The sequence below is a fragment of the Limosilactobacillus oris genome (assembly GCF_025311495.1).
GTDB lineage: Bacteria > Bacillota > Bacilli > Lactobacillales > Lactobacillaceae > Limosilactobacillus > Limosilactobacillus oris_A.
On sequence record NZ_CP104398.1, the window covers coordinates 570893 to 685978 of the forward strand.

Consider the following 115086-nt stretch of genomic DNA (forward strand, 5'->3'; position numbering starts at 1 on the left):
GGGGACCGAGTCTTTTACGCCGGCTCAATCCTGCGTCCTGGAAGCAATAGCGAATACCAGTTGGTCGATGGGCGAATTGTCGGTCACGCCCCACAAACACTATCAGATGCTCAAGCGGCCGCAATGCCCTTAACCTCGTTAACCGCATACGAGGCTTTATTCGAACAGTTGGGAATCAGTCAATCTTCACAAACTAACAGTGGAAAAACAATCCTAATCATCAATGGTACCGGCGGGGTCGGCTCAGTCGCAACTCAGCTCGCCCACCTAGCTGGACTAACCGTCATTGCCACTGCTTCACACCCCAAGGGAATTCAGTGGACAACAGAACATGGCGCTCAGCTGGTGGTCAACCACCACCAAGACCTAGTTAAGCAAGTTCGTTCCCACGGTTATAAATACGTTGATTATATCCTCGGACTAAGCAACATTGACGCCCATTGGAAAGAAATGTGCCAACTCATTAAACCCAACGGCTCAATTGCATCGATTACCGAAAATAGGCGACCAATTAATCTCAGCTTATTGACCAAGAAGCGCGCTCATTTTGCCTGGGAATGGATGTACACCAAGTCTTATTATTCGACACCCGATATGATCACGCAACACCAAATTTTAGACCGCGTCGCCCAGTTGCTTGATGACAACCTTCTTTCGTGTACCTTAACCAAAGAACTTACTCCTTTTACTGCTGCTAACCTCCGGAAAGCACACCAATTAGTCGAAAGCGGCCATATGATTGGCAAGGTTGCTATTTCAGCTTGGGAATAGTTTGCAAACAATAAGGCGGATAACGGCAGTTCCATCGTAGAAATGCTGTTATCCGCCTTTTCTTATTCGTCCTTTTTAAAGTGCGCCGTAAGCTTATAGATTGGCTGGCCCTTGGCCGCAAACTTTTGCTCGTACTCGGTCTCAACGTTATGCTCGTTCTCATCACTATTGTGGAGGTCGAGCCAAACTCCATCAAAGAGCATTCCATAGTTGTTCATGCTTTGGAGGGAAAATTCAAAGAAGCCCATGTTATCGGTCTTCAGTTCAATTGCCCCTTCATCTTTGAGCACCTGCTGGTAGCCAGCTAAGAAGGTGTGGTAGGTCAGCCGCCGCTTGGCATGACGCGTCTTCGGCCATGGGTCCGAAAAGTTCAGATAGAGACGGTCAAGCTCGTGGTCCTCGAAGTAGTTGGTGATGTCAGAACCATCACCACAGATCAGCTGGAGGTTGGACAGCTCCTCTGTGAGGGCCTTCTTCAAGGCGATAGCTGCTACCGTCCGCTGGATTTCCAGGCCGATAAAGTTGATCTCCGGATGGGCCTTCGCCATCCCAATGATAAACTGCCCCTTCCCCATACCGACTTCAACGTGAATTGGCTGCTTCTTGGCAAAACGGTCCTGCCAGTGACCCTTCACCTCCTCGGCATTGGTTACGATCATCTCCGGGTGGTCCGCAATCAGCGGATCCGCCCACTTTTTATGTTTCACACGCATAATTAGTATTCCTCACTTAACTTTTTTCTTCGTAATTTGAAGTAGAAGCGGGTCAAGACCCAGACCTCAATTGTGGCAAAGACCAGGTTGAGTAAAAAGCCTCGCCAGTCGAAATGCAGACCAATACTTGCCAGGACAATAAGTGCCGCCTCAATCACTGTTACCCGGGTCAGGAGCCGTTGGAAGTCCCTGACCCGTTCCTCAGTTTGAACCGGGTAAAGGTGGGTCAAGACGTTGGCTTCGTACTGGCCATACAACGGCATTAACTGAGTTGCAATCAGGTAGATAAACAGGACGACCAGCGCGGTGTTTAGCCACTGGAGCGGAACCAGGAACGCCAGGACCATCCCCAGCAGGGTCAGCCGGATCACAATCCCACTGATGTCCGTATTGCGGACAAAGCCCCGCGCGTAGAGGTACGCCCATGGCCGGTGGCCGTTTGACAGCCACCGCACCAGTCCATTCGCCCAGCGACGGCGCTTGACATTCCCCTGAACGCTCGGCACATCGGTAAAGAGGTTGAAAAAGCGGTAAACGCTGTACATCCGGTTACTTTCCATTTTGACCGCCACCTGCCAGTCAATTGTCAGTTCACGGTAAACTAGCCGCATCGCAACATCTAAGATTACCGCCACTGCCAACCCCAGCAAGGGACTGACAAGCCAGGTCGCCGCAGCCGCCAACAAGGGATTCAGCCAATACTCCGCTTGGGTTCGCCAGCCCTGCTTTGACCAACGGAGGCTGATGGACTTGCGGGCGGTAAACAGCCAGTCATCCTTTGTCACTACCGCCGTCAGAAAAACGGCTACAATATCAACTGTCGATAGTCGTTCCGTTATAAGGGCGAACGGTAGGGCAGCAAAGGTTCCCGCCAGGGTCATTCCCTCCGCGAGCACAAGGCTGTAAAGGTAGGCCCGTCTCAAATAGCCATCCATGGCCCGAACCTGAGGCAAGAGGAAAACCGGGTCCGGCCGCTTGATCAGGGTCGCCAGCCGACCAATTTGGGCTAGCAGGACAAACCAGGCAATCAGTAGGAAACGGGGCCACCACTGGTTAGCACTGAGGGTTGGCAACCATTCTGAATACCCGTAGGCCAGCGCGCCAAAGAGGAAGAAAAGGGCGATGACAAAGTGGTCGTTGAACACCAGCCGCCAATACTTCAGGAGCATCATAAAGTGACGCTGGCGCCGTTTCGTAAATAGTCTACTCATCTTGATCATCCCTTGCTAAGCCGAGATAAATTTCGTCTAGCGACTCATCCGGCCGGTCTTCCTGCTCACGGAGTTCCGCCAGGGTTCCGTGGGCCCGGACCTGCCCGTTAGCTAAGAGGACAAAGCGGTCACAGTAGCGCTGCGCAGTATCGAGGACGTGGGTCGACATCAGTACGGCCACCCCCTCCTTTTTCTTTTGCTCAATCAGCTTCAGCAAGTCATGGACGGCCAGGGGATCCAAACCATAGAAAGGCTCGTCCACAATCAGCAGTTTGGCATTGGTCATGAAAGCACAGCAAATCATCACCTTTTGCTTCATTCCCTTGGAGAAGTTCGCCGGGAACCAGTCCAGCTTATTGTCGAGCCGGAACAGTTTAAGCAGCTTATGAGCCCGCTGCCAGGCTGCCTCATGGTCAAGTCCGTACGCGTTCATCGTTAATTCGAGGTGCTCCCGCAACGTCAACTCGTCATACAGGATTGGCGTCTCGGGAACGTAGGCAATCTGCTGCTTATACTCGGCCGGATTTTCGGCCAAAGTCAGTCCGTTGAGGGTGATCGTCCCGGAAAACGGCCGCAGCAAACCGATAATGTGGTTTAAGGTCGTGGACTTTCCCGCCCCGTTTAAGCCGATCAGGCCCACTAATTCCCCCGGCTGGACCGCCAGGCTAACCTGCTTTAGGACGGGAATCTGTGAATATCCCCCCACCAGGTTCTTTACTTCAAGTGCCATCATCGTTCCCCCTTGCTAGTCTTAATTTCAACCATTAATTATAACATATCCGGTGCAGCCCTCCCGCTTTTTCGGTATACTAGGGATAGACACAAAAGTTAAAGGAGTGCGATCACATGACTGACTGTATTTTTTGCAAGATAATTGCTGGAGAAATCCCAAGCTACACGGTATACGAGGACGACGTTGTCAAGGCCTTCCTCGATATTTCCCAGGGCACACCAGGGCACACCCTCGTGGTTCCTAAGAAGCACGTCAAGGACCTCTTCGCCTACGACGAGGACCTGGCTGCCGCTGTCTTTTCCCGCCTGCCAAAGATTGCCCGCGCCGTTAAGAAGTCCAACCCGGCAATTAAGGGAATGAACATCATCAACAACAATGGTGAAGTGGCCTACCAATCAGTCTTCCACTCCCATATTCACCTGGTGCCCCGCTACACTGACCAGGACGACTTCAAGATTATCTTTAAGGATAATTCCGCTAAGTATGACGAGGACAAGTACAAGGAAATTCAGCAAGCAATCGTCAAGCAGATGGAAGATGAACAGTAATGTTTAAGGCAATCAAAGAAACGGTGACTGACGTTCGGCAGCTCGTCCGTTCCTGTCAGGGATTGACCACTAACGTCAAACAACTCCAGGATAGTCTGCCCGCGGTCAATAAGTTCCAGGCAGAAGTGCAAAAGGACATTGCCAAGTGGCAGTTTAAGGACCAGCCGCGCCTGGATAAAATCCGGGAAATTACTGAACGGTTAAGCAAACAAAGCAAAGCATAATAAAAAACATCGGGCAATAAAATGCCCGATGTTTTTTATTACCTAGTTATTAGCATTGCTGGAAGAGCTACTGTTGCTCGAATTGCCCAAGGTACCACTGTTGCTCGTCGCACCGTTGGAATTCAGGTAGTCATCCAGGATGTTCTTCTCATCGTTTTCCTTAATGGAAACATTCCCCTTCTTGAGGACGTTAGAAACGACCTTGTGGAGGAAGGTCCGGTTGTTCATGTTTTCCTGAACAATCTGGGTCCGCAGGTCAGCGATGTGCTGGCTCTTCTTCCCCTTAGCCGGGTGTTCGATCATGTAGATCACCTGGTAACCGTCATCGGTCTTGACCGGGGTCGTGGTGTATTCACCAGTCTTGAGCTTAAAGGCAGCTTCCTTGTATGCCGAATCTAGCGAGTTATCCGTATTGTCAAAAGCAGGAACCCGCCCACCATTATCCTTGTTGGAAGTGTCAGTCGACTTTGACTTTGCCAGTTTCTTGAAGGTCTTGTACTTGTCGCTTGAGTTGTTCAGCTGGTCGATGATGTCCTGGGCATCGTTCTTACTGCCGACCAGGATCTCAGCTGTTTGAACTTTTGGCTGGTACTTCTTCCACTGGGCATTGATCTGCTTGTTCGTAATGTGGGAGTAATCACGAACCGCGGCTTCCAGCAGGAGGTTAGACCGCAGCTGCTGCTTGAGTGACTTTTCGGTCATCCCATTTTGCTGCAAGAAGGAGCTGAACTGGGAGCCGTACTGGGACTTGTAGCTGTTGTACTGGGCATTGACCTGCTTGTCAGATACCTGTTTGCCGTACTCCTTTTCCAGGACCTTGTCCAAAATCATCTGTTGCAGGACCTGCTTACCATTGCTGGTGGCCTTCATACTGGAATAGTATTCGCTCTGGGTAATCTTTCCCCCGCTGGTTGTGGCTACCGCCTTATTTCCGCAGGCAGCCAGTGGCAGCATCAGGGCCGCCCCCGCAATTACCGCAATTAACTTCTTTGATTTCAAAAAAACACATCCCTTGTAGTATTTTAACTTTCACCCTGACGAAAAACGTCAGCCGGTGGTCTTCGCCCCACCGTTTTGTACCTTCTCAATATACCACAATTCCCCCCTCCGCCGAGGCTTTCAAGAAAAAGTTTAAGTGATTTTCACAATTTATTCACTATCTAGCCGTTCAAGGTCAATTACGCCCGTTAGCTGACGGGCCCGGTGGTCGGCAGTAAAGTAAAGGACCTGGTTATGGCGGGCTAATCGGGTCAAAATCGCGAGTACCCGCTCCTTGCGTAGATAGTCAAAGTTGACAAAGCCATCATCAATAATAATCGGCAGGGAGACCTGGTCACTCATCACGCTGATAAAGCCCAAACGCAGCGCAACATAAAGCTGTTCGGCGGTCCCAGTCGACAGCTCTTCGACCGCAAACCGCTCCTGCCCAGCGGTCAACACCGCGACGCCTTCTTCATTAAGCAAAATCTTGGTATACCGCTGGTTCGTTAAGGTCGCAAAAAACTCCTCCGCGGCCTTAATGATGGCCGGGTACCGGTCCGCGGAAGCTAAAATCAGTGCCTGGTTGATCCACTGGGCCGTCAGCTGGTAGGTCGTCCACCGCCGAGCCTCCTGCCAAATCCGGGCCGCAAGGTTGGCCGCCCGCTGTTCTAGTTCTGGCAGGGTCCCGTCAGCTGCCAGCCCCCGAATTTCCACCTCCGCGGCCTGCTCCTGCCGGTGCGCCGCTTCTAAGGTTGCCTGTTCACGGGCCACCCTATCGCTCAGCCGCTCCCGCTCTCGTTTTAGCGCCGCCTCATCCGTAAAGCGCGCAAGTGCTGCCTTGTCCTCATCCGCCAGCTGCTGGTCATATACCGCCGTGGTAACTTGCTGCTGGTGGGCCCGGGTCCGCTGCTGGAGGAAGCGGTCAAAATCCACGTCACTATTGACACCAGCCGACTGGTAGATAGCCCACTTATCATTCTGTACCTCCCGGAGCTGGCTTTTTAGGGCCGTTAGTTGCCGCTGGGCCCGTTCTAGCTGCTGGCGGATAGCTTGCCAGGACCGCCACTGGTCGGCCCGGCGATTTTCCCAAGCGAGCAGGTTGCGGGCCAATTCCCCGGCGTGCTCCCCACTGACTTTACCAGCCAGCCGCCGCTTGATAGTCAGCAACTGTTCATGGCTCTGGCCTGCCCCTAACGCGGAGTCTGCCAACTGGTTACTGAGTTCAGCATAGCGATGAAGGTCCGCCTGCATGGTCAGCCACTGGTCTGGTGAAAAGCTGCTGAGCCCGTGAGCCCGGCCAAAAGATGCTAAGGCCGCGTCCCGCCGCGCTAACTGTTGTTTTTCCTGCCGGTAGCTGTAGTAGCCCCAACCGCCAGCTGCGATTACCAAGAGCAGGCCGAGGTTGCGCAAACCACCATGCTGGCTGGCCAAGCCGAATAGGCAGAGCAGGCCGCCAAACGCCAGCAAAGCTAAAATGACCCCCTGGTTAGCTAGCTGCGCCGGGGCTTTCCTGAGCTGCTCCAACTGGGTCAGTTCCCGTTCGCTCAGCGGCTGGGGGGGTACCTGTCCATACCGCTCCTGCAACTGCTTTTTCTCCTGGGCTCGGTGTTCCTGGAAGCGTCCCTGCTGGCGTTGCTGGGCATCCCGAGCAGCTAGTTGGAGCAGTTGGCCCCGCATTTCCTGGTACTCTGCCAGGTGGTCATGGTAGTCATTCAACTGGGCCTGGTCAAACTGGCTGAGCCGACCGTTGAGCTGGGCCAGTTCAGCTTCCTGACTTTTGATTTGCCGCCGCAGCTCCTGCTCCTGGATACCGAGCCGATCGGCTGCTGCCACTTGTTCATCGCTGATTAGCTCAGCCCGCGAACTATCCTGGCCCTGCCGCCACTGCTGAAAGACAGGCCAGAGACGGGCCAAGCGTTCCAAATCATTTTGGCGGGCTTGATCTTTTTTCAGCTCTGCCTGCCCAGTCTTCATCTGCTCTTGGGCCGCTCCGCGAGTCTTCAACAGACGCTGGTAGTCATCATACTTGCCCCGCGCCTGCTGAATCCGTTGCTGTAAATCCTGGTACTCGGTAAGGTGTTGGTTGAGCGTCGGCTTGCGTCCCCGGGGTTTGAAGACTTCATCCCCCTTTTTGAGCAATTCCGCGACCAATTGGCGCCACTCACCACTATCGACCGCCCCGACCTGCTGTAATTGCCGTTGCACATCTTCCCGGCTAAGGTCACCGATCCTGGCGAGGTCCGCTTGCCGAATACCAAAGATTGCCTGGTAGAGCTCCAGGTCAACGTTCCCCAAGAGGGCCGCTAACTTCTCCTGGCCAAATTGCTGGCCCCGCTGGTCGGTGACGGTTACCCTGCCGCCGTCGCGCCCCGCCGTCCGGGTAATCCGGTACTGCTGACCGTCAGCTTCCACCAGCAGGCTGCCGCCATATGCCGCGGTCGTTCGCGGTCGGTACTGCTGAAATCGGTTTTTCCCCTTCGCGTTGGCAAAACCAAATAAAATGCTGCGGATAAAGACGGCGAGCGTCGTTTTCCCGGCCTCGTTTTCACCATAAATCACCTGCGGGTTTGCCGCCAAGGAAAAATCCTGGTCGACCCACTTTCCAAAACCATCAATGTGAACACTTTTAATTCTCATCCTGCTTCTCCCGTTCACTAATCAAGGCCGCCGCCCATTGCTCAAATTCCGCCAAGTTTTGGTGGTCAGCAAACTGGTCATAGAGTGGCTGGTGCTTAACCAGCGGTTTGATCACCGCCGCCAGGTTCTCCGTCGTGAAAACCGCCTGCTTGGCCTGGGCCCAGTAGCGCTGGTCCAAGGATGGCAAGTGCGGTTCCCCTTGCCGCGTGGCCAAGGTCAGCTGGTAAGGCCACCACTCAATTGTTTCTTCCATCCGCAAACGACTTTGCAGGTGAGTAAGCAGGCTGCCGTTCTCCACTAGCAGCCGCCACTGCTGCCTGCTTGCTGTTACCTGAACCGCACAAAGCTGCAGGTGGCCGACCGCGTTGCTGGTGGCCGCACTGGTAATTGCCCGGTCAACTGCCGCTTCCGTTTGACAAGCGTCAAGGTCAACGCTCACTGTCCGCCAGCCGATGCCAGCAACCGGTTTGAACTCCGGAATCAGTCTGGAACCCTCGCTGTGAACCAGGTAGTAGCCATGACTGCCAGCCTCATTTTTATGCCGCCCCTGGGGATTTCCACTATACGCAATCGGCGGTGTGGTAGCCAGCTCCTGGTGCTTGTGGATATGGCCTAGTGCCCAGTAGTCATAGTGCTTGCTCTCTAACTCATCCACCGTAAAGGGGGCGTAATGGTTGTCGGCCCCTGCCTGGTATGGTGCGCCATGCAAGAGCCCGATTTGCCAGTCAACGGCACCTTTTACCGGGTATTTTCTCGCGACATCCGTGCTGATCCACCGCTGTCCGTAACTAAAACCGGTTATAGCGACCTGTTCACCGGTTGCTAGTGTAAGGGCGGCCGTTGTGACCTGGTTGCCCAAAACATGGGTATTCGCCGGGAAGGATTGGTTGGCAGCGGTCACCTGCTGAAAGTCATGGTTGCCATAGCACATGAAAACCGGAATGTGCTGCTGATCCAACCGGGTCAGCTGTTCGTTGAAAAAGTCAACGGCCGCAATGCTTTTCCCTTCACCATCGTAAATATCGCCCGCAATCACGACAAAATCGACCCGTTCCGCAATCGCGGCGTCGACGATCCTACGCAAGGCGGCAAAAGTGGAGTCATAAACCTGCCGCCACAGCTGACTAGGCATCTCGGTCAATCCTTGGAAGGGACTGGCAAGGTGTAAATCTGCCGTATGAATAAACTTCACCATCTTCACCCCATTCTTCACTGAACAATACAAAAGCCCCCACCGTTCTAGCAAAGCCGAACGCTGGAGGCCAAGTAGTATCATGAGCCGGGAAAACTTTCCAAGCCCACTTACTAGCGGGTCCTGCTAGTTATTTTCGTTAGACTGCGGCATGATTTCACTGTACAGATCCTGAATTGGGCTGGTAATCGTCTTGTTCAGCTGTTGCAGCATCTGGTCGATTTGCCGTTCTTGGTTCATCAAGTTTTGCACTGCCTGCTTGCCGCTGATTTCCTTAGCCAGGGTCTGGATAGCCTTGATTTCGTCTTCGCTTGGCTGTTGACCCTTCATCTGCTTTTGCTGTGCTTCGGCCTGCATCTGTTGGAACTTCTTGAATGAAGCAAAGGCTTCGCTATCCGCCTTCAGTTCGTCTAAGGCCTTCTTCAAGCCTTGGTATTCTTGCGTTTCAACTAATTGCCGGCTCATGTCATTCGCCGTGTCATAAATATTTATAACCATCTTCGATAACTCCTTTTCGGTTCATTATTATAAATTGTATCATGTTTTGCCTAGTGGTGAAACGGCGGGGCTAAAAGAGGGACTTAACGTTGTTCCAGAACTGGCTGGCCTTGTCGCCGATATTGTTGACCGATTGGTTGAACCGGTTCATCAGGGCGTTGTCCCCACCATTAAAGAAGGACTTCCACCCCGACGTGTTTTTGACCCGCTTGTTGGCCCGGATCTGGGCGTCCTGGACCGTAAACCTGGTTCCCGGTGTATTCGCCAGAATCCCGGACATTTCATTCTTAAAGAGGCCGTTGATATTTCGCTCGGAAATATCGTTCAGCACATGACTTGAATTGGTATCATCATAACCTTCCCAGGTGGCGACCACCACGTCAGGAGTGTAGCCAACGATCCACTTATCACGGTCATTGGACTCGTCACCCTTGACCCCAGAATTAGTCGTCCCGGTCTTTCCAGCTAGGGTATATCCTGCCGGCTTGGCGGTTTCCCCGGTTCCGTGCTCGTACACCCCGATCAGCATACTGGTCATCTCACGGGCCGTCTTGCTGGAGATGACGTGTTTGACCTTGGAACCCTTATTCTGGGCGACGACCTTTCCCGAAGCATCCTCAATCTTAGTGATGTAGTACGGGGTCGGCATCTGCCCGTCATTATCAAAGGTCGCGTACGCGCGGGCAATTTGCTGGGGCGAGACCCCCTTAGTCATCCCACCGAGGGCCAGGGCCAGGTTTTTATCGCCCTTCTCTACCGGCAGGCCGAATTTTTCCGCCATCTTGTAGCCCTGGTTGACCCCAATCTTATTGAGTAGCCAGACCGCCGGGGCGTTCAAACTCTCGTACAGGGCCTTGTACATCGGCACTTTGCCACTATACGTATCATCGTAGTTCTTCGGCGTGTAGTTGTTAGTCCCGTATGACTGCTTCTTGTCCTGGAGCTCCGAATCATAGAAATAACCGTGTTCCAATGCCGGCGCGTAGACAACGATTGGTTTGATTGTTGACCCCGGCTGCCGGCGCATCTGGGTAGCCCGGTTGAAGCCCCGGAAAACGTGCTTGCCCCGGCCACCAACGACCGCGGTCACACCCCCTGTTTTCGGGTTCATCGCAATCGACGCTGACTGCACCATCGTCCCATCGGCAGAGTCATCAGGGAAATTATTGTCATTATCATAGGTATCCTGCATTGATTGCTGCTGATCCTGGTCCAGGGTCGTGTAGATTTTGTAGCCATCGTTCATGATCGACTTTTCAGAAATGTTATACCGGCTGGCCGCCTCAGAAATCACCGCGTCAAAAAAGTAGGGGTACTTGTAGCTGTCATTAGCCACGTAGCCGCTATTGATTCCCAGGGACGTTTTCTTATAGGCGTTTGCGTCTGACTGGCTGAGCTTTTTATTCTCTACCATCAGCTGTAAGACCATGTTCCGCCGTTCCCGCGTTGCTTCCGGGTGGTCGATCGGGTCGTAAATTCCCGGCGAGGTCAGCATCCCCGCCAGAGTGGCTGCTTGGGGAACCGTCAGCTGGCTAGCATTGACGTCAAAGTACCGCCGGGCCGCGTCCTGGACCCCCCAGACCCCGTGGCCGAAGTAGGCATTGTTGAGGTACATGGTCAGAATCTCGTTTTTGGAATACTGGTTCTCGACCTCGATCGCAATAAAAATTTCCCGGGCCTTTCGCGAGAAGGTCTGCTGCTGGGTCAAAAAGGCATTTTTGACTAGCTGCTGGGTCAGAGTACTCCCCCCACCAGAAATGTAATCACGGTGGAGAACCTTATTCTTGACTAGCAGGAAGGCTGCCCGACCCAAGCCCTTTACCGAGAAGCCGTGCTCATGGTAAAAATTCCGGTCCTCAGTCGACAGTACCGCGTCAGGAACACTTGACGAGATGTTATTCAGCTTCACGTAGGTTCCCTTTTGCGAGTACAGACTGCCGGCCGACTGCTTCTTATTATCGTAAATCATCGTCGGCCGTGACAGGCGGTTTTGCAGGTTCTTGACGTCCGAAGTCTTCGCCACGAAGGTCAAGTGGATGCTCATCAGCAGGAAGAGGCTTAGGAAAACGACTATTAACCAACGGGTCAGCTGGTAGCGGTGCCAGACTTGTTTGAGTTTTTTCTTAAAACGCTGCCAGGCATCTTGCAAAAACGCCAGCAGCCGTTTGCCCACCTTCTTTAACCAGGCCACCAGGCGGTCCTTGGTAGAATTTGTTTGTGGCTCACGTTTCATTGTTTCTCTCCATTATCCGTTCATTTTAGAATGCAAACCATTTTAGCACACTTTCCACTGGTTGCTGCACTTTCGGCGATTTTTTTAGCAAGGCTTAACAAGTGCATATAAAAAACGGCTGGACTTGGAAACCAAATCCAGCCGTTTGCTAGTTTATTTCTACAATGAAGTCCGGTCAAGTTCTCCCTAACTACATCTCGTCCGGAGCCTTGATGTCCAGCATTGCCAGGGCATCCTTGAGGACGTGGCTAACGGCCTGGACAAGGGCTAAGCGGGCCGGTTGGCCTTCGTCGTCCTGGAGAATCCGGTTGTGGGCGTAGTACTGGTTAAACTTCTTGGACAACTCCAGAGCGTACTTGGCGATTACGGACGGGTCGTAGTTGACCGCAGCCCGTTCCACCACGTCACTGTACTGGCCCAGGAAGCTCAGGATGTCCCAGGCAGCGTCCCCAACAGTCGTCAGGTCAACATTGCTGAAGTCACGTAAGCCACCCTTGCGGAGGATGCTCTCAGCACGGGCCCGGGCATATTGAACGTACGGGCCGGTTTCCCCTTCAAACTTAACCACATCTTCCAGCTTGAAGTTAACTGCGTTCCGCCGGTCGTTTTTGAGGTCGTGGAAGATGACGGCGCCGACACCGACCTGCTTAGCCACCTCATCGGCGTTTGGCAGATCCGGATTCTTTTCGGCAATCTGTTGGCGGGCCAGCTTGATGGAGTCGTTCAAGACGTCCTCCAGGTTGACTACGTTCCCCTTCCGCGTTGACATCTTTTGCCCGTTCAGGTTCATCAGGCCAAAGGAGATGTGTTCCAGTTGGTCCCACCAAGTGAAGCCCATTTCCTTGAGAACCGCCTTGAGCTGCTTATAGTAGTTTTCCTGTTCGGCACCAACGACGTACAAGGACTTGGCATGACCAAACATCCGCTTCCGGTAGAGGGCCGTCGCCAGGTCCCGGGTGATGTAGGTGGTCGTCCCGTTGCTCTTGATAATCAGCGGTGGCGTCAACTTGTAGGCGTCCAGGTCGACAATTTGGGCGCCCCGGCTGGCCTTGAGCAGGTGCTTGTCCTTCAACAGCTGAATTGGGTCATCCATCTTTTGGGCCGAGAAGGCTTCCCCGTTAAAGGAGTCAAAGTGGACGTCCAGCATATCGTAAACCTTTTGGAACCGTTCAATGGAAATTTGGCGGAACCAGTGCCACAGGCGCCAGGCTTCCTTGTCACCATGTTCAAGCTTGGCAAACCATTCCCGGCCAGCGTCAGTGTACTCCGGATGTTCTTCGGCTTCGGTGTTGATGCGGACGTAGTACTTCAGCAGGGTGTTGATTGGGTCCTTTTTGACCTCTTCTTCGCTCCCCCACATCTTGTAGGCCGCCATCAGCTTCCCAAATTGGGTTCCCCAGTCACCCAGGTAGTCAATCCGAACTGGCGTGTAATTTTCCTTCTCCAGAATCCGGGCGATGGCTTCACCGATCATGGTCGAACGGAGGTGGCCCATCCCCATTGGCTTGGCAATGTTCGGTGATGAGTAGTCAATCGTCACGTTGGCCCCGTGACCGAGGTCCTTCTTACCATAACCAGCCGGGTCAGCCAAAATCGCCTTGATAATCTCCGCCCCAACCTGGGCCTTGTCCAGGAAGAAGTTGATGTAAGGACCAGCGACAACGACCTTTTCAAAGCCGGTCTGGTCAATCTTTTCCACCAGGTCCGCCGCAATCATCTGCGGAGCCTTGTGCAGCGTCTTAGCTAGGAAGAAGGTTGGGAAAGCGTAGTCCCCGTTGTTGGCATCCTTTGGCCGTTCAATCTTGTCAACAATTTCTTCTAATGATAAGTCTGGCAGGGCAGCAGCAACTGCCGATGCTACTCGTTGTTTTTCGTCCATTCGATTTCCTCCTCAAATAAAAAGTCTCCAGTATGAAAAAACATACTAGAGACGAGATTTCCCGCGGTACCACTCTAATTGAATTGGCTTCCACTCTTTAAAAGACTAATTTAGCTGTCCTGACGCGCACGCCTTCACTGAAACCACTCCCCCAACTCACACCAAATTTGGGGTCGCTGCATAGTGGTCATCCGTTACTACTCACGCCAGCTTTTACAGTCATTTATTATAGCAAAGATTCGTGTAAATACAAGCGACAAAAAAAGCCAAGTGAAATTCACTTGACTCTCAACTAAGCGGGTAACGAGAATCGAACTCGCGACGCAACCTTGGGAAGGTTAAGTTTTACCACTAAACTATACCCGCATAACTAACTTAATCATTAACACTAAGTTAGTATACACCAATTAGTCTTTCTTGTCAGCCTTTTTTGTGGTTTTTTTCCGCTTAGCTGGCTTTTTCTTGGTATCCTTGCTTTCGTCCGCATCGTCAGCGTCGTTATCTTCCCGTGGGACAGCTTTGATTATCTTGGCTTCATCCTGCCGAATCACAGCTCGGCCATTCAACTCATTGACGCCGCTCTTGTCAGCTGGATCAAAATCATTAATCGAAACCATTACAGAATTATTGTAAACTTTCTCCACTACTCCCTGGAAGTCGTGATCCATCGGCCCAAACTTCTTGCAGCCAACAACATCACCGATTTCAAAATCAGCCATAGTTTTCACCTCGCTAATAATTTCCAATGGGATAACAGGAAACACTTTACACTTTTTTTAATCCTTTTTCAAGTCTAACGACCGGTTGGTCACTGCCCAGCATTAATGGTAAAATCATCGTAGAAAGGAATTACTGTTATGATAAAACCAATTGCTGAAGTGATGGTCGTGATCTTAATCATCGCTACCATTGGAGGAAACCACTCCAAAAAGGAAAAGCACGTTGCCGACTGGCTCGGCATTGCACGGATTGCCTACTTCATCCTGCTAACCCTCTCCGTTATCAAGCTGATTACTAATTATCCGGTTGTCCTCATCACCAATATTCTCTGGCTGCTCTACCTAATTATCGTCTACATTTACCTTGAAAACACCTTCCGCCTCAAACGGGAGACGTTTGGCAACCCCCTGCGGACCACTGGGGTTACGATTGCCCTGATCATTGCAATGATCGTAATTATCGTCTTTTTTTAGCATTTTTCTTCATTAAAAGGTAAAAGAGGCTGTGACGTAAATATTATTACTTAGATAAAAGACGAACAGCGCAGTACACAAAGGGGCTTCAGTGCTCGGCAAAGCCGAACTCTGAAGCCCTCTTTCTGTTTGCGGGGGCGTGAAGACGAAGTCATAAATGACTTCTGTCACGCTCCCTTTTTCAATGAAAATTAATTAGTGTTCTTCAACTTCGTCCGGGTGCGCTAATTCGTAGCGGTGTTCCGTCCAGAAGTAGAAGGTAATCAGTGCAAAGCAGATTGCTGGCACGATGAATGACAGCTGCATCGAACCAGAAAGGTCGGAAACCCGGCCCTGGATAGTTGGCACGATGGCACCACCGATCAAGGACATCACGATGAAGGCCCCACCCATGGCAGTGTGCTTCTTTTCGTGAATTTGGTCCAAAGTGTGGGCGTAAATCGTTGGCCATTCTGGGCCAAAGAAGAAACTCGTGGCAATTGCCGCCACAACCGCCGTCATGTTTGGCACGGTAAAGGTAATTACCAGAGAAACCGTTCCGAGCAGTGAGAACCAGGTCAGAACCTTGGTGATGGAGTAACGCTTCAGGAACCAGTTAGCAACCAGCTTACCGAAGAACCAGGCAACGTAACTGTAAATCATGAAGGTCGAAGCGTCGGCATCGGAAATGTGACTGTCAATCCGCAGGGCCAGCCGGATGGTGAATGACCATACCGTCGTCTGCATCCCGGCGTAGATGAATTGGCAAAGAACCCCCTTCATGTAACGCTTGTTGTGTGACAGGTAGTGGAATGACTCCCGAATACTTGGCTGGTCTTCCTGGGCCTCTGCACCAGCTTCACCATTGGCACCGGTAGCCAGCGCCTTGGCCCGCGGCATCTTCGTCACTGCCAGGACGATGAAGATAATGATCAAGACAATCAAAATGTACTTGTACGGCCGCAAGGTCAACTGGAGCATGTGCTGGTTGAATGCTTCGGCCTCAGCCGCGCTCATTCCCTTGACCTTGTCCGCAATGTTACCACCTTCACCAAAGATCAGGTACTTCCCAAGGACGATCCCCGTAATGTCTCCCAGTGGAATCAGGACGTTGGCAATGTTCAACCGCATGTTGGCCTGGGCCTTTGGACCGAACATCGTAGCGTAGGTATCACAGGAAGTTTCCAGGAAACTCAAACCGATGGCGATGGCAAAGATGGCCGCCAGGAACATACTGTAGGTCGCCACGTGGGAAGCCGGGAAGAACATCCCACACCCGATAATGTAGAAGAGCAACCCGACTAAGATTGAGAGCTTGTAGGAGGTCTTCTTAATCAAAATCGATGCCGGGATGGCCATCAGGAAGTAACCACCATAAAAGGCACTCTGCACGAAGGCGGTCGCGGTATCGTTCAAAGTAAAGACGGTCTTAAACTGCGTAATTAAAATATCGTTTAGACTTGCTGCGGCACCCCAAAGTGGAAAAATCAAACATAAAATTACAAATTGGAAAATTGGGGTCCGGTTTAAGTAACCGTCAGGAAGCTGAATCCAGCTCTGTTTTCTTTCCTTATCCATTTTCTAACTCTCCTTGTTTAGAATGTAACGCCTGATTCGAGGATGATGTTGGAGTACGGAGTCATTTCCCCAGTCCGAATAAAGGCGTGGGTCTTAGAAAGGCTCTTCTTCAAATCGCTGTGGGGCATAAAGGCAATTTCCACGTCTGGCAAAGCAGCCTTAATGTTTTCCAGCTGCTGTGGATTTTGGTCCTTAATCTCGTCTGCCAGGTAGATTTTTTGAACCTTGAGCTCCTTGAGGACGTTTTGCAAAACATCCATGAAACTCGGCAGTTCCTTGTCGACACAGAGGTCGATCTTCTTGGTGTCGGCCGGCACCGGCATTCCGGCGTCACCGATTGACAACCAGTCCATGTGGCCCATGCCAGCAACGACGGCAGCAACTTCTGAATTTAAAATACCAGTTTTCTTCATTACTATTCTCCTATTCTTGCTTCAATGCTGCTTTAACGTCTTCACCGGTTGGGATTGACGGCATCGCACCCATCCGTTGCACGGTCAGGCTAGAAGCCCGCTGTGCGTAGCGGAGTGAATCCTCCACGTTGGTCAGGTCCTTTTCCAGTTGAGAACACAGGGCACCGATGAAAGTGTCACCGGCAGCGGTCGTGTCAACCGCCTTGACCTTGAAGGCGGGAACCAGCCCATGGTCGTCTGGGGTAGCGTAAAAGACACCCCGGTCACCTAAGGTAATTAGCAGGTGCTTAACCCCGCGTTCACGGAAGTAGTCCGCACTCTTGAGCATTGAATCTTCATCCGTGAGTTCAATCCCCGTCAGCAATGCACATTCGGTTTCATTCGGTGCAATCACGTCCGTGTACTGAAGCAGTTCCGGCATAATTTCGTGAGCTGGTGCGGGGTTCAAAACCGTGGTGACCCCCTGTTTCTTTGCCTGCTTGAACAAATCCAGGGCCACTGCCTGCGGTGTTTCAAACTGGGCAATCAGGAAGTCCGTGTGCGCAAGCAGCTCAGACAGGTCACCAAATTCACCTGGCTGCATCGCCTGGTTGGCACCACCATAGACCATGATGTCATTTTGACCATTGGCGTCCAGGGTAATGGCCGCGCTCCCCGTTCCATGATACTTGTCGATGTTGATGTGACTAGTATCAATATCATTTTCCTTCAGTGCTTCCAGCATGTACTGGCCTTCGTTATCGGAACCCACGGCCCCGACGAATGCAGTTTGCGCACCGGAACGGGCGGCAGCTACGGCTTGATTAGCCCCTTTGCCACCGGGAGCTGAACTCTTACTCTGCGCAGCGATTGTTTCACCGGGCTGCGGGAAACGGTTCACGTGATAGGTAGTATCCACATTGATACTGCCCAGAACCACGACATGGTTAACCATCTTTTAGTCCTCCATTTCAAACAAAAAATAATCTAACGTTTCATAAAAACGTTTTCAAGATGACTTTTGTATAGTAACGCGTATTAAAACGTTTTACAAGCCTAAAGATAGCCAAACACATAAATTCACAAAGTTTTAGGTAAATCGTTTTATCACCCGTGCCCGCCATTTTCCTGATTTAAATTACAAATAAAATAATTTGTGAAATTTAAACTTTTTTGATTGCTGTTAAAAACACAACCGGCCCGTAGCACCCTGATTGGGGATACTACGAGCCGGTAAAAGCCAACTGATTCTAATTTTAATGGTTTTCGTTGTAATAACTGTCTTCGAGTCGTTTGAAGGAACCGGGTTCCACCTCTTCCAGGGCTGTCCCAATCTTTTCAAGACTCTTTGCGTATTCGTATTCACTAAACAACTGGCGCGCCTTCTGGGCAGCTTTTTCAACCGTTTCATCATTCGGGAAACGGTTGGCGTATTGCAGCAGTCGTTCCGTGAGCTCGACACTGTCCCGCAGGTCGTTTGTCTTAGTATGCAGGGTCTCCAAATCAGCTTCTACCATAATCAGCTGTTTGGTGACGTCGTCCATATCGACCTTGTATTGCCCCAAGGCCGCGGCTAGTTTCTTTATCTCGTCACTAACTCCCTTGAAGTAATCAAGGTAATCACTTGACAGCCCTGGCAGGTTAAGTTGCTCCACCTGGCGCTTAATGGTCCGAATATCGACCGAGTACCGTTGGAGCATTTTTTTGGCCCGTTGTTCATCAGTTTGGAGTTTAGCAACCTCATCGTTGATTTCCCGCTGTTTTTCCTCGACCGCGGTCAGCTCCTGCTGGTTCGCCTTTTGGCTTGCGAGGATCTGACTATACAGAGCTTGATCGTCCTTGATGGCCTGGGCATCACGCTGGTAGTCCTTGTCGATCGCCTTGATCCGTTCATCAAGCCGGCGGGCAGCCTCAATTTCATTATTATTGAACGTATAGCTAAGGTTGAGCCGCTTTAGTTCCTTTGTCAGCTCATCATTCTGCCGGCGGGCGTGACTGATGAATTCACCCATCACCTTCATTAAGTGCTGGGCTTCTGGCTTGGCATCCAATTCCTTTTGCATTATATCATACAAGTGGTCGATTTCGGTAGAAAGGTCCTGGTTAGACTGCTCGACCACATCCACTTGAAGGTCATTCAGCTGCTTAACGGTTTGCGTCAATTTTGCCTGCAACTGGTCAATTTTTTGTCCCAGCTTTTTCTCTGTAAAGTGATAATGCTGCTTGGTCAAGGTTTCGTAACCACTTCGCAATTCCGCCAGCTGATCCGGAAATTCAGCCACCAGCGGTTTGTAAAGTTGGGGAACCTTTTTGAGCAAGTCGTCAAATTCCTGGTTATCAGTCTGGAGGTCGGTTAGGATTTCCTGGGCGGCTTCTAAATCGCCCTTGGTCGTCAGGTCGGTAAATTTAGCATAGCGGTCCTCTAAGTCAGCCAAGCGTTCATTCAACTGGTCAGTCGTCTCGCCGTACTCAAAACTCTTATCATCAAGCTGTTGGTGGTACTGCTGGTAACGCTGCTTCAGCTGGTCAACGGCTTCGTGGTGGTTCTCTTCTTGTTGATGGAGGGTCCGCAACTGCTTTTGCAAGCGGTCAGCCTGCTTACTGGCCTTTTCGATTGCCTCACGGTAGTCGCTAATCGCCGAATTAATCGTTACTAACTGGCTAGTCTTAACAGCTGCCTGGAGGTCCTCGCCCTGCTTATTCAGCCGCTTAATGGCGGGGGCCAATTGATCGTATTCCTTTTGCAACTTTGCCAGCTGGTCGCGGGCATCCCCCACCAGCTGCATTTGCTGCGCCTTCTTCAGGTTAGCCGCCAGTGGTTGCTTACTAAGGTGCGCACTGACCGCCTGTAATTCACTAATTTGCTGAATTGCCCGTCGTTGGAACCACACGATTCCTAACAGCAGTAACAAAACAATCACTAAAATTGCAATTAAAATTTGAAACATCATTACCCCACCTAATTATTCAACCAGTTGACAATCACTGCCAGTGGTATATTCTAGGTAAAATTATACCATAGTACCGCCTGCTTGCCGGTGCTTATCTGAAAGAAGGGTGAATTCACCATGAAGAATGACCAATTACTGCTTAGCCAGCTGACAAGCCTCCTTGCGGGCGAACCTTCCCCGCTGGCAATCCTCGCCAACGCCAGCGCGCTGATCAACCAATCTGTAAGCCAGCTCAACTGGGCCGGGTTTTACCTCTATGACCAGGCAAACAATGAACTGGTCCTCGGCCCCTTCCAAGGACAGGTCGCCTGTATGCACATCAAAATGGGAACCGGAGTTTGTGGAATAGCGGCCCAAACTCAGACAACGCAGGTGGTCGCTGATGTCAGCCAATACCCCGGCTACATCTCCTGCGACGCTGCAGCAAGGTCAGAGTTGGTCGTCCCCCTTGTCAAATCGAATGGCGAGCTTTATGGGGTCCTAGACCTTGACGCTCCGGTACTGGACCGCTTCGACGACCAGCTGGTTGCCTGCATGACCGCCGCGGCCGCGATTATTATGAAAGCCATTGACGAGGCAGCGTAAATCATGGTATTCTATACCTTGTGTAAAATAATGCAGCAGTGAGGGGCAAGCTCGTCAACAGACTGGTGCCGCAAGGTGTTTTTAGTAACCCAGCTGCAAGGGTGAAAAATTCAAATCAGCCTGCACGAATGTCAAGCTCACAATCGGATTATTTTACTCCAAGAAAAAATATTGGAGGAATTCATTTATGTCTCGTTATACTGGTCCAAGCTGGCGTGTATCACGTCGTCTTGGCGTTTCACTTTCTGGTACTGGTAAGGAATTAGCACGTCGTCCATACGCTCCTGGTGACCACGGTCGTGACCGCCATGGTAAGCTTTCCGAATATGGTACGCAACTGCGGGAAAAGCAAAAGCTGCGTTTCATGTACGGCATGACTGAACGGCAATTCGCTAACCTCTTCGTTCGTGCCGGCAAGATCAAGGAAGGTACCCACGGTGCTAACTTCATGGCATTGTTGGAACGCCGTCTGGACAACATGGTTTACCGTCTCGGTTTGGCTACTACCCGTCGTCAAGCTCGTCAACTGGTTAACCACGGTCACATTACTGTTGATGGCAAGCGCGTTGACATCCCTTCATACGAAGTTGATGTTAACCAGGTTATCGGTGTTCGCGAAAAGTCCAAGAACCTGGACATCATCAAGAACGCTGTTGATGCCGTTGTTTCCCGTCCTTCATACGTTGACTTTGATGCCGACAAGCTGGAAGGTAAGCTGAACCGCATCCCTGCCCGTGAAGACATGGACGCTGACATCGACGAAGCTCTGATCGTTGAATTCTACAACAAGTAGTCAAGATTACTTGTTCAAATAAAAACCGTCTGCGATTTGCAGGCGGTTTTTATTTAACGCCGTTTGTAAAATTAAGTTAGAAAAATAAAAAAGCCATTTGTGATAGACTTTTGAATAACCACAAACAAAAGTAAAGGAACATCACAAATGACTTATAAACATCTTACCACACGTGAACTAACCCTCATAGCTAATTTTTGGCACCAAGGTACGAAGGCTTATCAAGCTGCTAAACTGCTTAAACGAAGCCAAGAAACTATTTACCGAGTCTATCGATTTCTTGATAGCGGTAAGACCATTGCACAGTATCTTAAGGCTTACCAACGGAATAAGCAGCGTTGTGGTCGTAAGCAGGCTCAGCTAGCCAAAGATGAGATCAGCTACATCAATGAGCAGGTTAAAGCGGGCTGGACACCTGATACGATCATTGGTCGAGCAGAACGGACAATTAGCTGTAGTATGCGGACACTTTATCGGATGTTTGCTCGTGGACAGTACAATTTTGCCGTCCAGCAATTACCGATGAAAGGCAAGCGACACCCCAATGGCTATGTCGAACGACGTGGTAAGGCGGGGCATCTCGGTCGGAGTATTTACCAGCGATACCATGATTTTCCTCACTACCAACACGAGTTTGGTCACTTTGAAGCTGATACTGTTCAAGGAAAAGCTCATCGTGGTGCGGTCATGACCTTGGTGGAACGTCAATCTAAGGTGATGATTGTGCTTAACGTTCATCGTAAAACTGATGAAGCAGTTAACTATCACTTGGATAAATGGCTTTCTAAAATGCCTCGTCATTTCGTTAAGTCGATTACCTTTGATAATGGTAAGGAATTCGCGGGCTGGCGTGAGATTGCCAATAAACATGACCTTCATACTTATTTTGCGGAGGTTGGAGCGCTCAATCAACGCGGCCTGAATGAAAACAATAATGGTATCTTACGTCGTGACGGTCTCAGTAAACGATTAGACTTCCGTAATTTACCAGATGAACTAATCACCCAGCTGATGCACAAACGAAATACTATTCCACGGAAGTCACTTCACTACCGCACACCACTTGAAGTATTCCTAAGTCACGTCACAGATGAACAGCTTTCAACATTTTTCTAATTTAAATTGACATTTCGGGTCATAAGAAGAGAGTGGGAATTAACTCAACCTCTTTAATATTTTAAAGTTAGTAATGCCTCAGCGCAGTAGCTGGCTGGCAGTTCAAACGCTGATAAATCAGCGTTTAACTAACCCCAAATAGGCTTGCTACGCGGCGTAGCCATCCTTGCGGAGGTTCGAAGACAAACACCCCAAATCAGCTTGCTAGCCGATTTGGGGTGTTTTTTCTCACTCTCTTTTTATCATTTACTATTCAAAGACTAAGCGCTGCTGAGCAAGTGAAGGAACAAAGCTAACGTCATCCAGCCCCAAATCAGCCGAGTCAGTGCTGCTGTCATCAGTGGCCGTCCCTTCATCAAACGGATTATCCGAATTGTCCACGTCGTCCATAGTATCCAAGAGCTTTCCAATGTCATTGAGGCTGCCCAGTCCTGCGGTTTATTCGGCTCCTTACTCCCCCCGGTAAAAGAGGAAGTACTTTTCGCCCGTTCCGACGGTCATTTTTCTCCAACCGGGGGCCAGTTCGTTTTCTTTACTGTAAGTGCCATTTCCGTAAAGATCCTTAGTGAAGTCCTTAATGTCACTTTGCGAGTAACCCGCCTCCTTGAAGAGGGCGGATTGGTACTGAAGATACCATTTCCCCTTATGCTTTACCGCTTGCATTGGGATTTTCGCCTCAGTCAAGTAATCCTTATACAGTTTACTATTCATTAAGTTCTTCGCTTCCAAAGCCGTACTGTCCTTATCAGCAAGCTCACTGATGACTTGATTGTTCCTATCAAGCGCCTTTGTCAACCGCTTGATCGCCCGGCCAGTATCAGTTGTAGAAACATACTGAAGGTAACCTAATTTCTTGTTCTTACCATCTTTTTCAATCACGATTTTGACATTTTTCTTACCATCAATGTAACCGTAATAGGTCCCGCTGACCCGTGGATGAGCAACCCACACCGCTAGCAGGATGGCAAAAAGGACGACCAGCCCGCTAATAATGCCAAGTTTAGCGTGGCTTTTTAGCCACATTCCAAAGTTCTGTCTACTATTTTCATTATCTGCTTTTGCCAATTGCGTTATCCGCCTATAATCGTTTCTCCTTAGTGAACTGATTATGGAGGGTTCTTGATTTGAATCATATTTTAGATAGCACCTTTTTGCTATCAATTGATAATCAAAAGTCTAACAAAAAGGAGTGGACCAGCCCGAACTCCACTCCTGTCGCCGCGCAGCCAGCCACTGCTTTGCGGCATTACTAGCTTTAAAATAGCAAAGAGGCCGGTCAGCCAGCCTCTTCACTCCGTCTATCTACTATTCATCCAGGTACTGCTTTGCGGCAGCGATAATATCTTTCAGCCCCTTCTTGGCATCCGCGAAGAACATCCGGGCCTGGTCATCACTGAACAGTGGGTTAGCAATCCCAGCATAGCCAGGGTGCATCGACCGCTTGATAATGACAACTGACTTGGACTTATCCACGTCCAGAATCGGCATCCCGGAAATAGCATTGCCGGACTTCCGGGCCATCGGGTTCGTAACGTCGTTCGCCCCGATAACCAGGGAAACATCGGTGTTTTCAAACATCGAGTTGGCCTCATCCATCTGCTTCATCTCTTCATACGGGACGTTAACGTCCGCCAGCAGGACATTCATGTGCCCTGGCATCCGTCCGGCAACCGGGTGGATGGCGTAGTTAACGTTAATCCCGTGGTCGGTCAGCAATTTAGCCAGTTCAGCAACCTCGTGTTGTGCCTGAGCGGCAGCTAACCCATACCCAGGAACAATCATGACGTTGTGGGCATAAGCAAGCTGGAGGCCAATGTCATCGGCAGAGGTTTCCTTAACGTTGACCGGAACGTCATCGGCAGCCCCGGCATCGCTGGCACCGCCACCGAAACCACCGGCGAGGATGTTAGCAACGGACCGGTTCATCGCTTCCGCCATTTGCAAAGTCAGGATCGTCCCAGCGGCCCCAACTAAGGCCCCGGCAATAATCAGGACCTGGTGATCAATGACGAACCCGGCAAAGGCAACTGCTAGTCCGGTGAAGGCGTTCAGCAGGGAAACAACAACTGGCATATCGGCACCACCAATTGGCAAGGTCATTAAGAGACCGAAGACCAGGGCGGCGACTAATTCAAGAACCAGTGCCCAGTAATTTTGTGGGAAGCCAATCATCCAGACTGCACCGACAACCATGGCAATAATGGACAACGCGTTGCAAAGCCGACTGCCGGGGAAGATAATCGGCTTACCAGAAACGCGTCCGGCCAGCTTCCCGGTGGCAATCAGTGAACCAGAGAAAGTCGTCCCACCGATAATGACATCTAGGACAACCGGGATGGATAAAATTAGTGCCAAGTGCGTTCCGTTAGCAACTTGCAGGTAGTCAAAAATCCCAATCGTTGCCGCGGCACCACCACCAACGGCGTTAAAAAGGGAAACCAGCTGGGGAACGTCGGTCATCTTGACCTTGCGGGCCTTAACAACCCCATACAAGATTCCAAGGACCAGACCAGCGACCAGAGCAATCCAGCCAGCAGCAGTAATCTTGCCATCAGCGATAATGGTGACGACAATCATCACGACCGCCAACGCCATCCCCAAGCAGGAGAGCCCGTTCCCTTTCCGGGCAGTCTTTGGCGACCGCATCAGGTGAACACCGATGACGTAGCAGACAGCGGAAACCAGGTAAACTAATGATGAACAGGTTTGTAATCCAGTCATTATTGTTCACCCCCGTCCTGCTTAGTATCCTTAGCGGGTGCTTTTCCACCCCGCGGGCGGTCAAACATTCCCAGCATCCGGTCAGTCACCGTATAACCACCGGCAACGTTCACGGCCGCAAAGAAGGCACATAGGAAAGCCAAAATGTAGAAACCCCAACTGTTGGCTTCTGCGGCAACCACAAAGGCCCCCACGACAACGACCCCGTGAATTGCGTTTGCACCGGACATCATTGGCGTTTGCAAGGTTGCGGGAATCTTGCTCATCACTTCAAAGCCGACGAGGAGACTTAAAACAAAAATTGCTAAATTAGAATATAATTGCTCACTCATACAATCGCTCCCCTTTCTTATTTTTGAGCTTGCTGCTCATCATCAGCAGGCTCTTGCTCTTCTTGCTTAATTTCCGGGAGACCCATCTGAGACCGCAACCGACCCGAGATGACTTCACCCTGATAAGTGGCAACTAATTCGGACATCACATCGTCAGTCGTGTCGATTTCAATATTGCCTTCCTTATTCAGCAGGGCCTTGATAACCGCTTGCACGTTCTTGGAGTACATCTCGGAAGAACTGGTTGCCAGGTCACTCGGCAGGTTATCCGCACCGACAATTTTGGCGCCATTAGCCGTTTCAACTACTTCGCCGGGCTTAGAACCAGCAACGTTCCCGCCGAGGTCACTCGCCGCGATGTCAATGAAAATCGAACCCGGCTTGGCTTCTTCCACGGACTTGGCGGTAACCAGCATTGGCGGCTTCTTGCCGGGAACCCGGGCCGTCGTAATCACGATGTCGCTGTCGGCAATAAAGCCGGCTAGTTCATCCTGCTGTTGCTGTTGCTCTTCCTTTGTCAACTGCCGGGCATAACCGCCCTTGCCAGCAGCGGAAACAGAACTGGTCAAGAACTTAGCCCCGAGTGATTCAACCTCACCCCGGGAAGCAGGCCGAACGTCATAGCCGGAGACAATCGCCCCGAGCCGTTTGGCGGTCCCAATCGCTTGCAGACCAGCAACCCCAGTCCCTAAGACAAGCACTTTTGCCGGTTTAGCGGTCCCAGCAGCAGTAATCATCATCGGAAAGTAGCGCATAAAGTGGTCAGCAGCAACCAGGGCGGCCTTGTAACCAGCAACCGAAGACTGCGAACTCAAAGCGTCCATGCTTTGCGCCCGGGAAACCGTCCGGGGCAGCAATTCGAATGAAAGGGCCGTTACCTGTTTTTCAGCTAACTGCTTGGCAACATCGTGGTCAACTGCCAGGGAAAGCAGGCCCAAAATTGCCTGCCCTGCCTTGAGCTGGTCCAGCGTCCCGTCGTCTGGGCGGTTCACCACCGTCACCAGGTTTGCTTGCGTCAAGGCGGCGTCCCGGTCGACAACCTTGGCCCCCGCCTCTTCATACTGTTGGTCAGCAAAGTTGGCTGCCGCCCCAGCACCCTTTTCAATGAGCACTTGGCAGCCCTGCTTAACCAATCTCTTAACAACACTTGGCACTAGGGAAACCCGGTGTTCAGCCGGTGCTTCCTTCAGCGCTGCAATTGTAATTGCCATACTGATTCCTCCTCATCTTTAATAATCAACCGCTTTCATTACCAATGATAGTCTACTTTGTATTTTAAATCACACTTTTTCAGACATTTTTGTGATTTTTTAGCCCTTTTTATCAAGGAGGGGCTAGTACAGCATATTGGTCTAGCTCATTCTTCGAATTCTCCCTGAACGCCACAATGAGCAAGCAGGCTCTGGTGGACAGCTCCCGTACCAGCTCGCTAATTAGCTTTAAAATAACAAAGAGGTCGAGTTAGCTCCCCCACCTCTTTAATAATTCTTTTCTAATCAAAGGGTAAACGCAAGGCTGTCAGCAGTAGAGAATTCGGGACGAAAACGGTAGCCACCGACCGCAAACTTTTTGACCCCCGCTAGGTCATGAATGTCGTTTTCCGCAAGGTAACGCACCATCGTTCCCCGGGCCATCTTTGCTCGGGTGGCCTTTTGCTTGACCCTGCCAGCAACCTCCTCGCCAAAGATACACTTGACTAACCGCCGTTCGCCAGTCACATAGGGACGGATGGCCTGTTCGTATTCCACTGACGCGAGGTCTAAAACTAGCTGGTCGTCCCAGTACAAACTATCCGCCAGCCGGCGCCCCCAAAACTGGTAGAGGCTCGCTGTTCCGGCTACGTGAGCACGGTCGCCCATCCCCAGGCGGTACGGCACGATTCCGTCAAAGGGCCGCAGGAGTCCGTAGAAACCGGAAAGGATCCGGAGGTGGTCCTGAATATACTGCAGTCCCTGATCAGAAAAGACGTCCGGCGCCATGTGCTGATACTGCAAACCGGTAAAGGCAATGATTGCTGGTGTAAGCTGGCGGTGTAAATCCAGCACCTGCAACCAGCGGTAATTTTTCTCCGCCAGTCGGGTGCTGCAATTCCACCATAGCCGGTGGAGTTCTTCGTAGCTCAGCGACCGCATCCAGGCTAAAATCTGCTCGGTTTCGGGCAAGAACTCCGGCAGGTCCTGGTAGGGAAAACTATCCTCATCAATCTTCATCGTACGAGCGGGCGCAATAATAATTTTCATCAGTGCTTTATCCTCCTTTTCAAGCCGTCAGGCAAGGCTTATTTACTAATTCAATGGTACAATAAAAACATTATTCTGACTAAGGAGGAATTAACGTGGCAGAAGAGAAAAAATCAGCACTAGAGCAGCGGCTCGATAACGGAATCTACGGGACGCCCCAACTCAAGCCAGACGAACAGCGCCGCTACCTGGGAACATTCCGGGAGCGGGTCTGCCTAACCATCAGCGTGGCGGAACTGCATGAACAGAATTGGGAATCCGCAATGGCCGCCGAATTCAAGCGGGGCATCGGCAACTTAGTCTTTTTAAACGGCAACCTCCCCCATGAGGAAATCCGCCCCTATGTCCGGGCAGCTTCCCAAGCCGGTGCCAGTTTTACTATGAAAACCGACCCTGAGTTTAAAACCGCTCCCGACTCCCTGGCCGTGGTGGTGGCAGCTAAAGAAGCTGTTTACCAAAGTCCAGTCGACGTCAAGAAACGCTACCCCCAGCTAGTCGCAACCGGAACGGCTAACGAACAGCAGACTAAGCAGCAAGAGACCGGTGGCTTCTTCCACCGCCTCTTCCACCGGGAGGGATAATGATGGAACCACTCGCCTATCGAATGCGGCCCCGGACACTTGAAGAAGTCGTCGGCCAGCAACACCTGGTCGGCCCTGGCAAAATTATTGCCCGGATGGTCAAAGCCCGGATGCTTTCCTCAATGATTCTCTACGGCCCGCCGGGTACCGGAAAGACCAGCATTGCCAGCGCCATCGCCGGTTCCACCAAGTACGCCTTCCGCAAGCTCAATGCCGCAACGGATAGTAAGAAGGACTTACAGGTCGTAGCCGAAGAAGCCAAGATGAGTGGGACCGTTATCCTCCTGCTGGACGAAATCCACCGCCTGGACAAAGCCAAGCAGGACTTCCTCCTCCCCCACCTCGAGAGCGGGCGGATTGTCCTCATCGGCGCCACGACGGAAAATCCTTACATCAGTATTAATCCCGCCATCCGGAGCCGAACCCAGATTTTTCCGGTTCATCCCCTGAGCAGCGACGACGTCAAGGTGGCAATTGCCCGGGCGCTGACCGATAAGGAGCGGGGGCTGGGAAAGCTGCCGCTCGTGCTGGAAGCCAATGCTGAGGAACAATTGGCCCGGGCAACCAACGGGGACTTGCGCAGCGCCCTCAATGGTCTGGAACTGGCTGCCCGGTCAACTGATCCTGGTCCTGACGGAAAGATTCATCTGACGCTGCCAGTAATTGAAGAAAGCGTGCAAAAGAAAGCCCTCACCGCCGACAAGGATGGGGACGCCCACTACGACGTCATCTCCGCTTTTCAAAAGTCGATTCGCGGTTCTGATGTCGACGCGGCCCTCCACTACCTTGCCCGTTTGATTGAAGCCGGGGACCTCACTTCAATCGTCCGCCGATTGATGGTGATCGCCTATGAAGATATTGGCCTGGCAAATATGCCGGCAGTCCAGCGGGCAGTCACCGCGGTTCAGGCAGCCCAGCAGGTTGGCTTGCCAGAGGCACGAATCCCGCTTGCCGACGTGGTAATCGAACTCTGCCTCTCGCCAAAGTCTAATTCTGGAATCAGCGCAATTGACCGGGCCCTCGCCCAGGTCAAGCAGGGCGGCTACGGTGATGTCCCGGCCTACCTGAAGGATGCCCACTATAAGGGCGCCGCCAAGCTCGGCCATGGGGTCGACTATCAGTTCCCCCATGATCATCCCCAAGACTGGGTGGCCCAGCAATACCTTCCCGACCGGATCAAGGATGCCCAGTACTTCCAGCCAAAGCAAAACGGCCGCTTCGAGCAGGCCCTCGGCAAGCAGTACTGGCAACTGCGGCGTGCTCAGCGGCAGGCCCTCGGTGGTCACCACCACCCGACGAAATAATTGCCACCCGGACCAAAAAATGCTAACATAAGAATTGAAAATTCTGTGGTGTACGCGTTGTCTAAACGCAGGTTTGCCTTACAGTCTTTTTACTTTGGGACTAGTGTCATGTCTTCTTTTACAACATGCCTTTTCACTTGGTAGTTGGCGACTAGACAACCGTGTCCCACCTGTTTTACACACAGGTCAACACTGAATGACAATTAACGGCACTAACGGAGTTTTCGTACATAACAGCGGCCGGTGACATGGTAGCCATTTGTCACCAGCCGCTTAATTATTAAATAAAGGACTGTCGACTGATGCTTTTACCAATCTTAGTGACCCTTTTCGGGCTAATTGCCCTGTTTGAGGGTGTTTTCTTCCTGACCCACCTCCATAAGGACTTCCTGATCCTTGAACCCACGCGCAGCCCCTTCGTCGCCCGCCAATTAAAAGTCTGGGGAATCATCCTAACCATTTTGGGACTGATCACGGTTGGCGCGGCGTGGACCGATAACATTACTTTTATTGTAATCATGGTCGTCCTTGGCTGCATTTTAGAAACCCAGATGGCTTTTTCGGTCACCAGCGAATTTCGGGCTAAGTACCACTAGGTTCTTTACCGCCAATGGTAGAAAAGTGTATAATAATAGTAAATAAGTTTAAGGAGGCACTATTATGGCACAAACATACAAGCACATTTTGGTTCCTGTCGATGGCTCTGCGGAAGCTGAACTGGCCTTCAAGAAGGCCGTGGCCGTTGCTAAGCGGAATGGGGAAGATGCGGAATTACGGCTGCTGCACGTTGTCGACACCCGGGCGTTCCAAAATATTTCCAGTTTTGACACCTCAATGGTCGAACAAGTAACGGATACCGCCAAGAAGACGCTGGATAAGTATATCGATTACGCCAAGAAACAGGGCGTTAAAAACGTCAACTACTCAATTGAATACGGTGCACCAAAGACCATTATCGCCCGTGATGTCCCTAAGGAAATGGGTGCTGACTTAATCATGATCGGTGCTACGGGGCTTAACGCGGTCGAACGGATTCTAATCGGTTCTGTAACTGAATACGTTACCCGGACGGCAATTTGTGATGTCCTGGTAGTTCGGACCGATTTGGACAACAAGCCAATTGCTAACCCTAAGAAGCGCAACAAGCGTTAATTAGCGATTAATTTAACTTCAAAAATGCTTCATATTGTCGATAAGCGACGCGGATATGGAGCATTTTTATTTCACCCTTAAATTTTAAAAGGAGGAACCAGCGTGAATTCCAAAACCAATTTACTAACCCTTGCCGATGGTCAGCAAATGCCGCAAGAAGGGTTCGGCCTCTATAAAGTTACCGGCCAGCAAACGATTTCCGCGGCAATCGCCAGTGCCTACCAGGCCGGCTACCGGCTGTTTGACACCGCCCAGCTCTACCAAAACGAAGCCGAGGTTGGGCAGGCCCTCGCTGACCTGCGCGTCCCCCGGGAAGAACTGTTCGTGACCACTAAAGTCGCCGAAGAAAACCAAGGCTACCAGCGGACGATTGCTTCGGTGAAGGATTCCCTTCATAAGCTCCAGCTTGACTATGTTAACCTCCTGATGATCCACTGGCCGATTGAGCGGGCCTTCTTCGATAGCTGGCAGGCCCTAATCGACCTTAAAAAGGCGGGCCTAACCAAGTCCATCGGGGTCAGCAACTTTCAAATGATCCACCTGCAACACCTCGCGACCCAGGCGAGCGAGCTGCCAGTCGTCAACCAAATTGAACGGCATCCCCGGTTAAACCAGGCCCCCCTGGTCAAGTTTGACCGTGAGCACGGCATTGTGACCCAGGCCTGGAGTCCGCTGGGCCGGGGAACCATCCTCGCTAATCCGGTTCTCAAGCAAATTGGCGACCACCACCATAAGTCCCCTGCCCAGGTGGTCCTCCGGTGGCACCTGCAAAGCGGGGTCGCCTTTATTCCTAAATCTGTCCACCAGGCCCGAATCGAGCAAAACATGGATATTTATGACTTCGAACTAACGGCTGACGAAATGGCTAAGATCGACGCCCTCAATGATTTTCACCGGACAGGCAAGGAACCCGCACTGGTCTACGAATATAATAAGAAGTGGTAAACGCGAGCGGCTGTGGTCAAGCGCTGGTTCAACAACGTTTGATCTGCTAGTCAGCGATTAGCTTTAAACTAATAATGAGGCAGAGAGAAAACAAGTTTTCTCTCTGCCTCATTTAACTTATTGATGGCTAAACTGCGCTTTGATTCGGCGCGGCTGGTGTTGGTGCCAGTAGCCGATTCCATTAACGTGGCGGTAATGATCCCACTCATGCTTTTTAATCAGGAGACGTTTCTCTGGTTCACCCACTGGCGATACGTCCACCTTATCCATGCAGTATAAGTACATAGCAAGCAGGATCGTGTCGGAAACGATGCCCACTCCGGTAAAGAGGAGCAAGAAGCCAACTACGGAGAAGACCTTTTCAAACTTTGTCCACCGCCGGTAGTAAATTACCCCTTCTTGGAGCCTATCTGTCTCGACTGGTTTTAACTTATGAAACTTCACTAATCCTGCCTCCAGTTCTTATTTACTAACCATATTCTATACTTATCCGGACAAATATGCAAGCGGTTCCAGATAAATCAGCTAATAAAAAGGCGGCCACCAGGAAAGCGGCCGCCTTTAATATAAGGGGTGAACATGTTAATTACTTGATGTCGATCAATTCGATGCCGAACAGGTTGGCAAGAGTTGCCATCTGATCCATCGTCAGGTTCATAGAAAGAACAGTGTGGTGACCACCACCATTGTGCATCCAGGCGGTAGCGCCCTTCTTTAAGCCGCACTTTGGCGTCCACATCTGCTTAGCAACTGGCAGGTTTGGCATTTCCTTTTCTGGCTTAGCACAGTCCACGTCGTAAGCAATGAACTTGTAGCCATCATCGAAGTATGACAGGGTAACGTCGATTCCTTCGCCTTCTGAACCGGTGAATACCAACCGTGCTGGGTCGGCCTTGTCACCGATGTCCAGTGGGTGAACTTCAACCCGTGGCTTGTCAGAAGCAAGGGTTGGGTCAACTTCCAGCATGTGGGAGCCCATAATTGCCTGGTGACCAGAACGCAGGTCCAGGGTGTAGTCTTCCATGAAGGCCGTTTCCTTGTTTTCAGCCGCAATCTTCAGCAGACGGGAAAGACCAGCGGACTTGAAGTCCCCTTCGGCACCGAAGCCGTAACCATCAATCATCAGCAATTGAACGGCTAAGCCTGGTAACTGTTCCAAGCCTTCCAGGTCTTGGAAGTTGGTGGTAAAGGCATCGTAGCCCTTTTCGTCTAGGAAGTGCTTAATTCCTAAGTATTCACGCAGTTGGTAACGAACGGAGTGCACGTACTTGTCGTGGTCGTTGTCGCCTTCAACCATGTCGTAGTTTTCTTCCAGCCGCTTGTACTGTTCGTCAATTTCTGCTTCGCTAACCGCGTTAACAGCGGCAACCAGCTCAGCTACTGGCCAGTAGTCAACGGTCCAGCCCAGCTTGATCTGGGCAGCGACCTTGTCACCTTCCGTAACGGCAACGTCACGCATGGTGTCGCCGAAACGAGCAATCTTAATCTTGAAGCTCATGTCGTAGGCAATCGCAACTTTTTGCCAGTCAGCGATTTCTTCTTGAACTTCGGGATCGTTCCACCAGCCGTAAACAATCTTTTCAGGAACGCCAAGACGGGCGTTGATGTAGTCGTATTCACGGTCGCCATGGGCACTCTGGTTCAGGTTCATGTAGTCAAAGTCAATGGTGTCAAATGGGATGTGGTCCAGCATTTGGGTTGCCAGGTGCAACAATGGCTTTTGCAGCAACTGGGTTCCCCGAATCCAGTTCTTAGCTGGTGAGAAGGTGTGCATCCAGGTCATTACCCCGGCAACCTTATCATTGTAGTTAGCATCCTTCATGAACTTCGTGATGCTATCAGCAGTGGTGGCAACCAGCTTAAAGACTACCTTGTATGGCAGCTTGCCGCTGGCGTTTAAGCCGTCAACCAGCTTGCGGCCATCCTTTTCAACCTGCTCTAAGGCTTCTGGACCATAGAGGGGTTGACTACCAACAGCAAACCAAAATTCGTAATCTGGAGTTTTTAACATAGTGAACAGATCTCCTTTATCTTAAATGATCTCGCAATCAATAGCTTGTTACTAAATCGCTTACATTAACATTATATATAATTTGTACGGATAAATCAATAAGCAAATCAAAGTAATCACATAAATTACTAACAAGAAAAAGAAGCGGAATCAGACTAGACAAACCAGCCCGATCCCGCTTCCACTTTCACTAGAAATTATGCCTTCTTCTTAGCAGCAGTCATCTTGCGCATTGAAGCTTCGATCTCTTCCAGCGACTTCCCCCGGGTTTCCAGGAAGAACTTGTTGGTAAAGATGATACAAATGACACAGATAACACCGTAGATAATGAAGGTATTCGCAATGTCAAACGCTGCTAGCATGGTTGGGAAGGTCAAGGAAACAACCATATCAGCCAGCCAGTTCGTAGCGGAACAGAGGGAAGTCCCCAGCCCACGGATGTTCAGTGGGAAGACTTCACCAATGTAAACCCAAGTAATTGGTGCCCAGGTACATGCGTAAAAGGCAATGTAGACGGTCAGCGCAATCGCACTGACGTAAGCAGCGGCTTGGGAACCGCTATCCATCTTCAGGATTGCGGCCATGACAAACAGTGACAGACCCATGCCGGCAGCACCAACGGTCAGCATCTTCTTCCGGTCAACGTGGTCCATCAGCAGCATAGCAACCACCGTCACAATCACGTTAACGATCCCGATACCGATGTGGGCCAGCAAGGCAGCGGCCACACCCCAACCAACTTTGGTAAAGATGGTTGGTGCATAGAAGATAACTGAGTTAGAACCGATAATCTGTTGGAAAATGGCCGCCCCTAACCCAGTAACCAGGGCTGGCCGAACATCAGCACCGAACAGTTCTTTCCAGCCACCCTGCTTTTGGTTGGCGGAAACCTGAATTTCTTCCAAGGCAGTGTCAACGGCTTGTTCATCACCCTTGTTGGTGTTCATCAAAACGGCCCGGGCTTCATCAGTCTTACCAATTTTAACTAAGAACCGGGGACTTTCTGGCAGGAGAAGGGCACCGAAGAAAAGAATAATAGCAGGTAATGCAGCAAATCCCAACATCCAACGCCAACCAGTGTACATCCCTTGGAAGGTGTAGTTCAAAATGTAAGCCAACAGGATCCCAATCATGACCATCAGTTGGAACATCGTCGCTACCGCACCGTGCATCCGTTTTGGTGCCAGCTCGTGCAGGTAGGCAGGAATCAACGCTGAGGTGATCCCAACACCAATCCCCAAGATAACCCGGGTTACCAACAGTGTCCAGTATTCTGGCGCAAATCCTGAACCTAAGGCACCAATCGTAAAGATAATTGCGGCCCAGATCAATAGCTTCCGCCGCCCGTACTTATCTAGGAACTTACTCGTTCCCAACGCACCAAGAATGGCACCAATCAGAACGGACGAAACAACCATCCCTTGTTCCCAAGAGTTCAAACTTAACTGCTTTTGGATAAATAGAATGGCACCAGAAACGGAAGCAATGTCGTAACCGAATAGTAAACCACCTAACGCCCCAAAAGTATAGATAAATCCATTTGAAACTTTCCTCAATGTTGTTCACTCCTATACTTTCTTAACAAATAACAACCTCAAAACTTAGAAACCACATGTGATAATTCTATAAATCATTTCCTTCAAGCGCTTACAAACACAGTATAGATTATTTGTCCGTATAAGTCAATAAAACGGTTACAATAATTTGGCGGATTATGCAGACAATTTTATTCTATACCGGACAAATCCTATTAAGGCGCGCTTTAAGCGGTAAAACTTCCCCAAAACAAATAGACACACGCCAGCAAAAATGCCGGCTAGCAACTCCTTATTTTACGGAATTGCCAACCGGCATTGGTATATTTGTCTGGTGGTTAATTTACTTTGTGAGGTCTTTTACAGACTGCCGCTCAATAATCTCGGGATGGTAAACAATCGGGTCAACCTGCTCCCCCTTGATCAGACGCAAAATCATCTTTCCGGCATCCATCCCCATCTTGTTCTTCGGGTGAACGACGGTCGTCAAGCCGGGCAGCACAGACGCGCTCAGTAAGTAATCGTCAAAGCCGACAATACTAATATCATCGGGAATTTTCATTCCCAGCGACCGGACAACGTCCATCACCTGAATCGCTAGCTGGTCATTGTAGCAGGCAATCGCCGTTGGCCGTTCCATCCCTTGCAGATGCTGGGCCAGCTTGGCAAAGATGGAGGCGACATCATCGCTGGACTGGTACATAATCACATCACTCAGCAGGGTCTTATCCGGGTGCGCGGTGTAGGCATCCATGAAGCCCTGCAGGCGCCCCACCCCCTGCATATCGTCAATCTTGAAGATCCCCAAAATCCGCTCGTGGCCCTTGTCAAACAGGCCGTTTACCAGCTGCGCTTCCGTTTCCCGGTCTGCCAAGTCAATGTACGGCAGGGACGAGTCGTTGTAGTGGGCATCAATAAACATTGCTGGGATCCGGGACTTTTCGATTTGCTGGTAGAGGTCTCGGTTGGGGTTCGGCCGGGCACTTTGGGTCGGCTCCAAGATTAGGCCATCGACATTGCTATCCAGTATCCGTTGCAAGCTGAGCCGTTCCTGGTCGTGATCGTTGTGGGTATTGCCCAAGAGAATCGAGTAGCCCTGACTAGAGAGGGCCCGGTCAATCCCGCTAATGATGCTGGGGAAAATGTAATCTGCCAGATGGGTCGTAACCACCCCGATGACCTTCTGGTTAACCGGCTGGTCATGGTTGTTGTGCCAATCCTCGACAAACATTCCGCCACCTTGGATCCGGTAAATGTAATGCTCGTTCTCGAGTTCTCCCATGGCCCGGCGAATCGTGTAACGACTGACCTGGTACTCCTTCATCAGCGCCGATTCCGTTGGCAACTGGTCCCCCGGCTGGTATTGTCCAGAGCTAATCACCTCGCGAATTTTTTCCTTAACTGTTTCGTACTTAGTTGCCATGATGTCTCCTAACTAAACCGAGCCGTGACCCAACTATCCAGTTGTCCACGACTCAGTTAATCCTATTTTAAAAAATATCGTTAATTTTCCCGCTTAGCATGGTCCTTGCTGTGGGCGTTGTTTTGGCCGTAGTAAGCATTTGCCCCGTGCTTGCGGTAGTAGTGCTTATCCAACAGGTATTGTGGCAGGTGGTTGTCCGCCCGGGTCAGCTGCAGGGTGTGGTAGTCTTCTTCAGCAACGACTTCCAGCACCTTGGCATTGTAGACCGCCTTGTCTGGAGTTGGTCCCCAGGCAAATGGCCCGTGCTGCATCACTAGGGCAGCTGGCGTCGCTTCGTAATCGAGACCCCGTTCCTTGAAGGAGCGAACGATTACCTTCCCGGTGTTGCCCTCGTAATCCTCTTCGATTTCTTCCTTGGTCAGGGCGTCGGCAGCCGGCACATCCGTGTAGAAGGTATCAGCGTGGGTCGTGTTCATCGCTGGAATATCCATGTGAGCCGCCGCAAAGGACACTGCCCATGGGGAGTGGGTGTGGACAATCCCCCCGATCTTTGGGAAGTGGTTGTAGAGGTAAGTGTGCGTTGGGGTGTCACTGGATGGGTTGAGGTCCCCTTCGACCACTTCCCCGTCCAAGTTGACTACCACCATGTCTGAGGGCTTCAATTCTTCATACGGAACACCGGACGGCTTGATTACAAACAAGCCCTTCTCCCGGTCGATTCCGGAAACGTTCCCCCAGGTAAAAGTGACCAGACCTAACTTAGGCAGCTTCATGTTGGCTTCGTAAACTTCTTGTTTTAATTCTTCAAGCATTGTAAATCTCCTTTGGCTTAGTTTAACTTCATATCTTTACCGGCTTTGATTTCTGCTGGCAAAGCTGCTTTATAGTTGTCGATAAACTTTTCATAGCCCTGGACACTTTCAGGTTCAGGGTACAGGGTTGCGCTCTCGCTGTCAACAAATACTTCGTCATCCAGGTAGTCTGCCAGGTTTTTACCCTTGTTATCACTGGCGTAGAGGGCTAAAACAGCCATCCCCCATGGGCCACCCTCACCGGCATTGCTCATCAGAGTAATTGGGGTGTTCAGGGCGTCTGCCAAGACCTGTTGGGCAACTACCGGGGTCTTGAACAGTCCCCCTTGCGCAATCAAAACATCCGTTCGGATATGTTCTTCACGGAGGAGGATGTCCATCCCGATTTTAAGGGGTGCAAAGGCAGAGTAGAGCTGAACCTTAAAGATGTTTGCCAGGGTAAAGTGGCTGTCCGGCTTACGGACCATCATCGGCCGTCCGTCCTGAACCTTGGTGATGTTTTCACCGGACAGGTAGCTAAAGTTGACCAAGCCCCCGGCGTCCTGATCACCCCGCAGGGAAGCATCAAAGAGCTTTTCGTAAAGCTGGTTCGGTGACAGGTTGACCCCCAGAACCTTGGCAAACTGGTTGAAGACACTGGCCCAGGCATTGATGTCGGACGAACAGTTGTTGGTGTGGACCATTGCCACTGGTGCCCCGTCCGGTGTCGTTACCATGTCGATGTCCCGGTGAACCTTATTCAGTTTCTGGTCGAGGACCACCATTGAAAAGGCGGAGGTCCCGGCAGAAATGTTTCCTGTCCGCTTCCGGACCGCGTTAGTAGCAACCATCCCGGTCCCGGCATCCCCTTCTGACGGCGCAATCAAAGAACCGGCTTGCAACTGGCCACTAATGTCGAGGAGTTTGGCCCCCGCTTCGGTTAGTTTCCCGGCTGGCTGACCAGCTAAGAGGACGTCCGGCAAGATCTCCCTGATATTCCACGGGTACTGGGCAACCTCCGGCAGACTGGCAAACTGCTCCAACATCTTGCCATCGTAGTTCTTCATCGCTTCATCAATTGGAAACATTCCGGAAGCGTCACCGATTCCCGTGTTCTTGTTGCCAGAGAGCTTCCAGGAAACGTAGCCGTCCAGGGTGGTGATGAAGTCAATGTCCTTGACATGGTCTTCCTTGTTCAGGATAGCCTGGTAGAGGTGGGCGACACTCCACCGTTCTGGAATATTGAAGTTAAACAGCTTCGTCAGCTTTTCGGCTGCCTCGCCGGTAATGTTGTTCCGCCAAGTCCGGAACGGCACGAGCAGGTTGCCGTCCTGGTCAAACGGCATGTAGCCGTGCATCATGGCACTGATTCCAATCGAACCGATCTTCGTCAGCTTGAGCCCGTATTCCTCACTCACGCTGGCGGCCAAGTTAGCATAGCTGGTCTGGATTCCCTTCCAGACCTTTTCCAACGGGTAGGTCCAGATGTTGTCATGCAGCTCGTTTTCCCAAACGAAGTCCCCAGAAGCAACGACTTGGTAGTCATCGGTTACCAAGACCGCTTTGATCCGGGTCGAACCTAATTCGATTCCCAAAGCAGTGTTGGCGCTTTCAATTTTTTCTTTAATGGCACTGTTATTCACAGGAATAGCCTCCCTTGTAATTCAATCTTCAACACCCATATTGTAAAATATTTGTCCGTACAAATCAAACTAATTTATTAGTTAACTGTAAAATAATTTCATTTGCAGGCTCTCCCGGAAGTTGCCAAAGCCCTGGCCGTAAATGGTACAGCCCCCTTTATGGGTGGCCGTCTTCTTGACTTCAAAACGGAGGACAAAGCGGTCCGGATCGTAACTCAGGTCCGCCAATGAGACTGGTGACCAGGGTTGCCCATCCAGGTAAGTACCGTGGTCGGTAATCCGGAAAGTCTTTTGCAGGCCATACTGGTTGACGTTATTCGGCACCCAGGCCGGCGTGTACTTTCCCCGGACATCCGAAAAATCCCCTGGTGAAGTCCAAAAGCCCAGCTCGGTGCCGTTCACGGAAACCGTGATATCGGACGGCCAATTATTATTAGAAAAGGGAAACTCACTCCCGAGTTCCGCCACGATATCAATCATCTGGAGGTGGTCACTGTCCTTGAGGTGGTTGGGCAGCTGGTATTCAAGGTAGCCGTCGTTGAACCAGACCATCCCCGCTTCCATCCGGTGAGGATCCATGAAGTAGGATGGGTTGTCGACCTTGCCGATATAATCGGTGCGGCCTGCCATCCCGCAGGAGGGTTTGACGGAGAAGTTCGTAAACTGGCCGACCGGGACCTCGGTTTTATAAACATTGAAGAGTTCATAAATGGTCTTTGGAAAGGCAATGTTAATTTTATCTACCTTAATTTTGGCAACCTTCTTATGCCCGACCTGGTTAAATTGAATAATTTCCGCCTTTGCCAGTTTTTTCAGGTGACGGGCGGTAATGGTCGCACTCAGCCCCAAGTGCGCCGCCAGCTCCTCGATGCTGAGCTGTTCCTTCGACAATAATTGGATGATTTCTAACCGCACGGGGCTGGCAAGTGCCTTATACACATCCAAATAGTCCTGTGAAATGGTAGTTTCCACCCTTTTCTCCTCCTTCTCCAAACCAAAAAGTTGATATTAATGCAACAACACTACAAAGTACTGATAACTAAGCATTTTTAATAATAAATTCTTTAATACCGACGTTAAGAAACAGTCCACCTTCTTGCAAACTAGGCTAACTTGCTTAGTTTGACCCATTTTTGCTTTTTTAGCCAACTTTTTAGTTATCTTTTTCACTAATTATGACACCGGTTACAAGAAACTGTCAATCAAATTATTGAGTTTAGTAAAATTTGTTCAATAAATTATTAACAACGTCTTGAAACCCCTTTCTTCTGACGGTATCTTATGCTTGTAAAATCAATTATCTGTTTTGAGGAGGATTTCTAATGGCAGAAATCAACTACACCGCCCCGCTGATCATCCAGCGGGCGGATCCATACATCTATCGGCACACCGATGGCTACTACTACTTTACCGCTTCGGTGCCAGCCTACAACCGGATTGAAATTCGGCGGGCACGGACAATCGAGGGCCTGGCCCATGCTGCTCCCCGGACAATCTGGCGCAAGCATGACGAGGGACCAATGAGCCAGCTCATCTGGGCACCGGAACTTCACTACATCGATGGCAAGTGGTTCGTCTACTTTGCCGCGGCTGAAACGACGGCCTTCGACGAAAACGGAATGTTCCAGCACCGGATGTTCTGCATTGAATGTGACCAGGACAACCCAATGGTGAAAGAAGAGGACTGGATCGAACGCGGCCAAGTCAAGACGCCGATGGATTCATTCTCCCTGGATGCCACGACCTTCGAACTGAACGGTAAGCTCTACTACGTTTGGGCTCAAAAAGATCCTGACATCAAAGGGAACTCCAACCTCTACATCGCGGAAATGGAAAATCCATGGACACTCAAGACTAAGCCGGTCATGCTGAGTAAGCCGGAATACGACTGGGAAACCAAGGTCTTCTGGGTTAACGAAGGTCCTGCAGTACTCCACCGCAACGGTCGCCTCTTCCTGACCTACTCCGCCAGCGCCACCGACGAAAACTACGCGATGGGAATGCTGACCTGTGACGATGACGCCGACGTGCTCGACGCCGCCAACTGGTCCAAGTCAAAGACGCCGGTTTTCCAAAGTGACATTGACCACGACCAATTTGGTCCCGGCCACAACTCATTCACGGTTGCTGAAGATGGCAAGACCGACCTGATGGTTTACCACTGCCGGAACTACACCGATATCAAGGGTGATCCCCTGTACGACCCGAACCGCCACACCATCGTCAAGCCTTTCACTTACGATGAAAACGGGGTTCCTGAATTTGGCAAGCCGGTTCCATACAACTACAAATAATAGAAAGGACTGTTGATTTTGGATAACGCACAAAATAACGCTCCACAAAAGCACCGGAGCAAGGATTTCTGGGGCTTCCCACTAACCGCCCTCACCTACTTCTTCTGTTGGCAAATTATCTTCGGTTACCTGACCCTGTGGCTCAAGCAGGTTGCCCACCTGAATGGGGTCGAAGCCGGGGTTATCTTCTCCATGATGTCTGGTTTGTCACTCCTGTTCCAACCAGTCTTCGGGGTTCTCTCTGATAAGCTGCTCTTCAAGAAGAACCTGGTTTTGACCATTTCCTGTGGTTTAATCCTGGTAGGTCCATACTTTACCTTTGTTTTCCTGCCACTGATGCACGCAACTAACCGCCTCTTTGTTTCAATCATTACCGGGCTCTACCTCAGTTTTGTCCTGAGTGGTGGGGTCAGCACGATTGAACAATACATGCAACGTGCTAGTTTGGCCAACAAGTTCGAATATGCCCACGCACGGATGGGTGGTTCCCTTGGTGGGGCCATCGCTTCCTTCCTGGGTGGTAAGCTCTTCCTGTGGCACCCAGATGCAATTTTCTGGGGAATCACCGTTTCTGCAATTATCTTAACTTGCACCTTCTTATTCAGTGACAAGATCCATATGGAAAATGCTAGTGCCGCGGTAAGCAGCGACGACAAGCTTGACCTGTCCCTGCTCGGCTCCATCTTCAAGCTGCGTAACTTCTGGTTCCTGTGCTTCTTCTACATCGGGACCTCAGCCCTGTACGATGTCTTTGACCAACAATTCATCATCTTCTTCAAGGACTTCTTCCACTCTGCAGCAGCTGGTACTACTGCCTACTCTTACATGACCACCGCACAAATTGCTCTGGAATTCTTGCTGATGTTCCCAATGCCGTACATCATTAACAAGATTGGGGCCCGGAACGGTCTGATTGCTTACGGGACTATCCTGGCAATCCGGATTATCGGTTCTGCCCTGTCACCAAATGTTTACGTCATTGTCGTCCTGCGGTTGCTCGCCGGTTTCGAAATGCCACTGATCCTGACTTCCATCATGAAGTACATCTCCGGTAGTTTCGACCTTGGCTTGTTTGCGACGGTCTACGCCATCACTTGTAACTTTGCCAAGCAAATCTCCGTCTTCATCTTCTCGTCCTTAGCTGGTCACTGGTATGACGTTTTAGGTTTCCAGCACACCTACATGATTCTGGGAATCATCGTTGCCGTTGTCACCGTGATTTGCCTGTTCGGTCTAACTAAGGAAGACCCTGTTCAGGCCGGCGAAGTTAAGGAAGCCAAGAACTAAACTACTTTACACCTACACCCCAAATACACCTCACAAAGGGGCTTCAGAGTTCGGCTTTGCCGAGCACTGAAGCCCCTTTGTGTACTGCGCTTTTTTGTTAAAGTAATAGTAGCCTGTCTGGAGTAATTTAGTCTACTTAAAGAAGTCTGGATCCTGGTATTCAGGGTTAGGGTAGTGATAGAAGCCCTGGCCGGCCTCAACCCCGGTATGACCAGCGTCAATCATCGGCTTTAGCTTGTCAGCAATCTTCTTAAAGAGCTCATTATGGGTCTGCTCATACTGGTTCAGCACCACCGCGTAGGTTGTCCGCAAGCCCACGATGTCCTGAATCATAAACGGTCCCAGCGGCGAACCGTTGGAAATCATCCAATCCTTATCAATCGTGTGCGGGTCAGCAACCCCGTTTGCCCACAGTGCCATGGCGGCATTCAGGAGTGGAACCAGGAGTGCATTCATGATATAGCCGTGCTGTTCCTTCTTCAATACTACCGGTACCATCTTGATTGACCGGGCAAAGACTACCAGGTCATCAATCACTTCCGGCTTCGTTTGCGGGTTGCCAACGATTTCGGCCACGTTGTGCTTCCAGATATGGTTGGCAAAGTGCAAGTGGGCAAAACGGTCGGGCCGGTCAGTAAAACCGACCAGCTCACTCGGGATAAAGGTCGAGGAATTACTGGTCAAAATCGTCTTTTCCGGCAACAGTGGGCATAGTTCTTCATAGAAAGCCTTCTTGATTTCCACTGACTCAGAAACGGATTCAATCACCAGGTCGGCATCCGCCACTGTTGCTTTCAGATCGTTGCTAATGCTGACGATGTTGTCCATCGCCGCTTGGTAGTCTTCTTCAGTCGCATCCATCTCCTTCATGAACGGCTCCTTAATCGCTGCCAACCGTCGCTCGGCCCGGTCGGTGTGCCGGTTCCAAATCTTAACCTGGTAGCCATAGCGAGCCGCCTGAAAGGCAATCTGGCTCCCTAAGACTCCCGCACCAGCAATTACCACATTCTTAATTTCCATAACAACGCCTCCTTAGTTTCTCTGTCTTTAGTCTATCATTTCTTGGAAGCGTTTTCTATAAATCTGGTTGCAGGCCCCTAAAGTTTATTTGCTAGCACAAAAAGGACTTCCAAAGCTGGCTGTGTCGTGCTTTGGAAGTCCTTGATATCCTAATTTTTAATTAAAGAAGTCGTGACCATCACCATAATTAACCATGTCCTGGTTGATTTGACCCAGGTAGTAGGACTGCTGAACGGCATCACTGCCATCCTCACCAGCAGCATAGCGACTAATCAGGGTGTAGCGGTGCCCAAAGGCAAACTGTGGCGTCTGCAAGCCAATCTTAAAGCCCGACTCGCCAGCATTCTGGTACTGGTTGCCATAGAGGCGGGCAATATCTGGGCGGCTCGTGTCCCGGGCCGGCAACATTGGGTTCCCGTAGGTCGCACCGCCGACCTGCTGGCCAGTCGTGTTATCAATTAACATGATGTCGTGGTACGGGCGACCAGTAACGGCATTCGAGGCGTGCCAGCCGCTAGCAAAGAAAAAGATCCGGTTCGGGTTATCGGAGCTCAGGGCCGGGTTGATGAAGACCGCCCACTTGTCGAGTGCGCCGACCCCATCACCGGTCCCCCGGACAGCCCGGGAAGCTGGTTGGGCCGCCGTGAATGTCTGCGGGGCAAACCAGTAGTCCGTCGCATTGCCGTTACCAGCCGGGTCAGTAGTCCAGCGACTGACGATTGCGAGCCGGTGGCCATCAAGCTGGGCCGGATCAAAGGCAAAGTTGACGTTGAAGCCGGACTCCCCAGCATTCAGAATTGTCGGGAAGGCCCGGGCGACGTCCGGACGTTGTACCAGCGGCGTTTCCACCCGGCTAACCTCGTAACCCGTTGTTTGGTCGAAGAGGATGACGTAGTGGTATTGCTTGCCAAGGGCCTGGTTAGAAGCGTGCCAGCCGGTCACGGTCAGTTGACCATTGTTGAGACTAAAGCCATCCAGGCTGGCCCGGTTGCTCTGGTCACTAACCAGCAGTTGCGGTGCGAACCAGTAGTCGACATAGTCGCTGTTCTCGTTGCCAGCGGAAGTCCAACGACTGATGATTTGAATCTGGTCATGGGCCATTTCCGGTTGAAAATCAAAAGCGGCACTGAAACCGGAATCAGCGGCGTTATAAATCGTTGGAAAGGCCTTCGCAACGTCAGGCCGGGCCAGGCGGCCAACAGTTTGCCGACCAAGTTCCCGGTGCTGGGTGGCATCATACAGGATGATCACGTGCTCATCAGTTCCCATCTGGTTGGTAGCGTGCCAACCGCTAACACGAAGCTGGTTGCCGCTAAGAGAAATATTATCTAAGTTAGCGTGATTTCCCTGGTCGAGCCGCATTGCAGGCATCCAGTAGTCGGTGTGATTACCTTCACCGTTAGTAGCATCATCAGAGTAACGAGAGATAATGCTCAGTGAATGCTGGCTCGTGCTTTGAAGGAGGGCAAACCGGGCCTCAAAACCGGACCGATTACTATCGAGGACGTTTTGGTACTGACGCGCAACGTCCGGCCGCTGGATCGGTTGGGTGGCAAAGTGCGGGTTCCCGTAAAAGTCACTGGCCTGGTCCTTGACTGGCATCCGAACGACCTCCTGGTGGGTATCGTTATCGTAGAGGATGACCCAGTGGTAAGGCTGGGCAAGGCTATTCCCCGCAACGTGCCAGCCGGAAACGACGAGGTCGATCCCGGTCCCGTTAGTACCGCGCTCCGCATGGTAGTTGTCAACCCAGCCGGCATTGACCTGGCTGTTGACTAAGCGGGGAACGGCCATCCAGCAGTCGGTCCGGTTGCCCTCCCCGTTAACGGCATCATCGGAGTAGCGGGCAATCACGGAAAGGTTGTGACCCAATTCGGCACGGGACAGGGTAAAGGTGCCGTCAAAGCCGGATTGACCACTGTTGGCAATTCCCGGAAAGGCACGGGCAACATCGGGACGGCTGACAACGTAATTATCAGCATCTGAGAGCTTAACCCGCTGAATTTCGGAATTGGTGGTGTTATCAAAGAGGATCAGCCAGTGACTGCCTTCGGTCACACTCCGGCCCGCGGCGTGCCAACCGACAACGTTCAGCTGGATATCACCATTCCGTGAATTAGTGCTTAAATGGTAGCCATCCAGGTTGGCCTTATTGGCATTCAGGTCGGTGACCGGGTTGAGGTTGTTGAAGTAGTAATCCTGGTACTGACCATTGCCGGCCGGGTCGTTGCTAAAGCGAGCAATCACCGTCAGACGGTCCCCGTAGGCATAGGTTGGGATGTCCACGTCAGCCGTAAAGCCAGCCGCCTGGCGCCCGTTGGTGTTCGGGTAAAGGCGGTCAACGTCTGGCCGGTCAACCAACTGGGCTTGGGCCCGGCCAACCTCCCGACCATTGTCCAGCACAATGATGTACGGGTACTGGTAGTCAGCGCTGGCGGAAGAAACGTGCCAGCCTGCTAAATGGAGCTTGCCGTTTTGCGCGGAGTAACTGTCAAGCCAGCCATTGTTTTGGCTGAGGTCAGGGGTATCCGGAATGCTGCTCGTTGGGGTGACATAAATCTGAATCGTATCGTCCTGGTCACCTAATTGCCAGTGCTGCCATGAGCTATCACTCGGGTCAAATTGGTAGCCAGCTGGCGCGTGGACAGAACTTGCCGCCACCTGGTCGCCGGACTTTCCAGTAAAAGTCTGAGTGCCAACGACTTGCCCTTGAGGGTTTAGGTATTGGACTACTAAGTTCACGGTTTGAGAATTCAACAACTGGTTGAGGTGATTTTGTTCCGTTTTTAGTTTAGCTTGGTCTTTTGTTAATCGCTGTTGGTACTGCTGTAACAGTGACTGAGCCGAATCTAATTCATTCTTAGCCTCTGTTAGTGAATTCCAAAGTGTTTTCCCTTCTTTAGTATACGTGAAGTAATCGTTAAATTCTTTTTCGTTATTTAGCTTTACAACTTCTTGATCCAACTGTTTCTTGGCAAATTCATAATTTGTTTTTGCCAGTTGGTAATCTTTGTCTAAATTAGCTAAATTTACTTTTAGATTCGTCCACTCATAATATTGGTCTTCAGTTTTGTGGTATCTGGTCATATCATGGTGGTCTTCTTCAGCAACTTTTAGGTAGTAATCTAAATCGGCCCGGTAATGAGTTAAAGGATCATCTGCTAACAATTTAGGATCAATGTTATTTAGAATTTGGGTGAGTTGCTCAAAACGTTCCTCTTTTGCACGTCTATTAGCAGGTTGTATTTCAGCACTTAATTTTTGATACTCCTGATTAGCTTTATCATACGAGCTTTTGTAAAATGAGTAGTCATTTTCTCGAGCAACCTTTAATGCATGGTCATAAGAAGCCTGTGCACTTTGATAATTTCTATTAGCGCTATCATAAGTTTCTTGCTGCTGATTAACCTGCTCCTGGTCTTGTTTAATGGCGGCCTGTCGTGCATCAACTACCTTTTGCTGTTCTGCCGCGGTCGATGCATTTGTGTTCTGAGTATCTAGCCAGCCAGAAACGGAACCATTAACGGTTGGGTACCCATCATAACTACCATCGACTGAACTATTAGTTGACGCTGATTGCGCAGTCGCAGTAACATTAACTGCCGGTTGACTAGTCAGCGCATCGGTTACAACCGGTTGGCTTTGCTCGGTCGTATCCGCATGAACCGAGGCCGTTGCCAAAGCAGTCCCGGCAGCAACCGCAAAGAGGGTTGCAACCAGCCAGTTTTTGCCGGCTTTGTATAGTTTCTTATGTTCTTTTGCCATTAAAAAATCTCCCCATCTCCGAAGTAAAATAACACCACTTATTTTAGCTCAATCTACTAAAGTCACGTTTCATTCAACGGTAGTATTGTGCATTAAACGGGACTTTTTTAAATCATAACCACCCGTCGAACGGGTGGTTTGCACATCGGCTATAAGCCGAAACGAAAAGCCGGCGTCTCAAGCCAAAATGCTCTGACTACTTCGCTGCTACTTTAAGTAGCGTTTGTGCTCCTTCACTTACCCTTAAAAGGGTCTGAGTATTCTGTACTTGTTAACTTGTCTATTGAAATATCATGCTTTTCCTGGTCTCGGATATATTTCTTAATTGTGGCTTCATTCATGCCAACTGTACTTAGGTAATATCCTTCTGCCCAGAAGTAGCGATTCCCAAACTTATACTTCAAATTGGCGTGACGATCAAACATCATCAATGCACTTTTTCCTTTTAGGTATCCCATGAACTGCGAAACACTCAACTTTGGTGGGATACTTACTAGTAAGTGTACGTGATCAGGCATCATATGCCCTTCTATAATTGCTACACCTTTATAGTTGCACAATAGTTTGATGTAATCTCTGAGATCTTTTCGATATGGCAGATTGCAAGAAATAACTTGAACGAATTTAATGACGTAAATTAAGCAGGAAGATCTCGATTGGTGTGCGCCAGTTAAGACATTTAAGTGGCCGGAAATTCAGATACCAATTGATTTGAACCAGCTGGCGATCGCTCAGCTCTTCAATAGCTTGTCCCTTGGGAATAAATCGTCGCAAAACTCGGTTACGATTCTCATTACTACCGCGTTCATGTGGTGAATAAGCATGGGCAAAATAAACCGGAGTACCAGTTTGCCGTTCAATTGTCTGATAGTTAGCGAACTCTTTACCATGATCCACGGTAAGCGTCTTGAGCTTGTCTTGAAGTTGACTAGCTAGTTCAACTACGGCTTGAGTCATGGACTGACTGTCGCGGCCATGGAGCCGTTTAACAATTGTCAGGCGACTCTTACGCTCCACAAAAGTAGCCACAGCTTGACCTTTACGCTTGCCAGAAAGCACGGTGTCAGCTTCAAAGTGGCCAAATTCCTGGCGAGTTTCGATTTTATGAGGACGCTCCTCAATTGAGCGGCCGTGACTGAATGTACCACGCTTTTCTTTAGCGCGATGGCGACGTATTCCATGATCAGGCAAATCAGATAACTGCACATCAAGCCATTTTTGATCAATCCAGTTATAAACCGTCTTGTAGGCAATCCCCACCACATGGGCAACTTGTTCAGGGGACCACTTCTGGACTTGAATCCTTTCCTCGACCAAGTGTTTAAGGTTTTTAGTGAGCGAAGACTTCCGCCTCCGTTGACTAACCTTTTGTTCAAAGTCAGTTTGCGCTAGCTCAGCCTGGTACTCACTATTTAGCCGGTGAAGTTCGTTAAAGATGGTGGTCTTACTAAAGCCTAAGTAGTTAGCGATGTATCGCAAAGAACGTCCTTCATTATGAAGCGTTTCAATGACAACGCGGTGCTGGAATGATAAAATAGTGGTGCCCATCAAGGTCCTTCTTTCTAATGGAATGTTGAGGTAACACCATTAAAGACCTTGATGGGTTTTTCTGTCCACTTAAATGTTCAACTTAAATTTTACAATCTGCCATATTGATTGAATATTATTTTACGTCTATACTTTGGAATGAATACGATATGGTACTTACATAACTGTGAAGTGCAAGACAAAAGTTAGGCAAAATTGAAATATTAAGCTGCTAAGGTATGATTTCGGTACTCAACCGGAGTCATACCTTTTGTTTTTAAGGTCGTTCTGACGTTGTTAAAGTACTGAACATACTTCTGGGAAAGTTCAGTTAGTTCTGTAATATCCTTACATGGTGGAAAGCCAGCCAGTAATTCCGTCTTAAATAAGTGAAAGGAACTTTCTATCGGAGCGTTATCCAAGCAGTTTCCTTTCCGTGACATTCTTTGAATAAACCGATGATCCACTAACTTTTGGGTATAGTAAGCTAACTGGTAATGCCAGCCTTGATCTGAATGGATAATTGGTTGGGCATCATCAGGTAAATGGTCGATTAATTCTGTCAGAGTTCGCATAATCAAATCTTTACTGGGTCTGGTGTTAATCTGAAAGGCCAGAATCTCTTGACTCGCTTCGTCAATCATTACCGAGATATAAGCCCATTGATGATTGGCTAAACGAACCTGCGTCACATCAGTATGAATAACCTGGTAAGGCCAAACTTCATTGAACTCTTGCTTTAATTTATTGTCTGCAACCTGACCAACAGTGCCATGATATGATGAATATTTACCATTCCGATGGCGATTGTATAAGCTTACTTGTATGTCTAATTCACGCATTAACTTCCGAATTGTATCACCCAAATGTAATTTAAGTTTGTCCATTCTGCTTGAATGCGACGATAGCCCGCTGTCCAACGCCCTCGGATTTGAAACTGTTGAGCGATTTGAAGAATTACTTTCTTCACTTCACGATATTTATCATGACGATTAGCGATGCGTTTCCGTTCATCGTGATAGGTTGCCTTAGCTAGTTCCGTTGCTTTAAGCAGGTCGCCAATCTTATAGCGCTGTTTCTTAGGTAGTGATGCTTAATCGTCCCTGATCGGATCCACTATTTGGGTTTTCTGCCTGGCTTTGAGGGTCCGAACAGGGACAGCGATTTTTTTAAGATATCGCGCTCCAGTTTGGTATCATAGAGTTCACGGTTCTTCTTCGCTAGTTCTTCTTTTAACCGTTCTAACTCACTTTTATTAGCGAGTTGACGTGCCTACTTTTTAGTATGTTTCATTTTAGACAGCCTACCTTTCGGGTGAGGCTTCAAAGCTGTAATCCCGACCCGTTCAAATTGTGAGCACCATACAGAAATTTGTGCTGGTAAGACATCAAAACGAGCCGCTACTTCAGCCATTGAATCCTCATGAGTTTGGTAGTAGTCTATCACACTTAATTTGAAATCAGTGGTAAAGGTTCGCTTATGTCGGTGAGGTTTAAAGGCATCAATCCCGTTCAACCGATACCTTTGAATCCATTCAGCTATTCGACGCCTACTAATTTGATATTTGTCACTTAAAACATAAGTACTTTGCGAAGTTGATAGGTATTCATTAACAATTTGCGCCTTTAATTCAGGTTTGTATTTGACCATATAAAAAGTACCCCACAATCATTAGATTTCTTGTCTAACAATTGTAGGGCACTTCAAATTCATCTCCTGGCTTTTTCATGGTTAATCTAATTTGGCAAGTTCTTCAATAATGTGTTCTTCGTTAATCTTCCCGTGACGGGCAATGCTAAGGCTCTTCGCTACTTCAAGTGCCTGCTTGGCCTTCTCCTTTTCACCCATGGCGATGTAGGCCCGGCCAACGTACAGGTATAATTGATCAAGGATAAAGAGCGAGTCCCGGTCCCGGCAGAGCTGAATTCCCCGTTGGGCACTTGCCAACGCCTTTTCAGGCTCACCTAAGCGCCAGTAGAGCTCGGCAATCTTGCAGTTAATTGAAGCCCACTGGTGCAGACTCCCAATCAACTTCTTGTTGTCAATTAGCTTAACTGCCCGGTCAGTCAAACGAACAGCCCGTTCATGGTCATCCCGTTTCAGGTAGGCCAAGGCCATCCCCGCCGTGGTCATTGCCAGGTAAATGTTGGCGCTGGTCGTCGCAAATTGAGTTAAAACAAGTTCAAAGTTGAAAATCGCATCATCAATCTGGTCCTGACTAATCTGCACCATCCCGAGCAGGTAGTAGTACCGTTGCTTATCAAAGTCGCTATTCAAACTTTTAATGCTAATCTTTGAAATGAGTTGCTTTGCCAAGTCATACTCTTGGTCTGTCAAGGCGTCGATAATCTGGTTAAAGGTATCGTTAACGCCACTCACTTCATTTTCCACGATCCGGTCCGGTTGAATGTTGAGACGTTCGCAAATCGCCGTCAAAATATCCATCTTGGGCAACCGGTTCTGTTTCTCCATTAAACTAATCGTCGCTTGGGTACAAATCCCTTCAGCTAATGCCGTCTGCGATAACCCCCTCTTGCGGCGAATTTGTTTTAACACATCTCCACGTAGTCTCATTGGTTACCATCCTCGATTAATTATTATTTTTATTGTCCTTTTAATCCACTAAACATAGTTGTTCTGCTATTACTTTACTGATTATTATAGCACTAGTTGTAATAATTTCCGCAAAAAACGCTTGTCCGCTTTTCAACTACTAACTGTAAAAGGGTAAGCAAGCCATTTTTTATTTTATAACTATTAACCGTTTTGTCAAATCAGCATTAGTATCTTGACTAAAAAGACAACTTATGGGTTAGTCGTTGTATTTCTTTTGACCAACATGCTCCGTTCCTAATTCACGGAAATCATATTTAATTTGACTGTTTCGTTTAAACTCTGCTAAACCAAGTTCAATCAGGCGGTCAATCAGTTCTGAATACGAAATGCCAGAAACTTCCCACATCTGCGGGTAGAGGCTGATGTTGGTAAAGCCAGGCAGGGTGTTCGGCTCGCTCAGGTATGGAATGTTGTTAGAATCAACCAGGAAGTCAATCCGTGAGAGTCCCTTCATCCCCAGAACCCGGTACGCCTTCAACGCCATCTCCGTAATTTCGTCAGTCAAGTACTGCGGTAACTTCACCGGCAGTTCAAAGACCACGCCGCTGGCATCGACAAACTTGTTTTCGTAGTCATAGAAAGGATCGCTTTCCGGTACCCGAACGGCCCCCAGCTTAGAAGCTACCGGGTGCTCATTGCCTAAAATAGAAATTTCAATTTCCTGCGGCCGGTCAAGCCCCTTCTCTGCCAAAACCTTAAAGTCATACTTGAAGGCATCTTTAAGCGCCGCGGCGTACTCCTCAGCGTTCGTTACCCGGTGAATCCCCACCGACGATCCTTGCCGAGCTGGCTTGATAAAGATCAGGTTGCCGAGTTCTTCCTCTAACCGTCCCCAGGAATATTCGGCCTGATTTTCCGGTGTCAGCAGGACGTACGGGGTATTCCTGATTCCAGCCTCGTTTAACATCTTCTTGGTCAGGTCCTTGTCAAAGGAAAGGGCACTGGCAGAAATTCCGGACCCGACGTAAGGCTTCTTCAGCAGTTTGAACAGACCCTGGATTGTCCCATCTTCCCCCAGATTCCCGTGAATAACCGGGTAGAAGAAGTCGACCGCTTCCAGCTCGTTCAGCGCCATAATTGGGGCCAGCGGCTGGTCGAGGTCCATGTGCCGGTAAGCATCCGCTACCACCTGATCTTCGGGTTCCCCATCAAAGATTCGTTGAGAGTAGGCATTATCCAGCAGGATGCCATCCTTAGTGAACATAAAAAGGCTGACATCATACTTGTCCTTGTCCATGGCATCATAAATATTATGTGCTGACCGTTTAGAAACATCATGTTCAGATGAATTGCCACCAAACAATAAAGCAACACGTAATTTCTTTGTCATTTGAAATACCACCTTAATTAAATATTATTATAACTTCAAACCGATTTCCTCGAACCATTAGTATAGCATGAAACAGGTTCCAGACCAAGCTGTAATATAACTGGCGGTAAAAAAACTCCAAAATTCCTGGACAGGAATCTCAGAGTTTTTACTTCAAGACTGGTTACTTCACCGTCACGATCCAGTTTTGCTGGTCGTCACTGCTAGAAAGGTCTTCCGGCTGGTCAGCCAGCTTTTCGTTGACGGCAACGATTGTCCCCGCAACTGGGCTTTCCAAGTCGGTAACCGCCTTTTCAGCTTCTACAGAAATAAACTTTCCCCCGACTTCTAGCTCCGTGCCGGCTGCCGGCAGGTCGATAAAGCTAACTTCTCCCAGGTCATCGCGCCCCTGGTCGTTTAAGCCCACCCGGGTCGTCCCATCAGCCTGCTGCTTCGTCCAAAAATACGTATTCTTTGTTGCCATTGTGCAATCTCCTTATCTAAATTCCTGGTTGCTGCTAAACATATAGGAACGGTGGTGGTACCGCATCGACATCACCATTCCGATCCCAATCAGGTTACCGATCAATGATGACCCCCCTGCACTGATGAAGGGCAGCGGGATCCCGGTCAATGGCAGTAAACCGATGTTCATCCCGATGTTTTCAAAAACGTGGAAGAGGATCATCATAATGACCCCGGTTGAGATATAGGCGTAGAATTCGTTCTTCGTATCAAAGGTTACCCGGATCATCAAGTAAATCAGCAGCAGGTAAATCAGGATCAGTAAAACCCCGCCGATAAAGCCGAAGTTTTCCCCAATCACCGAGAAAATCATGTCGGATTCCCGCACCGGCACGTACACCTTGGAATTGTTAAAGCCCGTCCCGGTAATTCCACCGGAACCAACGGCCTTGATACTCTGCCACAGCTGGTAACCCTGGTTGGTCGTATCCTGTTCCGGGTGCAGCCAGGTGTCGACCCGGTCAAACTGGTAGGCTTGGAAGCCAATGTGCTCCAAAATAGTCCGACCGACCGTACTGGTAACCATCGCCAGTACGGCGCCACCAACCGCGCTCACCCCAATAATTGCCGGGGCTAAGATTCGCCAGGTTACCCCAGAGACCAGAATCATCCCCGCAAAGATAGCACAGAACACCAGCGCGGTCCCAAAGTCATTTTGAAAGTGAAGGGAGATCAGGACCGGCAGGAGCCACAGGAACATTGTCCCAATCAAGCGCCAATCGGATTGGACGGTGTGGACAGGATAACGGTTATTATGAGTTGTAATGACCCGCCCCATCATCAGGATGTAGGCTGGCTTCATAATTTCCGACGGCTGGAAAGTAAACGGCCCGATAGCGAACCAGCTCTTGGCCCCGGTATTAACGTAGTACGACCGGCTATAAAATACCAGGATCGCAAACATCAGAAAAATACTGAACCAGTAGACAATCGGTGCCAGTTTCCAGAGCTGCTCCGAGTCAAACTGCATAATGACCACCACCAGGATGGTCCCGATGATGTACCAGACCAGTTGAGTAATTACCTGCCGGGCGACACTGGTCGGCTGCTGGTCGTGAACCGCCGCCACGTAAATCGACGCTAGGCCAATCAAGGCGAGCATAAGCACACAGAAAATAATTCCCCAGTCAAGTCGACTTTCCTCATCATTTTGCGAATGTTGCATTACCTAACTCCTTTATGCCAGATTTTTTCACAAGAAAACTTGCGACCATTAACCTACCGCTGGTGGAGATGGTATTGCTGTAGGACCATTTCCAGGCCCTCTTCTTGTGAGCGGACGTTGAATTCACTCTGGTCGGCCACCAAGACGGCCTTAAACCGTTCATTGGCGGTAACGACCTCCCCAATCAGCCGCCGGCCAATGAAAATCTGCTGGACCGGTTGGTTGTGTCGTTCAATGTCCTTAACGCTTACTTCAATCTTTTTATCTTTCTTTGCCACTTTTTCACCTTTTCATTAATGCTGCCGCTGAAACGTAAAGTGTTCCGGCACGGGGTCATAGCCACCCCGGAAAAACGGTTGACACCGCAAGAGCCGGGCAATGCCCAGTAATAGTCCCTTGAGGCCAAAGCGCTTCAAGGCCTCTATCATATACTGGGAACACGTAGGGGAGAACCGGCAGACCCGGTATGGGCGGCGCGCCGAAACTCCTCGTTGGTACCAGCGGACGAGGTTACATAGTAAGTGAACCATTCACGTTACTTCTTTTTGCTATCAGTCTTTTGCATCCGTTCCAGCATCTCGCCGGCCCCCTTGGCAACGTTATCCAGTGGGTCCTGGGAAACGACTACCGGAACCTTGAGGCGGGAGCTGAAGAGCTGGTCAAGTCCGTTTAGGAGCGAGGTTCCCCCAGTGAGGACGATTCCCCGGTCAATGATGTCACTCGCCAGCTCAGGCGGAATGGTTTCCAAAACGTTGATCGTAGCCGTGATAATCTGGTCGAGGGTATCGTGGAGGGCTTCTTCGATTTCGTTTTGGTTAACGGTAATCTGCTTTGGCATTCCACTGGCAACGTCCCGGCCACGAACATCCATTTCCTTAGGGTCGTCGACCTGCAGGGCCGTCCCGATTTCCATCTTGATGTTTTCGGCGGTGTGCTCACCGATTACCAGACCATGCTTGTCCTTGATGTAGGCAGCGATGTCGCTGTTCATCTTGTCCCCGGCGAGACGGATGGATTGACTAGCCACAATGTCCCCCAAGGAAAGGATGGCAATGTCACTGGTTCCCCCACCCATATCGATGACCATGCTGCCGCGCGGCTTGAAGATATCCAAACCAGCACCGATGGCCGCTACTTTCGGCTCGTATTCCAGGTAGACCTTGCCGCCACCAGACTGCTCAGCCGCTTGGATAATCGCCTTCCGTTCGATTTCAGTAATATTAGTTGGTGCACAGATCATGATATTCGGCTTCGACATGAACCCCTTAACACTCAACTTGCCGATAAAGTAGGAAAGCATCTCCTGGGTAACGTCAAAGTCTGAAATGACCCCGTTCTTGAGCGGGCGAATTGCCCGAATGTTGCTGGGAGTCCGCCCCACCATCCGGTACGCTTCTGAGCCGACCGCTAGTACTTTATTGGTCTGGGTGTCAATTGCGACAACGGATGGTTCGTTCAAGACAATGCCCTTGCCCTGTACATAAATCAGAACGTTGGCCGTCCCCAAATCAATTCCAATATCTTTAGCCATTCAACTTATCTCCTTTGTGCTTTAACTTGATGTTACTCCCTGGCAATAGCTGCCAGGCAACTAGATTGACAATATCGTTGGTATTATACCACAAATTTACTCCGGCTCACTGCCCTTGTTTTCCTGACGCGGCTGTTCTGGCTTGATTTTAAACTTCTCTTTAACATCTAACCGGTCAATCTGGGCACCCAGCTGGTGAAGTTTCTGATAAAAATCGTAGTAGCCCCGGTCCAGACACTGGGGATTGCGCACCTGGGTAATTCCCGTCGCCGCTAAACCGGCCAGGACTAAGGCTGCTCCAGCACGGAGGTCCGTCGCGGCCACCTCCGCCCCGCTAAAGTGGGTCGGGCCGTCAAGGATTGCAACTGAGCCCGCGATTTGGAAGTCCGCGTTCATCCGGCGCAACTCTTCTAAGTGGTTAAAGCGCTGCTCAAAGACGTGTTCTTCCATTGTACTGGTACCGTTTGCCAGCAACTGGAGAACGGTCATTTGTGGCTGCAAATCGGTTGGAAACCCCGGATAGGGCATTGCCTTAACATTTGCTGGAATCAGGACAGACGTTCCCAAGACGCGGATACCGTCTTCCTGCTTAATCACCGTCACACCCATTTCTTCCAGCTTAGCAATCAAAGAGGTGTTGTAGGCAGCAGCCGCGTTTTGCACGATAATGTCACCATTGGTTACCGCCGCAGCCAGCATCCAGGTCCCCGCCTCAATCCGGTCTGGTGCGACCGTATATTCCGCACCGTGGAGGTAGTAGACTCCCTGAACCCGAATAACCTTGCTCCCAGCTCCGTGCACCCGGCCGCCCATCTTATTAAGCAGGTTAGCCAATTCCACGATTTCCGGTTCACAAGCGGCGTTTTCAATGGTCGTAATTCCCTCGGCCATCGTTGCCGCCATCATCAGGTTTTCCGTCGCCCCCACACTAGGAAAGTCGAGGATAATCCGGGAGCCTACCAGGTGGTCACAGCGAGCATCAATAAAGCCAGCATCCTGCTTGATGGTGGCCCCGAGTTTGCGCAACCCCGCCAGGTGGAGATCAATTGGCCGCGCACCGATCGAACAGCCCCCCGGCAAAGCAATCCGGACCTGCCCGGTCCGAGCCAATAGTGGTCCCATTACCAACAGCGACGCCCGCATCTGGTTAACGTATTCAAACGGGGCTTCCGAGGACAGGGGGACACTCCCGTTGATGACCAGTTGGCGCTGCTTTTCCCCGTAAGCCGTCTTGAGGTTGAGGAAACGAAGCAGGCGGTTCATCAGCCGGACATCGGTGACCGGAGGAACGTGATTTAAGGTGACGGTTCCCTGGACCGCCAGGATTGCCGCCGCTTGCAGCGGCAATACAGCATTTTTTGAGCCCTCAACGGTGACCTTCCCCCGTAACGGTCGGCCACCCTTAATAATTATCTTTTCCATTTTCTCCTCCGTCCCCCTCAGCGAACCAAGTAAGTCAGGTTACCAATTGCCGTTAAGATCCCTAAAAAGAAGTTGGCACACAGGAAGCCAATTGCAGTTGACAATAGCACAATCGCTAACGGCAGCGTTCGCGGCGGCCGCTTAAACAGCCGTTCAACATGAAAGCCTTGGATTGCCGTAAATGCCAGCCAGATAAAAATAAATTGCACAATAATTTCCAATAGAGCGTGGATCCCCGTCATCTGCACTTGATCGCCTTCTTTATAGAATAAACTAAATTGTATGATAGCATATGGGCAGGGAAAATAGGCCCTTCCCGCCAAAGTTTAACTTTTTATTAAAAGCCGCCATCCTTTAAGAGCACAAAAAAAGCGGCCGTTAAGTAAACACTTAGCAGCTGCTTTGTTTTGCTAGGAGCCGGCACGCCCCTACCATGACTAATCAAGATAGCCAATTATTCTTTATTGCTGTACTTTGATGCGTTCAAACGGTTAATTGCCCGTTTAAGGTGGACTTCCGCCCGCGCCAGTTCGTCACTATCATGGCGAGCCTTGGCTTCCTTAATGGCTTCTTCTGACCGTTCCTTCGCACTTTGGGCTCGTTCGACATCAATTCGTTCGGGCAATTCAGCACTATCCGCGGCAATCAACGCCTCGTGACCATCAAACTGGATGATCCCGCCGTTGACTGCAGCGACTTCGTCTTCGCCTTCAGCATGCTTAATCCGAACAACACTGATTTCCAGAGAAGCAAGCAATGGCACGTGGTTCGCCATGATTCCCATTTGCCCACCAGCGGTGTTCATGACAATCATCGTCGCCTCGTCATTGTTGTAGACGGTGCCATCAGGAGTAATAATCGTGACCTTAAATTTACTATCAGCCATCCGTTATCCCTCCTTAGTTGTTTGCGTCGTCTGTGTCAGCGTCTGCCTTTAATTTCTTTGCTTTTTCGACAGCATCATCAATCGTTCCGACCAGCCGGAATGCTTCTTCTGGCAGGTCATCATACTTACCATCAAGAATGGCCTTGAAGCCCTTAACAGTATCCTTTAATGGAACGTACTTACCGGGAGTCCCCGTGAACTGTTCAGCGACACTGAAACTCTGGGAAAGGAAGTTTTGAATCCGCCGTGCCCGGGCAACAATCGTCTTTTCTTCATCGGACAATTCATCCATCCCCAAGATAGAGATGATGTCTTGCAATTCATGGTACCGTTGAAGAACGTGTTGAACCTGGGTGGCAACTTCGTAATGTTCCTTACCAACGATTTCTGGAGTCAGCGCAGTTGAGGTTGATTCAAGTGGATCCACGGCTGGGTAAATCCCGATTTGGGTCAGCCGCCGTTCCAGGTTGGTCGTAGCGTCCAAGTGGGCGAAAGTCGTTGCAGGAGCTGGGTCGGTGTAGTCATCGGCAGGCACGTAAACGGCCTGGATTGACGTAATGGACCCCTTCTTAGTAGAAGTAATCCGTTCCTGCAACTGTCCCATTTCAGTAGCCAGCGTTGGTTGGTAACCAACGGCAGAAGGAATCCGCCCCAGGAGGGCAGAAACTTCTGAACCGGCTTGGGTAAACCGGAAAATGTTATCGATGAACAAGAGCACGTCTTGGCCCTTCACATCACGGAAGTATTCCGCAATCGTCAAACCAGTCAGGGCAACCCGCATCCGGGCACCAGGCGGTTCGTTCATCTGACCATAAACCATGGCCGTCTTTTCCAGAACCCCGGAGGCCTTCATTTCGTAGTACATATCGTTACCTTCACGGGTCCGTTCACCAACACCCGTGAAGACAGAAATACCATTGTGGCCTTGGGCAATATTGTGAATCAATTCCTGAATCAAAACGGTCTTACCAACACCGGCACCACCGAACAGACCAATCTTACCACCACGAACATATGGAGCCAGCAGGTCAATAACCTTGATCCCGGTTTCCAGGATTTCCGTGTTGTTGTTTAATTCGTCGTATTTTGGTGCGTCACGGTGAATAGGCATCCGCTTTGCATCAGGGCCAAATTCCGGTCCATTGTCAACTGGTTCACCTAAGACGTTAAATACTCGTCCCAGAGTATCATCACCAACTGGCACACTAATTGATGCGCCAGTGTTTTCTACTTCCATGCCCCGTTGCAGACCATCGGTTCCGTCCATGGCAATCGTCCGCACGACACCGTCACCCAATTCCAGGGCAACTTCAGTCGTTAAGGTCTTGTCATCACTTTCCTTGATCTTTAACGCGTCATTAATTTCAGGAAGTTTTTCGTCTAAGGGGAATTCAACATCGACAACAGGTCCGATAACTTGTACAACTTTACCAGAACTCATGTTGTTTCCTCCTACGTTAGAAATATTATTCTTGGGCAGTCATCCCACCGGTAATTTCGGTAATTTCGGTGGTGATGGCTGCTTGCCGTGCACGGTTATACTGCAATTCCAGCGTTGAAATAATGTCATCAGCATTATCAGTAGCGGAACGCATTGCATTCGCACTTGAGGAATGCTCGGATGTCTTGGCATCCAGCAGTGCACCATAAATCAAGCTTTCTGCATACTGGGCAACCAGTGCAGAAACAATCACCGTATCTGACGGTTCAAACTCGTATTCAGCTGAGACGTGGGCAGAAGTAACGTCACTGTTATCCAGTGCGGACTTCTTATCTGGCAGGTTGCCTGCCGCATCCAGCAGGGAGTCTTCGGTAATCGGTAAAACCTTGTGTGCAATCACCTTGGATGAAATCCGGTTAACGTAGTGACTGTAAACCAGATACATTTCATCAAATACTTGGTCATTGTACATTTGGACTGCGGTCCGGACAATCGGCAAGGCTTTGCGGAACGTCGGCACATCGGTCACTCCGGTGTACTGGTAAATGATGTTCATTCCGCGCTTCTTGAAGAATTCCGTCCCGGTTTTACCAATCGTCAGAAAAACGGTGTTGTCCTTGTTCAGCTTGTGTTCATCCATCAGTGCCAGGGTTTGCTTGATAATGTTACTGTTATAGCTCCCTACCAAGCCCCGGTCTGAGGTGACCACAAAGATTCCAGTCTTCTTTACTGGACGCTTTTTAAATAGTGCAGCGTAAACATCGTCCTGAGAGGCGGCAGATGTGGCACTGTGAGATTTAACCAGATCAGCCAACATCTGCTTAACCTTCTCCGCATAGACTTCGTAGGTTTGAGTATGGTGTTGAATTTGATTCAGTTTGGCAGTTGAGACCATCTGCATGGCAGAGGTGATCTGCCGGGTACTCCGTGTCGACTCAATTTTATGTTTAACTGCAGCAAGTGAAGCTGGCACTAAATCTCACCGTCCTTTCGACTAGTATTAATCAACATTACTTTTCAGCAGCTTTTTGCTGGTCATCACTGGTCTGGAAGGACTTGGTGAAGTCAGCTACCGCGTTCAGCAGGTCATCGCCTTCTGGCAACTTCCCGGTCTTTTGAATACTGTCGTAAAGGTCCTGGTGATTGGCGTGCATGTACGCAGCTAATTCGCTTTCGTAACGCTGAACGTCCGCCAACGGAATCTTATCAATGAACCCGTGTGACAGGGCAAACAGGGTTACAACCTGTTGACTAACCGTTTGTGGTTCGTGCAGGCCCTGCTTCAGGACTTCCATCGTCCGTTGACCACGGGCCAGCTTAGCCTGGGTCGCTTCATCCAGGTCAGAACCGAACTGGGCAAAGGATGCCAATTCGTTGTAGGAAGCGATATCCAAACGCAGGGTCCCGGCAACCTTCTTCATTGCCTTTACTTGGGCGTCACCACCAACCCGGGAAACGGAAGTCCCGGCATCAATGGCTGGCCGCTGACCGGCGTAGAATTCGTCGGAATCCAAGAAAATCTGACCATCGGTGATGGAAATAACGTTCGTTGGAATGTAAGCAGAAACGTCCCCCGCTTGGGTCTGAATAATTGGCAGGGCAGTCATTGAACCACCGCCAAGGTCATCTGACAAGCGGGCAGCCCGTTCCAGCAACCGTGAGTGGGTGTAGAAGATATCACCTGGGTAGGCTTCACGACCTGGTGGCCGCCGCAAAATCAGGGAAAGTTCACGGTAGGCATCGGCCTGCTTGGAAAGGTCATCATAAATAATCAGGACATCCTTGCCGCCGAACATGAACTCCTCACCCATCGCTGCACCGGCATATGGCGCAATGTACAGCATTGGTGCTGGGTTAGATGCACTAGCGGAAACAACGATCGTGTAATCCAAGGCACCGTAACGACGCAGGGTTTCTACGTTCGCCCGGACAGTTGATTCCTTCTGCCCAATGGCAACGTAAATACAAATTACGTCCTGGTCCTTCTGGTTAATGATTGTATCAAGAGCAATCGCGGTCTTCCCGGTCTTCCGGTCACCAATGATCAACTCACGCTGACCCCGACCAATTGGAACCAAGGCATCAATCACCTTAATCCCGGTTTGCAGAGGAACGCTAACACTCTTCCGCTCCATAACCCCTGGAGCCTTCCGTTCAATTGGACGCGTCTTGGTCGTCTTGATTTCACCCAGGCCGTCAATTGGACGACCAAGGGGATCAACAACCCGTCCCAGTAATTCATCACCGACGGGCACTTCCATGATTCGACCCGTCCGTTTAACAGTGTCACCTTCACGAATGCCGCTGAAGTCACCTAAAATAACGATACCAACATCATTACTTTCGAGGTTTTGGGCCATCCCGTAAACACCGTTGCTAAATTCGAGCAACTCACCAGCCATGACGTTTTCCAAGCCGTCAGCACGAGCAACACCATCACCAACGTAGGTTACCGTCCCAGTTTCTTCAACGGAAACTTGGTTTTGGTAGTTGGCAAGCTGTTTCTTGATGAGTGAACTGATTTCCTCAGTTTTAATGCTCATAAAGGTCTCACCTCTTTAACAAAAGATCTAAATTATCTAACTAGTAAACGACGAATTTGCTTAATCTTTGAGCTGAGACTACCGTCAAGCGTCTTATGATCCGCGTGGACGATAACCCCACCTAAAATTGCAGGATCGACATGCTCGTTTAAGACAACCTCGTTCGCGCCGAAACGCTTGGCCAGGTTATCCGCGAGCTGGTCCCGTTGTTGTTTATCGAGTTGGATCGCTGTAACAACGTCGGCATGCATCCGCTTGTTACGCTGGTCATACCGCCGTTCAAACTCATCAATAATTGCGACCAGGCAATCAATGCGGCCGTAATCAAAAAGCATCTGAATCAGGTTTTGCACGTACTGGGAAGCTCCCTCTTGCAAAGCATTGACCAGGGCTTTTTTATCGGCGAAGGACATCTGAACACCCGCTAAGGCGCCCTCTAACCCCTCGTTGTCCTCAAAGACTTGGCGTAAAGCAATCAATTCTTGATAAGTCTGATCGATTTCGTTGTCTGCATCGACCAATTCAAACAGTGCCCGGGCATAGCGGCGGGCGACCGTCTTCTTATCAAGACTCATGATCTACCAACCCTTCGATGTAGGAGTCGATCAATTCTTTTTGATCGTCTGCCTTTAATTCTTTTTGGATGAGTTTGGAAGCAATCTCAATAGATAAGTTTGCAACGTCATCCTTAGCACCATTCAACGCGTCACGCCGTGCTTGTTCAGCATCTTGCTGCGCTTGTTGCTTCAGTGCTTGAGCATCGTTTTGTGCTGCCTCAACAATTTGTGCTCGTTGTGTTTCAGCTGACTTCTTGGCATTGTTGACAATGTCAGCAGCTTCTTGACGTGAATTTTGCAGTTCTGCTTGGCGCTTAGCGGCCATCTTTTCCGCACTCTCGCGGGACTTGGCAGCATTGTCGATATCACTGGCAATCTTGTCAGCCCGCTTCTTCATCATGTCAGTAACTGGGCCCCAAGCGAAGTGCTTGACCAGCAACATCAGGATAATGAAGGTGACAATGTAGAAAATCAGGTCACCAACGTATAAACTGTTTGATTCAGCTAACACATTGTTCACAAACATCTATTGACACCTCCTTGTCTAAATAAAAAATAAGTGATTGCAATAATTACTTGTTCATAACAAGGAAGCCGATAACGATCGCGATGATTGGCATGGCTTCAATCAAACCAACACCGATGAACATCGTTGCTTGTAAACGACTTTGTAATTCTGGTTGACGAGCGATACTGTCAACAGTGTGACCGATTAAGATACCATCACCAATACCACCACCGATAGCGGCACCCATAGCAGCGAGTCCTGCAGCAATTGCACCTAATGCCATTTTAAAATTCCTCCTTAGAGATTATTATTCGGAAACCTTCCGAGAAATATAAACCGTCGTTAATGTTACAAAGACATATGCCTGGATTGAACCAATGAATACCGAGAAACCTTGCCATGCAAGTTCCAACAGCAATCCGGGGATAATTGTCAATGCGCCATGTGAAAAGGCCATGTTGGCAATTAAACTCATTAATAGTTCACCGGCAAAAATGTTACCAAAGATACGGAGACCCAGCGTCAAGAAGTTCGCAAAGTCTTCAATGATGTTAACCGGCATCATCAGCAAGAATGGCTTCGTGTAGCCCTTCAAATAGCCACCCAGACCGTTGTGCGCCACACCGGCAAAGTGGGCCAAGGCCATTACCATCAGTGAAAACGTTAACGTGACAACAGGGTCCGCCGTTGGACTTCTAAGCACTTCCGCACCGTTCCAGTGAAACTGGAAGATCAGACCGAATTGGTTAGCGAAGAAGATGAAGACAAAGAGAACGAAGGCAAAGAAACTGTAATGGCCCTGTTCTGATGCCGGCATCTGGCTCCGGACAATCCCGTTGGTAAAGTCAACCAGCCATTCAAAAACGTTTTGCGCACCGGTCGGCTTCATTTTGATCTTTCGTGACATCCCGTAAAGAGTGAAGAACACGATTGCGTAGATAATCAGTCCAGAAACAATGTTCGTTGTATTGAACGTGAGTCCGAAAAGCTTAAAAGTTAAAGCATCACCGCCCATTCATATTCCACCTCTTTCCTTATAACAATAATTTGGCTGTAAATTGGAAAACGTCGCAAAGAAAACGAATTAGCCCAAGTTACGATAGTTAATATATCATTATTTGCCGTAAATTTCAAAAAACATTAGACAAATAGGACAAATCTGATTAACTGTTTGGCCGCGTCATGACGCGCTTTCGATGTTGTTTCGGCGCTTTTTGGAATTAGTTTATTAATCATACTAACTGAATTTTAATCCGTTCCATTATCAGGATTTAACCCAGTTAGGAAGTCAAACCCGGCCGATCCTAGAGAGATTCCCGTGACGAGCTGCGGGGTTGAAAGACAGGAAAGTAAAACACCCCAATCGGCGGCAAGCTGATTGGGGGTGTTGGTCTTCGAACCTTCACGGGGATGGCTAGGTTTCCGCTTTTACTCCGGGGTGACTTTTCCGCGCCGCTTGGTCATTATCCAGGCCGTCGTGGGGACCGTCAGCAGGACCCCGATAAAGGAAACTAGGACTTCTATCATCTCGGCTACGAAAATTTTATTATTCATAATCGTCCCCAGCGAATAGTGCAAACCGGCAAACCAGATGAAGAGGGCCAAAAAGCCGCCAAAGAAGCCGAAAAACAAGGTGTTGAGCGTAGTCCCGATAATTTGACGGCCAATCGACATCCCACTCCGCAGCAGCTGCTGGTCGCTGACATCCGGGTGGTTTGTGAGAATCTCCGTTAGACCTGCCGCAATCGCCATCGCCGCTTCAGCAATCGCCCCCAGCGTGCTGAGGGTCGTTACCGTAATCAGCACCTTGAAGTAGCTAATGCCAATCAAAATCGACATCCCCTCCAGGTCATCGCTGTCCTCAGTTCCAAATCCCTGGACCAGGGCCCAGTGTTCAACGAGGAAGATCAGAAGGATCAGGACCACGGTCACGATGAGCGAAGCGTAAAAGGCCGTCACCGTCGTCCGCAAGTCGTCTTCCCCCATAAAGATCGTTACCGCGAGGATAATAATCCCGGTCGTCACCGTCACGAAGAGCGGCGGCACGTGAAAAGCAATCAAGATAATTGCAAAGTAAAGGAAGCCAAAGTTTAGCAAGAGGCTCAAGAAGGCCGTCCACCCCTGCTTGCCCCCTACCAGCACCATCAATACCAGCAGTACTAACCCTAAAGCTGTAATCGTACTCATTTCGTCGCCCGCCTCCCTAGTAAAAGTGCTCCAAAGCCGCTAACTAATGGCACGGCCAAGACAATCCCAATCCCGCTCACTAAACTCTGAACGGTTCCCAGGCTCATGTTCATCGCGAAGGTGTAGCCCCATGAATTACCATTTTTTATGTAGAGCAGGCTGGAGGTAAAGGTTTCCGCCATAAAAATCAGGAAGAGCACGTTCACCAACGGTCCCATAATTGACTTCCCGACGCTGCGTCCCGACAGGAAAAGCTGAAGCCGTGAGACCGTCGGGTTGAGCTGCTTCAGCTCAAAGAGGGTGGCAATAATGTCACTGGATTCATCCATTACTGCCCCCAGAGAGCCCAGTAAGGTTTCCGCCAGGAAGAGCGGCCGTGGAACCTGGGTCACGTACTGCATCGATTCATAGTAGATTCCCCGCTCGTGGGTCCAGGCGAAGACTAGCAGGCTCACCCCTAAGGCGGTAAAGGTACCGATAATCGTCGCCGCTGTGGTTGCCAGCATTTTTTTGGTCGGTCCTAGAATTAGCAGGAGGCTGACCACGGTAAAAATAACTGCCAGGCTCCCGAAAATCAACATGACGTGCTCACCGTTATTTTTCAGGTCAATTATAATTGCCAGGATAAAGAGCAGCGTATTGACCAGGACGCTGACCAGGGCCAGGGCTCCCGCGCTCCCCATCATCATTAGCAGGAGCAGGCAGACCAGCCAAAAAAGAAAGACAGTGACCCCGTCACGCTTATAGCCCGCGACGTTAGCACTCAGGTGACCATGGTGCTTTTTCAGCTGGTTCAAAAAAAGCTGGTCCCCCCGGTGGTAGTGAAGGTCCATTGGCTGTGAATCACTATAAGTATTGGTAACCGTTAATCGCTGGCCGCGCTCCGCCGTGTTCAGGAGCCGCACCGTCAAGGTCTGCTGGTGTTGGTGGTCGACGTTTTGAAACTGGTCACTGGTCCGGCGAACCGCTCCAGTCTGAACCCGTTCTACCCGGGCAATCGGCCGCTTGTAAAATTGCTGGTTATGGCTGGTAAAGAATAAGGCCGCCACCCCTGCTATGATCAGGACCAGCAGTAAAACTAGCCGCCCCCGCGGCCAGTAGTGCTCTAACATCTTGGGCATCCCCTTCATTTCAAACTAATTGTCATTGTACCCTTTTCTGAATAATAAAAAAGCAACCGTCCGTAAGTTTTACCTTTTCGTAACGGTTGCTTTCTTTCACATTGAACAATCTACTTGGTTCCGAAGAGCCGGTCACCGGCATCCCCTAATCCTGGAACAATATAGCCATCAGCATTGAGGTGGTCATCCAGGCCCGCGGCGTAAATATCCACGTCAGGGTAGGCTTCCCGAACCGCCTTGACCCCTTCAGGTGCAGCTACCAGGCAGGCAAACTTCATGTTCTTCTCCTGGCAGCCCCGCTTCTTCAGAGCTTCAATGGCCATCATGGCAGAACCACCGGTTGCCAGCATCGGGTCAACGATGAACAGCTGCCGCTCAGTAATATCGTTAGGCAGCTTGACAAAGTACTCATGCGGTTTGAGCGTCTTTTCATCCCGGTACATTCCAATAAAGCCAATCTTAGCTGCCGGAATCAGGTCCGTCATCCCATCAACCATGCCGAGCCCGGCCCGGAGGATTGGAATAATGGCAACCTTTTTCCCGGCTAGTTCCTTCTTAGTGGTCTTGGCAATTGGTGTCTCGACCTCAACGTCTTTGAGCGGCATGTCCCGTGCCACCTCGTACGCCATCAAGGTTGAGATTTCCTTCACCGTTTCCCGGAAAAATTTTGTTCCGACGTTCTTATCACGAATCATCGTCAACTTATGCTGGATCAGTGGGTGATCCATAACTTCGAATTTACCCATGCCAAAAACACTCCTTTGAATTTCTCCACTATTTTACCAAAAAAAATGAGAAGTTGTTAGCTCCTCACCAGATTTTTTCGTTTCTTTGCTCATTATTTTACTTGCGCCGGGTCAAAGTGAACCCCACCGGCCGACTTATTGAGCCGGTTCATGTAGGCCCGGCCCAGGTTCTTCGCGGTAAAGGCCTCTGTGACGATTGCCTTGACATTCGGCTGGTCATCAAACCCCCGCAAGCCGTCAAACAGGCGGGCACTGGCGTCTTCAACACCGGTTCCCAACGAGAACTGGACGGCATTCATCGGCAGGGTCAGTTGCTGAAGAATTCGTTCCTCAGCCATCACCCCAACGTCAAACGGCTGTTGGGCCACCCACTTGGCAACTTGAGCCCAGTCGGTCCCCTCGTCAACAATGTAAACCTGTGCGCTCGGGGCGTAGTGCTTGTACTTCATTCCGGGAGCTTTCGGCGTTTCATTTTTGCCAACTTTGTGGTGGTTGAGGTCGATTGACCCGATTACTCCTTCGATGTCCTGCTTGGTAACGGCACCCGGCCGTAAAATTACCGGGGTCGCAGTGGACATATCCAAGACCGTCGATTCTACCCCAACCCGGGTCGGTCCATCATCCAAGATTCCAGTGATCTTACCATTCAAATCATGGTAGACATGCTGGGCGGTCGTCGGGCTCGGTTTGCCCGAAGTATTAGCTGACGGGCCCACAATCGGGACACCTGCTTTGCCAATCAGGTCGAGCGTCGGCTGGTTATCCGGGAAGCGGAAGGCGACCGTAGACAATCCGCCGGTCACCGTCTTGGAGAGTGCGCCCTTCTTGATTTTCAGAATAATCGTCAAGGAACCGGGCCAAAACGCGGCCATCAGTTTGCGGGCGTTGGCCGGAATTTCTGCCGCGTACTTTTCCACCATCGCCACCGAATTTACGTGGACAATCAGCGGGTTGTCGCTTGGCCGTCCCTTAGCCAGGTAAACATTCTTTACCGCTGGCTCGTTCGTGGCGTCAGCACCTAAGCCGTAAACCGTCTCCGTCGGAAAGGCTACCAGCTCCCCCCGCTGAATGGCGGCAGCGGCTTCGTCAATTTGGTTTAGCTGATAAATCTTGGTATTCATTCTTACTAATTTCCTCCTGTGCCAGAAAAATCCCATGCGTGTATCATCCTCATTTTACCGGCCACATCATGGCGTACTGCCAGCTGGGCCTGTTGATCGCACTGCTTCAACAGTGCTTGAATACTCTTTTCTTGGTCATAACCTGTCTCACCAAAGAGCTGCCCGCCCGGCCGCAGGTAGTTGCCAGCAAGCTCAAAGAGCCGGCGGTAAAAGCCTAAACCGTGTTCATCAGCAAAGAGGGCAATTGGCGGTTCGTGGTCCAGCACTGCCTGGTCCATCACCGCCGTGTCGGCAGGGTCAATGTAGGGCGGGTTAGTCACAATCAGGTCATAGCGCTGACCTGCCAAGTTCGCAAAGAGGTCGCTCTCCACCAGCGGCAACGACAACTGGTGCTGTCGAACATTTTCCCGGGCCACCGCCAGGGCTACCGATGAAATATCGCTCAACGTTACCGACCAGCGGGGGCGTTCCAAGGCAAGGGTAATCCCGATTACCCCGCTACCGGTCCCCAAATCTAGCACGCGTAGCTGACGGTCGGCGGGCTGGCTCGTGAGGACCCAGTCGACCAGTTCGGCCGTCTCTGCTTCCGGCACCAGAACAGCTGGTGTGACCTTGAATTGGCGCCCATAAAACGTTGTCTGCCCAACGATATACTGGGCCGGAACATGGTTGAGCAGCTGGCCAACTGCCGCCTGGAACCATTCGACCTCCGCAGCCGGCATTACGTCCCGGTTATGCAGTAACAAGTGGGTGGTGTCCCAGCCATGCCGCTGTTCTAGTAAAAACTGCGGTGCATGCGGGTCAACCTCACTCGCCGCCAGCTGTCTTGCTGCCCACCGCTGGGCGGCAAAGTATGTCCAGGGCTGGCTATTCATTCCGCAGCTGCTCCAGCTTTTCGGTCTGGTCTGCCACGATCAGGGCCTCGATAATTTCATCTAATTCCCCCGCCATGATCTTATCCAGCTTGTTGAGGGTCAGGCCAATCCGGTGGTCAGTTACCCGGTTTTGCGGGTAGTTATAAGTCCGGATCCGTTCGGAACGGTCCCCCGTCCCGATTGCGTTCTTCCGCTGTTCATCGTAAGCGCTCTGTTCCTTTTGCTGGTAGTAGTCATAGACCCGTGACTTCAAAATCCGCATCGCCTTGGCCCGGTTTTGCTGCTGGGACCGCTCGTCTTGCATGGCGACCACGATTCCAGTTGGCAAGTGGGTCATCCGGACCGCGGACGAGGTCTTGTTGACGTGCTGACCACCGGCACCACTAGAACGGTAAACATCGACCCGGATGTCCTTTGGATCAATATCCACATCCACGTCCTCAGCTTCTGGCATCACCCCGACGGTTGCAGTGGAGGTGTGAACCCGGCCGGCGGACTCAGTTACCGGCACCCGCTGGACCCGGTGCGCGCCGTTTTCAAACTTCAACTTGGAGTAGACATTATTCCCGGTAATCATCAGGGCGATTTCCTTAAAGCCGCCGACTTCGGTCTCGTTTTTATCGACCACTTCGACTTTCCAGCCCTGCTTTTCCGCGTAGTGAAGGTACATATTATAGAGGTCGGCCGCAAAGAGGCTGGCTTCGTCCCCACCGGCAGCTCCACGGATTTCCATGATGATGTTCTTATCATCATTCGGATCCTTAGGAATCAGCAGGACCTCCAGTTCCTTTTCCAATTGTTCTTGCCGGTCCTTGGATTCCGCCAATTCGTCCTTCGTCATCGCCGCCAGGTCCGGGTCGTCAGTCTCCCGCAGCATTTCCTCATCATCCTTGATGGTCTGGGTAACCTGCTTATATTCGTTATACTTTTCAACGGTTTCACGCAGGCTCCCCTCTTCCTTTGATAACTTCATGAAGCGTTGGGAATCCGCGATCACCTCTGGGTCGCTGATCAGTTCGTTTAGCTCGTCGTACCGGTCAGCAACTGCCTGGAGTTTATCGAAGATTTCTGAAATTTCCATTGGTTAATCCTCCTCTTTCTTCTCTAATACTGGGTGAAAGTAGTGCTTACGGCAGACCGGATAGTAGGACTCATTGCCGCCAATCTGGACCTGCTCACCCTCGTAGACTGGCTTGCCATCATGGATCCGCAGGTTCATCGTCGCCTTGTGCGGGCAGAACCAGCAAATCGTTTTCATTTCCTCAATCTTATCAGCGTAAATCAAGAGGTACTTGGAACCCTCAAAAAGCTCATTGCGGAAGTCATTCTTGAGGCCAAACGCCATCACGGGAATGTTGAGGTCATCCACAATCCTGATTAGCTGTAAGATATGCGCCTTTTTTAAGAACTGGGCTTCATCAATCAACACGCAATAAACGTGGTGGTCAATATTCTTAACATAATTATAAATATTAGTGTCATCCATGACCGGCTGCACCCGGCGTTTCAGGCCAATTCGGCTGGCGATAATCCCTTGCCCAGAGCGGTTATCGACCCCACTGGTCATCAATACTACCGGCTTGCCCTGTTCCTCATAGTTATGGGCAACCTTGAGGATGTCAATGGACTTCCCCGAATTCATTGCACCGTATTTGAAAAATAGCTGTGCCACGTCTACTTGCTCCTTTTTTCGCATAGTAATTTCATTATATCTGAAAGACCGGGGCTTTTAAATACTTCCCTCATCCCGTGCCCCATTCTAACTTAATCACTTTTATTTTTCGAACAATAAGGTTAAAATAAGGAATCATTATTTCCTTTGGGGGTAGAAAGGAGTTAATTTAATGTCTATTCGCAGTACAATTGCCGAAACGGTCGGCCGGTCCAGCTACTGGTTCCTGCACCGCTTTCGCAATGGAGGCAGTTCACTGCCTGGTCAACTAACTTTACTGATTGATCCACATATTCTAAACAGTTTTAGCAAACGCTACGACCTGATTATCGTTACCGGAACTAACGGCAAGACCCTCACCACAGCCTTAAGTACCCGGGTTCTGCGCACAAAGTATGAACAGGTTTTAACCAACCCGACCGGCTCTAACATGGAGCAGGGAATCGTTACGACCTTTATTACGGCCCCCCGCCCCCACCGAAAGGGGCTCGCAATCCTCGAGGTTGACGAGGCCAACGTGGTGAAGGTGACCCAGTTTATTAAACCGGTGGCCTTCGTCTTTACCAACATTTTTCGTGACCAGATGGACCGTTACGGTGAAACCTACACCACCTACGACAAAATCCTGGCGGGGGTACAGCGGGCACCCCAGGCGACCGTGATCATTAATGGTGACGAACAGCTCTTTCACAGCCGCGACTTGCCAAACCCAGTTGTCTACTACGGTTTTGCCCATGAACACCGGGATGCCTTTGATGCTCCGGCTAATACTGATGGACTACTCTGTCCAAAGTGTCAGCACATCCTCCGCTACCACCTGCGGACATACGCCGGTTTGGGGGACTACTTCTGTCCCCACTGTGGTTTTCACCGGCCACAATTAACCTACGCGGTAACCAAGCTTACTGAACTGACCCCCACTAGCTCAACCTTTGAAATTGACGGTCACGAGTACACCATCAACGTCGGTGGCCTTTATAACATTTATAACGCCCTTGCGGCCTATGCCGTCGGCCGGCAGTTTGGCGTCAGCCCCCAGCAAATCAAGGAAGCCTTTGAGCGTGGTGAACGGGTCTTTGGCCGCCAGGAAGTGATTGACATTGACGGCAAGGAGGTTAACTTGGTTTTGGTTAAGAACCCGGTGGGCCTCAACCAGGTTCTCAACATGATTGCTACCGACCACGAACCATTCAGCCTGGGCTTCCTCCTCAACGCGCACTACGCCGACGGAATCGACACCAGCTGGATTTGGGACGGCAATTTTGAGCAGTTCGCTCAGTCAGACGTCCGCCAGTACCTAACAGGTGGCGAACGGTACCGGGATATTAGTACCCGCCTGGAAATGGCCGGGGTGACTAAGCTCTGGGAAGAACCGAACCTGGAACAGGTGGTCCAGAAAATCAAGGAAATGCCGACAAAACGGGTTTACCTTCTGGCAACCTATACGGCGGTTCTCCAGCTACGAAAACTGTTAGCCGAGCAAAAGTATATCAAAGGAGGGATGGACTAATGGCAAAGTACCACTTACGTCTTGCCCACCTCTACGGCAACCTGCTGAATACGTACAGCGATGTGGGCAACATTATCGCCTTACGTTACTACGCCCAGCAGATGGACGCCGACATTGACGTCCAGGTCATCAGCATTGATGATCTCTTTGATCCTGACCACTTCGACCTCGCCCTGTTTGGTGGCGGCCAGGACTACGAGCAGGTCGTGGTTGCTAAAGACCTCCCCCAGAAACGGGCGGCAATCAAGAAGTTCATTGATGACAATAAGCCCCTCCTAGCAATCTGTGGTGGCTACCAACTGTTGGGCCACTATTACATCGGTGCCAATGGCGAAAAGATTCCCGGCTTGGGCTTACTGGACCACTACACGCTTAGCCAGGATCACCACCGTTTCATCGGTGATATCACCATAAAAAATGAGGAGAATGGACAAGAGTACCATGGCTTCGAGAACCATAACGGCCGGACCTTCCTTGGAGAGGGCGAGCGGCCGCTGGGCACCGTGGTCACTGGTAACGGCAATAACGGTGAGGACGGAACGGAAGGTGCGATCTATAAGGAAGTTTACTGTTCCTACTTTCACGGACCAATCCTGACCCGGAACGGTGAAATTGCCAAGCACCTCCTGCTGACGGCCCTGCAGAATAAGTACCCGGAAGCAGATTTGACAGCTGCCAAGTCCTTACAAATCAAACCAACATTTTAAAATGACAAGCGGCCTCGAGAGTGATTCTCGGGGCCGCTTTAATATTATTCACTTAACCATTCATATGGTCCATGATCAGCTGGTATACCTTCTGAGCGTCCTCCGGGGTCTTACTGATTAGAATCAGTGTATCGTTCCCTGCCAGGGTGCCGATTACCTCCGGCACGTCCAACTCGTCGAACATCCCGGCTAAAATAGTCGCATAACTCGAGTTCAGCTCCGTTTTGACCACGTTGATAAACTGAACCGTTTCAATCGTCCGCACGTTATTACGGATACCTAGATAAAGACGGTCATAGTTATGTGCCGGATCCTTTTGCAGTTGGACGTAGTAGGTATGACCATTGGCATCGCTGGACTTGACGATATTCAAGGTATGGATATCACGCGAAATCGTCGCCTGTGTGGTTTCAATTCCGGCGTCGGTAAGCAGCTGCAGCAGCTCATCCTGGGTTTCGATTTTTCTCTCATTAACTAACTGTGCAATAAAGCGACGGCGCTCTTTGCGGTCCATATCAGCTCCCCCTCCTTGGCTTGAGCTTTTTTATTCATGCTAAAGATAATTTATTAAATATGATAAACACTTCACTAATGCTTGTCAACGGCCAGCAGTTCCCGCTACCAGCTGCTTATGATTTTAACAGTGGTGAATAAAAATTAGGCCATTTGCATTTCCGCCAAGTAGCTTGCAAAGATGCGGTCCCGACGGTCAAGGTAGGCCTGGTTCTTCGCGGTAGGGTGCACCCGGTTGGTGAGGACGATCATTCCCTGGTCGGTCTGCCGATCCAGAATCAGCCAGGTTCCCGTAAAACCAGTATGGCTGATTAACAGGTGGCGGTCAGATGCACGCGAATGCAGCAGTTTCCAGCCAAAAGACCGACTGTGGGGGCCAGAAAGCGGCGTTTGATCACGGAAGAGGCAATCAACGGTCTTCGACGTCAGCAATCCCGCCAGGTTGGTTTCAATCAAGGCGCGGCTGAATCGTTCCAGGTCCGCCATGCTTGCAAACAGGCCCGCACAGCCACAGTGCGCGCCTAAAACAAAGGCCTTGGGATCGTGGACAGTCCCGCGAATTAGCCCCCGGCCGGGTTGAACTTCGGTAGGGACGCACCGGTCGATAGCCGGGTGGAAGGTCGCTCCAGCCAGCCTCAGCGGACGCAAGACCCGCTCCGTAATCACGTTTTGAACTGGCTGGCGGCAGACCGCCTCGATAATCCAACCGAGGTACAGAAAATTAACGTCAGCGTAGCGAATCTGGCGGTTAAACGAACTATCCACCCGTTGCTGACTAAGGAAGGCCCGTTTCAACTCCTGCGGACTCAGCTGGTCACGGTGCGGGATATAGCCGCTAATTCCGGAAGTATGGGTTAACAGGTGACGGATTGTTGGCCGGGCATCCCCAAATTCGGGCAGGTACTTCTGAACCGGGTCATCAATTCCAATTTTCCCCTCCTGGACCAGCATCATAATCACCGGCACTGTCCCTAGCACCTTAGTGAGGGAGGCGAGGTCATACTGCATGTCCGGTTTCAATATTTCGGGAACGGGCCGCGTCTGGGCGAACCCCCTGGTTTCCCGAATACTCTCTTGGCCCTGAAAAAGCAGGTAGTTGATTCCGGGAACAATCCCGTCATCAGCCAGTGCGTTCAGTTGGGCCACCGTTTTGGTAAAATGCTTCATAGTTATTCCCTTCTAAAATAGAGGCTAGGACTTTTCCCAGCCTCTTATCTGTTTTTTAAGTATAGTAATGTAACAGCGTTGTCGCTGGCCAGCAGTTCAAGTGCTGATGAGTCGGCACCCGCCCTGACATGCTAGCTGTGCGGCGATGGGAAGGAGACAGCAAACTAGGCAGGCCCGTTTTACTGTTCTCCCCATACTGCTTTTACTAAATATTATTACCAAGGAACTGACTATTGTAAAGGTCAGCATAAAAGCCGTTTTTGGTCATCAATTGGTCGTGGTTCCCGGTCTCAATGATGTGCCCGTGGTTTACCACCACAATCTGTTCGGCGTTGCGAATGGTCGACAGGCGGTGGGCAACCACAAAGCTCGTCCGATTCTTCTGCAAATCATTCATCGCCGTCTGGATCAGTGCTTCCGTCCGGGTATCGACCGAACTGGTGGCCTCATCCAAAATCAGGATTTCGGGGTTTGCAAGGAATGCTCGGGCAATTGTCAGCAGCTGCCGCTGGCCCTGTGAAATATTGGAGGCCGACTCGTTTAGCACGGTCTGGTAGCCATCCGGCAGCTCCCGAATAAAACTGTCGGCATAGGCCATCTTGGCAGCCCGATATACCTCTTCAGCGGTTGCATCCTCACGACCGTATTTGATGTTCTCAAAGATGGTGCCAGTAAACAGCCAGGTGTCTTGGAGGACCATCCCAATGTGCTTACGCAGGTCATCCCTGGTCATGGACCGGATGTCCCGGCCATCAAGGTAGATATGGCCCCCTTGGACCTCATAGAAGCGTTCCAGCAGGTTGATGATTGTCGTCTTCCCTGCTCCGGTCGGGCCGACGATCGCCACCATGTGGTTGGTCTGTGCCCGTAGGTTAAAGTCCTCAATCAGCGGCTCGTCGTTATAGGAGAAGCGGACGTCCTTAAATTCAATCTTGGGAACAGGCTGGCCGCTCAGTGGCTGGCTGGCAACCAGCTGGTTATCCATCTCCTCGGCGTCGAGTACCTCAAAGATTCGCTCCGCTGACGCCACGGTTTGCTGAATGGTACTGCTCAAGTTGGCAATTTGGGTAATCGGTTGTGAAAACTGGTTAGTATATTGCAGAAATGCCTGGACGTTACCAAGGGTAATCTGCCCGCGGATGACTGCCAGCGCCCCACCAACGGCCACGAGAAGATAGCCAAGGTTTCGAATAAAGTTCATCAAAGGAAAAATCAGGATGGAGAAGAACTGCGCCCGCCAGGCAGCCCGGTAGTAATCATGGTTCTTCTGGGCAAACTTTTCTTCCTCATCATGCTCCTTATTAAAGGTTCGGACGATTGTGTGCCCCGCATAGGTTTCCTCCACTTGTCCGTTAATCTTCCCTAAAGCTGCCTGCTGGCGGCTAAAGAGTCGTTGGGCGGTCGGGGCAACAAAGGCGACGACCACTAAGCTGAGCGGAATCATTACAAAGGCCACCAGGGTCAGCTGCCAGCTAATGGACAGCATTAAAATTAACACCCCGACAAAGGTAATGACACTTGTTAAGATCTGAATCAGGCTCTGTTGGAGGGTCCCGGCAATGTTATCCATATCGTTGACCATCCGGCTCATGATATCCCCATTGCTGTGGCTATCGTAAAATTTCACCGGTACCCGGCTGAGTTTCTGCTTGAGGTCCTGCCGTAGCTTGTAGACCACCCGCTGTGAAATTCGGGTCATGATAACCTGCTGGGCAAAGCTAAAGAGACCGGAAAAGACGTAGAGGAGGATTACAATAATCCCGATTTGCAAAATCCGGTGAAAGTCAATCGGCAAACTGGTTAAATGCTGCCCCATTCGCATCTCATGGTAACCCTTCATGACCCCGTTATAGATGACGGTCGTGGCTTCCCCTAAGATTTTCGGTGCAATAATCGACAGGATAACGGAGGTGATGGCGAGAATAATTGAGAGGACCACGCCGACTTTCCACGGGCGCAGGTAGACAATCAGACGCCGGGTCGTGGGCCAGAAATTTTTGGCCTTGCTAATCTTTTTGGGTCCGCGATGCACGTTCCTCATCCCCTTTCTGAATTTGCGATTCAACAATCTGCTGGTAAGTCTTATTTTCCGCCCGCAATTCATCGTGGGTGCCCTGACCGACGACCTCCCCTTCATCTAATACGAGGATCAGGTCGGCGTCGGCAACCGTCGAGACCCGCTGGGCAACGATTACCGTTACCGCCCGCTGAATCTGTGGATCATCGCGCAGTGCTAAGCGCAGTTTGGCGTCCGTTTTGAAATCCAGCGCGGAGAAGGAATCATCAAAGATGTAAATGGAAGCAGGCTTAATTAGCGTTCGGGCAATAGCGAGCCTTTGCCGCTGACCACCAGAAAAGTTGCTTCCGTCCTGTTCAACCGGTGTGTCCAGGCCTCCTGCTTCTTTGACAAAGTCCGCCGCCTGAGCGACTTCCAGGGCGTGCCACATCTGTTCATCAGTGGCTTTTTCGTTGCCGAACTGCAAGTTGGAACGAATCGTGCCTGAAAAGAGAACCGCCTTTTGCTGAGTGATTGAGATTGCGTTATGCAGGTCGTGTTGGCTTAACCGCTTAATTAGCTGGCCATCGACCTTAATCTTGCCGCTTTCAATGTCAAACAGTCGGGGAATCAGGTTAACCAGGGTTGACTTCCCGGAGCCAGTACCGCCAATAATCGCCAGGGTTTGCCCCGCCTTCACCCGAAAGTTCAAGTCGTGTAAGGCTAGCTTTTCGGCACCCTCATAGCGGAAGTCAACGTGGTCGAAGCTCAGACTTGCCGGTTGCCCAGCGGGAATTTGCACTTGCTGGTCGGCAGGAACGTCAGCAACTGAAATCGGTTCTTCAAGAACGGCGTTGACCCGTGCAGCCGATGCTGATGCCCGTGGAACAAAGACGAAGATCATCGAAAGCATCATAAAGCTGATCATAATTTGGGTTGCGTAGGTCAAAAAGGCAATCAGATTACCGACTTGCATGGTCATCCCCGCAATCAAGTGACTACCAAGCAAAATAATTCCAACGTTGGTCAGGCTGAGAATCAGGGTCATGACCGGGAAAAGGAAGGAGACCAGTGTAAATGCTTTGATTCCAGTCTGGGTGTAATCCTCGTTGGCCGCTTGGAAACGAGCCTGTTCCCGGTGCTCCTCGCGAAAGGCCCGGATGACCCGGACTCCAGTGAGCCCTTCTCGGAAGACCAGGTTAATCCGGTCGGTCTTCTTTTGAATACTCTTGAAGAGCGGCACTGCCAAGTACATTACCACCAGCACGACAACTGCCAAAATCGGTAGGCTGATTAAGAAGACCCGGGTCAACCGTGGTTCTCGGATATAGGCCAGGACACAGGCCGCCACCAGCATGATTGGCGATTGGAGCATCATTCGGAGGACCTGGACCATGACGTTTTGAATTTGAACAATATCGTTAGTGGAACGAGTTATCAGCGAGGAATCACCAAACTGGTTAATTTCCTTACTGGAGAAGCGTAAAATTCGGTGGAAGATTTGCTGGCGAAGTTTTTCACCCACCTGCATTGCCTGAGTAGCAGCAAAATAAACATTCCCTGCCGCGGCTGCAAGGCCGATTGCCGCGACCACTAACATATAAATGCCGTCTTTCCAAATATAGGCAAAGTTGCGTTGCATGATCCCCTTATCCACCAGTTCAGAGGTTACGGTCGGCAGGTAGAGATCACACGCTACTTGAATCAGCAGGAAAAGTACCGCTAAGGTGGTCGCCCAGCCGACGAGGTTCTTTCTTGCAATTTTAATCAATCTTTTTCACCATCCTTGCAGTGTTTCGGCATTAGTTCGCCATAGTGGGTTGTCATTTCACGATAAATTTTTTGCAAGACCTGGACAAAGGCCACCCGTTCCGTTGCCGAAACGTTTCGCAGGAGTTGTCGCTTGAACTCTTGCCGGGCCTGCAAGTTCTTTAGGTGCATTTGTTGCCCCTTTGCGGTTAGCTTTACGCGGACAATTCGACGGTCCTGCTGGTCACGCCACCGTTCAACGAGCTGGTCCTTTTCAAGCCGCTCAAGGACTTCGCTAATCGACCCCGGTTTGACACGGGCCAAGGTCGCGAGTTCCCGCTGCGAGACCCCCTCGTTATTAGCAAGCAGAAAAATCAGGCGTCCCTGTCCGCGAAAGGTGGCCTGTTTTGCAAGCTGGGTTTGCGCGATCTGGTGAAGTTCGCCAATGACGCAGTAAAGCTGCTTAAAGAATTGGTCATCCGTTATTTCCACGTCCATCCTCCTTATTAGTTTGGTACATAATCGTTAGGTACTTAACGATTATGTAGTTTACTCCCTTTGGCGAAAAAAGCAAGAATTTTAAAATAACGTGACTAAAATATTACATAATTGTTTCAAAAGTATTACAATATACGTGTAAAGAAATTATTAATTAACTATCAGTTCAAATTCTAAACAATAATAACTGAGAGAATTGGGGGTTGTAATCATGATTACAATGAAGAAAAAAATTATCAGTGGTTCATTAGTCGCTTTGATGGCATTGGGGTTAGCAGGTTGCGCTAATAATAGTGCTGCACCGAGTTCAAAGGTTAACCACCCCCAAACTACTAAACTTGCACAATCCTCCAGTAAAAAGGCAGCCAACTCCAGCAGCGCCAAGGCAGCCAGTGAGAATCGTGCCGTTCAGCCAAGCGTTGCTAGTGTAAGTTCACAGACTACCAGTAATAGTCAGGTAGCTAGTGTCAACACCAAAGCAAGCTATGCTGGACAGGCAGATGCGTACACTAATGATCCGGAATCAGACATTGTCAACCAGTTTATCAAGGCAAGCGGTGTGGACAACGCTCGGGGAACCCAGTACATGATCAGCCCAGCAAATGCGCAAGGCGAATACCAAGTAGAGGTGCGGGACAGTAATGGCGACCCAAACATCTCTCACCTTGACGGGATGTACAAGTTCAACCCAGCTACTAACCAGGTTCAAAAGGCCAACCGGGTTACCGGGGAATATGAGAAGTAAAGGAATTAGCGAAAGAAAACCGTGACGTACAATGCAAAATAAGCCTTCAAGTTCGAACAAACTTGAAGGCTTATTTGCATTTCTCTTTGCATTACGGAATCATAATAACATTTATTTATCAAATACCTGAGCGTACTTTTTTGTATATAACATATAGATAATCAAACCTACTGCTATCCAAATAACATAGCTCATCCAAGCTGTTACTGAAATATTTACTAGCAAAATCAGACAAATAAGTACTGATAGCGTTGGAATTGTTGCTCCACCAGGGATCTTAAAGGGACGCTCCAACTCTGGTGACTTTTTGCGCATGACAATAGCAATTACTGAAATTAGTAGAAATACTAATAATGAACCAACATTGGCAATCAATGCCAGATAATGCAAATCAAATTCCCCTGCTAAGATTGCTGCCAAACCACCGACTAGCCAAATAGCTCGATTTGGACTGTAGGTTGCTTGGTTAACTTGCGCCAGTTTACTAGGTAAAAACTGGTTACGACCCATTGATTTAATAATGTTTGATCCAGCATAGATAAACGCAAACACTACTGCCATAATCCCCAATATTGCACCAAATGATACTATTTCTGCAATAAAAGTATGCCCTTTGGTTAACAGAACGTAAGACATTGCTTCAGAAACATTAAGGTATTTATATTTGACAACACCTGTCATAACTAAGCCGACTACAATATAAAGTAACGTAGACAATGATAACGAAATCAAGATAGCTCGTGGTAACGTTTTGTTCACATTTTTAGCATCTTCTGCTGAGGTTGCTAAAGCATCAAAGCCTAAAAAGGAAAAAAATACTGCTGAAGCACCTCCAAAAACTCCACTAACGCCATACGGGAAAAATGGTCGATAATTGGCTAAATTTATATCACGAAAACTAATGATAATAAATAACAAAATAATGGTTAATTTAACCCCGACCAAGATATTATTAACAATTTTGCTCTGACTAGTGCCCCTAGTTAGCACAAAAGTAATTAATAATACCATTAAAACTGCTGGAAGATTTATAATTCCACCATTGCTAGGGGCTGCCAGCATGCTTTGTGGTAGTTTAACGTTTAATTCTCCAAGGAAAGAACTAAAATAACCGGTCCAGCCATTTGCCACTGTCGCAGTAGTAGTAATGTAGACGCCAATTAATGTCCATCCTGCTAAAAAGGCCGCGAAGTTACCAACGGAAACCCAAGCATAGAAAAAGGCACTCCCTGAGTTAGGCAAACTGGTGGCCAGCTCTGCATAACATAAACCAATTAGCCCGCTAGCAACAGCGGCAATTAGAAATGATAAAGTAACTGCTGGTCCCGAATCTTGTGCCGCTACAATTCCGGTTAAAACTAAGATTCCCGTGCCGATAATGGCACCGATTCCTAAAATTGATAAATCAAATAATCCTAAAGTTTTTTTCTTTTTCGGTATGTCGTCTTTCATACCAAATTAGACTCCTTTCGATAATTACGTTTACTCAGACTATAAAAAAAGCATTTATGGATAGCAAAAACTTTACTCACTGTTCAGAATATCAACTGCTTCTGTTGCGTAAAGAAATTGTTTCTATAAATACTTTTAAGTCACTGTCCAAATGGCAAGTAATATAATGTCTGAAACTACTGCAATTACTTCAGTAGTCAGTCATCGTGAAATTCAAAAAGCAATCAAGTAACCCTGGTAGTTTAATCCAGCTGAAGGAACTCGTCTTTTAATAAAGCACTAATTTACGTAACGAATCAACCTGTTATTTGCTATGCGCGTTCCAAAGATTAATTGGACCATGACGATGACCAACAATAATTGGTTTGGAGATTGAATCATAAACAACATTTTTAGCTATTTCCGCTGCGGTAAATAAATCATTACCTTTAGCGATTTCAGCAGTAATAACTGCTGAAAAGACATCGCCAGTTCCATTTAGTCTTTCTGTACTTACATAGGGCATCGATAACCATTGGTAACTACCATCAGCTTTAAGCACTAAATCCTCAACTTTCTCTTGAGTAGGATTTTCATGCTTTCCTTTGACGATTACGTTTTTTGCGCCCAGTTCCTGAAGACGCTTAGCTGATGTCATCATTGACTCCCGTGATTCGATTTCCACACCGCTTAGAGTCTGTGCTTCGAAGGCGTTGGGAGTAATTACATCCGCCATCGGAATAATCAGTTTAACAAAGTCATCATAGGCTTCATTATCAAGTAGGAAGTTACCGTGCTTAGTGATGATAACTGGATCGACAACCAATTTACCAAAACTTTCTGGGGCAAAGTTTCGATGAAAGCATCTGATAACTGCGCTTGTGCCTAACATTCCAGTTTTGGTAGCCGCAATCTTGAAATCCTTTTTCAAAGCAGCAAACTGATGATCAATAAATTCAGTCGGCATTAGTACTTGATCTGAAATTTCATATGAGTTTCCAGCAACTGCCGCCGTTAAAATCCCCATTCCATAAACTCCTGAAATGAAAAAGGCATGCAGATCAGCCGGCATTCCGGCACTACCATCACAATCGTTTCCTGCGACTGTTAATACTTGAACTTTCGAATTCATAATTATCCCCACCTTAAGGACTTAATGTTCAACCTTTGCATTCTTCTTTTGCATGTAGAAGTAGATAGGTACACCAATCAGCGTAATTACAATCCCGATTGCAGTCGTCGTAAACTGTTGAATCAGCGTACTAATCAGGATAAATGCACCACCAACTAAAGCAATCAGTGGAATTACTGGATAAAGCGGTACCTTGTAAGGACGCTTCAAATCTGGGCGTGTCTTCCGCATCTTCATAACACCGATAAATACCATGCAGTAGAAGAACCAAATGACAAAAATCAGCATATTAGTAATAGCGTCAAACTGACCAGAAAGCATCATCAAGCAGGCAATGATGTACTGAACAAGTCCTGAAGCCCATGGGACACCAGCCTTGTTCAATTTTGCAAAGAAATTGCTGAATGGTAACGTTTTTTCCTGTCCCATAACATATGGAACACGCATCCCAGTCATGGTGTAACCGTTCATTCCGCCATAAACTGATACCAAAATACCAATAGTAACGATCTTACCGCCGACACCACCAAAAATCTTATCAGCAACAGCCATGGAAACATTCAAGTTACCAGCAACTTGGTTAACAGGAACAACGTAGTAGAAAACAGCGTTGACCAGCAGATAAACCGTGATAACAATCAACAGCCCAACTGCAATCGCCTTCGGTAAATCCTTTTGTGGATTCTTCATTTCACCAGCTAAGGTTCCAACGTGAATCCAACCATCGTAGGCGAACATAGTTGCTAGTAAAGCTGTCCCTAACGCAGCCCAGAGTGCACGGTGTGGACCAGCTTCGATTGGGAAGAGCCGAAAATCAACTCCACCTGGGTGCAAGAATCCTAGAATAACAATTGCCGCCAGTGGCAACAACTTAATGACCAAAGTTACAGAACTTACCCAGCCACCACACTTAGCACTAATAAAGTTAAGCAAGGCAACTGAGAGTGCGGTAATCATTCCGACTGGAACAATCCATGAATCTGCTAAATGGAACAGTCCTGCAAATTGGGTTCCAAATGCGATTGCAATCGCCGCAACATTGGCAGGCATATAAACAATACCGTAAGCCCAGCCAGTTAAAAATCCCCAGAATTTACCAAAAGGTTCTTCGATGTACTTAACGATCCCCCCAGTTTCCGGGAATGCAGCTGCTACTTCAGCGGCCGTTAACCCGGCACACATATTAATAATTCCCCCAAGGAACCACGCAAATAATGCCAGACTAATGGACATGGTCGCCGTGGTTACCGCGGATGCCTTAAAGAACACCCCAGTACCAATAATTGTACCAGCAACAGTTGATAACGTAGCACCAAAGCCTAAAGACTTTTTCATGTGCTCATCATTATTCTTTGCCATTGCATTTACACCTCACATTTTATTATTAAATAATATGGCGAATAAGTGCAAAACGGTATTAGTAGAATAACACCTACTGCAGTTATCAATGTTTAGCTCATACTCTAATACCGTTTAACATCGCTTACCAAAATAGACGCCAACATCTATTATAATATTGGCGCCTAATATTATGACCGTAAATTTTAGATTAGCAATTATTAATTACTATTAACCAATACTCTTGTTAGTTGGCTTGAGGAATTCATCAATAATATGTGATACCCGGTCAAGGTCGACATTACCACCAGAAACAAGGCCAACAACATTCTTACCCTTGATGTACTTGTCATCAACCTTGTGAGCTTCAAGAGCAGCGGTTGGCAATGCACCGGCACCTTCAGCAACAATCTTAGTACGTTGCAAGAGATCCTTCATTGCTTGTGCAATTTCTTTTTCATTAACAAGAACGATTTCATCAACTAACTTGTCAACAATTGGGAAGGTCAATGAACCAGGCATAGCAACATCAGTACCATCAGCCAGAGTAAAGTCGTCGTGGTGGTAAGTCAGCTTACCCTTGTTAACGGATTCAGCCATACCGTGAACATTTTCAGATTGAACACCAACAACGTGAATACCAGGGTTGAAGGACTTCAGAGCAGTAACAATCCCTGCCATTAATCCACCACCACCAACTGGAACTAAGACAGTGTCAACATTCCACAGGTCATCGAGAATTTCAAGACCAATAGTACCTTGACCCGCCATAACGTACTTGTCGTTAAATGGGTCAACAATAGTCTTTCCTTCCTTCTTAGCACGTTCAAACATCCATTCGTGTGCGTCATCGAAGGTAGCCCCGTGAATATCAACTTCAGCACCGTAACCAGCAGTAGCAGCCCGCTTCATCATTGGTGCTTCATCTGGCATAACAACAGTCGTGTCGATGCCCAAGAGCTTACCACTCAATGCAACCCCTTGTGCGTGGTTACCGGCAGAAGCAGTAATAACCCCACGTTCTGCTTCTTCCTTTGATAAGTGTTGCATCCGGTTGTTAGCTCCACGGAACTTAAATGAACCGGTTAATTGCATGTTTTCCAGCTTCAGGAATACATTAGCATCTGCAACCTGACGGCTTAAGAACATTGATTGAATAAGAGGTGTTTTCCGAGCATATTTACTGATAGTAGCCTTGGCGTCTTCAATATCCTTAATGTTTAAAATGTCTTCTGTCTGTGCGACAACATCGTTTGTAGCCATAATACTAACCTCCAAAATTAGTAAACCGAAGCGACAACCAAGCTAAAATTAAAGATCCAACTCAGTGTAAGGCAGGTCAAGAGAATCTGCCAAGCCCTTGTTAGTAACCTTACCTTCGTAAACGTTGACCCCACTCTTCAAGGATTCATCAGACTTAATTGCCTCATCAATACCCTTGTCAGCGATTTCCAGAAGGTAGTCCAAGTTACCAGCAGCCAGTGCCATCGTGGCAGTACGTGGAACAGCACCTGGTTGGTTAGGAACAGCGTAATGAATTACGCCATACTTAGTAAATACTGGGTCATCAATGGTAGTTGGGTGGTCAATGGTTTCAACAGTACCACCTTGGTCAATGGCAACGTCAGCAATAACACTGCCCTTCTTCATTGACTTAACCATGTATTCCTTAACCAACTTCGGTGGACGGGCACCTGGAATAAGAATAGTTGAAATAAACAGGTCTGCATCCTTGATTTCCTTAGCAAGGTTTTCTTCATTAGATTCAACAACCCGAAGGTTCTTGCCTGCATACTGCTTTTCAAGTTCCTTAATCCGCTCTGGGTTCTTTTCAATAATTACAACTGAGCAGTTCATACCAAGTGCTAAGTCAGCAGCAGCAATAGCGGCATTACCACCACCAAAGATAACAACGTTGCCAGCTGGTACTTCAGCGGTTCCTGGTAAGAGAATCCCTTCACCACCGTGCTGAGCTTCCAGATAGTAAGCACCCATGATTACGGAACGGCGCCCTGCAATGTGACTCATCGCAGAAAGCAATTCCAGCTTACCATCCTTAACAATAGTTTCAGCACCAATAGCGGTAGTGCCAGCCTTCATCATTGCCTCTACAGTTGGCTTGGAAGATGCAAGGTGTTGGAAGCCCCAAACAACTTGCCCCTTACGGAAGTACTTGTATTCTTCGGCATCTGGTTCCTTAACCTTGATTACCAAATCAGCCTTCCAGCCGTCTTCGTGTGAAACAATCTTGGCTCCAGCCTTCTCGTATTCAGCATCGTCGAAGCCTGAACCAGCACCGGCATTTGTTTCTACGAGAACGGTGTTACCGGCTTTAACCATTTCCTCAACATTGTGAGGAGTGGCAGCAACCCGGCCTTCACCTTCCTTTTGTTCCTTAATAACAGCAATTGTCATACTCATACTCGAAAACCTCCCTTTTCTTTTGAGTACGCTTTCATTCACTATTATCTAAAAAGTAAAAGATTTTATTCACATTCATAAAAAATGTTTGATTGCTATAATCAGCCAATTTACTATGGTACCAACGTTAGTAAGCGTTTTATTTATTCTGTGTAATTTTTAACTTATTTTTCAATGAGAAACTACTAATCGTTTATTAATCACACAACTTGTGAAATTTAAAACACGATATTAAGCCTTATCTACCTTGATATCACCGCTAAATTTAATCGAATTTCACAAAGAATTTATAAGAATTCTAGTTGTTAATGTCCAATACGGTATATCATTAATCAAATCTAGAAATTGACATTGAGATAGTTTTAAAATTTCAAGGCCTAAAAAAGGTATGGCCCCAGCAAAATGCCAAAACCATACCTTAACGGTTTAATTATTCAAATTTATTTCACTTTCTTTCAAGTGCCCGCTCTGCTTATCCCTATTTATCGCTATATTTAGCTTCCGTCTTATCGTCAAGTACTTCACAATAAGCAACAGTTTTACCATTCTCTTTCTTAAAGTAAACCCCTTGAATTTCAGGAGCAAATCCTGGAAAGGCATTGATTCCCTTCAGCAAAATCATGAAATACTTTTGAGCTGTCTCGGACCATTTTTCACCAGGGACAACACAGAAAATACCAGGTGGATATGGGAGCGCTCCTTCAACTGCAGTGTGGCCTACAACATCTTTAAGTTTAATCAATTGGACATTGTTATGAAGCATTTCTGTATCAGCATCGATTGCGCTCATAGTCTGCTCTGGGAAATACTTCCGCAAGAATAAGCGCTTTTGATATTCCTTTGTGTTGTTTTCTTTATAGAAATTGTGTAACTCTTGGCAAAGTTGACGATACGATTGCCGCAGAAAAACTGGTCGCAACGGAGACCAACGGCACCTTAATCGGCCAAATTGATTACCCCTTTGTCGACGCTGCCGCCAAGCGGGTTGTCTTAGAGCGGGGCTTTGTCAATCCGGCTTACCGCGGCCAAGGGATCGCCGGTAAGCTAATGGCCGCCTTTGTCGATTACGCGGATCAAGCGGGGCTGACGGTTAAATTAATGTGCCCGTATGCCAAAATGAGTTTTCAAAAGCACCCGGAATACCGGCGGCTCCTCGCCCCTGAAGAGCAAAACTAAGTTTGAGGTGAAATGAGAATGAATCAAAATGAATTAAAGGCCTTGGTCGGCCAGGCTGCCGTCAAGTTTATCGAAGATGGTATGATTGTCGGCTTGGGGACCGGTTCGACGGTGCGCTACATGGTGGATGCTTTAGGCAAGCGGGTCCAAGAAGAGGGCCTGAACGTAATCAGGGTCACGACTTCCAACCGGACGACGGCCCAAGCCCAAAGCCTGGGCATCACGATCAAGGACATCGATGAAGTCGACCACATCGACCTGTGCATCGATGGGGCCGATGAAATTGACACGGACTTTAATGGCATCAAGGGGGGCGGAGGCGCCCTGCTCTGGGAAAAGATCGTCAACAACGCTTCGACCAAGCGGATTTGGATCGTCGACGAATCTAAACTGGTCAAGCGGATCGGGAACTTCGGCGTGCCGGTGGAAGTAATTCCGTTTGGGGCCCAACACGTCTTTAACTACTTCGCCAAGCAAGGTTACCACCCGGCCTGGCGGTTAACGGACGATGGCGCCAAGTACCGGACCGACGAAAAGAACTTCATCATTGACTTAAAGGTAGGCGAAATCGCCGATCCAAAGGCGCTGGCCGAAGACCTGATCCACACGGTCGGGGTGGTCGAACACGGGCTGTTCTTAAACCGGGTCGACCAAGTGATTGTCGGGCGTCAAGACGGACCAGAAGTGCTGGATGTGAACTAGGCGCTGTTAGCAGCGGCGGGCAGGCCCCGTTGCTTTTTTACTTTATTTATGTAAGCGTTTCCGGTAAAATAAGGGGGGAATGTGATTTGAGGAGGAATCGAAAATGGAACTCAACACCCGTAACATGCTGGAGGGCAAACCCTACACCCCCGCCACAGCGGAATTAAACCGCTATGCGCGCCAAGGCCACCGGCTCAGCCACGATTACAATCTGACCTACGACGATCAGACCGAACAGCGGGCGGCCATTCTCGCGGAATTGCTGGGCGCTCACGGGCAAAATATCTACCTGCAAGGGCCGATCCAGTTTGACTACGGGCGCTTCACCACCATCGGCGATAATTTTTACGCCAACCTTAACCTGACCGTCCTGGACACCTGCCCGGTGACGATCGGCGACAACGTGATGCTGGGCCCTAACGTCAGCCTCTTGACCGCCAAGCACCCCTTAAGGTACCAACAACGCAATTTGCGCGAAGTCGACGGCCAGCTGTTGGATTACGAATTTGGCGCCCCGATTACGATTGAAGACAACTGCTGGCTCGGCGGTAACGTGACCGTCTTGGGCGGAGTTACCATCGGCGCCGGCAGCGTGATTGGGGCCGGGACGGTCGTCACCAAAGATGTCCCGGCCAATTCGCTGGTCGTTGGCAACCCCGGCCGGGTCGTGCGCCAGATTACGGAAGCGGACCGTTTACAGAACTTTCCGTGGTAACCAGGAAAAAAGGTCTTACAAATTCAAAAGCGCTAGCACCCACGTTCCTGAAAACGTTGGTTACCAGCGCTTTTTGTTGTTGCTACTTGTTAAGTTCCAGCCGAAAAGCTCGTTGCTTCCCAGTGAAAAGCCCAGAGCGTAATTGGAATTGAATCACTAACTCCTTTAAAGAAACTGTAATGGTGCGGATTCCACGAATTAACATAGGTATGACCATGGAACCAAAACCAACCACCAACACATAAAAATAGCACGGGGATAATAACCCCCCAAACCGTGAGTGACCCTAACTGGCCTGTTACTCGCGCACCCCAGAAGTTTGCAACAGTGGCAATAGCTAAAACAATCATTGTTGCGATAGCAACTTTAACCGGAGATAAAGTAATACCGAACACCATCTCACCATAACCAACTGTTGAAACAGCAATTGCGGTATTGGCAATTACTAATGAAAAAGCATAAGTATAATTAGCCATCATATTGCCATCCATACCAAAGGCATACTGAGCATATCCGCCCATTCCATCTTTAGTATTTTTAGTAAACATTCCACAACGAACAAAGACATATGCTAAGCATAGCACTCCTGTTAGGGTGACTAACCAAAAAATAACGGACATTGTACCAACCTGTGCTAGTTTTGATGGTAGCATAATAATTCCAGATCCCATCATGTTAACCGCAGTGATAATAGTTAGCTGAACAACCGTCATTTTCTTTTTATCAGCCATAAGAATAACCACTTCCTAATCTAACTTTGCTTCAGTTTGCATCGCTTCTAGAAAGCGCTCACATCAATTGACATTTATAATAATATAACGTTTTTTTCAACCCTTTAAAGCCAACCTTGTGACGTGATTAACTATATTTATTACTGTTGTAATTTTATTAACTTTAATCTCTATGTAACCCGTACAACATTATTCGCCAATACTATTAATGTTTTTAATGGCTCTCTAGTCAGAAGAGCTAACGGGAATTGCTATGTTACTATCACCTTTAACTTTCGATGAGGTCAACTACAACTAAATCAATAGAACACCTAATAGTTGACTTTTAGTACCACATATAAGTTTCAGTATCTATCGTTATACTGCCTGCCACTGGAACAAAATCGCTGGCTAGTCTTGCTCTCTGTTCTAAAAAATTCACAAAACAAAAAAGGTCGATGCACAAATCGATGCACATCAACCTTCTTTAGATACTAATTATAAAAAAATCACCCGCACGGGGACAACAACCCCTTGATATATCAAGGCTTAACGCCGTTTTTGTCGTGAGTTTGTCGTTTAAAGTTGGGCCAGCTTGTCAATGATAAGCGTGTCGTTTTTTGCCTTGTACTCATCAATCAAATATGAGTAAGTGTTAAGCGTCACAGTGATATTAGAGTGGCCTAGTCGTTTTGATATGGCGTAAATATCCACGCCCTGCCCTAACAAGTAGGCCACATGGACGTGACGCAGTGAGTGGAAATGAAACCCTTGCTTTTCAATACCACATGACACCATAATAGAGCGTAGACATTTATTTAGGGCGTTACTGGTGGGGATGGTTCCTAGCACATTCTGAAACACCATAACGCTGTTATTGGCTTTTAAGTCTGCTAAATGATTCAGCAGTTGCCGGTTAACCTTGATGGTCCGGTTGCTTGATTCCGTTTTAGTGGACTTAAAGGCCTTTTTCTTTTCGTCCCAGGATTTATTTACCCGGATGGTGGAATGCAAGAAGTCAACATCTTTCCATGTTAACGCCTGGACTTCACTTTTTCTCATCCCCGTGTAAATCGCCGTTAATATCATGTAACGGCTTGTATTATACCGGTTCAGCTTAGCTAACACAGCAGTTTTAAGGGTGGCTAACTCATCATTAGTTAAATACTGGACTTTAACTTTTTTATCACGGTTATAAGTCACCGTGACGTTATGGGTAAAGTCCTTAGTAATGACATCATCATCAATCGCATAACTAACCGCTGTCCTAATGGCACCATTTAACTTGCTGACTGACTTATAAGCATGGTCAGCACCATACCAGTTAATAAAGGCTTGGTAGTCTGACCGTTTAATATCACGCAGCCGGGTATCTTTCCAATACTCGTTAATCATTTTTAACATGATTCGATACTGATTCCGAGCACTAGCACTTTGGGCCTTGTTGGCTTTATACAGTTTGAACCAGTGTTGGAAGTATTCAGCTAGCGTTACGTCTTTCAAGTCAAGATTAACTTGGCCCAATTTAGTTTCTAACTCATCGGCTGCCGCTAGTGCTTCCCGCTTTAACTTGAAACACCCTGCTGACTTCTGGTGCCAATTGCCATCGTTATCTTGGTAACTGGCATATCCGTAGTAACCCTTATTAGCTTTTCTTGCATAACTCATTGTATTACCTCCTGTCGCACAGCTTGCCGGCGTTTTGGACTGGAAGTAATAGCCGATAAGGGAGCAACCCCATGATTATGTATGCTTGAATAACACCATGTGACAGCTCAACAGAGAGCTATCACAGGTTGTAAAGGGGTATCTGTTTTGGACGCCCCCACTGCTTAACCTGATTCGGCGATTTACCGACTTGGGTTCCCTACGGTACTGTTTTGGCAGGTGTCGCATTTCGCTACTCCTCCAAGGATTAGGGCGCTTCGTACTGAAATCAAGTACGCAGGTCAGTACCCTGTTTTAGGGTACTGGTTCTATATATTTCGCAGGTATTTAGAAACTATATTCAGCTATCTAACTAGCTATATCAGCAGAACGGGCTAAGTTCAACTTAGGGCCATCCCCAAGCAGAGTTATTTATTTGCGCCATTTTGTTTTTGGTGAGAATGGACAAAATCCAAGCTCGCCTTAGCTAAATCATCTTTAAAATACGCTAGAGCGTCTAGTGATAACCCATAGAAATCCCCCACCGTAGAAACCAAAACGGGTTCTTTAAGGTGTTGCTGCACGTCACCGTCCGATACTGCTAATTCTCTTAATTCATTAATATAATTCTCCACTATCGTAAAACTATCGAGCAATTCTGTAAGGTTTCGACTTTTATAATCAGTAGGTAATTTGGATATTCCCATTAAATAGGTAACTGAAACATTACCTAATTCGGCGATTCTTTTGAGTCTTCTCTTATTAGGACTTCCACCATGTTCCCACCTTGAAACGGCGCTTTTAGGCGCAGGCGGGTTAAATAGTTGGCCGAATTCTTCCTGGCTTTTTCCTAATCTTAATCTTATTTGTTTAATTCGGTCACCTAATTCCTTATTTTGTGGCAAACGACATCGCCCCCTAGTAGCATTCAAAAAAGTTCAATTTTTATATTGACTTGAGTATAAAATACTTTTATTATGTAGTCAACGAGGTTCAAAAAAGTTCAGTTAATAGCCTCTTTTTATTTTTGAATTCATGTTCAAAAAAGTTTCGTTTTAGGAGTGAGAGCAAATGACAGCATATTTCAGTTATAAGCAGGCTATGCAGTACATGGGTATCAAGTCAAAAGCAACCTTTGATAAGTACCTAAAGAATGGCTTGCCAACTATTCTAATTGGGAAGTCCAAGCGCATTGCAAAGTCTGACATTGACGAGTTCATGGCTGCCCACCGTGTGACAGCTAAACAGGATTAAGGGGATGAATTACGTGGACATTGATTTACAACTACCGCCGGAACTCAAGGCAGCCACCCTAAACATGGTGACGGCGGCTATTGATTCAGCGGTAAAGGAAGTAACCAATAAAAATAGCTTCCCGCCGTTTTTAACACAGCAAGAAGCCTGTAAGTATCTTCATATTGCGCCAAGCACTTTTAATAAGTGGGACCGTGAATATCACATTCCTGTAATCAAAATTGATGGAGTAAAGCGGTACAAGCGGGATAGTTTAGATGAATTCATGAAGCAACTAGAAAAGTAAGTCACAGCTTGCCGGCGTGAAGTGACTGGAGGACATAACTATGAAACTATTAGCAACAATTGACCATCGCATATTGTCATACTGGAACACGGCCCCCAGTGAACGGGGATGGGCTTATCTGGCGACATTCGTTCCACTGGCCGCCCTGCTATGTTCTATCATCAGCGAATTTATTGGAGGTATGTAAATGAAATTAGACCAGGAAGAACAACAATTATTACAGCTGCTGCCACATGGGGTTAGTCATCCCCGCCCATTGCGTGAGTTAGTGAAACTGACCGGCTGGAATGGGCGCAAGGTCCGGGCCATTATCTACCGCTTGATTGTGGTCCACCATCAACCAATTGGGGCCACGAACCAGAAACCCGGTAATGGCTACTTCATCATTACCAACGACCAAGAACGGCAGCAAGCGTTGGCCCCGCTAACGTCACAAATTCAGATGATGACTAAACGGGCGCAAGTAATCAGCAGAACAGAACTAAAGGGCTAGATAAATGAGGGTACAAAAAAAGCATATATCAAACGAAACTTTGGCGAGTGGTGTTTGGTATACGCTGACAAGTGAAGTTTTTTGAATTTCACGCTATACCCATATTTTACCAAGCCTAGCAATTAAATTAAAGGATTGGTGTTTAAGAATGAAGAATGATTTAGATTTTGATTTAAGTGATATTCAAACTACGAACGAAACCCAAGCCGGGTTGCTAGCTTCCTTAGATGATACCCTTGCTTATATTTTAGACCCGTTAATTGGTGACGAGTACCCGGATGATTCTAAAACGTCAACGGCAGTTTATGAATTAGTAAGGGACCATCAAGCTATTAAAGCCTTGTTACGGTGCCTAAAGTCCACGACTGAGGACCAGGCCGACAAGTTGGAAGATGCTTATCAAAAATATGTAGAGGGGGCCGAGTAATGGACTTCCCGGAAGCAATGAAGCAAGAACGCCGCTGGTGTGCCTGGTTCTATCATGATGACCCGCAGCACCCAGACGACACCCATAAGCGTAAGAAAGTCCCCCATGACCTGAACAGTCCTAAGTGTCGGGGCCTGGCGTCAAGTGTGGGACCAAGTACGTGGGGAACCTATCAACAAGCACTAAACACTTACACATTTGCCCAAGCTAATCCCGAGCGGGCCAGAGTGATGAATTATGGTGGGCCGGGATTCATGGCTGGCGGCGGCTGGTGTTTCCTAGACCTAGACAACATCCCCAATGAAATCGACGATTACAGCCCAGACCAGGACGGCTTAGTTAACCAGCTGCTGGACCTATTAGGTGATACCTATTGCGAGGTCAGCCAGTCGGGGTTAGGATTGCACTTCATTTTCAAGGTTGATGACACCGTAGAGCAATTCAGCACCAAGCAGCACGGCCGAGAGCTGTACACCAGTGGCCGGCTGGTCGCCTTGACTGGTAAAGCCCTAGATGATGACTTACCACTTAAAATCAGCACTATCAGCCAACCCATGTGGCAGCAATTACACCAATTATTGTTTGGCGAGTATGCACCACCGGGCCAGACTGGTAACAGTGATTTCAGCAATACAGAGCTATCACATGGGGTGTTAAGTGATACGGGGGTGGCCGTCATTGATTCCATTATGCAAAGTACGGACGCCAAGCGATTTAATTGGTGGCTGACGGCTGATTTACCTATTGAGAGTACCAACGTCACCGGGAAGCAATTCCCCGATGAGAACGGCCAGCTAATCAATTACGACCCATCGGCCCAAGATATGGCTTGCTGCAATATGCTGGCCTATTGGGTCCGCCAGGTAACCGGTGATTACGACAGCCGATTAATTGATGAGGTATTCAAGCAAACTAATCTGTACCGTCCCAAGTGGAACCGAATGGACGGCGGCGGGACTTACGGCCAACGGACTATAAAGCAAGCCATCGACCACAAACGCCAGCAGTTAGAACGATATATGAGGAGGTATTAATTGAATGAGTGAAGAGAAAGATAAACAGAGCGCCACAGAAAAAGCCGAATGGGCCGCCATCAATTCTTTGGCGCTGCAATACGTCAAGAAAGACACGGCCCATGAGCTGGCTAATAAAATCACCGCCGATATTAACAAGGCGTATGGGGATGAAACCAACCAAAAAGCACGAGAGCAGGCCACTAAATTAGCCAGCCAGCTAGACGAAAAGAATTCTAACTATCGGATGATGACTATCCTAAAAGCTGTTGATAGCACCCTGTTGGGGATGACTAATACCATGAGTTCGATTAAAGCGGCAAAGCAAGGAATGCTGAAAACTGATAAAGGGGTTATCAAACCCAATTCACGGGAGAACGTCCGGCTAATCTTTGAGCATGACCCCCATTACCAAGACTTATTCAGATACAACAGCTTCACCGAAGAGGCAGAGTATAGAAAAAGCACCCAAGCGGGTTTCGTTTCGATTGATGATGACCTAATAGCCAACCTGGCAACTGATATTGAACGCTATTATCGGATGATACCTACTGATAAGGCGGTAACGGATGGCTTGCTGTTAGCTGCTAAGGGCCATCCATTTAATCCCATTAAACAACGTATCGAAACGGTGCAATGGGACGGACAACAACGGGCGGCTAACTTTTTCATTGATTACTTAGGGGCTGACAATAACGAATATGTAAAGGCTGTTACTGAAACATGGCTGGTGGGCCTGGTTGCCAGAGTATACCGGCCCGGAATTAAGTGTGACATTATGCCGATTCTTGATGGTAAACAGGGTATCGGAAAAAGTACGCTGGTTAGCCTGCTATGTTCACCACCATATTTTGAGGACAGTTTAAGGACAATGGGCGCTGATAAGGACGACCTTATTAAAATTCATAGTGCTTGGGTGGTCGAAATTGGCGAACTAGAAGCCATGACTAATACCAGCTTGGACCGAACCAAGGCGTTTATTTCGGCCACAAGTGATAATTTTCGTTCCCCCTATGGGCGGATTCGGGAATATCATCCCCGCAAGAATATGTTTATCGGAACCGTGAACCGGTCGGAATATCTACACGACTTAACCGGTAACCGACGTTTTTACCCCATTCATTGCGAGAAAAGTAGGGCCAGGAAGCCTATGCCGGCACCGGGTGACTATAACAATGCTGACATCTTGCAAATCCTAGCGGAAGCCAAAGTGCTGTTTGAACAGGGGCACGCCTTGAAGTTACCGGACAAGCTGGAACGAGTGGCCCACGATAAGCAATCTAAGGCAATGGCCGCCGACCTGCAAGCCGATTTAATGCTGGAATACAGCGAATTACTGGTACCTGATGATTGGGACAGTTTCAGCATTTACCAGCGGCAACAGTATTGGAAACGATATAGGGAACACGGTGAATATGGTAAACGAGTTGTAACTGGCACTGGTGAGAACAAGACAAGTGATTATATTCTATTTGAGCCGGACCAGCTGCATAAGCTGCCACAGTTTACTAATACCGAGTTACTGGAAGTCGTGTTTGAACAGAACGGCCGAGAAATTGCACGGGGCGGACGGAACCCGCTAACTGCTAAGATTTCGATGGTATTTGATAATAACGAGAATTGGAATAAAAGCGACAATTGCAAATTATTTGGAAAGCGACGCAAAGGGTACAAACGACATAGCGCTTAACACGGTACTGATTAAATAACACGGCTGGAACGGTTAAGCGTGTAGGCCCTAGCACTTACAGCCCCAAGGGATTAAGTGACATTATACACGGTACACGGTTATTTTTCTCTCAAAGACTTTTTTCAGAGTACACAGAGGAACAGGAACCATATATAAATATATATTCTTTTAAGAAAAGAAGTGTGTTACCGTGTTAAACCACTGCTAGCGCCTTACGTGCCAAGGGCTCAAAGCATACACGGTTAGCCGTGCTTTACCGTGTTAAACCGTGCAAAGTACCCCACCATGTGACAGCTAACAGGGTTGATATTGGCGTACTAAACAGGAGCTGTCACAGGGGGTTAGCATAAAGGAGTGACTAAACATGATAATGAACGAATACGGACAACCATACACCCGTTATATACCTGGCGTAGAACGCTATTTGGACGGCGTGCCGTACAGCAGTAATAAGGAATACCTAGCAGCCATCAATAGCCGCATTAAGGAATTAAAGCACCTGGCCGCTAAGGTAAGCAACAGTAGCGAAACACTGGACTGGAATAGTCCAATTTACATTAGGAGGTAATTAAAATGGCTAAAGTTAAATTCTTTGAAGCAAATAATTTTTACAGCTCAAGAGAGCGAAAATTTGTTACTGAATTTCCTGAAAAACTAGAACAGCAAATTAATGACTTTATCAAGGGCAAGACGGTAGTTGATATTAAGTACCAGCTATCAGTTTCCGAGGACGATGCATATTATTCTGCAATGGTGATTTATGATGACTGAATTAGCAACTACTCCGCAATAGTGAACCTGTCAAAACCTGACATTTTTATTAGGGGGATGAACGTTATTTTTGATTTTGAACTGCCGAAAAACTTAGACCGCCAGGCGACCATAAATAAAGCACGCCACTTTTTAGAAACAGACTTTCAGAAATGGCGTCGCTACTCTGATTATGAAAATCTACTGTCATCCCCTGCTATTACTGGGCTACCCCAACGTGGTAGCACTGAACCAGATAAACGGTTTATTAATCATGTGACCTATCGGCAATTAGTAGATATTGTTATCAAAGTAATTAATTCGTTAACAGAAAAGTATGGACAACCTATTTTATACGGTCGTTATGTAAAAGGTTATCCCGTTAAAACTATTTGCCAACAGCTTTTAATAACAACTACACCGTTTGGAAACCATTCACAGAAAGCATTAATTGAATTCGCTAATTTATTGTATCTGGCAACTGCTCAATTTGGCGATGAGTTAGTTATAGATTTGCGGGTAATGAAGTAAACAAAAAAAAGACGGCTCTAATTAGCCGCCGTTCATGAACTGTTGATACCTATATTATATCACGGGCAGGAGGGATTTTAATAAACCGTGATGACGTTTGCTACTTAGGATTAACAACAATCAACTCTAATAAATTTATAGAATTGGAAAGGAAGTATATAACTATGGATTATACATTAACAATGCAGGACATCGCACAACTAGCAGATAAGGCAGGCAATATTTATCAAGGCTTAGATAGGAAAATTAAAGAAAATCATAAAACATACATCGACCCTACTTTACAGGACCAGAAGGACACTCAAACGGCAGCCGGTCAAATTGATTACCTTTGCCAGCAAGCCCAACAGCAGCTAGACAAGGCAATTGCGGAAAAGCGAAGCCAGATTAACGGCCGCTATCATGGCGATGTTACGGCGGACCAATTAGCCAACGTCAACCAGCTTGCCAATTATAACGACCTATCCAAAGACGAGCTTCAAGGCTACCTTGACAAGTACAAGGACAACTTGCCGCTTCTCAAAGCGTTTGAAGCCGTTGTTAAGGCTAAGGGTTGGCGAATTGATGGCCTGACATACGACAACGAAATTGAGTTCCTGAAACGTTTCAAGGCTTCAATGCAAACTATCGTTGATGGTATGAAGAACGGGTCGCCAAAGGGATTGCCGCTTGAAACTAAGATTGCAGCTAATATGGCAGCAGACCGGGTCAAGGACTGGGAAACAAAGACCAATAACCCGACCTATACTTTGCAGCGTATGCACTAGAATTTTTGGACGACCAATGGTGGCCGTCCTTTTTCAAAGTGATTAGTTTTGAACAGTTTTGACAGGAGATAAAAAATGAAAGAAAAGAAGTTGACGCCAAAGCAATTAAAATTACTTAACGCCCTATTCACTGAGCGAACTATACAAGACGCCTACAAAACCGCAGGTGTAAGCGTGGCTACCGGCCAACGTTACCGGCAGCTCCCCCGCTTTATAGCGGCTTACGATAAACGGCAACGGGCCTTAATCAACGCCACTAATAACCGTCTAAGAGCGTTAAGCGGTCAAGCAGTAGAAACATTAGCGGACGTGTTGAACGACCCAAAAGCGGCTAATACTGACAAAGTACGGGCAGCTAAAGTTGTGCTTGATACCACCTACAAGAACATCGAACTTGAAGAGTTACGGCGGCAAGTTGACAAATTAGAAAAGGAGCAAGGAATAAATGAATATTGAAAGTTTGCGGCGCCGGGTACAGCGTCTTGCAGAAAGCAATCCACAAGCAACGGTAATAATCGCAACGATTAATGGGCGTGGTATCATCCATATGAGCAACAACGGCGAAGAAGAAGTTTTTGCCACCTGGAAAAGTGCAGCCGACTATTTAGAACGGCTTAAAGCATCATTGCGGGGCGAATTAACTATTATCTGGGACGATATACCGCTAAGAGTTGAGAATAAGGAACTATTTAAGAAATGGGAATCTTTTCTTGACCAGTATGGCCACGACGAAGAGTGATATAATTAATAACGTCAGTGCCCTTGCTATCATGGAAAAGGTAGTAAGTCACGTTTCAAAGTATCAGTGCAATTAAAATTAATTTTGCATTGATACTTTTTTTATTTGCTTTTTTTGTCGTCAACATCCCCACAGGGCAAAATAAAAAGGCCGCCTAATTGGTGACCTATTAACGCCGGCAAGAAATAAAATTTTGTCGTGAGTTTGTCGTGGACTTGCTAAAAAATACGTTTTTATAGAATTTCAGAAAAATAAAAATGCTGGTATATCAACGTTTTAACACCATTGATAACCAGCAGAAAATAAAAAAATCACCCGCACGGGGATCGAACCCGTAACTCCGCCTTGAGAGGGCGACGTCTTAACCAATTTGACCAGCGGGCAATAACGTACAAGTAGAATTATACGTTATTCGACTATTCACTGTCAATAGTTTTAACAATTAATTCAAACTACTTTGGGGGTCAATCAAAATCGACTCTGACAGGAGAATCTCATTATACAGTTCAAACAAATACTGGTGCAGCCCTTCCCGCTGAGCAATCATGTTCAAATAATTCCGCTCCGCGCGGAAGGCCCACAACAGTGCTTGTCGTTCTAAGTCACATTCTTCGGGTGTAAACTCATCATTGTGATTGCTAATCGACCACTGCTTCCAGAAGTCACGCATCGTCGTGACCCCTTTTTGGTCGCGCAAATCATAAAGAACACTGGCCCGAATATTATCCGGGAGGTAGATCTTATCAACCGCGGCAATTCCTTCCCGCACCATTTCCCTTCGCAACTGCCCAACGCGATCCTAGATTGCTCCTTCTGAAAGGTCGGGCTGCAAAATAAACCGAAAAACTACTGACGGCACCAGCATACTTAGCAATACCAGCATTGTTTCCGTCAAAACAACAAACTGAAACTGCTGGTCGGTCAAACTAGCCGCAATCGAAAAAGCCAGCGCAAGCGTAATCGCCCCGTGAACCCCGCCCAGCGCAAATATCACACCGCCGCGCGGGCCCATTTTAACGAGCACGCCATATGCAAACCGCACCGCCAACGTTACCAGGTAAATCAAGAATCCGGCCGCCAGCCAGCGCAAGTCCACATTATTCGCTACCAGCAAATCTGCCCTTACAATTCTGACAATCATAACCCCTAGGACGACAAAAATCAGGTTATTCAAAATATCACGCACTAAATCAATCAGCACTAGCGAATTATGGTACTGGCGGGGATGGTCAAACCTGCTCCGCGAGCTTTCGCTATTCTGCATCAATCCCGCACAAACCACCGCAATGATACTCGACACCCCTAATTTTTCGGCAACGAAGTAAATAATAAACGGGGTAATCAGAAATAGCATAATTTGCGCGTTATAGGTTGAACCAGCAAAATTGCGCAGACCGCGGCGGAAGCTGATCATCAGCAATGCAATCGCAATTCCCACAATAACGCCGCCACCCGCTGCCCGCAGGAAGTTTAATACCGCCACCTGGTACTGAAAATGGCCGTCACGGAGCTAAAGCACCATTGCTTCCAGCAAAACGATTCCGCTAGCATCATTAAAGAGCGATTCCATCCGCAGCAACCTCTCCTGCCGCTCTGGAACGATCCGCCCCTCTGAAACGGTCTCGGTCGCCGTAGCATCAGTCGGGGTGCTAATCGCCGCCAAAACGAAGGCAATCGCCAAGGGAATCCCCAACAATGATACCGCAAAGCCGGCAATCACCAGTGAAGCCACCACCAATAGCACCGCCGTCGAAATCAAAAGGGCCATTCCACACACCTGCTTTCCCGATTATTCATAAGAAAGTTCCAACATATAAAGATGCCGCTTGGGTAAGTGGGCGGTCGTCACCCAGGCATCACGGTAACTCTTTGCATTACCGTTCGTCATTTGAAAGTAATAGTCCAGCAGGTCACCGTTCTTCGCCACAAAATCATTCGACAGACGGTTGACCATCAGCCGCATATCAGGAAAGTAAAAGCCGCTATCCGCAATTTTCAACTCATCCGTAAAGAAAAGCATCACCGTGTTAGTGTAGCGGGCCTGCACCTCTTTGATCAGCTCTGGGTGGTGTTTGAGCTTAGTCAGGACATAATAGATTGAATCAGAATTACTTGCCATTTTTCTTCTCCTTAGTCAAATCAATTAGTAGCAGGAACCAGCGAACGCGTCCCGCACTCCTGCTAATGCCACCACAGTTTTACGAGGGCCTGGGTACCATCATCCCCTAGGCCATCTTGGTCCACCAGCAGTTCATACAACCGCTTTGCTTCAGCAGTCGCCGGCAACTGTATCTGCAACCGTTCCGCCTCAGCAAGGGCAATTCGCAGGTCCTTTAAAAAGTGCTTTGCAAAGAATCCCGGCGTATAATCATCCCGCAAAATCCGGGGAGCGTAGTTGCTAAGGCTCCAATTAGCCCCTGCTCCGCCGCCGACCGTCCGAACGACTTCCGCCAAATCCAGCCCTGCCCGTTGAGCGTACACTAGCATTTCAGTCATCCCAGTCATCGTTCCGGCAATCATAATCTGGTTGGCCATTTTGGCGTGCTGACCGCTGCCGGCGGGACCGAAATAATGCTGTGAACTGCTAAATTGCTCCAGCACCGGCATAATCTTTTCCACTACCGCCTGCTGGCCACCGAGCATCACCGTTAGGGTGCCCTTTTGCGCGCCTACATCCCCACCAGACACCGGTGCGTCAACCACCTGGTCTGCTGCCTGAGCCAGCTTTTTCGCCAAACTCGGACTGCTGGTCGTCATGTCCACTAGGATTTGATCCTTCGTTGCCGCCGCTAGAATACCATTGGGTCCGTAATAAACTTGTTCCACGTCGGTTGGGAAGCCCACCATCGTGAAAACGATCTCGTTGCCAACGGTAGCTGCTGCTGGAGTCTCCGCCCAGCTTGCACCGTTTGCTAATACCGCTGCGGCATGTTCCTTCGTCCGGTTATAAACCGTGACCTCATTGCCATGGCGCAAAAGATTATTGATTACGCCGGTCCCCATGACGCCGGTTCCGATAAAGCCGATTTTCATCATACTCATCCCTTCATGCAGATGTTTACTCATATTTTACCAGCTTCCCGGTGAAACAGGCCAGCCAGCTAATCGTTGGTACAAAAAAAGTCCTATCAAACCATTTCTGATTTAATAGGACCAATCAAGATTGGGAATACTGGGTTCGAACCAGTGATCAAGGATTCAGAGTCCTTTGCCTTACCGCTTGGCCAATTCCCAATTACGTTGCCATGCAACGATATTTACTATACTAGCAAATCCACTTTTCGTCAACCACTTTTTCAAATTAATTTTCAATTTTCCTGCTTGTGAAACCGTTCTTCCTGTTTTTGGATCAGCTCGCGGGTTCGCGCGGTAACCGCGGGGTGCCGGCGGCCATTTTGCCAGAAGTCCACGTCGGCCTTAATCTGCTCCTGACTCTGCTGGTCATAATCATGGCGGAGGAAGTTATAGTTAACCGTCGTACTCTGCTTTTCCCAAATCGCGGCCATAATAAACTGACTCCTGGTCCGCTGTAGCCCCTGAACCGCTTCGTCCCCGTCATCATAGGCAGCTACCGCCACCACTTCCGCCGTCGCAATCGGCGGCTGCACACTATTATCTGGCAGGTAGGGCGCTACCGGAACGTTGATCAGCGCTTTAATCATTACTTCCTGCCAGTTTTCCCGGGTCGCGTAACGGTGTGCCAGTCCAGGCTCAACATCGTTTGCCAGTAGATACTGCCGCTCCTCACCCCAGCTTAACTTCACCTGCACTGTAAATACGGTTGCCATTTTCATTCCCTCCTCGATTTTCAGTGATATTATACCGCAGCTCGCAATAGAATGCTCACTAGTTAGCAAAGATTATAAGAATTATCAAAATAAAGAGTTGCTACCCCTCCCAATTTTTTATGATATATTCTCATACGGAATTTTAAGTCGGTTATTGAAGTTAACAGTATCGTAAGGGGTATAGTCAAAATGGAAAGTAAGAATACTTCCACTAAGAAAAATTATTTGAATCTTTTAGTTGTTGTTTTTACTCCCGCTATAGTTTTTACTATTCTGGGCCTCTGTTTTATGATTCCAGGTCTATTTGCTTCAAAGTCTACTGGACAAATAGATAAAGATACAGCAAATGATTTAGTTGGTACTTATTACGCCAAAACTAATGGTATTCGTTATCAAAAGTTAACAGTATCTAAAAGCCATCCTGACACCATAACCATACCTAATATGGATAATACAGCACAAGAGACATACAAGGTTTACTACTACAATGATGTAAGTTCAGATAAGTACAGCGATGTAGGGGCAATGACTCAGGATGGAAAGCCAGCAAAGGCTTTAACCTTAAGCAATCAAAATGGAAAAGAAGCTGAAATGACCGTAACTGACTTGACTAATGGTTCAACGGAGCACTGGTCTACAGATAAATTTGGCCATGTAAATGCCTTAACTGACTATTATATTGGTTCATTCTCTGATGAAAACGATACGAAAGGAGCCTTTTTTGACCTCGGTGAAAAAGATGGCCAAGATTTCATTAATTTACATTGGACCAATGCTACCCAACATTTTGTCAAATAAAGATATAGGCAGAAAGGTGCACGCAAAAAACGTGCATCTTTTTTAGTCACCGTTTTTTTGTATAGGTAGTATTATTTCAAGCATTAGGAATAATAGGGCGAGAACTTTTTTCTCAAAGAATAACTACAAATTTTTGACACTCATCCTTTATTTAATTTGCATTCGACAGTGGACTAATGGCGTTAAATTTCATAAACTAAGACTACCCAAAGGAGGATGAAGATTATTAAACGGCACCACTTCTTGCTAAGCCTGTTCTATTGCGGGCTTTTTATCTGGCTAATTGCTCTTTACCAAGGCAGCCCTGCCTTCCAGCAAACCGTCAACTCAGTAGTTGGCCGTGCTCAGTTATTCACACAGCAACAGGTTAACCATTTGCTCGGTAAAAAGGTTGCCGTGAAACAGCAAAATAGTAGCCAGGCCGAGAGCAAGGGCACAGTTACCGACGGGCGCTGGCCGGAAAATAGCACCACCATCTACATTGACCTCAGCAACCCGACCCTGCGCGCCGCCACCACCAAGGCCATTGACCAGTGGAATCAGACCGGAGCCTTCACCTTTCGGCGGGTACAAAGCAAAACGGATGCCAACATTATAGTTACCGCCGTCGACAGGCAGCAAAACGGGGCAGCCGGTCTGACCAACACCAAAACCGACGCGACCACTGGCTACCTGCTGCATGCCGATGTCCAGCTAAACGCCGGCTACCTGCTTAATGCCAACTACGGCTACTCCCCGCAACGGATTGTCAACACGGCCGAGCACGAACTGGGTCACGCGATCGGCCTCCAGCATACCAACGCGACCTCGGTTATGCAACCAGCGGGTTCCTTCTACCCGATCCAGTCCACGGACGTTGAAGCGGTGAAACGTCTCTATCAAAAGCGTCCCCACCCCGCAGACCAGCAAACTGTCCAGCACGAAACTAGTCGGTAATAGCAGTTAGCTTGCCTTTGCTGCCACCGCGTTCACGAGTATGTTAGAATATCCCTTGGGTAAATTTATAGATTGAGAGTGAATGCGCATGAAAAATAAAAAAGCTCTAGGAATTGCTATGGTGATTACGGCCTGCACCTTCTGGGGGATTTCGGGCCTGTTTGCCAAGGGACTCTTCAACGTCAGTTCTTCCATTACTTCCCTCTGGGTGACCCAGAGCAGGATGACCGCGGCCGGAATCCTGCTGGTCCTCTTTAGTTTAATCAAGGGCGACCACCCCTTTCGGATTTTCAAAAGTCCCCATGATACTTGGGTGATTTTCGCCTACGGAATTTTTGGCCTGGTTCCAGTCCAGTTCGCCTACTTCATGGTTGTCCAGTACGGGAACGCCTCTATCGCAACCATTCTCCAGTTTGTCGGTCCCTTCTTCATCATCGCCTACCAGGCAGCCTTTCGCCATATTCCACCACGACGGATTGAAATCATTTGCGCGATCATTGCCTTCATCGGGGTCTTCACAATTGCTACGCACGGCCGCTTTAACGAGCTAGCCGTGACCCCGGCAATCCTAATTTGGGGGCTGATTTCCGCCATTGGGGTCGCCACCAACACCCTGATTCCGCAAAAGATGCTTCATGAAGGCCGGGTTCCTTCCCTGGTCATTACCGCCTGGGGCTTGCTGTTCTCCGGCATCGTCCTCCTGGCTATCCACCCTGCTCAGCCCCGCGTTCCCAACCTGCCAGTCGTCTGGTTCTGCTGGCTCGGTGTGCTGATTATCGGTACCCTGATTCCATTCCAGCTCGCTAACAACGCCTTAAAATACATCGACGCGACGACCTTTAGTTTGATGGACGCCTTTGAACCATTATCCGCTACGATTGGCTCTGTCCTAATTTTCCACCTCAATATGACTGGAGCAGACATCATCGGCTCGATTTTGGTCATCATTGCCGTTCTGGCGCTAAACGTCCGGATTCCCAACCATGTCCCGGGAAATAAAAGTTAACCGCTATAGCCGTTCCCCGGGAACTACGAAGTCCCCCCTCATTAAATACAACGGGAGTAAACTACTACGCCGGTACATTTTTATCTTTAAAACAGCTAAGGAGGCTGTGACATAAGTACTATTACTTAGTTAAAAGACGAACAGCGCAGTACACAAAGGGGCTTCAGCGCTCGGCAAAGCCGAACTATGAAGCCCTCTTTGTGCTTGCGGGGGCGTGAAGACGAAGTCATAAATGACTTCTGTCACGCTCCCTTTATTATAGTTAAAAGCTGATTGCAGCTAACCTCGCTGTCCCCACTCCTGCATTCCCTCAATAACCGGCCGCAACTGCTGGCCCCGGGGCGTCAGCGAGTAGCTAGTTTGGACCGGCACGGTAGCCGTCACCTTCTTTGCAATAATCCCCGCTGCAACGAGCTCTCTCAGTTGCAAGGCCAGCATCCGCCGGGAACAAGCTGGCAACAATTTTTCTAATTCGTTAAAACGACAATTCGGATGTTCCAGCAGCATCATGATGATTGGTCCCTTCCACTTACCAGCAATCTGCTGCAGAGTATGATCAATCGGGCAGTTATCAATTGCTTTGGCCACTTGTCCTTCCCCCTTTTGACATTAATTTTAGCACACACTAGCTAGTGAAAAATAATTCACGCCTTGTCTATCTATGATTATGGGTTACTATTAGTAAGTAATAACCCTAAAGGAGGATGACTACTCATGAAATCAGAATTCAATCAACTGGCTGCCCAGCGGCGGTCAATTTATGCTTTAGGAAAGAACGTCACAGCGACACCTGAGGAAATCTACGAACTGGTAACTACGGCAGTCCGCAATTCCCCAAGCGCCTTCAATAGCCAGACCGTGCGCGCCGTAGTCTTATTTAACCAGGCGAGTGATCAGGTTTGGGATATCGTCGAGGAAACATTAGCAAAAATCGTCACTGACCCAGCGGCTTTTGAAAAGACCAAGCAAAAAATTGCCAGCTTCCGGGCTGGTATTGGTACCGTCCTCTACCTAACAGACACCAGCAGCGTGCACAAACTTGAAGAGCAGTTTCCCGCCTACGCTGCCAACTTTGCTCCATGGGCAGAACAGGCAATTGGCGGGAGCCAGCAGGCGGTGTGGACAGCACTTGCTGAGCAGGGAATCGGCGCTAGTTTGCAGCACTACAACCCCCTGATTGACGACGCAATTCACCACGCCTTTGACCTCCCTGCCGAGTGGCAGCTTAGAGCGGAAATGCCGTTCGGATCAATCGAAGCCCCCGCTGGTAATAAAGATTATTTAGATGAACAACAGGTATTCAAGCTCATTAAATAGGCACTGTGCAGTGAAGCTAGCCTGCTAATAGCATTATCCAGTAATCGAATTACTCCCCTTACCTCAAAGACCCCCGCAAGTGACAGTTCAGTCCTTGCGGGGTCTTTTTTATAGTAAGTTTGTACCTACCGCCTTGCCTCACGGGTCCTAGTATCATTCAGGAGAAAGTCGTCCATGTACTGCTGCCGATACTGGGTCGGCGTTTGGCCCAGCTGCTTTTTAAAACAACGCAAAAAATACTTTTCATCATTGAAGTACGACTGATCCGCAATTAGCTTGAGGGGCAGGTTTGACTTCAAGAGGAGCCCGCAGGCAATGTCCAGCTTTTTCTGCAAAATCAGCCGGGAAGCCGTCATTCCGGTCTCCTTTTTAATCAGACGGCTGACGTACCGATAGTTCATTTCAAAATGGTCGGCCAATCCCCGAACCGTCAAATCGGCATCCAGGTGACTGCTCAGCCAGTCAATAATCTCTGTCGCCTTAGGGTTGGCCCGTGTTAAATGGTGCAGCCCCGTAATAAAGTCATTGGTAATTTCAAGCATCAGCTCAGTAATCGCATACGACGGCAGTGCTTCCGTATAGTAGTTCCCGCGAATCAGCAGGAGGGTCTGCAAACACATCGTATTGATCCGGTTAAATTCCCGAATTTGATAATACTGGGGCAAAATCACGTTATTTGCCAGCCGTCCCAAATCGTAACGGTCACGGATTGCATCCGCAACGTGCTGGTAGGCAACCCGTTCTTCACTATCCTTAGGGAAAAACTGAATCCAGTAACAGGTAACTGGGGCCTCGACCCCCACTAGCTCCAGCCGGGTATGGGGCGCCACTAGCAGACAGCTGCCCCGCTTGAGCACCTGCTCTTGCTGCTCCCAGCTCACCCGGCATTGACCACCAGCACAGATTAGCAATTCATAGGCGTCACCCAGTTCAAAGAGTTTGGACGCCTCTTCCCCACCGAGGACTAGTTGGCCCGAAGCATAATGGTGGAATGGCCGGTCACTATTAAAGAGGTATACGTCATGGTTACTTTTGTCCACTTTCACGGATATCTACCCTAACATTCATCTACTTTTTGGCGCTATTAGTTGGCTAAATCGACACTTATGTCCAAATTATAATTCATTTTACCACCTTTTCGTCCATTAAAACGGTTACATTTAAGGACCAGCAAAGGCTACATTATTAGTGTAAGTTGATTTAAGCAATTAGTGCTTTGGCAATTATTATAACAGATTGTATTGAAGGGAAGACTTTATATGGCAGTAATTAAAAAAGCAGCAAATGGTTTGTACTGGGAGCACGCTGCCGAGCAGGTTCTCATCCAGCCGTGGGGTAAGGACAGCCTGCGTTTCCGGGTAACTAAAAACAGTCACTTTACACCCGACCAAGACTGGGCACTAGCCTATTCTAAGGAACACACTGGCAGCTACGACCAAATTAAACTCGACGAAGAAGCCAACAGCTGTGCGATCAGCAATGGCAACATCACCGCCAGCATCAACCGCTTTGGCTGGTTAACCATCACCAACCAGGATGGCAAAGTCCTCTTGGAAGAGCGCTGGCAGGTCAAACCGGGTGGCAAAAAGACCAGTCCCCTCGGCATCCCCGGCCGGGAGCTCAAACCGATTATCGGTGGGGACTACCAGGCAACTCTGCGCTTGGAGGCCTTTGACGACGAAAAAATTTACGGAATGGGGCAGCGGCAGGAAAAGCAGCTCAACTACAAGGGTTGCATCCTTGAACTTGCCCAGCGGAATACCCAGGCAACCGTTCCCTTTGTCCTCTCCAACCGGGGTTACGGCTTCCTGTGGAATAATCCCGCAATCGGTCAGGTCACCTTTGCCAATAACGAAACTAAGTGGGAAGCTCGGGACACCGACCAGCTTGACTTCTGGGTAACGGCCGCGGACTCACCAGCCCAAACTGTCGAAAACTACACGGCCGCCACCGGGAAGGTCCCGATGATGCCGAAATTTGCCAGCGGCTTTTGGCAATGCAAACTGCGGTACAAGACCCAGGAAGAGCTGCTGAAGGTGGCCCACGAGTATAAGGACAAGGGCCTGCCCATCAACGTAATCGTCATTGACTTCTTCCACTGGCCTAATCAGGGTGAATGGAAGTTTGACCCCAAGTATTGGCCAGATCCAAAGGGGATGGTCGACGAGCTAAAGCAGATAGGGATCAAGCTGATGGTTTCCATCTGGCCGACCGTCGACGTCAACAGTGAAAACTATGACGAGATGAACGACAAGGGCTACCTCGTTCGGTCCGAGCGGATGTACCAGGATTCTTACCACTTCATGGGCAACGAAACCTTCTTCGACGCCACTAATCCGGGTGCCCGCAAGTACGTCTGGGACAAGGCCAAGCAAAACTACTACGACAATGGCGTGCGGATGTTCTGGCTCGACGAAGCGGAACCGGAGTACGGTTTCATGTACGACTTCGACCACTTCCGCTACTACCAGGGTCCCGCCCTCAAGCTCAGCAACGTCTACCCGCTTGAATATGCCAAGGCCTTTTATGAGGGTCAGAAGGCCGCCGGACAAAAAGACATCGTGAACCTCGTCCGCTGTGTCTGGGCCGGCAGCCAAAAGTACGGGGTCGTCCTCTGGTCTGGTGACGTCCACTCGACCTTTGAGTCGCTGCAAAAGCAGGTGGTCGCTGGGCTAAACGCGGGCTTATCTGGCATTTCCTGGTGGACTACCGATATCGGTGGTTTTACCGGTGGCAACGTTCATGACCCGCAATTCCACGAACTGCTGACCCGCTGGTTCCAATTCAGGACCTTCTGCCCGGTCATGCGCCTGCATGGATTCCGGGAGCCCGCAGAACAGACGATTGAACACGCCGACCGGATGTTTAACCAGCCATTTGGCAGCGGGGCCTTTAACGAAATCTATAAGTACCCGCGGCCAACCTACGAAATCCTACGCAAGTACCTCTTCATGCGGGAAGCCATTCGCCCGTACGTCATGGAGCAGATGAAGGAAGCCCACACAGACGGCACGCCAGTCATGCGGCCCCTCTTCTATGACTTCGCTAAGGACGGCCAGACCTGGGATATTTCGGACGAGTACATGTTTGGCCCAGACGTTTTGGTTGCCCCAATTCTTCACGCTGGTCAGACCAAGCGAGATGTTTACCTGCCAGCGAGTGAGGACTGGATTGATGTCAACACTAAGCAGACCTACCATGGCGGCCAGACCGTCACCGTTGATTGCCCAATTGACACCCTGCCCCTCTTTACCCGTGCTAGTCATCCCCTCGACAGTTTGCTCAACTTCACCGTTCCTGCTGAAAAGGACTAGGGGGTGGCAGTCATGAATAAGCAAAAGACGAAACAAGTCAACCTCGACGCCGGCCTGCCCGACCTCTCAAAATGGGTCATCTTTTCCATTACCTTTGGCTTTCTCGGAATCAACATGGGTTTCTCACTCCAAAGCTCTCAAATGAGCCGGATTTTCCAGTCGATCGGGGCCAACCCGAATAGCCTCGGCTTCTTCTTCATCTTTCCCGGGCTAATGGGAATGATTGGCCAGCCATTGATTGGGAAGTACTCTGACCGGACTTGGAACCGCTTTGAACGGCGGATGCCCTACCTCCTGTTTGGGGCACCGATTGCGGCCCTGGTCCTGCTAATGCTGCCGTTCTCTGGCTCCCTCGGCTTCGGCTACGGTTCGATGGCCGCAATGGTCTTTGCTGCCTTTGCCGTCTGCTTCATGGACCTCTTCAACAACATCTGTATGCAGCCCTTCCGGATGATCGTCGGTGACATGGTGAACAACAAGCAGAAGAACTTCGCCTGGTCCCTCCAGCAAATCTTCTTCAACGGTGGGGGCATCCTGGCCTCCCTGCTGCCCTTTATCTTCACCGCTTGTGGAATGCACAATACGGCGAAGCGGGGAGTAGTACCGGATACCGTTATCTACGCTTACGTGGTCGCGGCGGCCGTCCTGCTGATTACCAGTATGTGGACCGTCTTCAACGTTAAGGAATACGATCCCCAGACCTACGCTAAGTATCACGGGATCAACCCCCAGGACAACCAAAAGTCCGTCAGCCTCTGGCATCTCACGAAGGTCGCTCCCCGGGCCTTTTGGGAACTCTGTCTGGTACAGTTTTTCAGCTGGGTCGGCATCATGTATGTTTGGACTTACGCCACCGGCACCCTCGCGAAAAACGTCTGGCACACGACTGACCCGACCAGCGCCGGCTTTCAAGCGGCCGGCAACTGGTACGGAGTCCTCACCGCCATTCTTAGTATCGCCGGAATCTGCTGGGGCTTCCTCTACTCCCATGCCAAGACGACGACGCGGAAAAAGTGGTACGCCACCGGCCTCGTGCTCGGCGGAATTGGCCTGGTAATGGTCTCCCTGGTCCACAGCCAGTGGCTGACTGTACTGGCCTTCATTCTCTTTGGAATCTGCTACTTTACGATCCACACCCTGCCGTTTACCCTCCTGACCTCTTCGCTCAACGGTGAAAACGAAGGTGCCTACATCGGTCTTTTTAACATCGGCATTTGCCTCCCGCAAATCGTGGCGTCCCTGCTCAGTTTCGTCATCTTCCCGTTAGTTGGTCACAGCCAGCCGATGATGATGCTGATTGCCGGCCTCTCGCTCTTTTGTGCCGCCATCGCGGTCCGGGGAGTTCACGAGGGGGTCGCTGTCAAAGGTTAAATCGAAAAGATTGAAATAACAAAATCGCCTACTGCGGTCAAAAACCACAGCAGACGATTTTAATTTTTAAAGTCGGAAAGTCAATATTCGGAAGACAGCCCGGCTGCTATTAATCGTGCTGTCCTGCTACCGAGCCGTTTTTACCGCAATGCCTGGAAAAACTTTTCGCGGACCTCTTCGGAAATCCCCGTCGCGGCTAACGACCGCAATGGCATATTCGCGGAAATCGCGACCCAATCCTTATCCGCCATCATCGGCTTCAAGACCTCATACAAGCCAGAAGACTTCAGCGCCGCCTGTACCTTTGGATCCGTGTCATTCCAGAGGTCACCGAGGTAGGTATCTTCCGTCACCGTCCCCAGCGGGTTAACACCAATCGTCAGCTTAAACTGGGCGGTGAGGCGGATGTCCCGGGAAGAGCTGCCGACCATAATCTCGTACTCGCCATTGTCGGCTTCCCACTGCTCTTGAGCAACGTTGTAGTAGCTAAAGGCCCGGCGCGGCAAGGTCAACGTAACCGTCTGGCTCTCGCCCGGCGCCAGTGCTAGCTTCGTGAAGTCCCGCAGCTCCTTGACCGGCATTTCAACCCGGCTGACGTGGTTGGCAACATAGACCTGGGCGACCTCCTTGCCGGCTACTTGGCCGCTATTGGTAACCGTAAACCGGACCTTCACATCATTGCTCTCTTCACTCACCGTCAGGTCACTGTAAGTAAAGTCCGTATAGCTTAGACCGTGCCCAAACGGGAAGCGGACCGGCATCTCGTGCAGGTCGTAGTAACGGTAGCCGACAAAGATACCCTCATGGTAGTCCTCTTCATCATGATCCTTGGCAAAGGTGCCATAGGTCGGGTTATCCTGCAAGCGGAGCGGAAAGCTCTCGGAAAGTTTTCCGGACGGGTTGACCTTCCCCGTCAGGATGTCCCAGGTGGCCTCTCCGACCGCTTCTCCGGCCAGGTAGGTTTCCACGATTGCTGGTACCCGGTCCGCCCACGGCATTTCCACTACAGACCCGTTTTGCAAAACTACGGTGACATTGGGGTTGGCCTCAATGATTTGCGTCAGCAGCTCATTTTGGTTGGCTGGCAGGGCGATGGAATCCTTGTCAAAGCCCTCCGTTTCCATGCTCTCTGGGAAGCCGGCAAAGAAGATGACCCGGTTACTCTGCTTCGCCAGTTGGACGGCCTCCGTAGTCAGTTCCTGGTCCGGCGCCGTCTCGGCAAGGCGGTAGCCAGCAGCATACTTCGCACCAGCAGGAGCCGCAGCCAGCGGAGTAACTACGTGGTGAGCGTTAACGTGGGAACTCCCGCCACCTTCAAAGCGGGGTTTAGCGGCTAGTTCACCAATAATCGCCAGTGACTTATCCGTGGTCAGTGGCAGCTGATGGTCGGTATTCTTCAACAGGATGATACTGTCGTCGGCCACCTGCCGGGCAAACTCGTGCTGTTCTTCCTTATCGTACTCAGCTGGATGGGCAACATCCTTGCCCCAGTGTTCAACCATCTTGAGGACCCGGAGAACGGACCGATTCAGCGTTGATTCCTGCAAGCGGCCCTCCTTGACTGCTTGCACGATCTCGTCGACCGAGGCTTGACCCTTGCCCGGCATTTCCAGGTCCAGGCCGGCCTTGATTGCCGCCACGTGGTCCGCCACGGCTCCCCAGTCAGACATGACTAGGCCCTGGAAGCCCCACTCGTTCCGGAGAATTTCCGTCAGGAGCCGCTGGTTCTGTGAATTGAGAGTCCCGTTGAGCCGGTTGTAAGAACACATCAAAGTTGCCGGCTGGGCCTCCTTGACGATCCGCTCAAACTGGGCAAGGTAGATTTCCCGCAACGCCCGTTCATCAATGTTGGACGAGGAGGTAAAGCGCTGGTTTTCCCGGTTATTCGCCGCAAAGTGCTTGACGCTGACACCGACGCCCTCCTCTTGAACGCCCTTGACGTAAGCAACGCCCATCCGCCCCGCCAGCAGCGGGTCTTCAGAGAAGTATTCGAAGTTGCGACCTGCCAGTGGACTCCGCTTGATATTAACACCGGGGCCCAACAAAACTCCTAAACGTTCTGCATTGGCTGCAATTCCCAACTGGTGACCTAGGCGGTAAAGCAGCTGGTCATCGAAGGAACTCGCCGTCAGGGCTGACGACGGGAAACAGACCGCGTCAACGGAGTTATTAACGTCCGTCGGGGCTACGTCAATGTCCTGTTTCCGTAAGCCAGACGGCCCGTCCGACATCATCATTCGGTTAATCCCCGGCACCTTGGCGGTAAACCAGAAGTCCTTACCGGAAACCAGGGCCGCCCGTTCCTCTAAAGTCAGTCCCTGGACAAACTGCAAATCAACTTTTACCATTCCTGTCACCGATCCTTTCTGTTTCCTCTACCTAAATATCTTGCGGAGCTAACCACTTCTTGTCAACTACCCGCTGGAGAGCCCAGCAGTCCCACCCGTACCAGGCTGGTTCGTTGATGGTGTCGATATTTAGCTTATAGGTCCAGTAGATGTAGCCAATCCCCTGGTTCCAGGCGTCTACCTGGGTCTTCCAAAGGGTTTGGTAGGCATGTTGCAATTCTTCCTTGCTCAAGTGCGTAGCCCCGGCAAATTCCTGTTGGGTTGGGTTAATCCCGCCGTTCGTATCGACCCCAGCGGTATAGGAATTAAACAGTGACCATTCACCGGTCACAACTGGCACAACCTTATTCACCGCGGCAATCTTCTTGCCAAAGTCCGTCATCGTTTTTTCGTAAGCCGTCAGCGAAAGATCGTGGTTTTTCATTTCCGCCATCATCAGGTACTGGTGGGTGTCCAAAACGACGTTCTCAAAATCATTTTGCTTGAAAAAGTCTTCCCACTTGTCAATGTCAAAGCCGTCGTGGAACATAATCACCTTGTCAGCCGGCAGGAGTGGCCGCAATAAGTCATAGCAATCCTGGTAGTACTGGTACAGGAAGTCAAAGGTAATTGGTGCACTGCCAGCTGCCTTTGCCGGGTCCCGCGGTGGAAAGCGCCGTTGCATATCACTAAACATCGCCGCCGTTGCGGGCTCATTGAGGACTTCAATTCCATAAAGGCCCAGCCGCTTGCCGTAGCGTTCCGCAAGCCGCTTGACAACGCTTTTTTCAAACTCAACCTCGGCCGGCTCACTCGCCCACTTGCAGACCCCGGAAATTCCACCGTTGTCAAAGCCATTTTGGCTATCTGGCGCGGTGTGCAAATCCAGCAGAATCTTAATTCCGTATGCTTCTGCCCAGTTAAAGGCGCGGTCGACCTCGGCAATTGCCCCGATAAACGGTGCCCGGTCGCCAAAAACAAAGTACGGAACCGGTAGGCGGACCAGGTTAAAGCCAAGACTGGCAATCCGTAAAAAGTCTTCTTCTGTAATGAAGTTCGCCCGGTGCTGGCTGATTCGGGCCTGGTAAACGTCCGCGGGCAGGTCCTGGGCCAGGTAAT

The 115086-nt window shown here is 49.2% G+C and carries 116 protein-coding genes, 3 tRNA genes and 4 pseudogenes (2 of these 123 only partly in view); 39 read left to right on the plus strand and 84 right to left on the minus strand.

What is annotated here, in order from left to right; all coding sequences use genetic code 11:
- Positions 1-771, plus strand: a pseudogene (locus N4599_RS03060) (zinc-binding alcohol dehydrogenase family protein); it begins 248 nt to the left of the window's first position.
- Positions 772-833: 62 nt separating this feature from the next.
- Here the strand turns inward: N4599_RS03060 and trmB are convergent.
- From trmB to N4599_RS03075, 3 genes are read right to left on the minus strand one after another with little or no spacing between them, the layout of a single operon-like run.
- On the minus strand, positions 834-1484 hold the full coding sequence (gene trmB, locus N4599_RS03065) for a tRNA (guanosine(46)-N7)-methyltransferase TrmB (protein WP_191363838.1): 651 nt from the start codon (positions 1482-1484) through the stop codon (positions 834-836).
- A 2-nt stretch (positions 1485-1486) separates the two neighbouring features.
- Positions 1487-2695, minus strand: a complete 1209-nt coding sequence (locus tag N4599_RS03070; RefSeq protein ID WP_260901897.1) for an ABC transporter permease — start codon at positions 2693-2695, stop codon at positions 1487-1489.
- A complete protein-coding gene (locus N4599_RS03075; protein ID WP_272882495.1) occupies positions 2688-3425 on the minus strand; it encodes an ABC transporter ATP-binding protein in 738 nt (245 codons plus the stop codon). Before N4599_RS03075 ends, N4599_RS03070 begins: the two co-directional genes overlap by 8 nt.
- Before the next feature lie 116 nt (positions 3426-3541).
- Between N4599_RS03075 and N4599_RS03080 the strand changes: the two genes are divergently transcribed.
- Entirely contained in the window at positions 3542-3976 is a 435-nt protein-coding gene (locus N4599_RS03080; RefSeq protein ID WP_003715339.1) for an HIT family protein, read from the plus strand.
- Positions 3976-4200 carry a hypothetical protein gene (locus tag N4599_RS03085; RefSeq protein ID WP_056984393.1) on the plus strand — a complete coding sequence of 75 codons (225 nt, stop codon included), beginning with the start codon at positions 3976-3978 and terminating at the stop codon, positions 4198-4200. The genes N4599_RS03080 and N4599_RS03085 overlap by 1 nt, the downstream gene beginning before the upstream one ends.
- A gap of 42 nt (positions 4201-4242) precedes the next feature.
- On the opposite strand, the gene N4599_RS03090 is transcribed toward N4599_RS03085, so the two are convergent.
- The 8 genes from N4599_RS03090 to N4599_RS03125 form a co-directional block, all read right to left on the minus strand.
- Positions 4243-5199 (minus strand): peptidylprolyl isomerase PrsA, encoded by a 957-nt coding sequence (locus tag N4599_RS03090; protein ID WP_003716086.1) that lies wholly within the window; start codon positions 5197-5199, stop codon positions 4243-4245.
- Positions 5200-5349: 150 nt separating this feature from the next.
- A complete protein-coding gene (locus N4599_RS03095) occupies positions 5350-7818 on the minus strand; it encodes an ATP-binding protein (protein ID WP_260901903.1) in 2469 nt (822 codons plus the stop codon).
- Positions 7808-9013 carry a metallophosphoesterase family protein gene (locus N4599_RS03100; RefSeq protein ID WP_260901905.1) on the minus strand — a complete coding sequence of 402 codons (1206 nt, stop codon included), beginning with the start codon at positions 9011-9013 and terminating at the stop codon, positions 7808-7810. The genes N4599_RS03095 and N4599_RS03100 overlap by 11 nt, the downstream gene beginning before the upstream one ends.
- 123 nt (positions 9014-9136) lie before the next feature.
- Complete coding sequence (locus N4599_RS03105) at positions 9137-9508, minus strand: YlbF family regulator (RefSeq protein WP_260901907.1); 372 nt, start codon at positions 9506-9508, stop codon at positions 9137-9139.
- Between the two features lie 70 nt (positions 9509-9578).
- Entirely contained in the window at positions 9579-11741 is a 2163-nt protein-coding gene (locus tag N4599_RS03110) for a PBP1A family penicillin-binding protein (protein WP_260901909.1), read from the minus strand.
- A gap of 190 nt (positions 11742-11931) precedes the next feature.
- Entirely contained in the window at positions 11932-13620 is a 1689-nt protein-coding gene (gene argS / locus N4599_RS03115) for an arginine--tRNA ligase (protein ID WP_260901911.1), read from the minus strand.
- Between the two features lie 295 nt (positions 13621-13915).
- A tRNA-Gly gene (locus N4599_RS03120) sits at positions 13916-13986 on the minus strand.
- A gap of 41 nt (positions 13987-14027) precedes the next feature.
- Positions 14028-14339: a hypothetical protein gene (locus N4599_RS03125; protein ID WP_191363832.1), complete on the minus strand. Its 312-nt coding sequence runs from the start codon at positions 14337-14339 to the stop codon at positions 14028-14030.
- A 138-nt stretch (positions 14340-14477) separates the two neighbouring features.
- On the opposite strand from N4599_RS03125, the gene N4599_RS03130 reads away from it, so the two are divergent.
- Positions 14478-14813 carry a hypothetical protein gene (locus N4599_RS03130; RefSeq protein ID WP_191363831.1) on the plus strand — a complete coding sequence of 112 codons (336 nt, stop codon included), beginning with the start codon at positions 14478-14480 and terminating at the stop codon, positions 14811-14813.
- A gap of 195 nt (positions 14814-15008) precedes the next feature.
- Here N4599_RS03130 and fucP read toward each other — a convergent pair whose 3' ends face one another.
- The 4 genes from fucP to ezrA all read right to left on the minus strand — a co-directional run bounded on the left by fucP (position 15009) and on the right by ezrA (position 19713).
- Positions 15009-16370: an L-fucose:H+ symporter permease gene (gene fucP / locus N4599_RS03135; RefSeq protein ID WP_260901914.1), complete on the minus strand. Its 1362-nt coding sequence runs from the start codon at positions 16368-16370 to the stop codon at positions 15009-15011.
- A gap of 17 nt (positions 16371-16387) precedes the next feature.
- Positions 16388-16783 (minus strand): D-ribose pyranase, encoded by a 396-nt coding sequence (gene rbsD / locus N4599_RS03140; protein ID WP_003715991.1) that lies wholly within the window; start codon positions 16781-16783, stop codon positions 16388-16390.
- Between the two features lie 10 nt (positions 16784-16793).
- Entirely contained in the window at positions 16794-17717 is a 924-nt protein-coding gene (gene rbsK, locus N4599_RS03145) for a ribokinase (RefSeq protein WP_191363830.1), read from the minus strand.
- Between the two features lie 301 nt (positions 17718-18018).
- Entirely contained in the window at positions 18019-19713 is a 1695-nt protein-coding gene (ezrA, locus tag N4599_RS03150; RefSeq protein ID WP_260901918.1) for a septation ring formation regulator EzrA, read from the minus strand.
- A 117-nt stretch (positions 19714-19830) separates the two neighbouring features.
- Here ezrA and N4599_RS03155 point away from each other — a divergent pair, with 117 nt between their 5' ends.
- From N4599_RS03155 to N4599_RS03165, 3 genes are all read left to right on the plus strand, one after another.
- Positions 19831-20298, plus strand: a complete 468-nt coding sequence (locus tag N4599_RS03155; RefSeq protein ID WP_062812700.1) for a GAF domain-containing protein — start codon at positions 19831-19833, stop codon at positions 20296-20298.
- Positions 20299-20485: 187 nt separating this feature from the next.
- A complete protein-coding gene (gene rpsD, locus N4599_RS03160) occupies positions 20486-21091 on the plus strand; it encodes a 30S ribosomal protein S4 (RefSeq protein WP_003715925.1) in 606 nt (201 codons plus the stop codon).
- 147 nt (positions 21092-21238) lie between these two features.
- Positions 21239-22207: an IS30 family transposase gene (locus tag N4599_RS03165; RefSeq protein WP_260901922.1), complete on the plus strand. Its 969-nt coding sequence runs from the start codon at positions 21239-21241 to the stop codon at positions 22205-22207.
- Positions 22208-22456: 249 nt separating this feature from the next.
- Here the strand turns inward: N4599_RS03165 and N4599_RS03170 are convergent, their stop codons facing one another.
- From N4599_RS03170 to yaaA, 6 genes are all read right to left on the minus strand, one after another.
- Positions 22457-22606, minus strand: a complete 150-nt coding sequence (locus N4599_RS03170; RefSeq protein WP_260901925.1) for a hypothetical protein — start codon at positions 22604-22606, stop codon at positions 22457-22459.
- A 51-nt stretch (positions 22607-22657) separates the two neighbouring features.
- Complete coding sequence (locus tag N4599_RS03175) at positions 22658-23272, minus strand: hypothetical protein (RefSeq protein WP_260901927.1); 615 nt, start codon at positions 23270-23272, stop codon at positions 22658-22660.
- A 240-nt stretch (positions 23273-23512) separates the two neighbouring features.
- Entirely contained in the window at positions 23513-24928 is a 1416-nt protein-coding gene (locus tag N4599_RS03180) for an NAD(P)(+) transhydrogenase (Re/Si-specific) subunit beta (RefSeq protein WP_191363347.1), read from the minus strand.
- Positions 24928-25260 (minus strand): NAD(P) transhydrogenase subunit alpha part 2, encoded by a 333-nt coding sequence (locus tag N4599_RS03185; RefSeq protein WP_003715970.1) that lies wholly within the window; start codon positions 25258-25260, stop codon positions 24928-24930. Before N4599_RS03185 ends, N4599_RS03180 begins: the two co-directional genes overlap by 1 nt.
- Positions 25261-25277: 17 nt before the next feature.
- Positions 25278-26471, minus strand: a complete 1194-nt coding sequence (locus N4599_RS03190) for an NAD(P) transhydrogenase subunit alpha (RefSeq protein ID WP_260901931.1) — start codon at positions 26469-26471, stop codon at positions 25278-25280.
- Positions 26472-26756: 285 nt separating this feature from the next.
- The gene (gene yaaA / locus N4599_RS03195; protein WP_191363349.1) at positions 26757-27500 is read right to left on the minus strand and encodes a peroxide stress protein YaaA; all 744 of its coding nucleotides are present in this window, start codon (positions 27498-27500) and stop codon (positions 26757-26759) included.
- A gap of 95 nt (positions 27501-27595) precedes the next feature.
- Between yaaA and N4599_RS03200 the strand changes: the two genes are divergently transcribed.
- The 5 genes from N4599_RS03200 (at position 27596) to N4599_RS03220 (ending at position 31482) form a co-directional block, all read left to right on the plus strand.
- Entirely contained in the window at positions 27596-28081 is a 486-nt protein-coding gene (locus tag N4599_RS03200) for a YueI family protein (protein WP_260901934.1), read from the plus strand.
- Positions 28081-29385, plus strand: coding sequence for a replication-associated recombination protein A (locus N4599_RS03205; RefSeq protein WP_260901936.1), 1305 nt, complete (start codon positions 28081-28083; stop codon positions 29383-29385). The genes N4599_RS03200 and N4599_RS03205 overlap by 1 nt, the downstream gene beginning before the upstream one ends.
- Positions 29386-29687: 302 nt before the next feature.
- Positions 29688-29981: a hypothetical protein gene (locus tag N4599_RS03210; protein WP_191363351.1), complete on the plus strand. Its 294-nt coding sequence runs from the start codon at positions 29688-29690 to the stop codon at positions 29979-29981.
- A 64-nt stretch (positions 29982-30045) separates the two neighbouring features.
- Positions 30046-30537, plus strand: a complete 492-nt coding sequence (locus N4599_RS03215) for a universal stress protein (protein WP_003716066.1) — start codon at positions 30046-30048, stop codon at positions 30535-30537.
- A 102-nt stretch (positions 30538-30639) separates the two neighbouring features.
- Positions 30640-31482 carry an aldo/keto reductase gene (locus N4599_RS03220; protein WP_260901938.1) on the plus strand — a complete coding sequence of 281 codons (843 nt, stop codon included), beginning with the start codon at positions 30640-30642 and terminating at the stop codon, positions 31480-31482.
- Positions 31483-31599: 117 nt separating this feature from the next.
- On the opposite strand, the gene N4599_RS03225 is transcribed toward N4599_RS03220, so the two are convergent.
- The 7 genes from N4599_RS03225 to N4599_RS03255 all read right to left on the minus strand — a co-directional run bounded on the left by N4599_RS03225 (position 31600) and on the right by N4599_RS03255 (position 39857).
- Positions 31600-31926 carry a hypothetical protein gene (locus N4599_RS03225; protein WP_260901940.1) on the minus strand — a complete coding sequence of 109 codons (327 nt, stop codon included), beginning with the start codon at positions 31924-31926 and terminating at the stop codon, positions 31600-31602.
- Between the two features lie 142 nt (positions 31927-32068).
- Entirely contained in the window at positions 32069-33493 is a 1425-nt protein-coding gene (araA, locus tag N4599_RS03230; protein WP_056984385.1) for an L-arabinose isomerase, read from the minus strand.
- Between the two features lie 197 nt (positions 33494-33690).
- Positions 33691-35049: a sugar porter family MFS transporter gene (locus N4599_RS03235; protein ID WP_191363354.1), complete on the minus strand. Its 1359-nt coding sequence runs from the start codon at positions 35047-35049 to the stop codon at positions 33691-33693.
- A gap of 322 nt (positions 35050-35371) precedes the next feature.
- On the minus strand, positions 35372-36451 hold the full coding sequence (locus N4599_RS03240) for a GntR family transcriptional regulator (RefSeq protein WP_260901943.1): 1080 nt from the start codon (positions 36449-36451) through the stop codon (positions 35372-35374).
- Positions 36452-36531: 80 nt separating this feature from the next.
- The gene (locus N4599_RS03245) at positions 36532-37263 is read right to left on the minus strand and encodes an L-ribulose-5-phosphate 4-epimerase (protein WP_003711408.1); all 732 of its coding nucleotides are present in this window, start codon (positions 37261-37263) and stop codon (positions 36532-36534) included.
- Positions 37264-37280: 17 nt separating this feature from the next.
- Positions 37281-38885: a xylulokinase gene (locus tag N4599_RS03250; RefSeq protein WP_260901946.1), complete on the minus strand. Its 1605-nt coding sequence runs from the start codon at positions 38883-38885 to the stop codon at positions 37281-37283.
- 81 nt (positions 38886-38966) lie between these two features.
- Complete coding sequence (locus tag N4599_RS03255) at positions 38967-39857, minus strand: ArsR/SmtB family transcription factor (RefSeq protein WP_003716026.1); 891 nt, start codon at positions 39855-39857, stop codon at positions 38967-38969.
- A gap of 350 nt (positions 39858-40207) precedes the next feature.
- Here N4599_RS03255 and N4599_RS03260 point away from each other — a divergent pair, with 350 nt between their 5' ends.
- Together N4599_RS03260 and N4599_RS03265 are read left to right on the plus strand one after the other, a co-directional pair.
- On the plus strand, positions 40208-41179 hold the full coding sequence (locus tag N4599_RS03260; protein ID WP_260901950.1) for a glycoside hydrolase family 43 protein: 972 nt from the start codon (positions 40208-40210) through the stop codon (positions 41177-41179).
- Between the two features lie 18 nt (positions 41180-41197).
- A complete protein-coding gene (locus N4599_RS03265) occupies positions 41198-42466 on the plus strand; it encodes an oligosaccharide MFS transporter (RefSeq protein ID WP_194176968.1) in 1269 nt (422 codons plus the stop codon).
- 132 nt (positions 42467-42598) lie between these two features.
- On the opposite strand, the gene N4599_RS03270 is transcribed toward N4599_RS03265, so the two are convergent.
- The 31 genes and pseudogenes from N4599_RS03270 to N4599_RS03420 all read right to left on the minus strand — a co-directional run bounded on the left by N4599_RS03270 (position 42599) and on the right by N4599_RS03420 (position 71003).
- A complete protein-coding gene (locus N4599_RS03270) occupies positions 42599-43486 on the minus strand; it encodes a 3-hydroxyacyl-CoA dehydrogenase (RefSeq protein WP_194176969.1) in 888 nt (295 codons plus the stop codon).
- A gap of 156 nt (positions 43487-43642) precedes the next feature.
- On the minus strand, positions 43643-47251 hold the full coding sequence (locus tag N4599_RS03275) for a KxYKxGKxW signal peptide domain-containing protein (RefSeq protein ID WP_260901953.1): 3609 nt from the start codon (positions 47249-47251) through the stop codon (positions 43643-43645).
- 233 nt (positions 47252-47484) lie between these two features.
- Positions 47485-47841: pseudogene (gene tnpA / locus N4599_RS03280) on the minus strand (IS200/IS605 family transposase); the annotation flags it as partial.
- Positions 47842-47875: 34 nt separating this feature from the next.
- Entirely contained in the window at positions 47876-48799 is a 924-nt protein-coding gene (locus N4599_RS03285) for an IS30 family transposase (RefSeq protein ID WP_260901955.1), read from the minus strand.
- Between the two features lie 92 nt (positions 48800-48891).
- Positions 48892-48981 (minus strand): annotated as a pseudogene (locus N4599_RS03290) (transposase); the annotation flags it as partial.
- A gap of 21 nt (positions 48982-49002) precedes the next feature.
- Positions 49003-49620: an IS3 family transposase gene (locus N4599_RS03295; protein ID WP_260901957.1), complete on the minus strand. Its 618-nt coding sequence runs from the start codon at positions 49618-49620 to the stop codon at positions 49003-49005.
- Between the two features lie 430 nt (positions 49621-50050).
- A complete protein-coding gene (locus N4599_RS03300; RefSeq protein WP_260901959.1) occupies positions 50051-50428 on the minus strand; it encodes a helix-turn-helix domain-containing protein in 378 nt (125 codons plus the stop codon).
- A gap of 81 nt (positions 50429-50509) precedes the next feature.
- Positions 50510-51352 (minus strand): helix-turn-helix domain-containing protein, encoded by an 843-nt coding sequence (locus tag N4599_RS03305; RefSeq protein WP_260901961.1) that lies wholly within the window; start codon positions 51350-51352, stop codon positions 50510-50512.
- Positions 51353-51590: 238 nt separating this feature from the next.
- Positions 51591-52724 (minus strand): D-alanine--D-alanine ligase family protein, encoded by a 1134-nt coding sequence (locus N4599_RS03310; protein WP_062812474.1) that lies wholly within the window; start codon positions 52722-52724, stop codon positions 51591-51593.
- 163 nt (positions 52725-52887) lie between these two features.
- Positions 52888-53187 (minus strand): glycine cleavage system H family protein, encoded by a 300-nt coding sequence (locus N4599_RS03315; protein ID WP_062812475.1) that lies wholly within the window; start codon positions 53185-53187, stop codon positions 52888-52890.
- Positions 53188-53199: 12 nt separating this feature from the next.
- Positions 53200-54393: an FtsW/RodA/SpoVE family cell cycle protein gene (locus tag N4599_RS03320; RefSeq protein WP_260901963.1), complete on the minus strand. Its 1194-nt coding sequence runs from the start codon at positions 54391-54393 to the stop codon at positions 53200-53202.
- Between the two features lie 53 nt (positions 54394-54446).
- Positions 54447-54671 carry a DUF2969 domain-containing protein gene (locus N4599_RS03325; protein ID WP_056984649.1) on the minus strand — a complete coding sequence of 75 codons (225 nt, stop codon included), beginning with the start codon at positions 54669-54671 and terminating at the stop codon, positions 54447-54449.
- Between the two features lie 15 nt (positions 54672-54686).
- Positions 54687-54923: a membrane protein insertion efficiency factor YidD gene (gene yidD, locus N4599_RS03330; RefSeq protein WP_260901965.1), complete on the minus strand. Its 237-nt coding sequence runs from the start codon at positions 54921-54923 to the stop codon at positions 54687-54689.
- A 5-nt stretch (positions 54924-54928) separates the two neighbouring features.
- Complete coding sequence (gene mreB, locus N4599_RS03335) at positions 54929-55924, minus strand: rod shape-determining protein (RefSeq protein ID WP_062814168.1); 996 nt, start codon at positions 55922-55924, stop codon at positions 54929-54931.
- A gap of 96 nt (positions 55925-56020) precedes the next feature.
- Positions 56021-57346 carry a UDP-N-acetylglucosamine 1-carboxyvinyltransferase gene (gene murA, locus N4599_RS03340; protein WP_260901968.1) on the minus strand — a complete coding sequence of 442 codons (1326 nt, stop codon included), beginning with the start codon at positions 57344-57346 and terminating at the stop codon, positions 56021-56023.
- 17 nt (positions 57347-57363) lie between these two features.
- The gene (locus tag N4599_RS03345) at positions 57364-57588 is read right to left on the minus strand and encodes a DUF1146 family protein (protein ID WP_260902464.1); all 225 of its coding nucleotides are present in this window, start codon (positions 57586-57588) and stop codon (positions 57364-57366) included.
- A gap of 212 nt (positions 57589-57800) precedes the next feature.
- Positions 57801-58232 (minus strand): F0F1 ATP synthase subunit epsilon, encoded by a 432-nt coding sequence (locus tag N4599_RS03350; RefSeq protein ID WP_003712857.1) that lies wholly within the window; start codon positions 58230-58232, stop codon positions 57801-57803.
- 13 nt (positions 58233-58245) lie between these two features.
- Positions 58246-59673, minus strand: coding sequence for a F0F1 ATP synthase subunit beta (gene atpD, locus N4599_RS03355; RefSeq protein ID WP_003712859.1), 1428 nt, complete (start codon positions 59671-59673; stop codon positions 58246-58248).
- Positions 59674-59698: 25 nt separating this feature from the next.
- The gene (locus N4599_RS03360) at positions 59699-60646 is read right to left on the minus strand and encodes a F0F1 ATP synthase subunit gamma (RefSeq protein WP_003712878.1); all 948 of its coding nucleotides are present in this window, start codon (positions 60644-60646) and stop codon (positions 59699-59701) included.
- Between the two features lie 37 nt (positions 60647-60683).
- Positions 60684-62216, minus strand: a complete 1533-nt coding sequence (gene atpA / locus N4599_RS03365; RefSeq protein WP_003712847.1) for a F0F1 ATP synthase subunit alpha — start codon at positions 62214-62216, stop codon at positions 60684-60686.
- A 32-nt stretch (positions 62217-62248) separates the two neighbouring features.
- Complete coding sequence (gene atpH, locus N4599_RS03370; protein ID WP_003712866.1) at positions 62249-62791, minus strand: ATP synthase F1 subunit delta; 543 nt, start codon at positions 62789-62791, stop codon at positions 62249-62251.
- Positions 62781-63299, minus strand: a complete 519-nt coding sequence (atpF, locus tag N4599_RS03375) for a F0F1 ATP synthase subunit B (protein ID WP_003712800.1) — start codon at positions 63297-63299, stop codon at positions 62781-62783. Before atpF ends, atpH begins: the two co-directional genes overlap by 11 nt.
- Before the next feature lie 46 nt (positions 63300-63345).
- Positions 63346-63564, minus strand: a complete 219-nt coding sequence (atpE, locus tag N4599_RS03380) for a F0F1 ATP synthase subunit C (protein ID WP_003666561.1) — start codon at positions 63562-63564, stop codon at positions 63346-63348.
- Between the two features lie 24 nt (positions 63565-63588).
- Positions 63589-64296 (minus strand): F0F1 ATP synthase subunit A, encoded by a 708-nt coding sequence (gene atpB / locus N4599_RS03385; RefSeq protein ID WP_003712848.1) that lies wholly within the window; start codon positions 64294-64296, stop codon positions 63589-63591.
- 413 nt (positions 64297-64709) lie between these two features.
- A complete protein-coding gene (locus tag N4599_RS03390; RefSeq protein ID WP_260901989.1) occupies positions 64710-65468 on the minus strand; it encodes a YibE/F family protein in 759 nt (252 codons plus the stop codon).
- Positions 65465-66580: a YibE/F family protein gene (locus N4599_RS03395; RefSeq protein ID WP_062814175.1), complete on the minus strand. Its 1116-nt coding sequence runs from the start codon at positions 66578-66580 to the stop codon at positions 65465-65467. The genes N4599_RS03390 and N4599_RS03395 overlap by 4 nt, the downstream gene beginning before the upstream one ends.
- Positions 66581-66699: 119 nt before the next feature.
- Positions 66700-67335 (minus strand): uracil phosphoribosyltransferase, encoded by a 636-nt coding sequence (upp, locus tag N4599_RS03400; RefSeq protein WP_003712850.1) that lies wholly within the window; start codon positions 67333-67335, stop codon positions 66700-66702.
- A gap of 92 nt (positions 67336-67427) precedes the next feature.
- Entirely contained in the window at positions 67428-68456 is a 1029-nt protein-coding gene (locus N4599_RS03405) for an L-threonylcarbamoyladenylate synthase (RefSeq protein ID WP_191363371.1), read from the minus strand.
- A gap of 5 nt (positions 68457-68461) precedes the next feature.
- A complete protein-coding gene (gene prmC, locus N4599_RS03410) occupies positions 68462-69331 on the minus strand; it encodes a peptide chain release factor N(5)-glutamine methyltransferase (RefSeq protein ID WP_062814177.1) in 870 nt (289 codons plus the stop codon).
- Positions 69324-70412: a peptide chain release factor 1 gene (gene prfA, locus N4599_RS03415; RefSeq protein WP_003715907.1), complete on the minus strand. Its 1089-nt coding sequence runs from the start codon at positions 70410-70412 to the stop codon at positions 69324-69326. The genes prmC and prfA overlap by 8 nt, the downstream gene beginning before the upstream one ends.
- A gap of 3 nt (positions 70413-70415) precedes the next feature.
- Complete coding sequence (locus N4599_RS03420) at positions 70416-71003, minus strand: thymidine kinase (protein WP_003712862.1); 588 nt, start codon at positions 71001-71003, stop codon at positions 70416-70418.
- A 172-nt stretch (positions 71004-71175) separates the two neighbouring features.
- On the opposite strand from N4599_RS03420, the gene N4599_RS03425 reads away from it, so the two are divergent.
- A complete protein-coding gene (locus tag N4599_RS03425; protein ID WP_260901990.1) occupies positions 71176-72513 on the plus strand; it encodes a Mur ligase family protein in 1338 nt (445 codons plus the stop codon).
- Positions 72513-73220, plus strand: coding sequence for a type 1 glutamine amidotransferase (locus N4599_RS03430; RefSeq protein ID WP_003712820.1), 708 nt, complete (start codon positions 72513-72515; stop codon positions 73218-73220). Before N4599_RS03425 ends, N4599_RS03430 begins: the two co-directional genes overlap by 1 nt.
- Before the next feature lie 52 nt (positions 73221-73272).
- Here the strand turns inward: N4599_RS03430 and N4599_RS03435 are convergent, their stop codons facing one another.
- The 5 genes from N4599_RS03435 to N4599_RS03455 form a co-directional block, all read right to left on the minus strand.
- Positions 73273-73734, minus strand: coding sequence for an arginine repressor (locus N4599_RS03435; protein ID WP_007123531.1), 462 nt, complete (start codon positions 73732-73734; stop codon positions 73273-73275).
- Positions 73735-73877: 143 nt separating this feature from the next.
- Positions 73878-74900: a serine hydrolase domain-containing protein gene (locus N4599_RS03440; protein WP_260901993.1), complete on the minus strand. Its 1023-nt coding sequence runs from the start codon at positions 74898-74900 to the stop codon at positions 73878-73880.
- A gap of 205 nt (positions 74901-75105) precedes the next feature.
- On the minus strand, positions 75106-76941 hold the full coding sequence (locus tag N4599_RS03445; protein ID WP_260901996.1) for an ABC transporter ATP-binding protein: 1836 nt from the start codon (positions 76939-76941) through the stop codon (positions 75106-75108).
- Positions 76907-78667, minus strand: coding sequence for an ABC transporter ATP-binding protein (locus N4599_RS03450; protein ID WP_260901998.1), 1761 nt, complete (start codon positions 78665-78667; stop codon positions 76907-76909). Before N4599_RS03450 ends, N4599_RS03445 begins: the two co-directional genes overlap by 35 nt.
- Complete coding sequence (locus N4599_RS03455; protein WP_260901999.1) at positions 78664-79137, minus strand: MarR family winged helix-turn-helix transcriptional regulator; 474 nt, start codon at positions 79135-79137, stop codon at positions 78664-78666. The genes N4599_RS03450 and N4599_RS03455 overlap by 4 nt, the downstream gene beginning before the upstream one ends.
- 217 nt (positions 79138-79354) lie before the next feature.
- On the opposite strand from N4599_RS03455, the gene N4599_RS03460 reads away from it, so the two are divergent.
- On the plus strand, positions 79355-79888 hold the full coding sequence (locus N4599_RS03460; protein WP_191363378.1) for a hypothetical protein: 534 nt from the start codon (positions 79355-79357) through the stop codon (positions 79886-79888).
- Positions 79889-79999: 111 nt separating this feature from the next.
- Here the strand turns inward: N4599_RS03460 and N4599_RS03465 are convergent, their stop codons facing one another.
- The 6 genes from N4599_RS03465 to N4599_RS03490 all read right to left on the minus strand — a co-directional run bounded on the left by N4599_RS03465 (position 80000) and on the right by N4599_RS03490 (position 87129).
- The gene (locus N4599_RS03465) at positions 80000-81340 is read right to left on the minus strand and encodes an APC family permease (RefSeq protein WP_260902001.1); all 1341 of its coding nucleotides are present in this window, start codon (positions 81338-81340) and stop codon (positions 80000-80002) included.
- A gap of 304 nt (positions 81341-81644) precedes the next feature.
- Complete coding sequence (thiD, locus tag N4599_RS03470) at positions 81645-82451, minus strand: bifunctional hydroxymethylpyrimidine kinase/phosphomethylpyrimidine kinase (RefSeq protein ID WP_003712837.1); 807 nt, start codon at positions 82449-82451, stop codon at positions 81645-81647.
- A 21-nt stretch (positions 82452-82472) separates the two neighbouring features.
- Entirely contained in the window at positions 82473-83810 is a 1338-nt protein-coding gene (locus N4599_RS03475; protein ID WP_260902003.1) for an APC family permease, read from the minus strand.
- 210 nt (positions 83811-84020) lie between these two features.
- Positions 84021-85052, minus strand: coding sequence for a bifunctional threonine ammonia-lyase/L-serine ammonia-lyase TdcB (gene tdcB, locus N4599_RS03480; protein ID WP_260902005.1), 1032 nt, complete (start codon positions 85050-85052; stop codon positions 84021-84023).
- A 48-nt stretch (positions 85053-85100) separates the two neighbouring features.
- Positions 85101-86204, minus strand: coding sequence for an alanine dehydrogenase (locus tag N4599_RS03485; protein ID WP_034537919.1), 1104 nt, complete (start codon positions 86202-86204; stop codon positions 85101-85103).
- Between the two features lie 484 nt (positions 86205-86688).
- On the minus strand, positions 86689-87129 hold the full coding sequence (locus N4599_RS03490) for an Orn/Lys/Arg family decarboxylase (protein ID WP_062814184.1): 441 nt from the start codon (positions 87127-87129) through the stop codon (positions 86689-86691).
- Between N4599_RS03490 and N4599_RS03495 the strand changes: the two genes are divergently transcribed.
- From N4599_RS03495 to N4599_RS03505, 3 genes are all read left to right on the plus strand, one after another.
- Positions 87051-87386 (plus strand): GNAT family N-acetyltransferase, encoded by a 336-nt coding sequence (locus N4599_RS03495; protein WP_260902008.1) that lies wholly within the window; start codon positions 87051-87053, stop codon positions 87384-87386. The genes N4599_RS03490 and N4599_RS03495 overlap by 79 nt on opposite strands.
- 18 nt (positions 87387-87404) lie before the next feature.
- Entirely contained in the window at positions 87405-88088 is a 684-nt protein-coding gene (gene rpiA / locus N4599_RS03500; protein ID WP_260902010.1) for a ribose-5-phosphate isomerase RpiA, read from the plus strand.
- A 103-nt stretch (positions 88089-88191) separates the two neighbouring features.
- The gene (locus N4599_RS03505) at positions 88192-88803 is read left to right on the plus strand and encodes a sugar O-acetyltransferase (RefSeq protein WP_062814185.1); all 612 of its coding nucleotides are present in this window, start codon (positions 88192-88194) and stop codon (positions 88801-88803) included.
- Positions 88804-88892: 89 nt separating this feature from the next.
- Here the strand turns inward: N4599_RS03505 and N4599_RS03510 are convergent, their stop codons facing one another.
- From N4599_RS03510 to N4599_RS03520, 3 genes are all read right to left on the minus strand, one after another.
- A complete protein-coding gene (locus tag N4599_RS03510; protein ID WP_260902013.1) occupies positions 88893-89534 on the minus strand; it encodes an amino acid permease in 642 nt (213 codons plus the stop codon).
- A 558-nt stretch (positions 89535-90092) separates the two neighbouring features.
- Positions 90093-91181: a tyrosine-type recombinase/integrase gene (locus N4599_RS03515; RefSeq protein WP_260902016.1), complete on the minus strand. Its 1089-nt coding sequence runs from the start codon at positions 91179-91181 to the stop codon at positions 90093-90095.
- A 407-nt stretch (positions 91182-91588) separates the two neighbouring features.
- Positions 91589-92065, minus strand: coding sequence for a helix-turn-helix domain-containing protein (locus tag N4599_RS03520; RefSeq protein ID WP_260902019.1), 477 nt, complete (start codon positions 92063-92065; stop codon positions 91589-91591).
- A gap of 166 nt (positions 92066-92231) precedes the next feature.
- Between N4599_RS03520 and N4599_RS03525 the strand changes: the two genes are divergently transcribed.
- From N4599_RS03525 to N4599_RS03585, 13 genes are all read left to right on the plus strand, one after another.
- A complete protein-coding gene (locus N4599_RS03525) occupies positions 92232-92414 on the plus strand; it encodes a helix-turn-helix domain-containing protein (RefSeq protein ID WP_260902022.1) in 183 nt (60 codons plus the stop codon).
- A gap of 13 nt (positions 92415-92427) precedes the next feature.
- Positions 92428-92700 carry a helix-turn-helix domain-containing protein gene (locus tag N4599_RS03530; protein WP_260902023.1) on the plus strand — a complete coding sequence of 91 codons (273 nt, stop codon included), beginning with the start codon at positions 92428-92430 and terminating at the stop codon, positions 92698-92700.
- 40 nt (positions 92701-92740) lie between these two features.
- Positions 92741-92887, plus strand: coding sequence for a hypothetical protein (locus N4599_RS03535; RefSeq protein ID WP_260902025.1), 147 nt, complete (start codon positions 92741-92743; stop codon positions 92885-92887).
- Positions 92888-93193, plus strand: a complete 306-nt coding sequence (locus tag N4599_RS03540) for a hypothetical protein (protein WP_260902027.1) — start codon at positions 92888-92890, stop codon at positions 93191-93193.
- A 148-nt stretch (positions 93194-93341) separates the two neighbouring features.
- Complete coding sequence (locus N4599_RS03545) at positions 93342-93620, plus strand: hypothetical protein (protein WP_260902030.1); 279 nt, start codon at positions 93342-93344, stop codon at positions 93618-93620.
- On the plus strand, positions 93620-94654 hold the full coding sequence (locus N4599_RS03550) for a phage NrS-1 polymerase family protein (RefSeq protein WP_260902033.1): 1035 nt from the start codon (positions 93620-93622) through the stop codon (positions 94652-94654). The genes N4599_RS03545 and N4599_RS03550 overlap by 1 nt, the downstream gene beginning before the upstream one ends.
- Positions 94655-94658: 4 nt before the next feature.
- Positions 94659-96323, plus strand: coding sequence for a virulence-associated E family protein (locus tag N4599_RS03555; protein WP_260902035.1), 1665 nt, complete (start codon positions 94659-94661; stop codon positions 96321-96323).
- 364 nt (positions 96324-96687) lie between these two features.
- Complete coding sequence (locus N4599_RS03560; RefSeq protein ID WP_204780685.1) at positions 96688-96891, plus strand: hypothetical protein; 204 nt, start codon at positions 96688-96690, stop codon at positions 96889-96891.
- Between the two features lie 5 nt (positions 96892-96896).
- Positions 96897-97094, plus strand: coding sequence for a sporulation protein Cse60 (locus N4599_RS03565; RefSeq protein WP_260902037.1), 198 nt, complete (start codon positions 96897-96899; stop codon positions 97092-97094).
- A 57-nt stretch (positions 97095-97151) separates the two neighbouring features.
- The gene (locus N4599_RS03570; protein ID WP_260902039.1) at positions 97152-97604 is read left to right on the plus strand and encodes a hypothetical protein; all 453 of its coding nucleotides are present in this window, start codon (positions 97152-97154) and stop codon (positions 97602-97604) included.
- Positions 97605-97768: 164 nt separating this feature from the next.
- Entirely contained in the window at positions 97769-98371 is a 603-nt protein-coding gene (locus N4599_RS03575) for a hypothetical protein (protein ID WP_260902041.1), read from the plus strand.
- A 75-nt stretch (positions 98372-98446) separates the two neighbouring features.
- Positions 98447-98827, plus strand: coding sequence for a hypothetical protein (locus N4599_RS03580; protein ID WP_260902043.1), 381 nt, complete (start codon positions 98447-98449; stop codon positions 98825-98827).
- Entirely contained in the window at positions 98817-99110 is a 294-nt protein-coding gene (locus tag N4599_RS03585) for a hypothetical protein (RefSeq protein ID WP_260902045.1), read from the plus strand. The genes N4599_RS03580 and N4599_RS03585 overlap by 11 nt, the downstream gene beginning before the upstream one ends.
- 311 nt (positions 99111-99421) lie before the next feature.
- Here the strand turns inward: N4599_RS03585 and N4599_RS03590 are convergent.
- The 7 genes and pseudogenes from N4599_RS03590 to N4599_RS03620 all read right to left on the minus strand — a co-directional run bounded on the left by N4599_RS03590 (position 99422) and on the right by N4599_RS03620 (position 102898).
- Positions 99422-99494, minus strand: a tRNA-Glu gene (locus N4599_RS03590).
- 58 nt (positions 99495-99552) lie between these two features.
- Entirely contained in the window at positions 99553-99894 is a 342-nt protein-coding gene (locus N4599_RS03595; protein ID WP_260902047.1) for a hypothetical protein, read from the minus strand.
- Between the two features lie 15 nt (positions 99895-99909).
- A pseudogene (locus N4599_RS03600) lies at positions 99910-100878 on the minus strand (cation:proton antiporter domain-containing protein).
- 21 nt (positions 100879-100899) lie between these two features.
- Positions 100900-101229, minus strand: a complete 330-nt coding sequence (locus N4599_RS03605) for a hypothetical protein (protein WP_191363965.1) — start codon at positions 101227-101229, stop codon at positions 100900-100902.
- A gap of 62 nt (positions 101230-101291) precedes the next feature.
- Complete coding sequence (locus N4599_RS03610) at positions 101292-102143, minus strand: NAD(P)-dependent oxidoreductase (protein ID WP_260902468.1); 852 nt, start codon at positions 102141-102143, stop codon at positions 101292-101294.
- Between the two features lie 130 nt (positions 102144-102273).
- Positions 102274-102344 (minus strand) — tRNA-Gln (locus tag N4599_RS03615).
- Between the two features lie 74 nt (positions 102345-102418).
- Positions 102419-102898 carry a DUF7679 family protein gene (locus N4599_RS03620; protein WP_191363963.1) on the minus strand — a complete coding sequence of 160 codons (480 nt, stop codon included), beginning with the start codon at positions 102896-102898 and terminating at the stop codon, positions 102419-102421.
- A gap of 189 nt (positions 102899-103087) precedes the next feature.
- On the opposite strand from N4599_RS03620, the gene N4599_RS03625 reads away from it, so the two are divergent.
- The 3 genes from N4599_RS03625 to N4599_RS03635 all read left to right on the plus strand — a co-directional run bounded on the left by N4599_RS03625 (position 103088) and on the right by N4599_RS03635 (position 105638).
- Entirely contained in the window at positions 103088-103696 is a 609-nt protein-coding gene (locus N4599_RS03625) for a hypothetical protein (RefSeq protein ID WP_260902053.1), read from the plus strand.
- 216 nt (positions 103697-103912) lie between these two features.
- Entirely contained in the window at positions 103913-104632 is a 720-nt protein-coding gene (locus tag N4599_RS03630; protein ID WP_260902055.1) for a matrixin family metalloprotease, read from the plus strand.
- A gap of 88 nt (positions 104633-104720) precedes the next feature.
- Positions 104721-105638 (plus strand): EamA family transporter, encoded by a 918-nt coding sequence (locus N4599_RS03635; RefSeq protein ID WP_191363960.1) that lies wholly within the window; start codon positions 104721-104723, stop codon positions 105636-105638.
- Positions 105639-105917: 279 nt separating this feature from the next.
- On the opposite strand, the gene N4599_RS03640 is transcribed toward N4599_RS03635, so the two are convergent.
- Positions 105918-106226 (minus strand): winged helix-turn-helix transcriptional regulator, encoded by a 309-nt coding sequence (locus N4599_RS03640; protein ID WP_003712772.1) that lies wholly within the window; start codon positions 106224-106226, stop codon positions 105918-105920.
- Between the two features lie 126 nt (positions 106227-106352).
- Between N4599_RS03640 and N4599_RS03645 the strand changes: the two genes are divergently transcribed.
- The gene (locus tag N4599_RS03645; RefSeq protein ID WP_003712762.1) at positions 106353-106955 is read left to right on the plus strand and encodes a nitroreductase family protein; all 603 of its coding nucleotides are present in this window, start codon (positions 106353-106355) and stop codon (positions 106953-106955) included.
- 125 nt (positions 106956-107080) lie between these two features.
- On the opposite strand, the gene N4599_RS03650 is transcribed toward N4599_RS03645, so the two are convergent.
- Positions 107081-108001, minus strand: coding sequence for a helix-turn-helix domain-containing protein (locus N4599_RS03650; RefSeq protein ID WP_260902058.1), 921 nt, complete (start codon positions 107999-108001; stop codon positions 107081-107083).
- 213 nt (positions 108002-108214) lie between these two features.
- Here N4599_RS03650 and N4599_RS03655 point away from each other — a divergent pair, with 213 nt between their 5' ends.
- Both N4599_RS03655 and N4599_RS03660 read left to right on the plus strand, forming a co-directional pair.
- Positions 108215-110269: a glycoside hydrolase family 31 protein gene (locus tag N4599_RS03655; protein ID WP_260902060.1), complete on the plus strand. Its 2055-nt coding sequence runs from the start codon at positions 108215-108217 to the stop codon at positions 110267-110269.
- 12 nt (positions 110270-110281) lie between these two features.
- The gene (locus tag N4599_RS03660; RefSeq protein ID WP_260902062.1) at positions 110282-111640 is read left to right on the plus strand and encodes an SLC45 family MFS transporter; all 1359 of its coding nucleotides are present in this window, start codon (positions 110282-110284) and stop codon (positions 111638-111640) included.
- A 140-nt stretch (positions 111641-111780) separates the two neighbouring features.
- Here N4599_RS03660 and N4599_RS03665 read toward each other — a convergent pair whose 3' ends face one another.
- Together N4599_RS03665 and N4599_RS03670 are read right to left on the minus strand one after the other, a co-directional pair.
- The gene (locus tag N4599_RS03665) at positions 111781-113988 is read right to left on the minus strand and encodes a glycoside hydrolase family 3 C-terminal domain-containing protein (RefSeq protein ID WP_260902064.1); all 2208 of its coding nucleotides are present in this window, start codon (positions 113986-113988) and stop codon (positions 111781-111783) included.
- A 31-nt stretch (positions 113989-114019) separates the two neighbouring features.
- Positions 114020-115086, minus strand: the 3' portion of a protein-coding gene (locus tag N4599_RS03670) for a glycoside hydrolase family 5 protein (RefSeq protein WP_191363957.1). Its footprint extends 100 nt past the window's final position; 1067 of the gene's 1167 nt are visible here — the last part of the coding sequence; the start codon falls outside the window, past its right edge — the gene reads right to left on this strand; the stop codon is at positions 114020-114022.

Bases quoted from the DNA above. Each gene is read 5' to 3' on its own strand.
- trmB (WP_191363838.1), bottom strand. From the start codon at position 1,484: ATGCGTGTGAAACATAAAAAGTGGGCGGATCCGCTGATTGCGGACCAC.
- N4599_RS03070 (WP_260901897.1), bottom strand. From the start codon at position 2,695: ATGAGTAGACTATTTACGAAACGGCGCCAGCGTCACTTTATGATGCTC.
- N4599_RS03075 (WP_272882495.1), bottom strand. From the start codon at position 3,425: ATGGCACTTGAAGTAAAGAACCTGGTGGGGGGATATTCACAGATTCCC.
- N4599_RS03080 (WP_003715339.1), top strand. From the start codon at position 3,542: ATGACTGACTGTATTTTTTGCAAGATAATTGCTGGAGAAATCCCAAGC.
- N4599_RS03085 (WP_056984393.1), top strand. From the start codon at position 3,976: ATGTTTAAGGCAATCAAAGAAACGGTGACTGACGTTCGGCAGCTCGTC.
- N4599_RS03095 (WP_260901903.1), bottom strand. From the start codon at position 7,818: ATGAGAATTAAAAGTGTTCACATTGATGGTTTTGGAAAGTGGGTCGAC.
- N4599_RS03100 (WP_260901905.1), bottom strand. From the start codon at position 9,013: ATGGTGAAGTTTATTCATACGGCAGATTTACACCTTGCCAGTCCCTTC.
- N4599_RS03105 (WP_260901907.1), bottom strand. From the start codon at position 9,508: ATGGTTATAAATATTTATGACACGGCGAATGACATGAGCCGGCAATTA.
- N4599_RS03110 (WP_260901909.1), bottom strand. From the start codon at position 11,741: ATGAAACGTGAGCCACAAACAAATTCTACCAAGGACCGCCTGGTGGCC.
- argS (WP_260901911.1), bottom strand. From the start codon at position 13,620: ATGGACGAAAAACAACGAGTAGCATCGGCAGTTGCTGCTGCCCTGCCA.
- N4599_RS03125 (WP_191363832.1), bottom strand. From the start codon at position 14,339: ATGGCTGATTTTGAAATCGGTGATGTTGTTGGCTGCAAGAAGTTTGGG.
- N4599_RS03130 (WP_191363831.1), top strand. From the start codon at position 14,478: ATGATAAAACCAATTGCTGAAGTGATGGTCGTGATCTTAATCATCGCT.
- fucP (WP_260901914.1), bottom strand. From the start codon at position 16,370: ATGGATAAGGAAAGAAAACAGAGCTGGATTCAGCTTCCTGACGGTTAC.
- rbsD (WP_003715991.1), bottom strand. From the start codon at position 16,783: ATGAAGAAAACTGGTATTTTAAATTCAGAAGTTGCTGCCGTCGTTGCT.
- rbsK (WP_191363830.1), bottom strand. From the start codon at position 17,717: ATGGTTAACCATGTCGTGGTTCTGGGCAGTATCAATGTGGATACTACC.
- ezrA (WP_260901918.1), bottom strand. From the start codon at position 19,713: ATGATGTTTCAAATTTTAATTGCAATTTTAGTGATTGTTTTGTTACTG.
- N4599_RS03155 (WP_062812700.1), top strand. From the start codon at position 19,831: ATGAAGAATGACCAATTACTGCTTAGCCAGCTGACAAGCCTCCTTGCG.
- rpsD (WP_003715925.1), top strand. From the start codon at position 20,486: ATGTCTCGTTATACTGGTCCAAGCTGGCGTGTATCACGTCGTCTTGGC.
- N4599_RS03165 (WP_260901922.1), top strand. From the start codon at position 21,239: ATGACTTATAAACATCTTACCACACGTGAACTAACCCTCATAGCTAAT.
- N4599_RS03180 (WP_191363347.1), bottom strand. From the start codon at position 24,928: ATGACTGGATTACAAACCTGTTCATCATTAGTTTACCTGGTTTCCGCT.
- N4599_RS03185 (WP_003715970.1), bottom strand. From the start codon at position 25,260: ATGAGTGAGCAATTATATTCTAATTTAGCAATTTTTGTTTTAAGTCTC.
- N4599_RS03190 (WP_260901931.1), bottom strand. From the start codon at position 26,471: ATGGCAATTACAATTGCAGCGCTGAAGGAAGCACCGGCTGAACACCGG.
- yaaA (WP_191363349.1), bottom strand. From the start codon at position 27,500: ATGAAAATTATTATTGCGCCCGCTCGTACGATGAAGATTGATGAGGAT.
- N4599_RS03205 (WP_260901936.1), top strand. From the start codon at position 28,081: ATGATGGAACCACTCGCCTATCGAATGCGGCCCCGGACACTTGAAGAA.
- N4599_RS03210 (WP_191363351.1), top strand. From the start codon at position 29,688: ATGCTTTTACCAATCTTAGTGACCCTTTTCGGGCTAATTGCCCTGTTT.
- N4599_RS03215 (WP_003716066.1), top strand. From the start codon at position 30,046: ATGGCACAAACATACAAGCACATTTTGGTTCCTGTCGATGGCTCTGCG.
- araA (WP_056984385.1), bottom strand. From the start codon at position 33,493: ATGTTAAAAACTCCAGATTACGAATTTTGGTTTGCTGTTGGTAGTCAA.
- N4599_RS03240 (WP_260901943.1), bottom strand. From the start codon at position 36,451: ATGGCAACTAAGTACGAAACAGTTAAGGAAAAAATTCGCGAGGTGATT.
- N4599_RS03245 (WP_003711408.1), bottom strand. From the start codon at position 37,263: ATGCTTGAAGAATTAAAACAAGAAGTTTACGAAGCCAACATGAAGCTG.
- N4599_RS03260 (WP_260901950.1), top strand. From the start codon at position 40,208: ATGGCAGAAATCAACTACACCGCCCCGCTGATCATCCAGCGGGCGGAT.
- N4599_RS03270 (WP_194176969.1), bottom strand. From the start codon at position 43,486: ATGGAAATTAAGAATGTGGTAATTGCTGGTGCGGGAGTCTTAGGGAGC.
- N4599_RS03275 (WP_260901953.1), bottom strand. From the start codon at position 47,251: ATGGCAAAAGAACATAAGAAACTATACAAAGCCGGCAAAAACTGGCTG.
- N4599_RS03285 (WP_260901955.1), bottom strand. From the start codon at position 48,799: ATGGGCACCACTATTTTATCATTCCAGCACCGCGTTGTCATTGAAACG.
- N4599_RS03295 (WP_260901957.1), bottom strand. From the start codon at position 49,620: ATGCGTGAATTAGACATACAAGTAAGCTTATACAATCGCCATCGGAAT.
- N4599_RS03300 (WP_260901959.1), bottom strand. From the start codon at position 50,428: ATGGTCAAATACAAACCTGAATTAAAGGCGCAAATTGTTAATGAATAC.
- N4599_RS03305 (WP_260901961.1), bottom strand. From the start codon at position 51,352: ATGAGACTACGTGGAGATGTGTTAAAACAAATTCGCCGCAAGAGGGGG.
- N4599_RS03310 (WP_062812474.1), bottom strand. From the start codon at position 52,724: ATGACAAAGAAATTACGTGTTGCTTTATTGTTTGGTGGCAATTCATCT.
- N4599_RS03315 (WP_062812475.1), bottom strand. From the start codon at position 53,187: ATGGCAACAAAGAATACGTATTTTTGGACGAAGCAGCAGGCTGATGGG.
- N4599_RS03320 (WP_260901963.1), bottom strand. From the start codon at position 54,393: ATGCAACATTCGCAAAATGATGAGGAAAGTCGACTTGACTGGGGAATT.
- yidD (WP_260901965.1), bottom strand. From the start codon at position 54,923: ATGGTTCACTTACTATGTAACCTCGTCCGCTGGTACCAACGAGGAGTT.
- mreB (WP_062814168.1), bottom strand. From the start codon at position 55,924: ATGGCTAAAGATATTGGAATTGATTTGGGGACGGCCAACGTTCTGATT.
- murA (WP_260901968.1), bottom strand. From the start codon at position 57,346: ATGGAAAAGATAATTATTAAGGGTGGCCGACCGTTACGGGGGAAGGTC.
- N4599_RS03345 (WP_260902464.1), bottom strand. From the start codon at position 57,588: ATGACGGGGATCCACGCTCTATTGGAAATTATTGTGCAATTTATTTTT.
- N4599_RS03350 (WP_003712857.1), bottom strand. From the start codon at position 58,232: ATGGCTGATAGTAAATTTAAGGTCACGATTATTACTCCTGATGGCACC.
- atpD (WP_003712859.1), bottom strand. From the start codon at position 59,673: ATGAGTTCTGGTAAAGTTGTACAAGTTATCGGACCTGTTGTCGATGTT.
- atpA (WP_003712847.1), bottom strand. From the start codon at position 62,216: ATGAGCATTAAAACTGAGGAAATCAGTTCACTCATCAAGAAACAGCTT.
- atpH (WP_003712866.1), bottom strand. From the start codon at position 62,791: ATGAGTCTTGATAAGAAGACGGTCGCCCGCCGCTATGCCCGGGCACTG.
- atpF (WP_003712800.1), bottom strand. From the start codon at position 63,299: ATGTTTGTGAACAATGTGTTAGCTGAATCAAACAGTTTATACGTTGGT.
- atpE (WP_003666561.1), bottom strand. From the start codon at position 63,564: ATGGCATTAGGTGCAATTGCTGCAGGACTCGCTGCTATGGGTGCCGCT.
- atpB (WP_003712848.1), bottom strand. From the start codon at position 64,296: ATGGGCGGTGATGCTTTAACTTTTAAGCTTTTCGGACTCACGTTCAAT.
- N4599_RS03390 (WP_260901989.1), bottom strand. From the start codon at position 65,468: ATGAGTACGATTACAGCTTTAGGGTTAGTACTGCTGGTATTGATGGTG.
- N4599_RS03395 (WP_062814175.1), bottom strand. From the start codon at position 66,580: ATGTTAGAGCACTACTGGCCGCGGGGGCGGCTAGTTTTACTGCTGGTC.
- upp (WP_003712850.1), bottom strand. From the start codon at position 67,335: ATGGGTAAATTCGAAGTTATGGATCACCCACTGATCCAGCATAAGTTG.
- N4599_RS03405 (WP_191363371.1), bottom strand. From the start codon at position 68,456: ATGAATACCAAGATTTATCAGCTAAACCAAATTGACGAAGCCGCTGCC.
- prmC (WP_062814177.1), bottom strand. From the start codon at position 69,331: ATGAATAGCCAGCCCTGGACATACTTTGCCGCCCAGCGGTGGGCAGCA.
- prfA (WP_003715907.1), bottom strand. From the start codon at position 70,412: ATGGAAATTTCAGAAATCTTCGATAAACTCCAGGCAGTTGCTGACCGG.
- N4599_RS03425 (WP_260901990.1), top strand. From the start codon at position 71,176: ATGTCTATTCGCAGTACAATTGCCGAAACGGTCGGCCGGTCCAGCTAC.
- N4599_RS03430 (WP_003712820.1), top strand. From the start codon at position 72,513: ATGGCAAAGTACCACTTACGTCTTGCCCACCTCTACGGCAACCTGCTG.
- N4599_RS03435 (WP_007123531.1), bottom strand. From the start codon at position 73,734: ATGGACCGCAAAGAGCGCCGTCGCTTTATTGCACAGTTAGTTAATGAG.
- N4599_RS03440 (WP_260901993.1), bottom strand. From the start codon at position 74,900: ATGAAGCATTTTACCAAAACGGTGGCCCAACTGAACGCACTGGCTGAT.
- N4599_RS03445 (WP_260901996.1), bottom strand. From the start codon at position 76,941: ATGAGGAACGTGCATCGCGGACCCAAAAAGATTAGCAAGGCCAAAAAT.
- N4599_RS03460 (WP_191363378.1), top strand. From the start codon at position 79,355: ATGATTACAATGAAGAAAAAAATTATCAGTGGTTCATTAGTCGCTTTG.
- N4599_RS03465 (WP_260902001.1), bottom strand. From the start codon at position 81,340: ATGAAAGACGACATACCGAAAAAGAAAAAAACTTTAGGATTATTTGAT.
- thiD (WP_003712837.1), bottom strand. From the start codon at position 82,451: ATGAATTCGAAAGTTCAAGTATTAACAGTCGCAGGAAACGATTGTGAT.
- N4599_RS03475 (WP_260902003.1), bottom strand. From the start codon at position 83,810: ATGGCAAAGAATAATGATGAGCACATGAAAAAGTCTTTAGGCTTTGGT.
- tdcB (WP_260902005.1), bottom strand. From the start codon at position 85,052: ATGGCTACAAACGATGTTGTCGCACAGACAGAAGACATTTTAAACATT.
- N4599_RS03485 (WP_034537919.1), bottom strand. From the start codon at position 86,204: ATGACAATTGCTGTTATTAAGGAACAAAAGGAAGGTGAAGGCCGGGTT.
- rpiA (WP_260902010.1), top strand. From the start codon at position 87,405: ATGAATCAAAATGAATTAAAGGCCTTGGTCGGCCAGGCTGCCGTCAAG.
- N4599_RS03505 (WP_062814185.1), top strand. From the start codon at position 88,192: ATGGAACTCAACACCCGTAACATGCTGGAGGGCAAACCCTACACCCCC.
- N4599_RS03510 (WP_260902013.1), bottom strand. From the start codon at position 89,534: ATGGCTGATAAAAAGAAAATGACGGTTGTTCAGCTAACTATTATCACT.
- N4599_RS03515 (WP_260902016.1), bottom strand. From the start codon at position 91,181: ATGAGTTATGCAAGAAAAGCTAATAAGGGTTACTACGGATATGCCAGT.
- N4599_RS03525 (WP_260902022.1), top strand. From the start codon at position 92,232: ATGACAGCATATTTCAGTTATAAGCAGGCTATGCAGTACATGGGTATC.
- N4599_RS03535 (WP_260902025.1), top strand. From the start codon at position 92,741: ATGAAACTATTAGCAACAATTGACCATCGCATATTGTCATACTGGAAC.
- N4599_RS03540 (WP_260902027.1), top strand. From the start codon at position 92,888: ATGAAATTAGACCAGGAAGAACAACAATTATTACAGCTGCTGCCACAT.
- N4599_RS03545 (WP_260902030.1), top strand. From the start codon at position 93,342: ATGAAGAATGATTTAGATTTTGATTTAAGTGATATTCAAACTACGAAC.
- N4599_RS03550 (WP_260902033.1), top strand. From the start codon at position 93,620: ATGGACTTCCCGGAAGCAATGAAGCAAGAACGCCGCTGGTGTGCCTGG.
- N4599_RS03555 (WP_260902035.1), top strand. From the start codon at position 94,659: ATGAGTGAAGAGAAAGATAAACAGAGCGCCACAGAAAAAGCCGAATGG.
- N4599_RS03560 (WP_204780685.1), top strand. From the start codon at position 96,688: ATGATAATGAACGAATACGGACAACCATACACCCGTTATATACCTGGC.
- N4599_RS03565 (WP_260902037.1), top strand. From the start codon at position 96,897: ATGGCTAAAGTTAAATTCTTTGAAGCAAATAATTTTTACAGCTCAAGA.
- N4599_RS03570 (WP_260902039.1), top strand. From the start codon at position 97,152: ATGAACGTTATTTTTGATTTTGAACTGCCGAAAAACTTAGACCGCCAG.
- N4599_RS03575 (WP_260902041.1), top strand. From the start codon at position 97,769: ATGGATTATACATTAACAATGCAGGACATCGCACAACTAGCAGATAAG.
- N4599_RS03580 (WP_260902043.1), top strand. From the start codon at position 98,447: ATGAAAGAAAAGAAGTTGACGCCAAAGCAATTAAAATTACTTAACGCC.
- N4599_RS03585 (WP_260902045.1), top strand. From the start codon at position 98,817: ATGAATATTGAAAGTTTGCGGCGCCGGGTACAGCGTCTTGCAGAAAGC.
- N4599_RS03605 (WP_191363965.1), bottom strand. From the start codon at position 101,229: ATGGCAAGTAATTCTGATTCAATCTATTATGTCCTGACTAAGCTCAAA.
- N4599_RS03610 (WP_260902468.1), bottom strand. From the start codon at position 102,143: ATGAAAATCGGCTTTATCGGAACCGGCGTCATGGGGACCGGCGTAATC.
- N4599_RS03620 (WP_191363963.1), bottom strand. From the start codon at position 102,898: ATGGCAACCGTATTTACAGTGCAGGTGAAGTTAAGCTGGGGTGAGGAG.
- N4599_RS03625 (WP_260902053.1), top strand. From the start codon at position 103,088: ATGGAAAGTAAGAATACTTCCACTAAGAAAAATTATTTGAATCTTTTA.
- N4599_RS03630 (WP_260902055.1), top strand. From the start codon at position 103,913: ATGAAGATTATTAAACGGCACCACTTCTTGCTAAGCCTGTTCTATTGC.
- N4599_RS03635 (WP_191363960.1), top strand. From the start codon at position 104,721: ATGAAAAATAAAAAAGCTCTAGGAATTGCTATGGTGATTACGGCCTGC.
- N4599_RS03645 (WP_003712762.1), top strand. From the start codon at position 106,353: ATGAAATCAGAATTCAATCAACTGGCTGCCCAGCGGCGGTCAATTTAT.
- N4599_RS03655 (WP_260902060.1), top strand. From the start codon at position 108,215: ATGGCAGTAATTAAAAAAGCAGCAAATGGTTTGTACTGGGAGCACGCT.
- N4599_RS03660 (WP_260902062.1), top strand. From the start codon at position 110,282: ATGAATAAGCAAAAGACGAAACAAGTCAACCTCGACGCCGGCCTGCCC.
- N4599_RS03665 (WP_260902064.1), bottom strand. From the start codon at position 113,988: ATGGTAAAAGTTGATTTGCAGTTTGTCCAGGGACTGACTTTAGAGGAA.